Origin of the sequence: Nostoc sp. (genome assembly GCF_036919595.1) — a bacterium.
In the GTDB taxonomy this organism is placed as follows: Bacteria; Cyanobacteriota; Cyanobacteriia; order Cyanobacteriales; family Nostocaceae; genus Nostoc.
On sequence record NZ_JBALCO010000063.1, the window covers coordinates 1 to 105,091 of the forward strand.

Genomic DNA, 105,091 nt, shown 5'->3' on the forward strand with positions numbered 1-105,091 from the left:
CATTGGGAGACCTCAAGCTTTGGTTTCGTTACCTTTATCTTGTGGTTTCCCTTTCTTTTTTGCTACCCCTTCTCACTCACATAAGGCGTATGATTTGACATTAACTAACATTTTGACTTCCGATCCTACCGATTCCGATTATAGTGTGCAAACAGGAGAACAAAGAAGTCGGGGAGTAGAACTGAGTGTCACCGGAGAGATTCTTCCCGGTTGGAATGTGATTGGCTTCTACGGTTATACAGACGCACGCATTACCAAAGACAATGATATTCCAGTCGGGAATCGAGTAGAAGGAGTACCAGCTCATGTCGCTAGTTTATGGACAACTTACACCTTTGGTACTGGCTCTCTCAAAGGTTTTGGAGGTGGAATTGGCTTTAACTACGTTGGAGATAATAAGCCAGATAGTTTGAATACATATACGATCCCAAGCTACTTTCTCACCAATGCAGCTCTGTACTATCGGAATAACAACTTTAGCATTGGACTCAACTTGAATAACATATTTAATGTTCGATATTATGAAGCAAGCTTTGACTATCTCCAAAGAATTATTCCTGGTCGTCCGTATACAGCAGAGTTGTCAGTAAAGTGGGAATTTTAATGAGAACAACTCATTGGTTAGCCAAGTGTTTTGTCATATCCCTGCCCCTTTTAGGATTGCTTACTGTGGTAGTGTGGCTAAACGGTTGTTTCTTTTTTAATTACCCAAAAGTTAGCCATAACAAGAGTGTTTCTTCTTTAAGTCAGATTCGAGTCGTTCAGCACTTGATGGGTAAGACAATAGTTCCTGCTCATCCTCAACGAGTTGTTGTGCTTAGTGGTCGTTGTTTAGAAAATGCTTTGGCATTGGGGATCAAACCTATAGCTGCCTCAAAGTTATTTGTCTCACAATTGCAGCGATTAGTAGGCCCGCTATCAGGTATTGAAGATGTAGATTGGCTCTCTCCTAGTATCGAAAAAGTCTTGTTTCTCAAACCAGACCTAATTATTGGTATGCATTTTCATCAAGATATTTATCCACTGTTATCACACATTGCACCCACTGTTTTGGCTCCTCCTGGAGCCAGTGGAGCTTGGAAAGAATCTTTTGCTTTCACAGCGCATGTTCTGGGTAAAACTAAAACAGCCCAGCAGGTAATGGACAATTATTATGCACGTTTAAAACAGTTTAAAGCAAAAATGGGCGATCGCTTGAACACAACTTTAGTCTCGGTTGCCGAATTGCGTACTGATGCACTTTGGCTGTGGGCAAAGGCAAGTTTTCCAGGAGTTATTCTTAAAGATGCGGGTGTTACACGTCCTTACTCTCAAACTTTGGATAGTCAAGCAACCCTAAGTCTAGGGGGTGGCCCTGCTGCCTATGCTTTATCAGAGGAACTCCTGAGTGAGTTAGATGGGGATATTTTATTTCTAGTATCAGAAGACGCATTGGGCATTAAAGATTTACACCCAATACTTGAGCAACTTAAAGCAGAACCGTTGTGGTCAAAGTTGAAAGTTGTCCAACAGGAAAAAGTTCATGAGGTGGGGTTTTACTGGGTTCAGTTTGGCCCCCTTGCAGCCAATCGGATGATAGACGATTTGGAGCAATATTTAGTTAAACAGCAATAAACTATTTGAAAGTTTTTTAGAAGAGGGATTATGTTGAACTTGAGTGCAATTAGTAATGCAACTATGCAGTCAATTCCCTATAAATGGATTGTGTTTGAAAACTTGCTTGACACTTCAGTACAATCTGAACTAGCAAATAGTTTTGCTACTACAAACTATAAAGAATATCATGCTAGAGACTTTGAGCCAGATGGATACCCGGAATATACATATGATGACTACAGGTTTTTTGCACGCTGCATTCTGGATGAAAGTAAGTACAAAGGTCTACAAGATATCAAGGATCTGAGTCTTAGTTGGCAAAAATTGATTGAACAACTTCTCACTCCTGATTATCGAGAGGCAATGGAGCATCTTACTAATTTGGATTTGAAAAACCATTCACTAACAATTTATTTAACACGACATGATTTAGGGTTCTGGAACCGTCCTCATACAGATATCCCGCGTAAACATGTAACTCAACTTTTCTATTTCAATGAGGGATGGAACCCAGAGTGGGGAGGGTTTTTTCAAGTTCTTAAAGATAATCAGACTACTTCTGTAATTCAAGAAGTTCCACCATTGCCGCAATATTCAGTTGCTATTGTCCGTTGCGATCGCTCTTGGCACATGGTTTCCCCTATTTCCTTGAATGCAACTCAACACCGTTTGCATCTACAGACTTGCTTTTGGCTACCAGAGTCTTAGGTTTTTGTGTAGCAAAAGCAAACTCTGAGGGGAATTTTGCTAAAATTGAGAGCGTTCTAACTCAAAGCCACCTGCCCTATCATCCAAAAAGTTTTCCTCAATATCGTTTTTGTCCCAAATACGATAGTGCCAGAAAGCTCTAAGCTTGGAACATGAAACTTCAAGTTGGGAAAGTGAAACTTTCAGTAAACACTCACGACAGGCTGTATTCTATGCAATTGGAATCGGCAATAAACAAATTGCTTAACGTCTTCCAGCGCCACGATAAGGCACTTCAGTGTCTTCTAGCTTTCTTTTAGGTGCAAACACTTCTTGGTGTTGTTGTTCTTGATGTTGTTGCTGCTGAATTTTTTCCTGTGCAAACTTTACACGGGTGCGAACTCCGAGATCGGTATCTGTATCGAGCATTTGCTGGAGTTGATTTGTAATCCGCAATGCTTGATCAGGTGAAGTGACTGCCACTGCAACGGCTAGTGTTTCTAAACTCGTCACTGCCGCATAGCGCACTACCCACTCTGGATCTTGAGAAATTAGTAATAGCGCCTCTAACACCTGAGTCTGAACAGATTCCACTTTTTCAGGCGGTACTTGATGCCAGCGCAAAGTGCCTAATCCCCTGGCAGCTGCCCGCCGTACACTTAAGGAAAAATCGTTTTTTGCTGCCTCTAACAAAGTATCCAGCGCCCGGACATCACCAATTCCCGCTAAGGCACGAATTGCCCAGGCTCTAGCGCCGTAGTTGTAGTCATCAATTAGTTCCAATAGTGGCGGTACTGCAACTTCCCCGATCGCAATTAGTCCATCTACCGCCGCCACCGCCGCCCCTGGATTGTTGTAGCCCAAAGCTGCAATTAGTGTGGGAACAGCTTCCTCCATACCAGCTGCTGCTAACTCCTGAACTGCATCTAATAAGCGATCTGAGGAATCTGCTTCTTTCACAGCCCGGATCAATATTTCAGTAACATCATTATTATTCATAATAATTTTTCATGGGTAATTAGTCGTCAGCCAATTGTAGCTTAAGCTATCCGTAGTTGACATCATACATAAACCCCCTAGCCCTGATTTTGCAGTTGGGTTGGGGGTTTATCTGTGGTAAATATTTAGTTTAAACGCATTAATGACAACTGATTATCTAGAATTTATCACTACAACAGCGAATCCATCAAATTGATGACTTTAATCGCACCTTCTGAGAAAGTGCTTGGTGTTATGTGGTTAACTTGATGTTCTAGTAATCCTTTAAGAGAAATTAGCTTTAGGCTATTTTCAGCAAGAGTCCGGGCGATCGCATCTGCTGCGGGTAGATATCCAATCGCTCCCAAATCTGCTAACACTGCCCGACGCAATTGCAATTTCTCTCCCGCCAAAGCTTGTACCAACCGTTCTCCATAAACTGATTCTTGGGTTAATTGATACATGGCTCGTGCGGCAGCATATTGCACTAATTCGATTGGATGCTCTAAGAATGGTTTTACCAAAGGGATCAACTCAGTTGCTCTCAAAGTTCCCAAGACTTCTAAAATAGCGTCGTAGGGTTGAGATAAATCAGGCTGCTTTAATATGAGTTGCCCATCCTGCAAACCTACTTGTAATAGCTTGATTAGGGCGGGAATACAAACCGGATCACCCAGCATTTCTAGGGATTGTGCCGCCGCTTCCCGGACATAAAAATCTGAGCAGTCTAAACACTCAATTAAAGGTAATACTGCCTGGCGATCGCCTAGTTTTCCTAAGGCTCTAGCTGCGTTCCGTCGCAGAGGATATCCGCCTTCTGGTGTCCTGTCGGCTTCATCCTCTAAAGCTTTGATCAGTCCAGTAATCGCAGCTGCTTCACCTATCCGAAACCTACCCAACCACCAGGCAGCATAAAACCGCAAGCCTAAATCTGCACTTTCAAGATTAGCGATCGCTTGCTCTACTGTTAAAGATTCATCGTTGGCAAAGCCACCTGTCGGTGATAAATCTTCAAATTTATGCGGACTGGGATTCATTAGAAGAAGGAGGATTGCTCTGTCCGCTATCTGTTTTAGCTTCAGCGTTCAATGGCTGAATGCTGACTATTTTGCCACCCAAGCGAGTAATCCGCTGCATTTCTTGATTCATCCGATTCTCAGGCACTGTGAAAAACACACTGGCACTAGAACGAATCGGATAGTTTACTTTTTCGCTTTCTTCGCTTTGGCGCAGACCGACTACTTCATACCGAAAGTAGCGACTACTAGTTCTACTACTAATTTGTCCAAGCATAAAATTAATTCCAAATTTTAAATTGTCATTAGTCTTTTGTCTTTAATAATGACTAATGACTAATGACTATTGACACTAAAGGGGTTTCACACTCGCTATTTTACCACCTTGTTTTACCACTCTCTGGAAGTAACTTGATAGTTCTTCATATGGTATAACCACCGCTTGATTGACACGGCGTGTGCTCGGATACCCAGAACCAAAAACGCCTGCCACTTCAATGCGGTAAAGTCTGCCTTCTTTACCAAAAGTTCCCGCGCCACCGAAAGTACTGTTGGGGGTAACACCTTTTTCGGAAGCAACGTATGAAAAGCCTGAGGGACCACCGGAGGGAGGAACAACGACGGATGCACTATTGCGACCTAGTTCGCTGGCTAGGCGGGTGTCTTTGCCTTTGAGTTGGGAGGTATCGCTACTGGCATAGCCGCGATAAAGTTGGAATATCCGGGTAAATCCGACAGTTTTTTGTCCTGTTTGGGTTTCAAACCCGCGATAGTAAGGCGCAATATTTTCACCAAAGTTAGATTGATACTCTGGCGAATCAATGTAAGAATCAATGTCGGCTTCATATCCCTTGGTTTGATACAAGTCTAAGTGATAAACCACATCAGACTCATCATAGGGGGCACGACCCAACAAATGTTTATAGTTCAGTTCGATGACGCGAGTTTGGAAATTGTCGTAGAAAAACTTGGATTTGTACAGTTCTGATTTAGCTACTTGACGCACAAACTCTTGCACTGTACTTTTTCCATCACGCAGGATAGATTCAGCACTTGTGAGGCGGTCAGCTGCCAATATATAGTTGTTGCCCAACACCTGACGATAGACAGCAGCAATTACTCTCTCTATGTCTTCTTTGGTTGCATTTGGACGCAATTCTACAGGAGACTGATCAGTAAAAGGCTCTGTCCCCAGACGAGACGCTGCTGTTGTAATAGCCATTGGTAATTCTCCTTTTGTAATTAGTAATTGCTAAGGGGAGTAGTGAGTGGAGAATGGGGAGTAGTGATTCCTACTCCCTAATGCTACTTGCTCCACTTGGGTAAACTCCAAGACCGCAGTAGCTCCTCCCCACTCTCTACTCCCCTTCGATTCTCTATTTATACGGCAGTAATGCTAATCACTTTACTGCCCTTGCGATTCAACTGCTGCAATTTACTAGAAAGTTGCTCGTAGGGAACGATCAATTCCGCAGTCCCTCGCCGCACTACAGCTGAGTTCGGGGAAGCTGCTTGTAGCACTCTAATCCGGTATGTTTCGCCGCGACCACCTGTAGAGAGGCCTGTTAAGGCTCCGGCGGAGACTGGGTAAATCGGTGAAGCCAAATTCTTAGCTACTTCCCAGGTTAGCCGTCCTTGTTTTTGTCCTTGGGCGCGATCGCTATTGGCATAACCCCGATACAGTTGGAACAGTCGGCTATAGCCAACATTTTTCTGTCCTACTTGACTTTTAAAGCCTCGATAGTAGGGCACAATATTTTCGCCAAAATTCTCTTGATATTCTAATGAGTCAATGTAAGAGTTAATTTCAGCTTCGTAACCTTCTGAGTTGTAAAGCTCAACATGGAAAGAAATCTCTGACTCATCTTCCGGGGCACGCCCCAATAAATGCTTATAATTCAACTCGATAAACCGAGTTTGTGAGTTGGAGTGGAAAAACTTATCCCGATAGAGTTCTGATTGAGCAATGGCTAGCACAAATCCCCGCACGGAGATTGTACCTTGCTGCAACAGCGATTCTGCACTCTCTAGACGGTCTCCTTCGAGTATATATGCATTACCCAAAACCTGACGGTAAGCCGCCCGGATAACCACTGCCACATCCTCTTCTGTTCGATCAGGACGTAGTTCTACCAGGGGTGAGTTTTCAAATGCTCCAATTCCTAATCTTGCTGCTTGTCCCAAACCTGCCATCTTTAAAACCTCCTCAGTTTTAACTACAAAACTGAAAACTTTTTAGAAAATTTTTTTCTAGTCTTTTAACAGTCTTTTGAAAATAAAACTGCCCGGAGAGGTAAGCAACTCATAGAACTTCCTTGTCATAAGAGCTGATTTCCTCTCCGGGCTAAACAAATACTCTAGCTTAGAGTATTGATTACATAGTCGATGTAGGAATTGGCTTCAACACCTGGATCACCGCTTAGACCGTGGTTAGCTTTGATGTACTTGAGGGCTTCAATGTACCAGCTAGGAGATAGATCAAAAGTCCGGTTGATTTCAGCCAAGCCAGAAATCAAGAAATCATCCAAGGGACCTGTGCCACCAACAACTAAAGCGTATGTGATAATCCGCAAGTAGTAGCCGATATCACGTACACACTTGCCTTTGCCGCGTGCATCAGCTGCGAAGTTGGGGCCTTGTTGTTGAGTGGTGTAAGGGTACTTGTTATACACCGCTTGAGCAGCACCTTCGGTCAAGCGTTGAGCATTACCGCTCAATGCTTTTGCTGCTTGTAAGCTAGCTGGCGCTTGGCGGAAGCGACCAAAAGCAACTTGAATCTCGGTGCTGCTGAGATAGCGACCTTGAGAGTCAGCCGATGAAATTGCTTCAGTTAGAGGTGTTTTTGACATTTTGGTATTTCCCTTTCAAAACTTTATGGTTGAAATTTTGTTTTGTCCGATGGACAATTATTTAGTCAACATCAGCAATGCTTGGCTTAAGCCACAGCAGCAGCAGCACGATCAAAATAGCTAGCTATTTCAGATGACAGAGCACTGCAATCTCCTCTGGTGATGTTATTTGTATCGTTGACAATGGCCAGGGAAGCTTGTTTTAGCTTCTGAATACCAACAGCAACTGACGCTCCTGGAGTTCCCAATGCCAAGTAGGTTTCCCGCAATCCATTGAGGGCACGATCATCTAGTACGCTTGAATCGCCAGCAAAGATTGCATAGGTGATATAGCGAAGAATGATGTCCAAGTCTCTGATGCAAGCAGCTGCGCGACGGCTGGTGTAAGCATTACCACCGGGAGCGATCAATTGGGGTTGTTCTGCCCACAAATCACGAACTGCAGCAGCAACAAGAGCAGACGCATTGCTGGTGATCCGGTTAACGGCATCTGTACGCTTGTTACCATCTTTGACTAGTTCGCTCAATGCATCCAATTGTGCATCGGAGAGATATTCCCCACGTGTATCAGCTTGGGTAACTACTTTTGCAAATGCATCTAAAACCATTGCCTTAAATCTCCTAATTTGCTTCGTTAAGAATAGTTGGACTCAAAACTGAATGGTTCAGTTTTTTTTGGATGCCCGCACTGCCTGACGAGTTCCGAAAGGTTTAAAACAGACATCACCAGAAATAAGTTTACGATCTCCAGGCTTTCAGATTAAAACTTTTGTTAAAAAACTTAAAACTTCTATGAACGACTGGAAAACCTGATTAAGATGTTGTTTTTTACTCCCAAGTTCTCTTTATACAATGCAGCAGCCTCATTATTTATTACAAATTATTGTTATGTTTGTTAATTTTAGTTACATAACTTAACACTTTTTTCTCTACTCCAAAAGATGGGATAATTGCGTAGGCGTAGCCCGCCGCAGGCATCGCACACTTAATTAGTGTAGTATTGGCTACTTCGTAACTTTTGCCAAACACACACATCATATTTTGCGACTACATTGCATCTATTGCAGGGGTGAGTTTATAGCCGCTGTGAACCATGCAATCGGCAGACTTAGAATTATTACTAGCGCGGCCGAAGCTCTAGATTTGCAATCCAATATAAATAAAGCCTGCTTTGGCGGGTTACAAAGAATAGCTTTAGGGTAAACTACCCACCACATTTACAGGACTCAGGCCAGAAAGCTCATTTCATGAAGATCTCACTTTTTTGCGTTGTTCCCCTCTTCTCATAAGAGAAAGTTACGGGGAAAGGTTCTTCCAGGATTACTGAATTGGTGTTCTAGACAACACAACTACTACTAAGTAACTATCCAGTTACCGTAGTATATTTTATCCGACTGGAGGAATACAGAGCAATTAAGTTTTGAGTAATACAAATTTGAATTTTGGCCGAATCGGACTGAAATATGTAGTGCATCTGTGTTTATCTTGTCGCATAGACTCCAGCCCAGTATTTCTGTGAGCTTTCCTCGATTGGAATACAAAGCTGTCTCGCAAGCTCTCAACTGTTGAATTGCCGGATTCACAAACTAAAGAAAAAAGACTGTGGTGTATTCGGCAATCTCGCAGATGAATCTGAGCTCAATCGCTTGCTGGCAAACCTGAGTTTTCTGAGCAAACAAGGTGCTTTTGTGATTTGGACTCGTGGACACTCTAACGGTATTCCCCACTCTGAGACTGTCCGTAAATCTTTCCGTAAATATGGATTTGAAGAAGTAAACTTCAAACTCACTACAACAGGAGACATAGGAGTAGGTATTCATCGTTACTTGGGTAAAAGTTTGGCTGCACCCAAAGAGCAACAGTTGTTTAAGTTTACTGGTATTCCAAGTAAAGCCAGGTAAGTAGCTTCCCTAATCGAATTTATCTTGCAGAAACGCTATGATCTGCTTGAATGCTTGGGGGTCTTGGTAAAGGAAGCGATGACCACCCTTAAAAAACTCTAAATAAGCACCTGGTATCTGTTTGTGCATTGCCTCAAGATTGGCAGGAGGAGATATGCCATCGTAAAGACCGCCGCAGATATAAACAGGAATATCCAGTTGAGAAAGTCGATTATAGGTATCGTGAGCAGCACGAGCCTCAAGCTGCCGAAGACGCCCAACTTGACGACTTGGTTCGTCTGCACCCTCTTTAGAAACCGCTACTGTCAGCTTCACTAGTTCCTCAAATTGTGTAGTTCGGCTAAAGAGCCAAGCCTGGTCTTGCCAACGGGTATCAGCAACTGTTATCTGCCGACGAGCCAGTTCTTTACTAGGGAGGTTCACAAGTTCATGCAATGGATATGACAACCCACCAGCACCGCCACTGCTACTACACGCCAAAACAAGACGTTTAACGCAGTGCGGATAGCGCAGTGCCAACTCTTGGGCTACCATACCCCCAAAGGAAATCCCTATGACATGGCAGTTCTCCCACCTTACTGCATTCAGTAAAGAGTCAGCATCAGCGGCGTAATCTGCTACGGTGTAGGGAATATCGGGTTTCGAGGTTTGGCCAAGACCACGCTGATCGTAAGCTAGGATTTCAAAGTGTTGACCAAGCGGTGATTCAAAAATAGTGGGTAAGCGGCGCAAGTCACTTCCAGTACCACTAATACTGAGCAGGCGTTGACCCGTGCCACGAATCTCATAATACATTTGCAAATCGCGAACAGATACAAATGGCATGAGTATTTTTCCTGATGAATTTCGTAAAAGTTGGCTGAGGGAATTATCCCCATATTTCTGAACAAGCATCCTCTTTTTACTTTTAGCGGATGTTGTTAGGCACATTCCAGTGCAATCAGAATCTTTAAAGGGTGCGTAGGCGTAGCCCACCGCAGGCATCGCACCCTTTAATATGTAGTATTTACTACTTATTAATTCCTGCCAAACACACTACCAAGGGCACGTGCCATATTTTGCGGTTGCATTGCATCCATTGCAGCAGTGGGTTCGTAGCCGCAGTGAACCATACAATCAGCACACTTGGGATTACCACTCTTCTGGCCGTATTCACTCCAGTCAGTTTTTGCCAGTAATTCGTTGAAGGTAGAGTAATAACCTTCGTTCAGTAGATAGCAAGGTTTTTGCCAACCGAGAACGCTATAACTAGGGCTACCCCAAGGCGTACATTCGTAGTCCTTCTCACCAGTGAGAAAATCTAAGAACAGCGGATTGTGATTGAAGTTCCAGTTTTTTTCACCAGCTTTGTATGGAGCTAGAATTTCCCGGAAGAGGGCGCGGGTTTGTTCACGGTGGAGAAAATGATCTTGATCTGGTGCCCACTCGTAACTGTAGCCGGGAGAAATCATTATCCCGTCAGTATTTAGTGTTTTCAGAAAGTCGAAGAACTCTTGCATATCTTTAGGTTCAGTTCCCTCAAAGATAGTTGTGTTGGTAGTGACACGAAAGCCTTTAGCTTTAGCGGCACGAATAGCTTTGACAGCAATGTCAAAAACACCTTTGCGATCGACGCACTGATCGTGCAACTCCCGCATCCCATCTAAATGCACACTAAAAGTCAAGTAAGGAGAAGGTTGAAACTTATCCAGGCTCTTTTCTAACAACAAACCATTGGTACACAAGTAAATATATTTCTTGCGCTCAATTAATCCTTGGACAATCTGATCAATCTGGGGATGCAACAAAGGTTCTCCCCCAGGAATTGAGACAACCGGTGCGCCGCACTCTTCCACTGCGGTAAAGCACTGTTCTGGGGTGAGATTTTGCTTTAAAATTTCCTTTGGATGTTGGATTTTACCACAACCAGTACAGGCTAGATTACACCGAAAAAGAGGTTCCAACATCAATACTAAAGGGAAGCGTTTACGTCCTTTCAAACGTTGAGTAACCAGATACTTCCCAATATCCATAGCTTGTTGTAGATTAACTGCCATTGTTGCGATCGCTCCTCTTTTAGATATAAATACACCACTGGAAAACATAAAACCTTCGTAGGGGCGCAAGGCCTTGCGCCCCTACTGTCTATTGCATCTACACGTAAATCGCTATATTTTTCATTTGACATATCCCTGAGCAACAAACCAATCCACAGCATCCTTGAGGGCTGCATTCAGCGAAGATTGGGGTAGACCCAACTCTCGTACAGCCTTTGCGGCATCATAATACATAGGTTGTTTCGCCATCCGAACGCCATCCAATGGCACTGAAGGCAATTTCCCCAAAGGTGCGAGAATCTTTTCATCAACCCAGGCAACACTAAGGGGTAACCAAGCGGGTACTGTTCGTTGAGGTGCGCTTAAACCTGTGATATCGGCGAGTTGTTCTAGCAGTTGCTTTAAGCTGAGGTTTTGGTGACCTAAGATATAGCGATCGCCTGATTTACCCCGTTGCAAAGCCAGTAAATGCCCCCATGCCACATCCCGCACATCGATAAAATTCAAACCAGTATCCAAGTAAAAAGGCATTTGCCGTCGTAAAAACCGTAAAATTATATCACCCGTCGGGGTAGGTTTGATATCCAACGAGCCAATCGGGCTGCTGGGATTGACAATAACTACCTCCTGACCTATATCAACGGCTTGCATAGCTTCTTGTTCAGCCAAAAACTTAGACTTTTTGTAGTTACCCACCAACTTATCTAAGGGACTCTGATGTGTTTCATCGACAACTCGACTAGATGATCCTACCCCAATTGCCGCCACTGAACTCGTGTAAACCGTGCGCTCAATGTTAGCTTTGCGAGCTGCTACCAACACATTGCGTGTACCCAGGACATTGTGACGATGGAGTAACTCTCGGTCTGATTGCCATAGGGAATAATGGGCTGCCACATGAAATAGGTATTGACAACCTTCCATCTGTTGCCAAAGATTTGGGTCATTCAAATCGCCTTTGACAATTTCCACCTCCAAACCGCGGACATTCTCCAAATTGCTGCTTGAGCGGACCAGCGCTTTGACAGCATATCCTTGTTGCAACAACAACCGTACCAAGTGGGCACCAATAAAGCCTGTACCCCCAGTGACAAAAACCCTTTTGGATTTTGGATTTATCAACTTGGAATTCCCCTATTTTATAATTTTGGATACAGAAGTTTCGCAATAATTAGGTGGAACTTAGTAATGTAAATCTCTCAATCAGACCATTCATACCTGTTCTAAAATCTAAAATCTAAAATTTCTTGCGAGGAAACCAATCATCCAAAATAGTGTAGACTACTGGCACAACAATCAAACTGAGGATAGTTGAAGTTACGAGTCCACCAGCGATCGCTACAGCCATAGGCGATCGCAATTCGGAACCAGCACCAAAACCTAAGGCGATCGGTAGCATCCCTAAAATAGTGGAAGCAGTGGTCATCATAATTGGTCTGAGGCGCACTAGCCCCGTCTTGAGGATCGCCTCGGTGCGGTCTAAGCCAGCACTGCGTAACTGGTTGATGTAATCCACAAGCAAGATAGCATTTTTATTTGCCAGCCCCAGTAAAAAGACAAAACCGATTAGTGAGATCATCCCAAAGTCGCTCTTGGTGATCAGTAGTGCCAACATTGCCCCCACCAGTGCCAAGGGCAAAGAGACACCAATTACCAGAGGGTCTATCCAGCTTTTGAACAACAAAATTAGTACTACAACAATACACAGGGCAGATAAAGCTAAAGTACTGCCGAAACTGCTAAAAACCTCACCTTGACTAGCAGAATCTCCTCCTAAATTTAAGGAAACATTATAAGGTAACACCGCCTTAGCTTCAGCTACTACTTTGTCAGTAGCATCACCTAAGGATAGATTCTTGCCAAGATTAGCACTGACATAGGCCACCCGCTGATTATTCAGACGCTCGATTTGAGAAACTGTGCCCTGTGGATTCGTTTCACCTGTAACTGTGACATCGGCAAATCCCGGTATTCTCTGAATTCTCTCTTTAATTGCCTTGACTGCTTTGCTCAAAGCTTGGAGATTATCACCTCGTAATGCTATTTGTAGAGGTTTTTGACCGCCAGAATCAACAAATTGAATATCTTCCACACTGGCAGTTACCCCAGAAATGACAGGTAAGGAGGAGCGGAATTGGTCTTGTAGTTCAGCAGTTGTGATTGTGCGATCGCCCTTTAACTTTATATATAGTATGCCTTTATTCGGCTCACCCTCGCGAGAACCAACAGTAGTAAATACCGTTTCTACTGCCGGTGATTTTCTGACTACATCTTCTAGTTTTTTAGCAACCTCAAGAGAATCGTTTAAAGGGTTAGGAATTGGGAACTGCGGACTGGGTGTCCCCTGCTCCCCTGCCCCTCCGGGGATACTCGGCAAAGGAGCCGTATAAGCAATATTGAATTCGCCGCGATCGAGTTTAGGAATAAAGCCTTTGGGAATTAGTGGAATTAGTACTATACCTGCAATGAAGCTGAGGACAGCTAATCCGATAACTATCTTGCGGTGATTCAAAGACCAACTCAGCAAGTTTCTGTAAGATTGAGTAAACGCCACCCAGATTTTTGCTTCCTGACGTGGGGAAAGCGAGGATTTAGGTTTCAGCCAGTAGATAGCCAGAACTGGAGATAAAGTCCGAGCAACTAACATAGAAGCAAGCATCGCCGCTGATACAGTGATGCCAAAAGGTTTGAAGAATTGACCGATTACGCCACCCATCAAACCTATAGGTAAAAAAACTGCTACTGCTGTCAAGGTGGCGGCGGTGACTGTTAATCCAATCTCATTTGTAGCTAAAAGTGCTGCTTGGCGAGGAGTTTCCCCATCTTCAACGTGTCGCATGATGTTTTCCACATCCACGATCGCATCATCAACAATACTACCGATCACCAAAGCTAAAGCTAACAGCGTAATCGTTTCTAAGTTGAAACCAAAAATTGCCATGACAATAAACGTCGCCAAAATAGACGTAGGAATTGCCAAGGCAGAAATCAGCGTGGCTCGCCAATTCCACAAAAAAGGAAAAATTACCACGATGGACAACAAGACTGCTTCCAGCAAAGCATCGATTGTTGACTGGGTGGCTTGGCGGATATATTCTGCTTGAGTAGCAGCTAAAGTGAGTTTGACATCATTAAGGCTAGATCGCAGCCTTTGGACTTCTTTCTCAACCTGACTCACTACTTCCAAGGTGTTAGCATTGCCACGTTTGATCACCTGAAATGCCAGTGCATCTTGTCCGTTAAACCTGACTAATGTCGCCCCTGCTTGGGGGGGAGCCGCGGCACTTGCATTCGCTGGAGTTAGGGGAGTTGCAGTAGCAGCGCCCAGTAGTGAGACTTTCAGGACTCCTGGTAGTTTAGCGATCGCACTTACAATCTCGTCTTTCGCCAACTTTGTCAAATCTGTGAGATTCCTTGAGGGACTCTCAATGGCATAGCTAATGGCGGCTGACTCATTTAGATTCAAGGGAATAATTTTGGCAGTTGCTCCCTGAGGCAAAGTCAACTGTTTAAGGGCAGTTTCAACCTTTTTGGTCGATGTTTCTAAATTCGTACCGACGGCAAAAGAAAGGCTAACAGCAGTTTGACTAGGATAAGTGGATGAGCGGATATTCTCCAGTCCTTTTAGGGACAAGAGGCGTTCTTCCAAGGGTTTGGTGAGCTTCGCCTCTGTATCCACGGCAGTTGTCAGGGGAGCTGTAGCATTCACAACCACCACTGGAAAGGTAATATCTGGAAACAAAGCATACTTGAGAGAACTGAAAGCCAGAACACCAGCTACCGTTACGGCAATCCAAAAACTCACCGTCAGCCACGAAAATTGAATCGCTAATTTGGAAATATTGAAGAGTTCTCGTACGGATTTTGAGCGATCAAGCTTTACCATCTTGGAAAATTATCGTGTGGGTGACACAATTATTTAGTCATGCTACAGTAATCACCTTCGGTTTGCGAGTTTTGGTCTCCACGAGACGGCAATATTACTTATTGTCACTCAGATATGGCAAAATTTTTAATCCAGAATGGAACTTTAGAAATGAAACTTGGTTCTATTGAGCATAAGGAATTATTCTCAAAACTTACGCAAAAATTGCCAAAAAGCTTAATAATATCGAACCGCCAACTCTTGGAGAGGCAACTCTACCAGAGGCTCCGCCAACGCCAACGCGCAGCGTCTCCAAGAGTTGACGCCAAGAACGCCTTCAAGTTCCCCAAAATATTCAGCCAGTCTTTACGCGCTTTGGCATTAAAGAGTGTCTGGATACCTTCTTTGCCTATAGACTATTTGCGATCGCCCTGAAGCTGATGTTTTTCCATCAATCTTCACTATCTTTAAGCCGATGATATCCGAAGCCCCACACCCAATTTTTTTATTTGTCAACTACTTTATTGCCTAGATTTGCCAGTGTTGCTCTTTGCACCCTTGAGTTAATATCCAGACGCAAACTTCAAAATATTAAGAGGGCTAGTGCCTAATTTTTTGCCTATCGACACAATTTTGGTGGCTCAGGGAGCAGAATATAAAGCTGTGTGTCGCGGATTAAGCGGCATTACTGGCTCGATCCCAACTATCATAGCCATACCTATTGGGATGAAGCCTTTACTCAAATATCTGCAACAATCCCAAGGAAATAGACAATTTCTGGCTCCCAAATCCAGGGTGCTGATTATGGGTCTATGTGGCAGCTTGAGCGATCGCTATACAGTTGGTGATATTGTCCTCTATCAAGATTGTGTTTACTCTGGGAAGCGGCAAGAATGCGATCGCACTTTCACAGCACAATTGCATTCTTACTTATCAGAAAAAGTATCATTAGTCAAGTCACTGACAAGCGAGCATGTGATTTGGTCTGCTGCCGAAAAACGCCATTTGGGTGAGACTTTGGCGGCTGATGTTGTTGATATGGAAGGATTTACCGCCCTAGAGTTTTTCAATGCGGCTGGGGTGGACGTGGCAATGCTGCGAGTAGTCAGCGACGATTGTCAGCACAATATCCCCGATCTCACATCAGCAATTAACTCTGATGGTTCCCTAAACCCTTTTCCTTTAGCGATGGGAATGCTTCGACAACCCCTTACTGCTACTCGGCTGATTCGAGGTTCATTAAAATCATTAAAGGTGTTAGAGCAAGTTACAAATCGGCTCTTTTCTAGCTAGAGCCTGAAATAATCTAAAAATAATCTCCTGTATTTATACGCAAAATAGTTAAAATTTTAGCAGCGATCGCCTACAAATTGTAACTTCAAATGGCGATCGCTCCCTCTTCTTTCTTCCTTGGCGCTCTTGGCGTCCTTCGCGGTTCGATTCTCATGCTAATTGACAACGTGCAATTAACCCCTGATATCCAAAATACATTGAAAAATAGAGCGATCGCATAGCCATTTTGAGTACAAAACTCGAAATTTGAGGTTCAGAAGCTCAAGTGGCGATGTCTACGATGGGCTATGACGCTCGTTGCGCGTTAGCCTCTCCCCTTCTCTCAAAGGGAGAGGCTAACGCCAAAGGAGAAGACTCGAAGAGAGCAACTCTTGGAGACGCTCTTGCGAACGCTATCGGCGTCGCAGTATTTTTGTTCTCTGATATCATGAGTTTAATAGGCGGTTATAAACCGCATTTACACAGGTAAAACCCACGGAGGCAGATTTGAATACCTTAAATTTTTAGTTATTCCGCGCAGGCGGACGAGAGTTTGTGTAGCTGTGAATCCCATTATCCTGACGACTTCTTTTTTTCCCTTGTCGGGCTTACCATTAGAGACACTAAAGTTTTAACTAAACCTGTAATCACCACAATCACACAGACAATTCCCCCAATCAATAATGAAGTTAAAATTGCCGCTGCGAAGATGATTTCAGTAGAACTGTATACATCTTGCATTTAAGTAGATGGATTCTCTACCGATATTGGTGAAGTGGAGATTAATTGCGAAGTTTAGGTGGTTTGATTGGAGTTGACTGGAGTTGTTAAGGCAGTTTTCACGGCTGGAACCTCTTCAAAATTCTTTCTATGGAAATGGTATTTCAGCCAGAAGAGGAGATTCCCTCGAAATAAATAGAAATTAAGTAGAATCGAGAAGAAATCTCAGAAGCTGTCTATGCAATGGGTTGATTTTCTAGCCAATGAAGCTGCTACTCATAACTTATCCCTAGAGCAAACGGCAGCTTTTGTAGAGCGTTTGAAGAATGAAAACTTAAATAAGAGTCAAGTGAAACTAGCCACCGAATTAAATATCGGTGTTGGTGTTTTCAAAAAGCTGATGACTAAGGTGTATGACAAGTTTGCCCAGAGTTGTCCTGAGTTAGCGACTTCTAAAAGTCGAGGCAAACTAGAAAAGTTACGGGCTTGCTTGAGAGCAAAATATAATGGCGGGCAAGACTTCGGCGTGAGCGCTACAACTCTTGGAGAGGCTGCGCCAACGGTAACGGCTCCATCGAGCGTACCCCTACGGGGAAGCAAGCTACGCGTAGCGTCTCCAAGAGTTGTCGAGATGCTCAGTATAAGTCAGTCGAACGCTGCCCATACGCCAATTAAGGAAATTCATCAAAATATTCCCCCTGCTGTCCCATTTGAAAAATTTGTGGGACGTAAGGTGGAACTACAAAACTTGCACTCCTCATTACAAACATCTGGGCAAGTTGCCATTGTAGCTGGGATGAGTATGAGTGGTGTGGGGAAAACTGAACTGGCTACCCAATACGCCAAACAACATTTACAGAATTATCAAGGTGGGGTTTGCTGGTTATCAGCACAGGGAATTGATGTCGGAATTCAGATTCTCAGGTTTGCCCAATTAAAATTTAACCTCATTGCACCGGACGACTGGGAATTAGCAGATAAGCTTCGATACTGCTGGGAGAATTGGCAACAAGGTGAAGTGCTGCTGGTATTTGATGATGTCACCAACTACAAAAAACAAGTTCAGCGTTATCTACCCTTGGAATCACCTCGGTTTAAAGTATTGCTGACAATGCGCCTGGGGTTTGACAGAACTTTACTGCAATTACGTCTGGATGTTCTCAAACCATTGGCGGCGATGAAATTATTAAAGTCGTTAATTGGCAGAGAACGACTTAAAAGTGAGCCTTGGGTTGCAAGAAGAATTTGTAAATTCTTGGGATATTTGCCTTTGACGTTAGAGTTAGTGGGGCGATATCTCGATACAATGCCAGATTTGCCTCTGGAAACACTGCACAAGCGGCTAGAAAAAAACCGACTGGAACACGAAGCAGTAGCCAAGGCTAACCCATTGATGCGTTATGAATACGGCATAGCTGAAGCTTTTGCATTGAGTTGGAAACAATTGGATAAGAATGCACAAAGCTTAGGCTGTTGGCTGAGTTTGTATGCCTTGGCTGATATTCCCTTATCTGTTGAGACGATAGAAGATGACGAAGAACAAGAATTCTGGGAGAAAGCTATAGCCCAGTTGCGGAAACTGGATTTAATCCAATGCCAGGCTAAAGGAATTTATCGTCTACATTCACTGATTCGGCAATTTTTCCAAATGAAGTTGGATGAGTCAAGTGAAGCAGATGAGGTGAAAACTGCTTTTGTCGCGCTGATGGTAGAGGTAGCAAAGCAAATTCCTCAACAGCCTAACCGTGAAGAGATTCTCAACCTAACTTCTGCTATCCCCCACATTGCAGAAATTGCAACCCATCTATCCCAGTATCTCAGTGACGAGGATTTAATTGGGCCTTTCACAGGTTTAGGCTGGTTTTATCAAGGTCAAGGACTTTATCAGCAAGCAGAACTTTGGTACAAACTATGTATTGAGGTAGCTGAAAATCGTCTTGGTTTAGAACATCCTGATGTCGCCACTAGCCTGAACAATCTCGCAGAACTCTACGGTTTTACAGGATGGTATAGCGAAGCCGAACCTCTGTATCAGCAAGCTTTGTTACTGAGAAAACGCTTATTGGGAGACAACCATCCCGATGTTGCTACTAGCCTGAACAATCTCGCAGGACTCTACAAATTTACAAGACGCTACAGTGAAGCCAAACCTTTGTTTGAGGAAGCTTTGGCACTGAGCAAACGCTTACTGGGAGACAACCATCCCAATGTCGTTACTAGCCTGAACAATCTCGCAGCACTGTATCATTCCATAGGACGCTACAGCGAAGCCGAACCCCTGTATCAGCAAGCTTTGTCACTGAGAAGACGCTTACTGGGAGAAGCACATCCCGATGTTGCGGCTAGCCTGAACAGTCTCGCAGAACTCTACCGTTTTACAGAACGTTACAGCGAAGCCGAACCCTTATATCAGCAAGCTTTAGAATTGAGAAAACGCTTACTGGGAGAAGCACATCCCGATGTCGCCTCTAGCCTGAACAATCTTGCAGAACTCTACCGTTTTACAGAACGCTACAGCGAAGCCGAACCTCTGTATCAGCAAGCTTTAGAATTGAGAAAACGCTTACTGGGAGAAGCACATCCCGATGTCGCCACAAGCCTGAACAATCTCGCATTACTCTACGGTTCTACAGAACGTTACAGTGAAGCCGAACCCCTATATCAGCAAGCTTTAGAATTGAGAAAACGTTTACTGGGAAACAATCATCACCATGTCGCCAATAGCCTGAACAATCTCGCATTACTCTACAAATTTACAGGACGCTACAGAGAAGCTAAACCCTTGTTTGAGGAAGCTTTGACAATTTCTGAACATACTTTAGGTGTAGGTCATCCCAATACAATGACGATAAGAGGAAATTATGCAATCATTTTAAGAGAAACATCTCGCTAACAATTGCCTCCCTTCCCTACGCGATGTCTACGACGGGCTATTTCGCGTCGCACCTTTCTAGCCAAATTACATCATAACCCTTCACTTGTGGAAATCTTTGCCCAACTGCAAGCAATAATTGATGCGATACAACAGTTGTAGTTTAAATTTTAGCAGCGTAGAAGCGCAGTGGCTTGCCGTTAGGCATCATACTCTACATAGCCAATAGTAAAAGTCAATAATACTGCGTAAGCGTAGCCTGTCGTAGACATTGCCTAGCCATTTTGAGTACAAAACTCGAAATTTGAGGTTCAAAGGCTTAATCCTCAGCCTCAAAGGCTCAACTGGCGATGTCTATAGCGGTTCTTATTCAGATGCGGTACAAAATTATATCGCCAAGTGTAAGGGCACGGCAGTGCCGTACCCCTATAGGTATACCTCATGGAAACGAGAACCGCTATAACTGCAAGCCACTGCTTTTAAATGTTCCCATGCAAATCGGATTTTTACCCCAAAGAGAGGACATTTCCAAATGGAGACAAAGTAGAATCAAAAATATATTTAACAAACTATCTATGCAATGGGCTAATTTTCTAGCTAAAGAAGCTGCTATTAATGGTTTATCTCCAGAGCAAACGGCAGCTTTTGCAAAGGATTTTAAGATAGAAAACTTAGGTAAAAGTGAAGCTAAACTTGCCAGCGAATTAAACGTTGATGTTGCTGCTTTCAGAATGTGGATGGGTGAGGTATATGACAAGTTTGCCCAGAATTATCGTGAGTTAGCGACTTTCAACGGTCAGGATAAACTAGAGAAGTTACAAGCTTACCTGAGGGCAAGATATAATAGCGAATTGGATGTCCTTAAACCATTGGCGGCGATAAAATTATTAAAATCGCTAATTGGCAGGGAACGACTGCAACAAGAAGCTTGGATTGCGAGAAGAATTTGTAAATTTTTGAGATATTTGCCCTTAGCGTTAGAGTTAGTGGGGCGATATCTGAATAAAATGCTAGATTTGTCTCTGAAAACAGTGCTAAAGCGGTTAGAGAAGAAACGAGTGGAACATGAATCAGTGGTCAATGCTAACTCATTGATGCATTATGAATACGGTGTAGCTGAAGTTTTTGAATTGAGTTGGGAACAATTGGATGAGAATGCACAAAGCTTTGGCTGTTTGCTAAGTTTGTGTGCCTTAGCTGATATTCCCTTATCTGTTGAGACGATAGGAGATGACAAAAAACAACGACTCAATGAAAAAGCCATAGCCGATTTACTAGAATTGCATTTGTTACAACAGGAAAGTAAAGGAATTTATCGTCTAAATCCCCTGATTCGGCAACTTTTTCAAATGAAGTTGGATAAATCAGGTGAGGCGGATGAAGCAAAAACTAAATTTGCAGTGATGATGCTAGAGGTAGCAAAGCTAATTCCGCAACAGCCTAACCCTGAAGATATTCTCAACCTCACTCCACATATCCCGCACATTATAGAAGCTGCAATCCACCTATCACAGTATCTCAGTGATGAAAATTTAATCACTCTGTTTACCAAATTAGCCTGGTTTTATCAAGGTCAAGGACTTTATCAGCAAGCAGAACTTTGGTTGCAGCAGTGTGTAGAATTGACTAAAAATCGTCTTGGTTTAGAACATACCGATGTCGCCACTAACCTAAACAATCTCGCAGGACTCTACGAATCTACAGGACGTTACAAAGAAGCTGAACCGCTGTATAAACAAGCTTTAGAACTCCAGAAACGCCTGCTAGGAGACAACCATCTTGATGTCGCCACAACCCTGAATAATTTAGCACAACTTTACGATTCTACAGGACGTTACAGGGAAGCCGAACCGCTGTATAAACAAGCTTTAGAACTCCAGAAACGCCTGCTGGGAGAAGAACATCCTCATGTCGCCACTACCTTGAGCTATTTAGCATTACTTTACGAATCTACAGGACGCTATAGCGAAGCCGAACCTTTGTATCAGCAAGCTTTGAAACTGTGGAAATGCCTAGTTGGAGAAGAACATCCCCATGTCGCCACTACCCTGAACAATTTAGCAGCTTTGTACTGTTATACAGGACGCTACAGTAAAGCCGAACCCTTGCTCAAGAAAGCTTTAGAAATGAGAAAACGCCTGCTGGGAGACAACCATCTTGATGTCACCACTAGCCTGAATAATTTAGCGCAACTCTACGAATCTACAGAACGCTACAGCAAAGCCGAACCTTTGTATCAGCAAGCTTTAGAACTGAGTAAACGCCTGCTAGGAGATAACCATCCCGATGTTGCCATTAGCCTGAACAATCTAGCAGCACTCTACCGTCATACAAGACGCTACAAGAAAGCCCAACCCTTATTTGAGCAAGCTTTGAAAATTTGTGAACAAACTTTAGGTGTAAGTCATTCTACTACTATGACGATTCGGGCAAATTATGTAAGCTTTTTAAGAGAAGCATATCACTAGCGATCGCGTAGCAAAAGGAGGCGATCGGATAACCGTTTTGAATTTCAAACTTGAAACTTGAGGTTCAGAAGCTCAACGTCTACCTTCAAAAGCTAATACGCTTGGGTTAAGCCTTAACCCAAGCGTATTGAGATTAACCCATCCCGAAAGTCACTTGCTTGTCAAAAAATGTTTGGATAATGGAAAAATAGAATTATTCTCGCGTTTAAATTCGCAAGTCTCAAACATGCATTAAATAATGCAACGCAAGAATCTTCTCTACAAGAGGCTTTGCCAACAATTTCATTATCCAAAATTTAAACATCATAAATTCGGTGAAAGTTTACTTACATCCTAAAGACTTGCGAGTATCTACACCAGTTTTAGAATTAACACCACTTGCCTTAACACAAAGTTTTTTCACTTGCGTTCCATCTAAAATCGCATTCGTAAAATCAGCACCTGTGATATCCACGCTATCAAAAGTAGAACGCAGCATCATTGCATCGGTCAACACAGCATCACTTAAATCAGCGTCCTTAAACCTTGTTAGATAGGCTATGCCTTCACTAAAATCTGCGTGGTGCAGATTTACTCCTTCCAATAGGGTACCGTTAAACACGCCACCACGTAAGTCAGCATTGCTAAAATTAGCATTCTCTAATTTGAGATTGGTAAACTCAGTGCCAATTAAACTTTGACCAGAGTAATCCTTGCCTTTAACATCATTAGCCACAGAACGGGTAATACTGGAAGAACTTGCAGCTTGCGCCGATAGGGGAAACGAAAAAAGAACCATAGCTAAGACAAAGCTAGCTAACAGTTGCCAATATTTCATAATGTCTTCTTAACAAATCTCAACACTTTCACCATTAACTATTAAACCTCACACAAGGGGACAAGGGGGACAAGGAAAATAACCATGCCCAATGCTCCAGTTCAATACACAATACTGTAAAACCTAGAAAGCATCTCTTAGGATGATAGATGTTGAGGTGCGATCGCATAATAATTATCTGTGGCTAATCAAGAAGAAAACGCCCAATCTCTGGCGCGAACCCCTTTATATCAACTGGGTGTAGAACTCAAAGCACGTCTTACCAGCTTTGGTGGCTGGGAAATGCCTGTGCAATTTAGTGGCATTAGCCGCGAACACGATGCTGTAAGAAATACAGCCGGAATGTTCGATATTTCCCACATGGGCAAATTTACCCTCCAAGGTAAAAACCTGATTTCTCAACTCCAGCCTCTAGTGCCTTCAGACTTGAGTCGTTTACAAGCTGGTCAAGCTCAATACACTGTATTGTTAAATCTCCAAGCGGGAATTATTGACGATATCATTGTTTATTACCAAGGTGAAGACACCAGTGGTATACAGAAGGCATTGATCATCGTCAATGCGGCAACATCCAGTAAAGATAAAGCATGGCTATTGCAACACCTTGACTTGGATAAAGTACAATTCCAAGACCTTTCACCAGAAAAAGCCTTAATCGCTGTGCAAGGGCCAAAAGCGATTAAATATCTTCAATCCTTAGTGCAAGAAGACTTACAACCAATCAAAGCCTTCGGACATTTAGAAGCAACCCTACTAGGGAAACCTGCCTTCTTGGCCCGCACAGGTTACACCGGAGAAGATGGCTTTGAGGTGATGGTAGACCCAGATGTGGGGGTAGAATTGTGGCGAAATCTCCATAATGCTGGTGTTATCCCCTGTGGACTTGGTGCGAGAGACACTTTGCGGGTAGAAGCGGCGATGGCACTTTACGGACAAGATATTGATGAGACCACCACACCCTTAGAAGCAGGTTTGGGATGGCTAGTTCACTTAGATACCAAAGGCGAATTTATTGGTCGGAAAGTTTTGGAACAGCAAAAAGCTACTGGAGTGCATCGCCGATTGGTAGGTTTGCAAACCCAAGGACGCAACATTGCCCGTCACGGTTACCAAGTGTTATCCGCAGGTAAAGTTGTGGGAGAAGTTACCAGTGGCACTCTGTCACTTACACTTGGTTATCCCGTTGCATTAGCTTACGTTCCCACCCAGTTAGCAACTGTCAGTCAGCAGCTAGAAGTCGAAATTCGCGGCAAAGCTTATCCAGCAGTTGTAGTTAAACGTCCCTTTTATCGGTCAAAAAATCGTGTTACCAACTGATAAGTGCCAAGGTTTTTGAGGAATAATGTGTTGTGAGTTACTCAATTTACAGTCAGGTTCATTACCAGATATGGCTTGGATGATTGGGGCAATAATTTATTTGATAAGGGAGAGGAAGTGATATGTCTTTTGAATACCCTCAAGATTTCAGATACCTGGATTCTCATGAATACGTGCGACTAGATGGCGAAATTGCCACCGTTGGCATTACTGAGTTTGCCGTACATGAATTGGGTGATATCGTCTTTTTGGAACTGCCAGAAATTGGCGACGCTCTTACCAGAGGAGAAAACTTTGGCACAATTGAATCTGTGAAAGCCGTTGAAGAACTAAATTCACCCGTCACAGGCACAGTTATAGAACGCAATGAAGCCTTAATTAATTCTCCCGAAGAAGTGTCAGAAGACCCCTACGGGGAAGGGTGGTTTTTGAAAGTGCGTATCAATGACTCTGGTGATGTTGAGGATGCCTTGACAGCGGATGAGTATCGCGCTCTGGTGGAAGGAGAGTAGGAAAGAGGCAAAGGGGCAGAGGGGCAGAGGGAAAGACTTGCAGCAACTTACCCTCTGCTCCCCTACTCCTCTACTCAAGAGTCTCTTCTCACTCCACCGGAAGATAAGTCATGAAATTTAGATAAACTGAAAAGTTATACTTACTTCTAATGAGTATTTATTGCAAAATATTAAATAGTACTATCTGGAGAGTAATTTGTGGTATTAAACGCCCCTATTCTCAAGTCTAATCAGCAGCAAGTGCTGGACGAAAAAAGTCAAAAGTTAAGTAGTTTTGTGCCCAGACACATTGGCCCTAACTCAGATGACATCCAGCAAATGCTTAAGGTTTTGGGATTTTCCAGCCTGGATGCGCTAATCAACCAAACAGTTCCACAGGCAATCCGGCTGAAGCGATCGCTAAAGTTACCAGAACCAGAAAGTGAGTACGCAGCACTGGCATCGTTAAATAAAGTTGCTGCCAAAAATCAGGTTTTCCGCTCATACATCGGTATGGGATATTACGACAGTATTACCCCACCTGTGATTGGGCGCAATATCCTAGAAAATCCCGGTTGGTATACTGCCTACACTCCTTATCAGCCAGAAATTGCCCAAGGGCGACTCCAAGCGCTGCTAAATTTCCAAACGCTGATTATCGACCTCACAGGTTTGGAAATTGCTAATGCTTCGTTACTTGATGAAGCTACAGCAGCAGCTGAAGCGATGAACCTAAGCTATGGTGTCTCCAAAAATCAGGCAAATGCCTATTTTGTTTCTGGTGAGTGCCATCCCCAAACTATCGATGTGTTACAAACACGTGCTCAACCATTGGGGATCAAGATTATTGTCGGGGATCATCAAACCTTTGATTTTGATCAACCAATTTTTGGGGCTGTTTTGCAATATCCTGCAAGTGATGGCACTATTTACGACTACCGCGCTTTTATAGAAAAAGCCCATGCTAAGGGTGCATTGGTGACGGTAGCAGCAGATCCTTTAAGTCTAACTTTGCTCACCCCTCCAGGGGAATTTGGCGCTGATATTGCGGTCGGTAGTACCCAGCGCTTCGGTATTCCGTTGGGGTTTGGGGGACCTCATGCGGCATACTTTGCTACAAAGGAAGAGTATAAGCGGCTGGTTCCTGGGCGAATTGTGGGAGTATCAAAAGATGCCCAAGGGAAGCCTGCATTACGTCTGGCCTTGCAAACCCGCGAACAACATATCCGCCGCGAAAAAGCTACTAGTAATATCTGTACAGCACAGGTACTGCTGGCAGTAATGGCAAGTATGTACGCCGTCTATCATGGGCCTGCTGGACTGAAGCAAATTGCTGAAAATATCCACTCCTTGACGGTGTTACTGGCACAAGGACTGAAGCGTTTGGGTTACAACGTCGTTTCAGAATCTTTCTTTGATACGCTGCGAGTAGAACTGGGAACACACAATTTAGAAGATATTCTGGCAAATAGCGAACAACTTCAAATTAACCTGCGGATTTTTGATGCAACTGCTGTTGGGATCTCGCTGGATGAAACAACTACACCAGAAGACTTAATCGACCTCTGGCAGATTTTCGCTGGTAGAGATGATTTACCTTTTACCTTAGAAGAATTAACTTTTCCCTGTCTTCCCCATCTCTCTCTCTCCCGTACAAGTACATATCTCACCCACCCAGTTTTTAACCGCTATCACTCAGAAACTGAGTTGCTGCGCTATCTGCACAAGCTAGAAGCTAAGGACTTGTCGCTGACAACATCGATGATTCCCTTGGGTTCTTGCACAATGAAGTTGAATGCGACAGCTGAGATGATTCCGGTAAGTTGGGAAGAATTTGGCAAGATTCATCCATTTGCCCCGGCATCGCAAACTCAGGGTTATCAAATTTTATTTAAGCAACTTGAGGCATGGTTAGCTGAAATTACTGGTTTTGCGGGAATTTCTCTGCAACCAAATGCTGGTTCTCAGGGCGAATACGCCGGACTTTTAGTGATTCGCCAATATCACCAAAGCCGTGGAGAAGGACACCGCAACGTCTGTTTGATTCCGACTTCGGCACACGGGACAAATCCAGCGAGTGCGGTAATGTGCGGGATGAAAGTGGTGGCAGTTGCCTGTGACTTACAAGGTAATATTAACGTTGATGACCTGAAGGCTAAGGCAGAAAAATACAGCAATGAACTAGCCGCCTTAATGGTGACATATCCCTCAACTCACGGTGTTTTTGAGGAGCCAATTCAGGAAATCTGCGCTATTGTCCATACCCACGGTGGACAAGTTTACATGGATGGGGCAAATATGAACGCCCAAGTGGGAATTTGTCGTCCTGGAGATATTGGTGCGGATGTCTGCCATTTAAACTTGCACAAAACCTTCTGTATTCCTCATGGTGGCGGTGGGCCTGGTATGGGGCCCATTGGGGTAGCCTCTCATTTGGTGCCATTTTTGCCCGGACACGCTGTTGTGAGGAGTGAGGAAGAAATCTCTAATTCCCAACGTATTGGTGCTGTGGCAGCTGCGCCTTGGGGTAGTGCTAGTATTTTGGTGATTTCTTGGATGTACATCGCCATGATGGGTACAGCTGGTTTAACCCAAGCAACTAAAGTGGCGATTCTCAGCGCTAACTACATCGCCAAGAGACTGGAGTCGTACTATCCAGTTTTGTATCAGGGGAAAAATGATCTAGTTGCCCATGAATGTATTTTAGATTTGCGATCGCTTAAAAAATCAGCTGCGATCGAAATCGATGATGTTGCCAAGCGTCTGATGGATTATGGTTTCCATGCGCCGACTGTCTCCTGGCCTGTAGGGGGTACAATCATGGTGGAACCCACAGAAAGTGAATCTAAACAAGAGTTGGATCGTTTCTGTGATGCGTTGATTTCTATTCGCCAAGAAATCGCTGAGATTGAATTAGGTAGGGTGGATATCCAAGATAATGTTTTGAAGAATGCACCCCACACTGCCGAAAGCCTGATCACCGGAGAATGGCATCATTCCTATTCTCGTGAACAAGCTGCCTACCCTGCGCCTTGGACTCGTGAACATAAGTTTTGGCCGGCTGTCGGTCGCATTGATTCAGCCTTTGGCGATAGGAATTTTGTTTGTTCTTGTCTGCCAATGGATGCTTATTCCTCATAAAGCCATACAGTTTAGTTAAAACTTGCTCCCTCCAACTCTCGTTTTTAGAAAGTTGGGGGATTTTTTTATAGTTCCTTCCTTCTTATCTTTTCAGGCTTATTATTGACTACTGATTAACTCCTCCAATTCTTTTCGTAAAGATAAAGGCTGATACCCCAATCCAAAAGCTTTGGAACTATCCAAAGAAACATCTGCTGGTCTAGGTGCTGCCATTTTCACATCTTGTTGCCGGCAGGGTTTTAGTCCAGTGGTTGGAAGTTGAAATACTTCAACTAATAACCGCCCAAAATCATAGCGAGAAATTCGTTCTTTGCCGCCTAAGTGAATGATGCCGTTAACTTTTTTCAATGCTAATAAAAGTCCTTTAACGGCAGTTGTTCCACTTACTGGTGTGCGAAATTCATCAATAAATAAACTTAGTTCTTTTTCGGCTTGTAAAGTTTGAATAAATGACTGAATAAAGCTTTTAGCTGTGGGTGTTGCTGTGCCAAACATCAACGGCATTCGACACACTGCGGTCATGGGATATCGCTCTAGCATACTTACTTCAGCTATGGCTTTTTGCTCACCATAAAGATTGACAGGACACACGGGGTCTGTTTCTCGATAGGGGGCATTTAAGCCATCAAAAACTAAGTCACTTGAGGTAAAAGCACAAGGTATAGAATTATCCGCACAAAGTCCGGCAATATTACCAGATGCTATGACGTTAATTGCGTGCGATTCTTCGGGATGGTTTTGACAAAAATTTGGTTGCGAATGTGCAGCAGTATGAATAATTGCTGTTGGTTTAATATTACTAAATATGCGCTGCAATTCCTGAAAATCTGTTAAATTCACTTTAAACATTTTGATATCAGGAATATCTAGATAATGGGAAAAATAAGTACCATAAACTTCCCATTCTTGTTTTGCAAGCTGGCAAAGATGCCATCCCAAAAAGCCACTTGCTCCGGTGATTAGCAATTTTTTCATATTTTATTTTTTTAAAAATTAATTTGGTTCAAAAGACCGCTTTGATTGTGCTTTACAAAACAATTACAACAAACTATTGAAGTAATTTATGAAACTGCTTTTCACTACGCAGTTTTTTAAAGTCTGGGTCAGTTTTTGCTAACTTTTTATATTTATCAGGAACAAGCTCGATTGCTTTATCTAAATTCTCAATTGTCAATTCTAGATTACTTTCCAAAGCATAAGAGCAAGCTTTGTTGTAATATGCTTGGTGCAAATCTGGCTTGATAGCGATTGCTTTATCATAAGATGCAATAGCATCTTGGTAACGGTGCAACTTTGTCAGAGCAATGCCTCGGTTAATTAAGGCTTCATATTTGTCGGGTTTGATAGCGATCGCTTTGTCGTAAGATGCAAGAGCATCTTTGTAGCGTTGCAACGATGTTAAGGCTATGCCACGATTATACCAAGCTTCATATTTGTCGGGTTTGATGGCGATCGCTCTATCGTAAGATGCAAGAGCATCTTTGTAGCGTTCCAACGATGTTAAAGCTATGCCACGGTTAATCCAAGCTTCAGGACTGTCAACTTTGATGGCGATCGCTTCATCGTATGCTTTTATTGCATCTTCGTAACGTTGTCCATCTAATAAATGATTGCCTTGATGAAAGAAATCTTCTGCTTTTTGCGTAGCCTTCGCTTCTATCAAAAGTTGGGTTACATTAGTTTCTTGCACAACCTGTGTAGTATTTTCTGTTGATGAGTTTGTCCCACCACTACAGCCAAATGCAAAGAAAATTATTAAGCCAGATGCAACAAAGCAGCGTCGAAAAACCATGCTGTACCTACAAAACTGATAAAGATGATCTTCAAAGTTTTTTTGTGAGTATTATTAAAATACACTAGTTTTTACCCATTAATTTACTTACTTATATATATTTTGAGAAATAATTTTTTTATCAGTGTATAAAAGCTTATAAAAATAAACTGGATGTTAGATTATCATATTAAATACACATAAAGCAATTGCTTAGAGCTTATCTCACTCAAAAAATGATTATTTGTGTTGCAATAATATAGGTAGCGTAGGTGTAGCCCGCACTTCTCTACGAGACGCTCTTACTAGCAAGATCCCCGTAGGGGTACGAGATGGTTCGATTGCGGCTCCATCGAGCGTTCGCGTAGCGTCTCGTTGAGAAGCCGAGATGCTCACCAGCTGCTCAGTGACCATCGTAAACGTTGCACGCGTTTGGTAATTTCCTTTTCAATTAACGAGGGTGCGATCCCTAACTATCTGAAGCTTACACGCTCGTTGCAACCTCCAGTAAGAACTGCCTTCTTCACATTACTCTGCTATCAATGGGTAATGAAAAGTCGCGAGACCATTCATTCCAAGATCCAAAATAATTTCTAACGGAAATTCCTGCTACTTGCAGAGCAATCAGAGTATTTGCCGCCCTAGAACCTTTAAAACAGTAAACGTACACAATAGAATCTTCAGTAATACCTACAGATTGACAAATTTCTAAGATTTCCGTTTTTGAGCGGAACATGGAAATTTCCGATTCAGATGTCATCATCCGATGCCATTCTATCCATACAGCGTTAGGGATTCTACCTTTGCGAGGACAAAAATCAACAGTGTAGGGAGAAGAACTCAGCCCAAGCCATTCGTTGCGATCGCGCACATCTAATTTTATAATTGCTGAATTGTCAATTGCTTGCAACATCTCGGCGGTGGTCACCATCATATCAGCGTTGGGATGCAATCTAAATATGCTGCTTTCACGTTTAGGGACTTCATCGGTAGTAGGTAATCCCGCTGTCTGCCATGCTCTATATCCTCCATGTAAGATAGATACCTGAGCGCAACCCAAATACTTGAGTAAGAAAGCTGCTCGACATGATTGACCATAACCTTTATTTAAAGTATCTTCATAAACAATTAGCTGTTCTGCACCAGATATTCCTACCCTGCTCATAATTTCTGCAAAATACTCTTGTAATTTCTTTAATCCTGCTGGGTAGGAATTCTCTAAAAGATAGGTAAAAAAATCTCTTATATTTATGGATTGAGGAATATGAGAAATACTATAATCTTCTTGACTTCGCGTATCGATAATGACAGTCTGGTAAAAATTTTCTGCTAACAGAGACGTGAGTTCTTGAGGAGAAATGAGGAGTTTTGTATTCACGCTTTCATGCTTCTGTTATCGTACCATTAGACATTATCGCGCTTGGTAGATTTAGATTTTGGAATGCAAATTACAGAAGAATGAATGTTGAATGTTATGAGAGAGCTTTTGTAGCTGTATTATTTTATTAAAACTGACCGAATCAATTCAGTAAAATTAAAGGTTAAAGATTCCCTCACCCCCCAAAAACAGTAATGCTAGTTTCCCGCCTTAAAAAGGGGGTAAATAGAGGGATATTATTTAAAAAGTATTGAGCATTATACCCTAATACCATCCCCGTCTAATTATTTATCAAAAAAACTCACCGTGTCAGCTCTAATGATAAGTGTTAAACCGGAATTAATATAATACTTTCGTGTCTTTGTAATCACAAAATCATATTTTCAGCACAAAGACACAAAAGCATAAAACAGATAGTAGGCTTTAACTTTGCAATGCCTAACTAATCCCAAACACTGACTCAACAGTTGACTTTATCGAATCTCTTGCATCCTTCAAAGTTTGGCTAATAGGATGTTTTGCCTGTAAAAATGCGCGGGCACAATTGCGTCCTGGCATTCCCGAAATCGAACCGCCTGGATGAGTTCCTGCACCAGTCAAAAATAGATTATCAATTGGTGTTTTGTAGTTCGCTATTTCTGGCAAGGGACGGAAAAATATCATCTGATCTAAAGTCATGTCAACATGGTAATAATTCCCTTTGTACGCACCTAATCTTTCTCCTAGTTCGGCTGGACTTTCTACACGACGGGCGATAGTTGCATCCTTGACATTCGGTGCATAGTCTGCCAATTTATCAATCACCCTATCTGCAACTTTGTTTTTCAATTCATCTGTCCAACCAGTACCTTTCAAACCAGTGCCTTCAGCACCCGCAATTTGATAAGGGGCAAAAAACTCAATCCATGCGGTGTGCTTACCTGGTGGTGCTAATGTGGGGTCTAAATAGCTAGGCATCACCAAATACATTGATGGGTCAGCATCAGGAATCTCTCCCAAGGTACATTTGCTATGAGCCTGTTCTACATGAGCCACAGAATCTGCAATCAAGATGGAACCAACGAGATATTCGTCTTTGTGGGCGTGGTATGGAAAGCGCAGTGGTTCGTCTAAAGCCAAATCTATCTTGAGGATGGTTTCGTTATTGTTAACGATGCGGCGTTCCAATCTTTCCCATAAATCTGGATTGGCTCCATCAACTTCGCTTTTATCAGTCATTTGCAAAAATAACCGCTTGGCATCAATATTAGAAATAACCCCATGTTTAGCGCGATATTCTTTACCACCAGCAACCCGCACACCCACAGCTTTTCCATCATCAATTAAAACTTTTTCAACCTGCTGATCTGCGAGAATAACCCCACCTTTACTTGTGACTAAATTCACTAAAGCTTGCACAAGTGCGCCAGTTCCGCCGCGAGGTCTAGCCATTCCAGGATTGTGACGCATTGCCATCATAATTGCACCAATAGCAAGGGTTTTTTGCGATGGTGGCGCACCAAGTTCTGCTGCTAGTCTGGCTAGTGGCGCTTTCAGAAATTCCTCATCAAACCACTCGTTAAGTAAATCCTCAGCGCTGTTCAACATTGTGCGAATAAAGTCCAGCGTTTTGTTTGGGGAACCAATAACAGAAAATAAATCTTTCAGTTTGGTGATATCGTAGTTACCCAGGATTTCTATAACTGATTTCGGCGGTGCATTAAACATGGGAATCATTGCACCTAGCGATCGCTGCCAAAAGTCTACAAATTCGGCGTATTTTTTAGCATCACGTTCACTGTAACGAGCAATTTCTGCACAAGTTTTTTCTACTGACTTATGTGCTAAGAAATACTTGCCATCAGGATGAGGACAAAAAACAACCGGATCACAATCCAAATAATGCAAGCCGTATTTTTCTAGTTCTAATTCTTCAACAACTGGCCCCAAGTGAATAAATTCATGGTCAATAGCACACAAGTTAAATTTAAATCCAGGAGCTTCTTGGGGTAAACATTCTTCAGTTGTTGCTGCACCACCGATAACAGAACGCTTTTCTAGTAGCAGAACGCTATAGCCAGCTTTCAGCAAATAAGCTGCACAAACTAGCCCATTGTGCCCAGCACCGATCAGCACAACATCATACTCTTGCATAGTTATCACTTTTAAATTAAGTAGCTTTTAAAAGCTTACAAAACTTTTCAAAAATTTACATCATTCGCTAGTTACAAAAATTATTCTTAACTAGTGTCAATACTACTAAAGAGATAGTTCAGTTATTGATGAGGGTATTTGCTTCACTTGAGTTTCTACCAAAAGTGTCAAACTACCTTTTTCTACTTTTATATCTTTAATCTTGAACGCCATATCTTCCCATTTCAAAGATGGTAGATTCATCAGTTCTTTGACTTTCTGCATTAATGCTGTAACTAATTCTATTGAAACACCCTCTCCCTCAGTGCAGTTAAAACTTTCCAGCATCGCGGGTTGTGAATTAGTCCGTGGGCGAAGCACCGCAGTGTAGGCTAAAGGGCGAGTATTTCCCTTTTCCTTTAACAGCAATCTTCCTCTACATTCAATTTTGCCTTCACCAGGTAAAAATACTTGAATTTTTTGTGGTTCAAAACTCACAATCTCGCCATCTACATCAAAATCAAAGTTTTGCATCTGGCTGCTAACATAGTCTGATGCCAAAGTGCGGTTCATATCCGCTTCTGTGAGGACAATCCGAGCTATGGCATTTACAGCCTCATTGAATTCTATTTTACCAAAAAGAGCGCTGAAGGGATTGATGTCAATGCTATCTGTTTGCAGTTTTATTTCCTGTATGCGAATGTCTTCTTTAATCACTAATCCTTTACCAGCGAACGAAACTCCATCCGCTTGTCCCTGAACTATTTTGAATAAATCAGTTTCTACATTTATGTCTATTTTTTCTACTTCATCTAACGCTTGGGATACCATCATTTCAGCGCTCTGAGATAGAACTTTTTCTTCCAAGTTATGTTCGTCTTGCATGAGTTAGTATCTCCTAAATATCCTCTTACTACTCACTGTAAAGGCTAAATACTAAGGAGCGAATCTACATTGCGGTATATCTAAGTCAGAGGATTGAGTATCAAGTAAAAAGTCTTGTTTGTTTTTTAACTTTTGCCTTTTTGGTAACAACCATTTTTACACCGCCGCTAGGGACAATGGTAATGCCACGACGGACTGGATGCACTGGACGTTTATCAGTAAGGGTTAGTTGAAAATGCGATAAGATTATGGCTGTTACTAATTTTAATTCATACATAGAAAATGCGCCACCAATGCAACCGCGATAACCGCCACCGAAGGGTAAATATTCATAAGGGGAAAATTTTTGGTTGAGAAATCTTTCTGGGCGGAACTGTTCTGCTTCTGGATAAGTCTCGGTTCGGCGATGGGCTAAATAAATACAAGGAACTAAAACTGTTTCTGATGTAAAATTATGCCCCATAATTTCCACTCTATCTTGTACCATTCGCGGTGTGCAAATTAAAGCAATTGGATGAATTCGCAGTGTTTCTTGACAAACGGCGGTGAGATAAGGTAACTGTGTAATTGCTTCCGAATTTGTGAGATCATCCAAAGTGTTTAGTTCTTGCATTAACTGATGTTCAACCTTTGGGTGAGAGTGAATTAAATGAAATACCCAGGCTAATACGCCAGATGTAGTTTCGTAACCCAACAGCAATAATGAAACTAGTTGATCGCGTAATTCTTTATCTGTCATCTGTTCTCCATTTACGTCACGCGCTGACATCAGCAGGCTGAGAATATCTGTACGCGCTGCATTATTTTGCAAACGTCTTTCATAAATTTCTGCATAAATGAGTTTGTCAATTTCCTCTCGTCTTTTTAGGAAAATTCCCCAAGGACTCCACGCACCTAAATCTTGTTGCAGCAAAGGAAAGAAAAATAAGCTGGAATACCAAGGTTTAGTTACGTCTTCTAACAAAGAACTCAATTTTTCTTTTAATTGTTGGTAACGCGCACCATGACTAATACCAAATACCACCTGTAAGATAATTTCTAAAGTGATATTTGACATTAAGTTGTATATACAAATATCTGTACCTAATGTCCAATTTTGTGTAACTTCTTCAGTTATTTGACAAATGGCTTGCCCATAAGACTTTAAATTATCCCCATGAAAGGCTGGTAGTAATAACTGCCTCTGTTGTTGGTGCGATCGCCCTTCTTGAAATACCAGAGAATTCTCTCCAAACAAAGGTTTAAATACATGTGTTGCTTTCTTAAAATCTAACTTGTGTGCAGGTATAGCAAAACAATCACTAATTGCTTGGGGATGGCTAAAAAATACTATCGGTGGCGACTTTAAACCCATTACCCGCATTGTGAAAATATCACCATACTTGGTAGCATAATTTTCTAAACTTTTTATAGGTTGAGTAATTAATTGCAAAGTTTGTAGCAACGCTGGTGTGCGTATATTCTCAAGTACTTTCATTGTTTATTCGATCCTTTTAGGATTTAGTTAGCTGCAAATAATTCAATGGGCTTGGGTTAAGACTTCACCCTCTCTAACGCTCCTTAAAAAGCAGGGAATTATAGCAAGCCTTTTTAAGAGTTTGGGGGGATGTTCCACAGTCAACTACCACTAAGTAAACCCTATTGGCAAATCATTAACATTAATTTTTACAAGGCTAATAATAATATTTTTTCTGAATCTTTAGAAGCATTTATGGAAAAACTTACTAAAAATATTTTGGTTATATACCCACTTAAATTACGCTTTCTGGTGTAATATACCAGTTTGATAACTCATTTTTTCCAAATGTTGCAATATATTAAATTAAAATACCCCTATAGACCTTCTTAAAAAAAGACTATGGGGGATTATGTAGAAGTATTGAAAATCTATCTAAATATATAGATGGGAGTTTAAAATTTGCTGAATACAACCATCAACCGCCGGAGTATTAAACAGTGGTTGTCTGTAGGATGGGCGACTTCACCTGACGTTGACTCGTGACAACCATCTGGATAGGACGATCTGGTCCTGTCACCAAACCACGGCGTTTAGGTCGCACTTCACCATTGTCAACTAGTTCTAATTCAAGGCTAGAAAGGATTTTGGCAAGTGCTAACTTCATTTCCAACTGGGCAAATGCTAGACCAATACAACGTCTTGCACCACCGCCAAAGGGCAAATATTCATAGGCAGAAAATTGCCGTTCTAAAAAGCGTTCTGGCTTAAACTGCTTAGGTTCTGGGTAAATATCTTCCCTCTGGTGGGTCAGATAAATAGAACCAACTACGACTGTACCCGGTTCTAGTTCGTAACCACCCAACGATAGAGGTGTTCTTACTACTCTAGCAAAGGTAAGCATTGCTACTGGATAAATGCGTAATGTCTCGGAGCAAACAGCGTTGAGATAGGGTAACTTGAAAATGATACTGGGGTCTGGGTCATCGCCCAAGCTATCTAATTCTTGCAGTAGCTTTTGGCGCACTGATGGTAGTTTGTAAATCCAGTATAATGCCCATGCTAAGGCTGTAGCTGTGGTTTCGTGACCGGCAACTAACAGAGTTATCAATTCATCGCGCAACTCTTGATCAGTCATGGGTTGACCTGCTTCATCTCTAGCAGCCATGAGTAAACTAAGAATATCTGTGCGTGATGAATCTGGTTGTTCTCGACGTTCCCGAATTTCCTCGTAGATAAGTTCATCAGCTTCCTGCTGACGGCGCATCTGTTTTCCCCAGAAGTTGATTGGGCCAAAATCCCTTTGCAAAGCGGGGAAATAAAGCAAAGCCACATTTAATTGAGAACTGCCCTTTTCTAAAATATCACCCAAAAATTGCTGTAGTTTTTCGGCGCGAGTCCCTTCATGTAGCCCAAACACAGCTTGCATAATCACCCGCAGGGTAATGGCTTGAGTCGTAGACCGAATATTGAAGGGTTTGCCTATTTGGTATTGGCTGATAACTTTCTGGGTAACATCTGTAATCACCTGGCTATAGTTTCGCATTCTTTCGCCGTGAAAGGGAGGCATTAACAACTGGCGTTGGCGTTGGTGTTCTGCGCCGCTGAGAGTAATTACAGAATGCTTGCCCAGCAAAGATTCAAACAGATCATTCAGATCACCAGGCGCTTCTAGTTCCTTGGTATCATTTGTCAAAATTTGCTGTAACGCTAGGGGGTTGCTGACCATCACCAAAGGAGGAAAATTTTTCCTTAATCTGAGAGTAAAAATATCGCCATAACTTTTGGCACAAGTTTCCATAAATGACATCGGATTAGCAATCCAGCGCACCATCTGTGCAAGGGGTGGGATTTGCGGCCCATTTGGTAATTTCATAAATTTTTTTGCTACTTAATATTTCTCTGCTACTTAAACTAACTGAAATTTTGTTGCGTAACCATTTAAAGTACTTATTCTAACGTTGCAAAAAACCAATAAACTGTTACAACCTCAAAGATGTAAAATTTTTGTTAAATTCAACGAGCATCTACAGTTTCATTTCCTCGTCATAAGGTACTCAGCATGACCGCAATCACCCCAAAGGCATCTTCAGCGCTTCCCGATTTTTTTGAAGGGATTCAATATTTTGGTGAAGCGTTACCAGATTTTGAAACTCATGGTGCAACACCTGCTATAGAATCGGGCAAAGTAGCGATCGCAGATCCCACAGATAAAGCAGCTGTATATCAAACTTTACTAGCTGCCGATGCCCTCCGCTACCTGATTTTGCAAGTTACCGCTAGTAAAGCCTCTGGGCATCCCGGTGGATTCGCCAGCCAAGCAGAAGCTTACGCATCTCTTGTCATGCTGGGATACAAGAACATAATTACTGAAGTCGGACACCACGCCCCTGGATTTTATAGTGCCATGTTCTTGGATCGTTCGCTAGAGGACATGGGAATTTTTACAGTCCAACAATTGCGCGATCGCTTCCGAGAAAAGCACGGACTTTTAGGACACCTTTCTGGTTTCATTCCTGGTATTCTTGCACCTGCGGGGCCTTTGGGGCAAGGACAACACTTTGCAATGGCGGCTGCACTGCTGCACAAAGATAAGTTATTCCCCTTTACAGTTGGTGATGGTGGATTGGGTGAACCATATATTGTAAGTGCGATCGCCCATTTCCATACTGCTTATCCTGCTGTCACCAACTTCTTACCGGTGTTGGTGTGGAACGGTTACAGCCAAGAACATCACAGCATGGTTTCCCTCAAAACCAATGAACAGATGCAAGCATATTGGCAAGGTAACGGTTTTGATGAAGTTATATTAGTTAATGCCAAAGACTTCGACGATCAAAACCAACCGGGGGATTACGTTGATAGTACTGCTTTTTCCTTTGAAAAGCGCCTAGAATTCACTCAAGCAGTACTTTCGGGTGTAGATAAAGCAGTGCGATCGGCACTAGGCGGGAAACTTACCGTATTTATAATTAAACAACTTAAAGGTGCAGGAGTCCACGCGCGCGGGGCAAAATCTCACAACCTCTATCCCAAAGATACGCTAAATGCTCCCCATATTATCAGTGCATTGCAAAGCCGTGCTTTGTCTGCGGAAGCTTGGCAATTAGTACGCACAAATGCAGAACGCGCAGGCGGTGGCCCGGCGGCGAAAACTGTGGTGACAGAATTTGAATTTCCATTACCAGATTTAGGTGAATTACCTTTAGAAGAATATGCAGTCGGTGTTGAACCCAAAGTTTCCACAACAGCGATGGGACGATTGGTAGGAATAGTTGGAAATAAAGATCAGAATTTCCTCGTCACCAACGCCGACGGTAACGAAGCATCTGGAATTGCCAACATCAACCAAGCATTAAAAATAATCCACCCCACAACCGACGATTTATATTACCAAGCACCAAATGGACAAGTTTATGAACCATTGAGTGAAGATGCTTGTGCTGGTTTAGCTGCGGGTTTGGCGTTAATGGGTGCGAGAACTTTGTGGTGTTCTTACGAATCTTTTGCCATCAATGGAGTACCAATTTGGCAAACTGTAACCCAATCAATGGCAGAATTACGTCGTCAAACTCCCTCGACTATTACTTTATTCACAGCAGGCGCATTAGAGCAAGGGCGTAACGGTTGGACTCACCAACGTCCAGAAATTGAAGCTTACTTCGCTTCCTTGATGCGAAATGGCAATGTTTTCCCCTTATTTCCCCCCGATGCTAACAGTATTCAAGTTTGTTATGACTGGGCATTGAAAAGTAAAAATAAGGGAATTGTAATTACTGCAAGTAAGTCGCCATTGCAAATTCGTACCACTTTTGAACAAACTCGTCAAGGGTTGCGCGATGGTGCGGTGCTGTTACATGAAGTCGCTGGTGATAAGCAAGTTGTATTTGCTGTGATTGGCGATATGACATTAATGCCAGTATTTGAAGCTGCTGCTTTCTTGGAAACTGAAGGTATTGGTGCCAAGATAGTTTCTGTGATCAATCCTCGGCAATTGTACCGTAGCCATGATACCGCTTGGGATACATGTTCTGAACCTGAAGGCGGTTTCTTGGATGATGCCAAATTTGCCGAATTATTTGATGGTGATGCGCTAATTGCTGTCACTGGTGGCGCTGCGGCGATGCTAGAACCAATTTTGTTACGGAGTACAGTCAAGCGCGACACCTTTGCTTGGAAACGTGGGGAAACTACAGCCAGTGCTGGAGAGTTGATGGCGTTTAATGGATTGACTGCTGAAGCGTTAACAAAACGTGCGATCGCATTAGTGCATTAAAGCTGGAATTGTTTCTCCTCTTATCGCAAATATACGTATATAAACGCTGAAAGATTGCGTTGCAATGCGTATATTTGCGTTTTTTTATTTCAGATAACTTAGCAGACAGGAGAAGTAGAGATAAATTTACTGAAATTCTTTGAGAATAAAAGGTTTACGAGTCACAAAAGCTGGTTTACAAGTCGCAAAAGCTAGTTTACGAGTCAGAAACTTAGTTTACAAGTCGCAAAAGTTAGTTTACGAGTCACAAAAGCTAGTTTACGAGTCAGAAACTTAGTTTACGAGTCGCAAAAGCTAGTTTACGAGTCGCAAAAGTTAGTTTACGGGTTCAAAAGTTGATTTAGCCAGGACAAAGCGCGATACCTTTATGAAAAGGCGTTCAATGGATTGACTGTAAAGGCTTGACGAAAGTTGCGATCGGGTTAGTGCATTAAGCTGGGTTTTATAGGTAGAAAAGTCTGAATTGTTAACCGGATATGCACGCAGATAGACGCCGATAAATTAGTATTTTCAAGCGTATATTCACGGTTACTTTTATAATATTAATGTATTAATATATATATAAATTAATTAACAACACAAATTATTTCAGAAGCATTTACATCAAAAGTTTGGGAACATAGTGATATATTTTAAAATTTGAAATATTATTTGGTTGTATGCCATTATAAATTAGCTTATCAGCCGCGATCGCGCAATTTCTCTCCTACCGATTGGACGTACTTGTATGCTGTAGAGTGAAACAATTGCCACAGTTTCCCCATCTAATGTGACAAATTCAACCTCATATCCTTTGGCATTTTGATGTACTAAAACAACTGTACCTATATCACCCTCTTCTAAACTATATTCTGGGATATTACTAGTCAGAATAACCCTATCAAGTTCTTGAATCATTCTTCTCTCCGTTTGAGTGGGTATGAAGTAACAAACTTAGGAATAGTTTCCCCTGTTTCAATAAACCAAGCCGAACGAATCATGGGGTTTCTGCCATCTGGTGAAAGCAGTATACCTTCTACGGCATATCGAGTTCCAAATGGTGAATCTTCAATCTTTGTAACACAGTTATCAGCAACATGATTTAGTAATGCCTTAGCAAAAGTTTCCCAATCCTCTACTGAAAAACCAAATGCAGTGAAAAACTTTTGCTTGCTGCGTCCATCAGGGTGAGTTGGCGACAACAGATACTCAGTGATTTTTCGCTGTGGCACAACTGCCAATTCATAATTCGGCAGTTTCAATCCGCCTCTCCTAGATCCTTATCTTTAGTTTATCGCCAGTTGTCTCTTAATTTATCGCCTTTTTGAGCGTTATATTTCTTCTAGATGCTATATAAAAGATTGATTTATTATGAAAGCACCTTTAACTGTTCCTGCTCTCAAAAAGTATGGTGAATTAAAGGCAGAACTCCGTAGAATAGGACAAACAATTGCTGAATTTGATTTACTAATTGCTAGTGTTGCAGTTGGAAAAAATTAAGTTTTAGTAACAAACAATACTCGTCATGACAGCCGCATTTATAATTTACAGTTGGAAAACTGGATTTTACCTTAAAAATATTAAATAAAATAAAGATGACTGCACAAGGAAAAAATCAACGAATTAAAATAAATTTAGATTTATCGCTAGAAGTTTATGAGACACTAAACAATTTGGCACAACAGATTAATGGAGATAATGCTGAGGTGCTGCTAAAAGCGATCGCACTCTTAGAAGTAGCTATAGAAGCCAAGCAAAAAGGCAAGCATATTTGGATTGTAGATGATAACCAAAATATTGAAACTGAAATTATTGGTATCTAAATAACATGATAGATATAAGAGATTTATCAAAAATAATTGCCAGCAAAGGCGACAACCCACTAATTATCTCAACTGTAAACTTGCAGTCACAAGAAGACTCAGAACCGGAGCAAAAACTGCGAGAATTAAAATTTAAACAAGAATTAAGAAAAGATTGGATTTTATTTATTGTCAGGGATGTAGTAATTTTTCCTGCTGCCATCCTTTTCATTTTTGCTTTCAGCGGTTATTCCCTATTCACCCAGATTTATAGGTAACTTATCTAATAATATATAGCAATTTTATCTGAGCCGTGAAAATCGCAAGGTTTAAATCCCCAACTTCGTAAAAGTTGTCGGGTATCTCGTGCAGTATCAGTAAATTTGCGTAAATAATTTTACAGACGACGAAGGTAACTTGCTAAAAGTAGACTCATCTTTATATCCAGACAAATTTTGCTGGATATAAAGATTACCGTGATTGGTAAATATGCAAAAAAGTAAGTACCTGATGCGAATAATCTAAAAATATGGGGCTTTTGATATTTTCTGTTGTTTTAGTTACTATTGTTGCTGTAATTATCATTGATGGCTACAACGATTTAGTCAACTATCGCAACCGTTACAAAAATGCTTACTCTCAAATCGATGTTCAATTACAGCGCCGCTATGACTTAATTCCCAACTTAGTGGAAACTGCCAAAGAGTACATGAAACATGAGCGAGAAACCTTAGAAGCAGTTATTACTGTCCGAAATTCTGCAATTAATGCTAGCAGTCGTGCCGTGCAAAATCCTGGTGATCCCCATGCAATGCAGCAGTTGGGTAATGCTGAAGGGGCGCTGACGGGGGTCTTAAGTCGCTTAATGGTACTTTCGGAATCTTATCCAGAATTCAAAGCCGATCGCGCCATGAGCCAAGTAATGGAGGAATTATCTTCCATCGAAAACCAGATTGCTTTTGCACGTCAAGCTTTTAATGATGCGGTGATACTTTACAACACTAAGAGTAAATCTTTCCCTACCAATTTGGTAACCAATACTTTTAACTTTACTGCTGCCGAATTACTGCCAGAAGCTACTCCTGAAATGAAAACTGCTCCCCGCGTCTCTTTTTAGGTATCTATGAATTTCTTTGAACATCAGGATAAAGCATACCAAAATACGCAACAGTTAATCGGGTTATTTGCCCTGTTGATCGCAGTCATGATTATTGCGATTTATATTGCTACCTTGTTTCTGTTCCGTATGGCTCCTTATATTTGGTGCCATCCAGGATTATTTCTCTACGTGGCAGGAATTACAATAATTGCGTAGGCGTAGCCCGTCGTAGACATCGCTCTAGCAAGTATATATAAAATTTTTCGTCTCCGGGCGGGGGGAAAAGCAATTGCTCTTTTGTGTTGCAGTTAATACTGTGGCATCGTCTCCGACCTAGTAGAAATTTTCTGTCGGCTACAACGGTACAATTTACCTTTATAGAACAGATTTAGCCAGATAGTCTCTTAGTTATATCCGTAATTACACGTGTCAGACAGTCCCAACCCGATGCGTCCAGTGAAGACATAACCTATGTTTTTCGTTCTGGAGTTTTTCGACTTCCTAAAGCCGGAGAGCTAAAAAAACCAGACACGCCATTTATCTGTAATTTCACTGAACTCAAGAAGAGTATTGAGCGCCTCCGCCTTGCCAGTCCCAAACTCAAGCAAGCTGTTGTTGATGCCTGTGCCCACACAGTATTATTAGATAACAAAGTTATAGATTCAGAAGCAGATTTACTAAGAGCGATCGCCATGACGCTAGACTGTCACATCCTCCATTTTTAAACCCTCAGCGTAGTGTTTCAAAACAGAAACAATCTTCTCCAAAGCGAAGTTAATGTAACAAGTGAGACGCCATTATTTATAAATCAACAAAAAAGTCCGTTTTTGCAGACTTTTATATTATTATTTCTTATAGTTGCAAAGAACTGTTTACCACGACAATAACCTGTTGCATTTTCATCACATTTATAAGTAATTGATTTATTTTTGTTCTCCTTACTGTTATATAGCAGTCCTAAATGATTTATGAACTTTTCTGTTTCTCCTCTTGGCGCTCTTCTTTACGAGACGCTGCGCGTTGGCGTTGGCAAAGCCTCTCGTAGAGAAAGCGGCTTCTGTGCAAGACGCTGCACGTTGGCAAAGCCTCTCCAAGAGTTGGCGGTAGCCTACGGCAAGCCGCTGTGCGTCTACGATAGTTTTCACAACTCAAATAAGATTGCTATAGTACAAATAGTTCTCTTAGCAAAAGAGTATCATACTGCACAAAAAATTTTGATATTGCCTAGAAATATTAACTTGCTTAAAAAAGTTTAGACAAAATGCCAGCATTCAAGAAATTTGATTGCTATATTAGATTAAATAACTATTCTGGCAAGGATTAAAAAGCAGTGCGGGATGATTTACAGGGCTTGGAAATTAGTCAGGATGAACTGCAAAAGCTGACTAATTTACCTGTCAATGATCAACTTTTAATCATTACAAATCCTCTGCAAAAATTAGCAAGACTATACATCCAAAAAATTAAAAGTTCGGAAGGAGCAACTGTAATTTTTATTGGATTTGCTACATTTGTGTTTGGCTATCTTTTCTTTGATATAATTATAAAAGTATTTTTATCATGGATAACAATTCCATCCTGGATAGTATTAATTATCTTAGGTCTTTGGGTTGGCTGTCTTACGCAAACTATCTTATATTTAATCTGGAGAAGTAAAAGTAAAGTTGTCAAACTCAACATGACAAATTCTCTGCAAATCCTGTTAAATGATGTAGAAAGATATAATAGTGTTATTAGAGCAATAGATATCAATGACCAAATAGAAGAGGCTGGTAATCCAGAAGTACTTATAAAAGAAAGAGAGAATGTTCTGGCAGCGCTTCAGCTCACCAAAGCCGATTTAGTTCGCGCTTTGAAAACAGAAAGGATTTTGAGAGAAAATAAGAGCTTTATCCTTAGTAATACAGACCTATTCGTCAACAATTTAGCAACTTTAACAGCCATGCAAGTAAATGAACAGGCTACTGAGCATGGAAGGTTACTCAATGAAGCATTACAGATTGCATTAGATGTGCAACACGAAATGAAAAGATTACAGACTCAGCCTTAAAACCAATACTCAGGGCGGCTGTGCGTAACAGAAGTGAGTTGGAGAATGCGTAGATGCTGCTGGGTGGGTTGGTTTCCAATCTCTTTGCCAGATATCCTCAATGGCTTTTTAGATAATCCTTCCCACGGTTGCGATCCCCGGTTTAACATAAAGAATATTCCTAAAGCGATCGCTCATTGGCATGGACTGGAAAGAAGTCAGAGGTAACTGGGTAATCATTCCCCGAAATCCCATAGGGATCATCCATTTTTTAGGAGGTGCATTTGTCGCCACTGCACCGCACATTACTTATCGCTGGTTACTCGAACAACTTGCAAGTAAAGGTTATGTTGTAATTGCTACGCCTTTCGTCAATACATTGGATCATACTGCGATCGCAAAATCCGTGCTGTTAAACTTTGACCGTACCCTCGAACGCTTGCATGATTCTGGGGCATTACGCAAGCTTTACTTCCCCATCTACGGCGTTGGACACAGTATGGGCTGCAAACTTCACTTACTAATTGGTAGCCTCTTTCAAGTAGAACGTGCAGGCAATATTTTAATATCCTTCAACAACTACGCTGCTAAAGAAGCTATTCCCTTAGTAGAACAATTCAATTCTACTTTTGCGATCGAGTTTACCCCCTCACCGTTGGAAACCAATAAGCTTGTCCAAGAGCGTTACAATATCCGGCGCAATTTATTAATAAAATTTAGCAATGATACCATTGATCAATCAGCAGCGTTAACCAAAATATTACAAGAACGTTTTGATGAGATGGTGACAGCACAGACCTTACCAGGAAATCACACAACACCTTTAGGTCAAGACATTAAATGGCAAACTGGAACATCTTTCACTCCCTTTGATGCCTTAGGGCAATGGTTCAAGCAAGAAGCATACCGCGATTTGAACCAGCTAAAAAGTTCCATCCTCTTGTGGGTGAATCCTCTTGCCCCCCCATAATGTTTTATGACGTTAAAAAGTCATGAATTTGACGGAAAAATATAAATAAGCTAGTAGTATCTCTATATAGATACTACTAGCTTATTAGCCGATACCATATTTTTATTTTCTATTTGAACAGCAAGTTTTAATGAGTGTTTCCTACAACTTTCTATGTTTCAAATACTAATAATTGATGACGACTATTCAATAAAAATACTCCTGAAAAGGATGTTGGAAAAACAGGGTTATGAGGTAGTTACTGCCAGTAGCGGCGAGGAAGGAATAGAAAAGGCACTAGTTTACCGTCCAGCACTAATTATTTGTGATTGGATCATGCCAGGGTTGACTGGATTGGAAGTTTGCCACCGCATTAAGGCAGACCCAAAATTTTATACTACATTCTTTATTTTATTAACATCCTTAGATTCCGTTGCCGATTGCGTCAAAGGTCTAGATGCTGGTGCTGATGATTTTATCTCCAAACCTATTGAGCACAATGAATTACAAGCACGGGTAAGAGCGGGATTACGCCTGCATCAGTTGAGTAGAGATTTGCAGGCTCAAAAGTTGCTTTTAGAATCAGAAATGTCAGAAGCCGCAGAATATGTGCGATCGCTACTGCCTCTTTCCATGACGGAACCCTTTAATATAAATTTCCGATTCATTCCCTCGCGGCAACTCGGCGGTGACTGCTTCGATTACTATTGGCTCGATGCTGATTATTTGGCAATTTACTTACTCGATACTGCCGGACATGGACTCAAAGCTACTCTTCCCTCTGTTTCAGTCCTAAATCTACTGCGTTCCCGTGCGCTCAAAAGTCTGAATTACCATCAACCTAGTGATGTATTAAAGGCTTTGAATGATACCTTTCAAATGAATTATCAAAATGACAAATATTTTACGATTTGGTATGGAGTTTACAACCGAATCAACCGCCAGTTAATTTATGCTAGTGCAGGTCATCCACCAGCAGTTTTAGTAACCGGCACATCTCCCAGAAAGTCTGAAGTTAAACTTTTGAAAACCCCTGGTATGCCAGTTGGCATGTTTCCAGAGGCAAAATATGTTGATGCGTTTTGCAATATTGAAAAATTCAGTACCCTTTATATTTTTAGTGATGGTGCTTATGAAATAAATAAATCAGATGGCATACTTTGGAGTTTGGATGCTTTTATTCAGCTACTGGTTAGTCTGCAAGATCCTGTTGACTGCCAACTTGAGCGCATACTGAGTTATTTAATCGCTCTGAACTCCAAAGATGCTTTTGATGATGATTTATCTATTTTGCAAATGAAGTTTGATTAATTACGTTTTGGAAACTAAAACCTGATTAAATGCGTCTTGACTGGGGAATATTTCAAATACTTTATCCATATTAGTCAGTTCAAATAATATCCTGACTTGCTCACTAATTGAGCAAAGAACAAGCTTACTATCTGCTGCTCGCAGGGTTTTGAAAGCTAAGACTAAAGCTCCCAAACCTGAACTATCCATAAATGTTACATCTTTAAAATCAACTAACACAATTTTCGCACCAGTTTCTAGAATATTATTAATATTTTGTCGAAAATCTTGTGAAGTTGTGGCGTTTAAATTACCATTGAGCTTAATAACTTTTACTTCTTCTCTCATAATTATGTCACGCTGATTTGTGTAAATGATGCTCTTATTTTGCCATTATATAACATTTAAAAATGCTTGTGAAATAAAAGCTAAGATTACATCTTGAGTAATCATTAATAATTAATCATTATAGATAAAGATTAATTATAAATATTTTAATCTGGCTTTTTTGTAATTATAAAAAACATATTATTAAATAAGTATAGCTTTCCTACTAGTAACAGACCAATTAAAAATAAATCAGGTAAGTGAGTCGGTACGATAAAAATTATATATGTTTAGTTTTGTAAAAATATTGGAATGACCGATTTATAAGCTGTTTGCTGCTTTGATGTTTTGTTACATATGTTGATTTTTAACGCCAACTTTTGCATCTGATTAATGTAGGTATGTACTGATCTACAACCTGAAGTTACTGCTTTTCAGATTATTTACAAAATATTTTTGCAAAACTGAGATTCTCGAATAAACCTCATGATGATAGCCGTAATTAAACAATTCAAAATTCAAGGGGTTGCAGCGATAGTGCAGCTAAACCGAGTCTAGCAGCGGCGTTCCTCTGCCTGGATACTGGGTGGTAGGTATAGATTATTCTCCAATTTGGCGGCGGATCTGCATCACCCACCAAATTTTTCCAGTCTCTAGCCCCTAATTTAGCACTATAAGCAAAAATACTATGAAAATTACTCAACTATCAGGATTTCACATCAGAATCATTAGTACATATAACCATTTTTTGACTACTGAGTATTTATGATAGTAACTAGGATATACATTTATTTATGTCCAATTACTTACATAATTGAAATAATTTACCCCTGGACTACCGCTCTAGAGCCAAAAATTTCGCTTTCAACAGCGCCAAGCAAGCTCAAACGCACACCAACGCTCTAACAGAAGTTCTCAGAGGTCATCGCCTCGGCTATTTTAGTATTCCCAATATCTCTCATTTATCAACAGATAACACAAAAAGTAAAGAGTTATGAATTTCTAACCCCTTACTAACTAATTCCTAACCCCCTCAAACAGCACTGACTTTGGCTCTGTAAAGCAGCTTTTCACCTTGAAGGTAGCCAGTGTAGCGCACCTTGACTTTTTCACCTGGTTGTGCTGTACCCTGCATCAATTGGTGCAGTTGGGGGTCATAAGGTAATTCTGCTCCCACACGTGCGATCGCTTCCACTCCCCACGCCTGTAAAAGCTTTTCCAGGGGTTTCTGCACCAACGGTACTATTTTGACTGCTGCCAGCTGGGGATTTTCTTGCGCTTTCTGTACTGCCGTTGGCCATTGCAATAATAAAGACTCCAGCAGTTGCAAACTCGACTGCTGGAGTTCTTGTAGTAATATCTCTTGCTGTTGTTCTATTTGTTGCTGCGAGCGATCATACTCTGTTCTTAAATCTGCAATCTGTTGTAACAATTCCTGAGTGGGCGCTGTTTTCTCTTGTAATAACTCTACGGTTGAAAAAGTTGTGACTAATTCACTCAATGGCATCTGTAGCACTGGCGACAGCTTGAGCAGCACTTCTACCCGCATCTGCTCTAGCTTTCCTTGGCGTAAGCGCAAAAGTTGACGCTCTGAGACACCAGCAGCCCGACTCAGTGCTTTAAAACTAGAAATACCCACTTGTTGCATTAAATCTTGCAACTTTTGGGTATTGGGTATTAGGTATTGGGTATTAGGCATTGGGTATTGGGTATTGGGCATTGGGGAGCCAGTGCGTTGCGGTGAATCCAGCGCTGTAGGCGACTGGTGAACCCGAAGGGAGGTTCCCTCCGTTGTTCGCGCAGCGTCTCCGACAGGAGAAGCAACTGGCGTCATTGGACATTGGCGATTAAGTTTTTTCTCTATTCCCTATTCTCTATGCCCTATGCCCCATTCCTATTCTTCCAGTAAACTTCTCAACATCCAAGCTGTCTTTTCATGTACTTGCATCCGCTGAGTCAATAAATCAGCGGTAGGTTCGTCGTTAACTTCCTCTACCACAGGGAAAATAGACCGTGCAGTTCTGACTACGGCTTCTTGTCCTTCCACTAGTAAACCGATCATCTCCACAGCTTTAGGAACTCCGGGAGTTTCTGGAATTGAACTCAGTTTGGCATATTCGCTGTAGGTTCCTGGTGCAGGATACCCAAGCGCTCTAATTCTCTCCGCAATTAAATCAACTGCTAAGGCTAATTCTGTATACTGGGTTTCAAACATCAAATGCAATGTTTGGAACATCGGCCCAGTTACATTCCAATGGAAGTTATGAGTTTTCAGATACAGTGTATAAGTGTCAGCCAACAGGCGAGATAAACCCTCGGCAATTTTAGCCCTACTTGTCTCGTCAATGCCGATATTTACATTTTTGACTGTTACTTTCGATGACATAATTTTTTCCTAATTAGGTTATATGTAATTGGGGATTGGGCATTGGGCATTGGTAAGAAAATTAAGTCTCCATGCCCCATGCCCCCTGCCCCCTGCCCCAAACTCAAGTCTCTATGCCAAGTGCATCTTCAAAACGCTGCGGGGTGCTTTACGGACTCTGGCTAAAACGGTTTCTTTGCCTAAACGCTGGCAAGCTTCATACCGATGGCAACCAGAGAAGCCATAATATTGTCCATCTACTTCTAGGACATCAATAGCTTCTTGCTGCCCAATCTCCGCAATCGATTCCATTAAGGCTTGCACTTTATTTGGATCGTTTGCACGGGGCAACGGCCGTTTTATCTGATTCAATGGAATTTCTTGGACTTTAACCATAAAAAGTTTATCCAACTAGTTCTGTTTTGTGTCTCTTAATAAATCATAGTCATTATGACTTCATTTTGCCACTAGTATTTGGGGCAAAACTGGTAATGGTATCATTGGAGCACTCATGCGACAAAAAAACCGCACTACAAAGCAATTGGAAAATCAGCTCCAACACCGCATTAAGGGGCAGAAGACGCTCGATTACTCGCTATCGCTTCGCCATCAGGTAGCCATGAAATTTTCGCTTTGGCGTTTTTCCCACACTGTACTGGCCACATTTTGTCTATTGGGACTAACTGCTGCATCAGGGCCTGAGAGTAACATCCAGGGTATGGAACTGAAAATTGGGATTGTACAGCGATTTGGCTCACAACCCACAGCCAAGCTGCAACTGGAACCCACAAAAGGCGATCGCTTAAAGCTAAAATTTTTTGCGGACAACAAGCAGCAAATACTGGTTACTAAGAACCCTGTAAAGCTAGAAACAGTCATCCAAGCTTTACCCCAGTCAGCAGTTGAAGAAGTGGTAGTTTTAGGCACATATCGTACCTTTGAAACTGCGGAAGACAGTGCTAATAAATGGCGTTCTCAGGGAATGGAAGTGGAAATAGCCCAGCCAGAACGCTGGCAGGTTTGGGCAAAACGAGATGTTTATAGCACTCCTTTACTGCGACGCTTGTTATTGCAGAACATCCAAGCTTCTACCAAACAAAAAGTATATCTTGATACTAAGATTGTTAAACAAGTGCCGCGAGTTAGTTGGGTGGTGGATGGTAAACGCTATAGCCCAAATGATTTGGAAATCAGCACTGATAAAAACTTGATTTGGGTGAATAAAAGCGAAAAACAAGAGTTTGCTCGTCTTTATGCTGGACGACTGAATTTGCAGCCAAATGCATACGGCACATACACTCTAGTTAACCAAGTACCCTTAGAAACTTATTTGCGTGGGGTTCTGCCTTACGAAATAGGTACAGATGCACCAACAGCGGCGCTGGAAGCCCAAGCAATTATCGCCCGGACTTATGCCTTGAGAAATTTACGCAGGTTTGTTGCAGATAACTATCAGTTGTGTGCTGATACTCATTGCCAAGTTTATTATGGGCTGAATGGAGCTGCTGCCAAAACAGACCGAGCGATCGCCTCTACCAGAGGTAAGGTAGTAACTTATAAAAACGAACTAGTAGATGCCCTGTATTCTTCCACTACTGGTGGTGTTACCGCCTCCTTCAGCGATATCTGGAATGGCGATGATCGTCCCTATCTGCGTCCTGTACTAGATGCTGCGACTAATTTTTGGAACTTGTCTAAGCAGAGTTTGGCAGATGAAAATAACTTCCAGAAATTTATTAATATCCAACAAGGATTTAATGAAAGCAAGTGGGATATGTTTCGTTGGCACAAGGAAACCCCTTTAGAGGATATTATCAAGGACTTGCAGAAATTTTTGCAGGTGAAAAACAATCCCTATGCCAAATTTAAGACAATTCAGGCTATGGCAGTAGTGAAGCGAAGCCAGAGTGGACGCATCCTTGAACTCGCAGTTAAAACCGATAACAGCACCTTTATTCTCCACAAAGACGAAGTTCGCAGTGCCTTTGCTGCTCCTGTGAGTACGCTATTTTATATAGAACCTCTGAATAAAGGCAAACCAGAACTGTGGGGATACGCTTTTATTGGTGGTGGATTAGGACATGGAGTCGGCTTGAGTCAAACTGGCGCTCAAAATTTAGCAAAACTAGGTTGGTCGAGTCCAAAAATTCTCCAATTCTATTATCCTGGTACTCAGATTAAAATTCTTAGTAAAGAAATTAAGCTTTAACAAAAGAGGCCAGAGGCAGTCGTAGAAGGGAAACTCCATACTGAAAAATTAAGCAAGAACACAATAAATTTTGTGTTCCTGCTCAACACTAAATTACGCTTTTTGTCAAAGTCGCTTTCAGAGGTACACACGGTACTTCGAGGGTGTTAATCCTAAATGCCCGGCTTCTATTTTTTTATCATCAGTAACTCTCGCAAGAGATTTATTGTTGAGGTTCCTAACTCTTAATAGAGTTCTTCTTCTTTGTGAGTTTCGATTGTCACATTCGAGGTTGGGTAAGCAACACAGGTTAGTACATATCCAGCTTCTATCTGATCGTCATCTAAGAATGACTGGTCACCCTGATCAACAGTACCCGATACCAGTTTACCTGCACAGGTGGAGCAAGCACCAGCACGGCAAGAGTAGGGCAGGTCAAGACCAGCTTCTTCAGCAGCGTCTAGAATATAGGTGTCGTCCTCAACGTCAAGTGTTTTGTTCAGCCCTTCGGACTCATTGATTAGTGTGACTTTAAAAGTAGCCATTGAATAATCCTCTCTTTTGAAAACGGCAGTATAAGTTATTTTAAGGCAAAGGTCACGGCTGTTCCGTGGGATTAGCCGCTAGTTTAAATTTGCTTCAATTCTGATACTACGAGAAAAATTAAACGATGTAACTGGAAATTGAGCCCGATTAGTAATGAAATTTAGTTGGTTAATCTAGATAAGTTTTATTTATATATTTACTGCCATAGTCAGGCAATGATAATAAAAAATTATATTTTAGTAAATAAAATATTATTATAAATTTTGAAAATGGTTTTTGCCCATATAATACAATTTTTGTCAAGATAATGTTCAATAAATTTGGGTAAGTTGGTAATCAAAAAATTCCTGCAACAACTCCGAAAACTTAAGTAGGTTCTGTGCCAGTCGCTGTTCGCGTTCGCCATTGCCCTGATAATTTATCCAATCAGATTTTTTAATCACCTGATTTTTTACCTTAGGCGCTTGGAAACAGTGCCTTTGTTTTAGGGAATGAAAAAAGAATCCCACCACTAGAAGTGTGGGAGGATCGAAAATAGAACTAGGAGGATCATGTATAATTCAGAAGCAGCTTTGGAAAAAGCAAGAGTGCGTGTAGGTTTGGTAGGTACTGGGTATGCGGCAAAGTTTCGCGCTGAGGCATTGCTCCATGATGAGCGATCGCAGTTAATAGCAGTTGTTGGTCATACCGCAGAAAAAACAGAAGCTTTTGCCAGAGAGTACCAGATTGAAGCGTTGAGTTGTTGGCAAGAGCTAGTAGAGCGGGAAGATATAGATTTAGTAATAATTTCCACTATTAATCGAGATCATGGGGCGATCGCTCATGCAGCCCTTACCAACGGCAAACATCTGATTGTAGAGTATCCCCTTTCGTTGGATGTAGTAGAAGCTGAGGAACTGATTACCTTAGCCAAGGTACAACAAAAACTTCTGCACGTTGAACACCTAGAACTTTTGGGTGGTTTGCATCAAGCCTTGAAGCAAAACTTAGCCAAAATTGGTGAGGTGTTTTATGTTCGCTACAGCACCATCAACCCCCAGAATCCTGCACCCCGCAAATGGACTTATAACCACGAGCTTTTCGGCTTTCCCTTAATTGGTGCCCTGTCTCGCCTACATCGTCTCACCGATTTATTTGGTAAAGTATTTACTATTAACTGTCACCAGCGATATTGGGAAATAGAACCGCAATACTACCAAACTTGTTTCTGCACTAGTCAACTCTACTTTACCAGTGGACTTTTAGCCCAAATAGTATATGGCAAAGGTGAAACTATTTGGCAATCAGAACGTAAGTTTGAAGTTCACGGGGAAAAGGGCGGTTTAATTTTTGATGGTGACACAGGATTGTTTATCCAGCCAGAGGAAACAACAACTATAGAGGTTGGCCCTCGCCGGGGTTTGTTTGCCAAAGACATGAGTATGGTGTTAGACCATCTTTTTGATGGCACTCCTTTGTACGTTACCCCAGAGGAGAGCTTATATACCTTAAAGGTTGCTGACGCGGCCCAAAGAGCTGCACAGACAGGGTTAACTATGTTTATGAAAGATACTTTAGATAAAAGTTAATGAAAACCGAACTAATTGTTATTTTATCCCAACGAGAATTAGAGAAAATGCGTCAAGCTGGGCGTTTAGCAGCTAAACTTCTCCAGCATTTGGAACAGTTTGTGAAGCCAGGGGTTAGCACTCTTGAACTAAATGATGAAGCCGAACGTTGGACGCAAGCGCATGGAGCAAAAAGCGCACCTCTTGGTTATAAGGGCTATCCTAAATCGATTTGCACCAGTGTAAATGAGGTAATCTGTCACGGCATTCCCAACGCCAAGCAAATTCTCAAGGAAGGTGACATCATTAATATTGATGTGACGCCGATTGTTGAAGGTTATCACGGCGATACATCCAAGACATTCTTTGTCGGTAGCCCTTCCCCAAAAACGAGAAAGCTGGTAGAGGTGACAGAGGAGTGTTTGCGCCTGGGTATTGCTGAAGTTAAACCTGGGGGACGCATTGGCGACATTGGTGCAGCCATTCAAGAGTATGCTGAAGCACAAGGCTTTTCTGTAGTGCGAGATTTCGTTGGACACGGCATCAGTAACATTTTTCATACTGCGCCGGATATTCCCCACTATGGCACACGTGGTAAAGGCAAGCGCCTCAGACCAGGGATGGTTTTTACCATTGAGCCAATGATTAACGAAGGCACTTACGAAGTCGAGGTTCTGGGCGATAAATGGACTGCGGTAACGCGCGATCGCAAACTTTCTGCTCAATGTGAGCATACGTTAGCTGTAACTGAAGATGGTGTTGAAATCCTCACCTTACCTGAAAGCGAGAATTACTGGACTATATGACAACATTTATGATGAAAAATTCCTTTCATTTGGAAGGAACCAAAGTCACTAGTTCCAATTCATGAAAGACTTATATTTTTTTCGCTCAAGGATGTCGTCAAATCTCTTATTTTTTTCTCAGCGCTCTCTGTTATGGAGGTAGGATTATGACCCAAGCATTGCCTAAATTACTCACCTTCAATGAATTTATCGAATGGGATCCCAACGATGGGAAACGCTATGAATTGCACAAAGGAGTAATTATTGAAATGCCGCCTCCAACCGGAGAACATGAGAAAGTTATTGCGTTTTTGTCGCGGAAATTAACTGTGGAGTTTGATCGTCTTAATTTACCCTACGGAATTCCCAAAACTGCATTAGTCAAAACTCCTTCTGCCGAATCCGCTTATTCGCCTGATGTGTTGCTGCTAAATCTTAATAATCTCGACAATGAACCGCTTTTTAAAAAACAGTCAACAGTGAGCCAAGCAGCATCGGTTCCAATAGTTATTGAAGTTGTTTCAAGCAACTGGCGAGATGATTACTACAATAAATTTAGAGATTATGAAGAAATGGAAATTCCCGAATATTGGATTGCTGATTATGCTGCATTGGGTGCAAGAAAGTTTATTGGCAATCCCAAACAACCCACTATTTTTGTATGCGAATTAGTTGATGGTGAATATCAAATGACAGCGTTTCAAGGTAACACCGCGATTTCATCACCTACCTTTCCCCAATTAAGTTTAACTGCACAGCAGATTTTTAATGCAGCTAACTAATTTTTTATCTAGTCTTATAATTATCTTCCCAACTTATTAGGGATACCTTCACAACCGCCGGGAATAGTAGCTCTGGTTTTTTCGCCACCCCAAGTGCAACAGTAGTTACGTGCAGACTCAGACATCCGTTGCACATTGCTGAAATCAGCATTTTCCACCACAGCGCCAGTTTGTTCGCCGGTTTCATAATCTGGTGGTTCAGTGCGACTGCGGGGTGATGCTTTATCTACTACACCGTAGAATAGGCGAATCCCATTGATGTCAGCACCACTGAGATTAGCATTATATAAAATTGTGCGGGAAAGATTGGCTTTTACTAAGTCACAACCGACCAAATTAGCGCGGACAAGATTAGCTTCGCTCAGATCAGTCCAACGTAAATCAGTACCAGAAAGGTCTGCTCCTGCTAGGGTTACGCCTAAATCGATGACACGCACACCTTCTAGGCGGTCTTCTGCATAACCGCCACTCCCGTCGAGAATGGCTCGACCTAATAGCCGATCGCGTTGTAAGGGTGAGAGCAATTTGGAACGTGAGAGAAAGCGGAGAATTTTTGCTTTACCACTGCCATCTACACTACTTAAAATTGCCGCAGTGCGTCCTTCGGCGATCGCTCTTTCTTGGGGCCAATCTTCTAATAATCCTTCTTGATCTAATACTAAGTCTGAAACGCCTTGGAAATAGGAATCAATTGTCTGTTGCTGAGTAATAATATTTTGCTGAACTGTGAGCAGGTTTTGCTGAATTGTCAAGTCTTTGGAAATGACATATTGTCGCCATGCCACGTAAACGGCGATGACGGCGATGAGAATTTGCCCCAAAGCGCCAAACCAGTCTGCTAGGGTTCCAGCAATGTCCCAGTCAATCTGGTGTCCCCAAAGCAGTAAGCGATCGCCTACACCTGTAAACCGAATCAAGCCGACAATAGCTACTAGTAATCCCAAAAATGCTACAAACAGGGTGCGTTCTTGGGGTGAAAACCAGTCGTTTAAAACTTCTCGGAACCAAGGCAATAATATCGCTAGGGATAAGAGCAAAGTTATTAGCGTTCCGATAATGCCGATAATCCAGTTATTGAGGATAATTCCAACGAAGGTGATGGCGATCGCGATTAAAGTAATTAACAATGCCCTCGGCTTAACTAGAAATTGCTTGGTAGTAGGTTGATTGAGATCAGAACGTGTTAGTTGAAGAGCAGTTGTATATTGCGGAGATTTCAAAGATGCGATCGCCGCTAGGGCTTGTTGTGTCGCTAGTGGTTCTGAGGTTAGGTTCTTCTCAGTTGCACCACCCTCAAAGTCATCTGGTTGTAAGTCGTTTTCCGGGACTGGTTCTGGGGTTGGTAGATTAGAGGAATCGGATTCAATCGTCATGTTTTCTATTTTGCCCCAGCACATTTAGTTCAACATCTGTTTTATCAGAAATTGCACTAAACCCAAAATGAAAAGCCTGTATTCTATGCAGATGAGAAATGCTAAATTTAAAAGTTTTCAATTGTGTGTACTTCACGCAATTTGTAGGGGAACCACAGCAGTTCATCTGTATTAACTTAACGGAGAAACTCGCGCTGGTAAACGTTTTAAGGGTAAACTTTTTTGTTCCCGTCTGCCCTCTGCCTGATGTTTAGCCTACAGTTTGAATTGTCAGCATTTGAGGGGGGGCAGCATCAGGTGGGTAGAGAAAATCCACTTCTACCATTCGCCGCTGGCCAGGAGATATTTTTAATTGAGCAAGCGGTTCTCCCATCTGTCCCTCTTGTTGAACTAAATGCCAGTATTGGGTTCTGGGTAAGCCATTATCGTCATTGTAGCGAATACGAACTGTGCCTCGGAATAAGACGGATGATTGGGGTGGTGAAGAAAAGCGAAGCCCAGGTTTACTTAACTCATCTTCTTTGATAGGTGTTTGGAAAAGCACATTTATAGTTTGCGGCTTATCCGTATTGTTGATTAATGGTAGAGAGATGTTGTATTCAATGCCATAGTTGCCGTGAGCTTCGTAAGCAGTACCAGAATAACGCGCTACTAGTTTAGCAGTTTGGTTTTGTCCAGTACCCATTTTGCCTGCTAAAAGGGTACTTAAACCATAGGAAAAAGCTTGTCCTGATTCAGGAATTGTCAGGTATGAACTATTAGAGTCGGTAACTAGTGCTTGCCAACGAGAGCCAACAGCTACCCCCGCTACCCGTCCGTAAATTTCTGTTGCCCCTGCAAGGTGATTTGGAGGACTGGGGGCAGGTTCACGGGGTCCTGCAAAATCACCATTTTCTAACAAGTTCTCCCATTCTTCTAAAGTGGGTGCTCGTTCACTACCATCGGGATTGGGTTTAGCAAACATGGCCAGGTTCGCCAGATAAACTGGACTATCACTATACAAATGCAACAAAGTAGAACGTCCATTCAATGGCGGTGTTAAAGTCCGCACTGGAATGGGAAGATTCATTAACATCCGACTTTGTTTTGCTGGAATTACCAACTGGGCTGGCCATCCTGACTGCCGTCTGACTCGCAGTAGATCATTCATGACGCGATCGCCAGGCCCAGCATAAATATTTCCCGAATTATTTGATTGCATGGCGGGAAGTTTGATAAAAGGTGCATCAGGTTGACTAACATAACTAGCTGCTTGCAAGATGTTGACAGTTGTAGGGCGATCACTGGGATTGTAAACAATCACCCCCAAATAAAGAGTTCGCAAATCATTTGGAGTTTCAATTGCTCTAGCAATATGGTGAGAAAATAAATCAAACCGTCCCTGAAATGGAAAGTTCAGATGTGCGCTAGGCACTCTTTTGCCTTGAGGAGGAAATGTAGACAGCAGAATTCCTTCACTCTGAACTACTTCTGGGTTATTACTGTTAAATACCGGTACTGCATCAAGATGTCCTGTTAAAGGTCTTGTTTGTTGGGGAACGAAGATTTCCTGCGGTGCAGGAGAAGGCGATGCTTGAGCCAAAAACAAATAGGAAATAAAATTAAGCATTTATTCAAAAAGCAATTTATCACTGAAGTTAAGAATACAGCATACCTAAATCTATGCCTCTCCGGAAGCGTGACAAGTTAGAGGAGGCTGTTTGTAAAATAAAGTTGCAAGTAACACCCACCAAAGTGACCAACAGATGTAAGATTAGCGTCTGTGCTAATTTTTACAAGAAAAATGAAAAGGTTTAGGCAACTGGTATTCGCTTGTGGTGCGATCGCTGCTTTGATCAGTACGAGTCTCAAGGTTCAAGCAACGTCCAAGCGGCTGATTACCCTAGACGATATGTCTGCTCTCCACCAAGTCAGCGAACCGCAAATTTCTAGCGATGGAGCTTGGATAGCCTATACGGTCAAGAGTACCGATATCAATAATGATTCTGTCAACAACCATATTTATATGACTTCGTGGGATGGCTCCCACACCCTAAAATTAACTAACAGTAAAGATAGCGAAAGTTCTCCTCGTTTCAGTCCTGATGGAAAGTATCTGACCTTTCTCTCCAGTCGTCAGTCCGACAGTGAAGGCAATCAAATTTGGCTGCTGAATCTTGCCGGTGGAGAAGCAGAAAAGATTTCAGATTTTCCAGGAGGCGTTTCTGATTTCGTTTGGTCGCCCGATGGCAAACAACTGGCTGTAATCGCCGACGATCCACCCCAAAAAACTTACAACGAACAAAAGACGGCACAGCCAATTGTCATTGATCGGTTTCAATTTCAGGAAGACGGCGTTAGATATCTCGGAAAAAGTCGTGAACACCTTTACGTGTTTGACTTAGCAACACACAAAGCAGATATTCTAACGCCAGGTGAGTTTAATGAGTATTTGCCCAGCTGGTCTCCAGATGGAAAGGAGATTGCTTTTGTCAGCAAGCGCGGTGCTGATTTTGATCGGCATAACAATTGGGATGTTTACACAATCAACGCCCAACCAGGAGCAAAAGTACATCAAATAACTACCAATGAAGTCCCCGATTGCGATCCATCCTGGGGTAGCCGACCTGTTTGGAGTCCAGATGGGAAGTTAATAGCCTATCTGCAAGGAGGCCCTCAAAAGCTAATTGAGTACGCTGTTTACCATCTTGCCGTTATTCCATCGGAAGGAGGTACTCCACGCCTGTTAACAGCAAAACTTGATCGCAATGTTGTTAAGCCACGCTTTACATCTGATGGCAAATCAATTCTGTTTTTGCTGGAAGACGATGGCAATGTTCACCTAGCAAAAGTACCAGTAACAGGCGGTAAAATAGAGCGATTGCTAGCTGGACGCAGAAATATCAGCGCTTTTGACTTAGGGGGTGACGACAAGATTGCCTTGTTATCCTCAATGCCGCAGCAGCCAAGTGAAGTTTTTGCCCTCAAAGGCACTGAACTGCGTTCAATATCGCACCAAAACCAGGAATTGCTTGTCCAACTTCTATTAGGGACGACGGAAGAAATTAGTTTCAAGAGTAAAGATGGCACCCAAATCCACGGTTTCTCAGTCAAACCACCGAATTTTCAACCAGGAAAGAAATACCCAACACTCCTTCAGCTTCATGGTGGCCCAGTCGGGCAGTACACAAACCAGTTTATGTTTGACTGGCAACTGTTTGCTGCAAAAGGTTATGTTATCGTTGCAGTTAATCCACGGGGTAGTTCGGGACGGGGTGAAGCCTTCTCGAAGGCTATTTACGCTGACTGGGGAAATAAAGATGTTCAAGATGTCCTTGCTGCTGTTGACTACGTTGAAGCACAAGGGATAGCCGATCCATCTCGGTTGGGAATAGGTGGATGGAGCTACGGTGGTATATTAACAAACTATACTATCGCCCAAGATACCCGTTTCAAAGCTGCGGTAAGTGGAGCTAGCATTTCCAATATTTTGGCAGGATACGGTACTGACGAGTATGTTTATGACTACGAACAGGAACTGGGCGTGCCGTGGAAAAACCTTAAGACTTGGCTACGAGTTTCTTTTCCATTCCTGCACGCCGACCGAATTGTAACACCAACACTATTTCTGGGTGGCGATCGCGATGCTGAGGTTCCGTTGCACAACTCTGAGCAGATGTATGAAGCACTCAAAAGTTTAGGGGTTGATACTCAATTGATTATTTATCCTGAGCAATCCCACGATATTAGCAAGCCAACTTACCAGCGCGATCGCCTACAACGCTATCTTAATTGGTATAGCAAGCATGGATTGTGAGTAGAAATAAATACTTTTGACGAACTTCACAAATTACCAAGTGGTATGTCTCATTAAATATGATGAGTTTGTAGTAAGCACTTCAGTGCTTAAAAATCTGGGACTAAAGTCCTTACTACGAACTTGTTTACCCATCAATTTCAACTTGACATTCTTTCCACCCCGCAAAATTGGGTAATTTATTTGTTAGAAGTCCCAATATCCCCCACTCAGTTAAGGTGCAAGGGCATTACCCCGAATTAAGCTAGCAATGGTTTTGGCAGTAATTTTCAGTTGGGTGATGGGATTAGCTGGGACAACTGTCTTATACAGATAGCTATCAAATGTTAGCCGCTGAACATCGAGGTCATCGCACATTTCCACAAACGCCTCGCGGGTGGCGTTGGAACGATAGAACACACTTTGCAGAATGTCCAGCACCTTGTAAGTGAGTCCATATTTTTTATCCCAACGCTTCAGATAAACCTTGAGGTCATCTTCTGTAGGAATACGGCTACCACTGTTAGATGCTTCGACAATAGTTTCGGCACACATCCGCCCAGATTTAGCAGCAAAATAAATACCTTCACCAGAGGACTTGGTAACGTAACCAGCAGCATCTCCCACCAAAGCGATGCGACCAACAACACGACGGGGACGGGGATGTTCAGGAATGGGGTGCGCTTCTACTTTGATGATTTTACCGCCTGCGAGTTTCTCGGAAGCACGGGCGCGGATACCAGCTTGTAACTGTTTGATGCTGGCTTTATTAACCTGCATTGTGCCAGTACCGACAGCTACGTGGTCATATTTGGGGAAAACCCAAGCGTAGAAGTCAGTAGAAACGTCATCGCCGACATACATTTCGGCGAGGTCGTTATAGTAGGCCATTTTGTCTTCGGGTAAGCGAATTCGCTCTTGGAAAGCGATCGCATAATTGTAATCCCCAGCGTCCATTTCTTTAGCAACGCGAGAATTAGCCCCATCCGCCCCAATGATTAGATCCACCTTCAGGGTTTTGGCAATACCCTGTGATATACCTTCTGTATGGTCAACGTAATGAATGGTATAGGGGTCAGTATTGTTTCCTGGTATATCGAGTTTATGAACAGTAGCATTAATTAAATTTGCGCCTACTTTTGCCGCGCGATCGCGCAAAAAGCCATCCAGCACTTCCCGGCGGCACATTCCTATATATTCATCTTCATTTACCAAATTGATATCAACCTCCCGATTAGAAGGCGAAATCATTTTCATCTTCCTGACACGGCGATCGATAATCTCTGGTGGTAAGTCAAATTCACTCACCATACATAGAGGAATTGCACCCCCGCAAGGCTTCGCATTGTCTAGCTTCCGCTCAAACAAGTAGGTTTCAATCCCAGAGGCTGCCAGTGTTTCTGCAGCAGATGAACCAGCAGGGCCTGACCCAATAACAGCAACCCGTAGTGTCAAAGGTCTTTCTCCCAATCTTCACATTTACCGAGAGCATACTACCACGGTCTTTCTAGTGATTTGGCGCTTTACCTTCAGGTTTCTGCACAAATGCAATATTCCTTAATGTTTCGATACGAAAAGCGAGATGGGGGATGGATTGCATTTATCACTGGGAATCATAACAACTCATTTAGCTTGAAGCGTAAGTTTTACCCCACCCTAACCCTCCCCTTATAAAGGGGAGGGAACTAGTACCGCAAGGCGGAATTCAAAATTCAAAATGACGCTCGCGGACTCGCTAACGCTGCGCTAACAAAATTAAAAATGAATACAGCGTAAGCGTTTCGTTGATTTGGAATGGGTGGTTTATTTCCGCCGTGTTGTACTAGATTTCTTTTTTCCCCCCTTTCTAAGGGGGGATTAAGGGGGGTAATTCGACTTGTGTATACAACCAGAGAGGTTAATTTCCTTACTCGCCATGCCCAAATTTGTGCGATCGCATTTACCAGTGGGAATCATAACAAACAGATTCACCACAGTAAATACCCAATGGCTTACCAAAACATTACAGGCTCCCTTTCCCCAGCAGATATCCAAGAAATTAAAGCAGCCTTTGCGACTATCGAAGCAAAGATGCCTTTTCTCGTGACTCTGAGTGTGGAAGAACGACGCAAGTTATTTAAGATGGGCGATAAAAGCCTAGCCTTTGTCAACACTAGCCTGACTTCTGCCTAGTCTAACCGAGACATTTTACCAGCCAGTTTTGATGTAGAGGAATTTGTGCGGGATTATCAATTAGCCGCAACCCTCACCGAACTGTTGATTAAACTGCAACAACTGACAGAACAAGTAGATGATACCCTAATGGCAGTTGGCAGCGAAGCAATGGGTAGCAGCTTAACAGTTTACGACTACGTGAAGACTGCTGCTAAGAAAACTCCGGGATTAAAAACGATTGCTGAACAATTAGGGGAAAGGTTTAAAGCTATTAAAAGTAAACCTGCTAAAACTAACTCTGATTCATAGGCAAATATTGCCATTCGGTTCATAGCCTTTCTCGCTTGCGTCAAATACAACCATTCGTAGGGGCACAGCATTGCTGTGCCCCTACCGCGTATCTGGTGTACTGCATTCTAACAATAAGTGCTGTAGTCTTTGAACTTCGTGAATGAGTAGTTAAACCTCATTAATGAGTCTTTAATACTCGTGGACGAGTCTTTAATACTCGTCCACGAGTATTAAAGACTCGCGGACGAGTCTTTGATACTCGCGGACGAGTCTTTGATACTCGTGGATGAGTCTTTGATACTCGTAGACGAGTCTTTGATACTCGTGGACGAGTCTTTGATACTTGTGAATGCAGATCGCCTACCACTTGTTGAAACCAAGTTGCATTCTCAATCAGGAATTACGGATTGCAAGGTTGTTATTAGATTCGTAACAGCTTGTAATCTGCCACCTTGCTCCAAACATGGTCACAACTCCCCACCACCGCAGCAAGCCTTCTGGCTTTCTCCTTTATGCTTTAGCTTTTATCCTTTCTTTCCTCCTTTGTCTACCTTGGGTTAGCGCCAAAGAAACCCCCAAACCTAAACCCCAAGATTGGCAAATTAACGGTATAGTAGCAGCCCTTGATGATAGAGACGACAAAGTTAAGGTATATGCTCTGAACAAATTAGTTAAATACGATCTCAAAGATTTTAAATTTGTGGGCAAGAAACTGGAGGATGTTGCTCAAAAAGCTGCCAAAATCCTCAAGGATAAATCCGTTGATAAAGATGTTCGTTTCGGTGCAGCATGGGCATTGGCAAATCTGGGGGAGGCTGCCAAACCCTACGTCAAAGACATCGCTGACATTTTCAAGGATAAATCCGTTAACCCCAATCTTCGTAGAGATGCAGCAATAGCATTGGGAAATCTGGGGGAGGCTACCAAACCCTACGTCAAAGACATCGCTGACATCCTCAAGGATAAATCCGTTGATAAAGATGTTCGTTTCGGTGCTATAAATGCAGCAGTGACATTGGGGAAAATAGAACAACTCAACTTAAATAATATTGTGGTAATTCTGGATAGCGTCTATTACCCAGATCAATTAGAAGTACAGTGGCGATTTTTAACCTATTTCCTTGCTGGTGGTACTGACGATGTGAAAACGCTGCTTACATGGCTTGGTAAGCCTAAAGCAATTCCTCGTGAAATAAAATACGAAGACGGGAAGAAAACACTGGAGGTTTTTCGCAAAGCTTGGGAACCCAGTCAAAAACTGCCATAATTACGAAAAGACTTAGCAAGGCAAATCGCCGAGGTTGCAAGAAAAGTTAAATGGCAACCACAAGATATTTTTATCCTAGAAACTCACCGCAACAATCTCCAAGAAATTGCATACAACGAAGCTGATTCACTGCAATCAGTCATAGTTAACCTCAAGGGTTGGCAGTGGTTTTTCAAAGCCATAAACATCATCATCGCTCACATTGCCTTTTGGCTTGTCCTGATTTTTGCCTACCCCAAATTTCCCCAAGTCCAAGCCATCTTCTTCTGGAACCCTTGTGTACGCCGGATTCTCGGTGTCGGCTATGTCGGCTTTCTCCTCACCTGGGTTCCTTTCTTCCGGCGCAAACTGTTTGAGCCGTTCAAACCTTCCCTATTAGCCGATGCTGACTTAGATAATTTTAATGACCAATCATACTTCCTAAAATCTAAAGTCAAAGTTACCGTCTCAGGAGACACCCAGCTAATTACCAAAGCCTTACCCAGTATTCAAGGACAAATTATCTTAGAAAGTGAGTCTGGCTTAGGCAAATCGATGTTTCTCCGTCATCTGTTGCAAAACTCCCAGCGCATAGTCGTTTATCTCCCCGCCCAGAAATGTCATAAAGGCGTAATTGAAGCCATCCAAGACAAGCTACACGGCCAAGCCTAAGATGCCGGCTTCCTGAAAAACCTGATTTACAGTGGTGCGATAGATATCTGTATCGACGGACTCAACGAAGTCACCGCCGACACACGCGCCAAAATCGTCAACTTTGTCGAAAGCTATTTCCGGGGCGACATTATTATGACTACCCAGCCTTTAGAGTGGACACCACCCTCAACAGCAAAAACATACTACTTGCAACCCCTTGAGTCACCACAAATTAAAGAATTTTTGATTGGCCGCCAGCCGCGACTGCCCAAAGATGCCCAAGTTCAAGGTGCTAATTACAAAAAAGCTTACACTAACTACCTCGAAGAAGCCCTGAATAACCAGCAGCCTAAACAAGAGTTAGATGCAGCCCGCCGAATTCTTTCTAACCCAATGGATTTAACTGTGGTAGCGCTGATGTTATCACAAGGCGAATCTCCTAACTTATTTAGCCTGCAAGAACAGCAATACAATTTGATAGCAGCAGAATACCAGCGAAAATGGAATCAAGAATTTCCATTAACGAGATTTTCAACCGCCGTCTATCAAATACGACTCGACGACAAACAAGCCTTACCCGCCGATGAATTTTATCAAGTGTTGCAATCTTTGGAAGATGAAAAATATAAAATGGTAGTCAGCCGTAAGTGGAAAGATCAAAAAGGTGAAGATAAGACAGAATGGTGCTTCCGCCACGATAAAATTATGGACTTCTTCTTAGTGCAGAACTTTTTGGGCGAAAGTGATGCCGCCAAAGGACTATTAGTTGATAGAATGGGCGATCCGCGTTTTTATGGCGTTTATTTGTTGCTAACAACCTTACTTAAGATAGATGCAGCCGAAGAACTGCAGAAAAAATTGATTCAATACGCCGCCGATACTAGAGACAATACGGTGAGTAATACTTTTGTGCAGTTATTGCGAACTAGGATAAGTTTGCATGGAGTATAGAGCATTTAGTGCGTGCTGAAAAGTAGAGCCTAAATCTTGTTCATCTATAAATAACTATGTATGGTATATGTAAGACACAGTAATCCTACCAAGGATCTGTAGATTTAGTTGCAGAGGTACAGCAGCAGTGGGCATAGTAGTTGAGAACGTCTCCAAACAATTCGGGAGTTTCAAAGCAGTTGATCAGGTTAGCCTGGAAATTAAGAGTGGTTCGCTAGTTGCGTTGCTTGGGCCATCAGGATCGGGTAAATCTACACTATTACGGTTAATTTCAGGTTTAGAAATGCCAGATAGCGGCAAAATCCTGCTTACTGGTAAGGACGCTACATATCAAAGCGTGCAACAACGCAATATTGGCTTTGTATTTCAGCACTATGCTCTATTTAAGCATTTGACCGTCAGGCAGAATATTGCTTTTGGCTTAGAAATTCGTAAGGCACAGCCAAAGAAAATTAAGGGGCGGGTAGAACAATTACTGGAATTGGTGCAATTGAGTGGACTAGGCGATCGCTATCCATCACAGCTTTCTGGTGGTCAAAGACAACGGGTAGCATTAGCAAGGGCATTGGCAGTGGAACCAGAAGTATTATTGCTAGATGAACCCTTTGGCGCACTTGATGCTAAAGTTCGCAAAGACCTACGGGCATGGTTACGCCACCTCCATGATGAAGTTCATGTTACCACGGTTTTTGTCACCCACGACCAAGAGGAAGCAATGGAAGTCTCCGATGAAGTTGTGGTCATGAATAAAGGGCGTGTGGAACAGGTGGGGACACCAGCAGAAATTTACGATAATCCTGCCACCGCATTTGTAATGAGCTTCATTGGCCCAGTGAACGTATTACCTAGCACCTCGAAGATTTTTCAAAGTAGTGGGTTTGATACGCCACACCCACAAGTATTTTTGCGCCCGCAAGATGTGATTTTGGAAAAAGTTGCCAACGGTACCACTACACCTGCAACAGTGAGTCGGTTGGTACATTTGGGTTGGGAAATTCAGGTGGAATTAACTTTCGATGATGGACAAGTAGTGACGGCGCATTTAACACGCGATCGCTTTAATGACTTAAAGTTAGAAGCGAAACAGCGAGTATATGTGAAGCCAAAGGACGCGAAGTCCTTCCCACTGTCTTATTTAGTTTAATTTACAGTGTGTAAGTATTTATACTTGCTAGTTGATATCGCAGCAAAAAAGTGTTGCCATCATCTTTGGCTAATCCACCAGTAGGCTGTGTAATTGTAGATGCTGATGAGATAGTTTCACAAGCATATACGCGCGCACCAGGACAGTATCATGCTGAGGCTGGTGTGCTGGCTTTTCACTCATTTCTTGTGAGGAATTTATTTAATCCTCTAACATTTGACTTTCTACTATATCACAGGCTTATATTTGCCCCTACTAACAACGAGTAAAAGCAAACTTAATTTGATAGCCCTTATCGATTCTAACTTTGGTTTGCCGTCCTACAGCTACATTTCTGGCACGCGCTATCAAAGTTGTGTTGATGCCGAAAACCGAATTCACTGGTTTTGTACACGCATCTATTGTATCTGGAGTTATATCTACATTTTTTACCCATCCATTTGAAAAGCCGGCAGCAAACGTTGCGTTTGGATCATTACTAGAATTTGGAACATCTTTGCCTTGAAACACTAATCTAACTCTTAGGTCAGCACTGCCTCCCTGAGGCACATTTGCAAAGCCAACATACCTGATATTAATTGGCTTAACTTTGTACCCAATAGGCACATTAAGACCGATCCTCAGATTGCAAGATTTTGATACAACCTTAGGAGGTAAAGCTGTAGCCTCAAATGAAGGTAAAGTTACAGATAGAGTATCTCCATTCAAAGTTGCTTGGGGATTTACCGACGGGCAGCCATTTCCGAAAAGAGTTATTGGAACTGCTTGAAACTGAAATCCTTGTGGTTGAGCCTGTACCTGAGATAAACCTACAAGATTTAAACTCAGTAACGTCAAACTGGAAATAAGAGTGCTTAGGACTTTCATGTTAACGACTCCGCGAAAATGTGTAATTTTTTGTGCATATTAGCTGCAACTTAAAATTACGTAGTATTAGTCTATGAAAATAAATCTTACCCAGCAGCATTTTTTGGGTTTGGGGATTTATAGCAATTCTTAAATGTGTGCAATCCGCTCCGGTTAAGGGAGACATAAATAGAAAAAGACAATAAATTTATGACTCTTAAATTAGTTATCAGCGCATTTCACTTATTTGAAAATTGCTATTACAATGAGTCTCTAATCAATAATAAATCACATGATAACTACATTCTATCTATCAAAAGATATATGTTTTCTAATTATGATTTCGTTCAATTTTTAGTTTATATCAAACAGCAAAGATAAGAAATATAATTCTATGATAGCTTATCAGCTTTTTTGTCAATACTGTTTCTGAACAAAGACAATCAAAGATTTCTTCAAATTGCTCTAAAGAAATCTTTCGATAACTTTGTAAAGCAGCTTTAGAGGATGTTTTAAAAGTCTCAGAAGGTATAACTTTCTGGTTCTGACTTGGATCAATTACAACGAAAAAACAAGGTTTCACTCATCTAGTGAGATGCTTTGCTGTGCTCACTATGAGAGTAAAAGACCCTTTTAAAACATCCTTTTAGAGGGATCAACTTTTCAGAAAAATTCAATGCAAAACTTACTATACATTTAAAAAAGCTAACAAGGATTAAAATCAAACTTGATTTGGAACAATACAGGGCCGATTGTTGTATCTATTGTATCAATTCGGATTTGGGTTTCTTGACCTACAGGTATACCTTTAGCTCTTGCCGTCAGAATTGAATTGATACCAAAAATCGAACTCACTGGGTTCTTACATGCATTTATTGTACCTAATGTAATACCGACATCTTTACTCCAAACATCTGAGAATGCAGGCTTAAATGTTGCGTTTGGATTATTGCTAGTTGGAACTTCTTGACCTTGAAAGAGTATTTTAACGTTCAGGTCAGCACTGCCTGCTTGAGGCACATCTGCAAAGCCCATATACTTGACGTTAATCGGCTGAACGTTAAATCCAGAAGGTACATTAAGACCGATCCGCAGATTGCAGGATTTAGATACAACCTTAGGAGGTGAAGCTAAAGCTTCAAACTCAGAAAATGTTATTGAAAGAGTATCTCCATTCAAAATTCCTTCTGCTGTTCCCCGTGGGCAACCATTTCCGAGAAGAGTTACTGGAACTTTTTGAAACGTAAATCCTTCTTGTTCTTGAGCCTGTACCTGAGATAAACCTACAACATTTAAACTCAGTAGCGTCAAACTAGAAATCAGACCACTCAAAACTTTCATATTTAAGGACTCTGTTAAAACGTGTAATCTCCTGTGCATATTAGCTGCAACTGAAAACTTCATAAGATACTTCTACAGAAAAAACTTTACCTAGCAGCCTCTTTAGGTTTTGGGGATTTATAGCAGTTCTTAATTGTGTGCAATACGCTCTAGTTAAAGGAGACAGAAATAAAAAAACAATGAATTTCTGTCTCTTAAATTATTTATCAGCGTATTTCAATGATTTGATAATTACTATTTTGTTGTCAATATTATTTCTCAAGACAAAGAGTCAAAGATTTATTCAAAGCGATTGGAAGAAATCTTTCGAGAAGTTGGAAAAGCAGCTTTTGTGACAAATTAAATGCAAAACTTAACTTTGCATTTAAAAAACCTAACAAGGAGTAAAAGCAAACTTGATTTGAAACAATACAGGACCGATTGTTGTGTCGATTGTATCAATTCGGATTTGGGTTTCTTGACCTACAGGTATACCTCTAGCTCTTGCCGTCAGATTTGTATTGATACCAAAAATCGAACTCACTGGATTCTTACATGCATTTATTGTGCCTAATATAATACCGACATCTTTGCTCCAAACATCTGAGAAGCCAGTCTTAAACGTTGCGTTTGGATTATTGTTAGTTGGAATTTGTTCACCTTGAAAGAGTATTTTAACGTTTAGGTCAGCACTGCCTGCTTGAGGCACATCTGCAAAGCCAATATACTTGACGTTAATCGGCTGAACGTTCACTCCAGAAGGTACATTAAGACCGATCCGCAGATTGCAGGATTTAGATACAACCTTAGGAGGTGAAGCTAAAGCTTCAAACTCAGAAAATGTTATTGAAAGAGTATCTCCATTCAAAATTCCCTCTGCTGTTCCCGCTGGGCAACCATTTCCTAAAAGAGTTACTGGAACTTTTTGAAATTCAAATCCTTTTGATTGAGCCTGTACCTGAGATAAACCCACAACATTCAAACTCAGTAGCGTCAAACTAGAAATCAGACCCGTTAAAATTTTCATATTTAAGGACTCCGCAAAAACGTGTAGTTTCCTGTGCACATTAGCTGCCATTTCAAATTCCTAAAATACTTTTACACAAAGAAATTTTACCCAGCAGCCTCTTTGGGGTTTGGGTATTTATAGCAATTCTTAGATGTGTGCAATACGCTAAAGAAGACAGAACTAGAAAAAATTAATTTCTGGCTCTGAAATTATTTATCAGCGTATTTCACTTATCAGAAAAGAATTTAGGAGTCAGGAGTCAGAATTGTCTAATTGAATTGTTTACGACTGGCGGATAGCGTAGCGTTAGCGAATCCACGAGCGTCTGAGTAAATGGGTTTAAGACCCCCACTAAATCTTTTGGTACATCCGCTACGCAAACGATTTAGTGGTCAACAAGAAAGTGGTGGGTCTGAATCCCACACTAATGAATTCTCACTCCTAAATTCTGACTTCTGTATATTTCTTCAATTGAGAACTGTTATCACCATAATGTGTCAATTATTACAATAAGTTACATGAGAAGTATATTCTATCTATCTAAAGACATATTTTTTGCAAATTTTGACAACTTCTTGTGAGAAAGTACGTAGACGCACAGCGGTGAGACAGCGCTTTTGGTAGGGTTCCCCCCGTTGTAGCAACTATCATCAAGGGCAGGTGACAGCAAACCTGATAGCCAGTCTACACGCTACTCAGAGTTGCTAACGCTTCTCTACCAGACGCCTAAGGGACGCTATCGAACTCAGGGCTTGTCGTCAGACATTGCTCTTACCTAAGATCCTCTCAACGGTGGTAACATTTCCAAAACTGCAATACTCAAATCAGCAAACTGTAAAGGTGAAATAGTCGCATCTTCTAATTCTCTAAAATCTGGATTTCATCAAGTTGATTAATCACCACATCCGCACCTCGGACGTTATCCGACTTACCCACCCAAGTGATACCAATACAACCTGCGGCTTTAGCATTACGCGCCATTTGCATATCACCAACTGAATCACCCACCATCAATGTAGCGCCTGGTTCCACTTCCAAGGCTTCACAAGCTTGCAAAAATAGCACTGGATCTGGTTTACTGGGCCCCTCATCTACTCCCATTTCCAACTGGATATAATCACTTAATTGGTGATTCGCTACAAAGTTATGTACTTCTTTAGTTGTTGCAGCTGAGAGGATGCCAAGTTTCAAACCCCCTTCCCGTAGGTATTTCAATAAGTCTAAGCTACCCACAAACAGCGGTGAAGGAGTTTGTTCAATGTATTTCTCCGCTTCATCCAAAGCTTGACGGGCTATTTTTAAGGACTCAAACCATTCTCTTCCAGTTTCGGCAATATATGCCGCAGATGCAACTTCTGTTTCGCGGCGACTCGCCACCGCTATCAAACCTGCTGGATTTAGGCTACTACCATTGACGCCAAATGCCATTAATAGCGGTTCCCCAATACCAGGAATTTGAGCATCTATCAACCTCGCTGCCCTTTGTGCGAGCGATCGCAAATATGTTTCTGAATCTTCCAGAGTACCATTTTTGTCAAATAAAATTGCCTGGATATTATCAAAAGTAATGTTTCCACATTTAATAGTTGCCACAATATTTTACCCCACTTATTTAGTTATCTGTAATCAGTTATCAGTTATGAGTTTTTATTGCTAACTTTGGCCAATTCTCCACATAAAAAAAGAGGGGAAAACCCTCTTTATATAATGATTTAATACTCTTACTTAAAGACAAGTAAAACTATAAATGTATTATTGTTCAATCGCTGCTGGAATTTCCTCTTCAGTTTCCGTCGCTGATGGAATCTCTTCTTCAAGTTCTGCAGCTGCTGGAATTTCCTCTTCAGTTTCCGTCGCTGGTGGAATCTCTTCTTCAAGTTCTGCGGCTGGTGGAATCTCTTCTTCAAGTTCTGCGGCTGGTGGAATCTCTTCTTCTGCAACAGCTTCCCCAGTTGCAGCAGGCGTAGCAGTAGCACTTTGTTGCTTGGCTAAGAGTTGTTCACGATACTTAGCAGCCATTTCTTCTGCCTTATCGTAGACCAAATCCCGATTCTTAATCATGTCTCCGGGTTCGGGTTCTAGCTGCTTGGTAGATAGGGAAATCCGACCCCTTTCTGCATCCAAGTCAATGATCATAACTTTCACTTCATCATTGACATTGAATACGCTATGAGGTGTATCAATATGTTCGTGGGAAATCTCAGAAATGTGTAGTAGTCCACTGACGCCGCCAATGTCGATGAAAGCACCGTAGGGCTTGATGCCACGAACTGTACCAATTACTACTTCACCAACTTCTAGGCGGTTCATCTTCCGCTCAACCAGCGCCCGACGGTGAGATAGAACTAGGCGGTTACGTTCTTCGTCCACCTCTAAGAATTTCAATGGCAGATCTTCGCCTACCAATTCTTCTTTAGGTTTGCGGGTACTGATGTGGGAACCAGGGATAAAGCCACGTAATCCCTCAATCCGTACTAATGCTCCGCCGCGATTGGTTGCAAACACACCAGAACGCACAGTAGCATCTTCTGCTTGCAACTGTCGCACGCGCTCCCAAGCCCGCATATATTCAATCCGGCGAATGGAAAGAGTTAATTGACCATCTTCGTTTTCATCGGTAAGAATGAAAAATTCCCGCGTTTCGTTTGACTGTAAGACTTCTTCCGGGCTATCTACCCGGTTAATAGACATTTCTTGTATAGGTATATATGCTGCGGTTTTAGCACCAATGTCAATCAGAGCGCCGCGCGGCTCTATACTGAAAACTGTTCCTGGGACAACATCACCAGGGCTAAAATGATAGTCGTATTTGTCAAGTAGAGCAGCGAAATCTTCGTGAGTAAATCCAATTTCTGTAGCGGTTAAATTCTGATTGACCATGCTTATTTGTTCCCGGTTCTAGTCTCCGTAAAGGTTGTGCCACAAGTGCGATGTATGTTATACAAGCAGTTTCATGGCAGCTTACATAACACATCCTTTTTCATCCTAGCGCAGAAAAGCTAGTATTAACACATATCTACTCCCAAGATTGGGAATTATATCACAATATTAAAATGGTTGGTCATTTACTTGGTAGTTAAAACCAACAAAGGACAAAAACAATAATATCCGTTGCTACCACAATTAGTAACAACGGATACTAAAATTAAATCCGCTTCCAGGTCTGGTAATAGGCTCTACTTATCTTTTGGTTTTTCAAAGCGAGGTGGTTCGCGAAATGCGATCGCAAAGAAGAGAGTACCTATACACAGAGTAAAAATCAAGATGTACGCAACGCTTTCCATATTTATAAGTTCCTGCCTATCGAGCCAGTAATTAAAGTTTTTAGTGCTGAGTCAGAGCCTTAACTCTCAACTGTGGACTCATGACTCAGCATTGAAATTAAAGGGCTTCCTTGCGGCGGGTTGATTTGTCACCCACTTTCTGGAACAGACCCCACTCAACTTGCTCTTCTAGATCCGCATCAACACCAGCAAACACGTCTCGGTAGATTGTCCGAGCGCCATGCCAGAGATGACCAAAGAAGAACAACAGAGCAAATACGGCGTGTCCAAAGGTAAACCAACCTCTAGGGCTGGTGCGGAATACACCATCAGAGTTCAAGGTTTCCCGGTCAAATTCAAAGATTTCACCGCCTTGAGCCTTACGGGCATACTTCTTCACATCAGCTGGTTCTGTAAAGGTCTTACCGTTTAGATCACCACCGTAGAAACTGACAGTGACACCAGATTGCTCAAAGCTGTACTTAGATTCTGCTCGACGGAAGGGAATGTCAGCGCGGACAATTCCATCTGCATCGGTCAAAATCACTGGGAAGGTTTCAAAGAAGTTGGGGAGACGACGCACGGTCAATTCCCGTCCTTCAGAATCTTTGAATACGCCGTGACCTTGCCAAGATTGGGCAATCCCATCACCCTTGACCATAGGCCCTGTACGGAATAGACCGCCTTTAGCGGGGCTATTACCGACATAATCATAGAAAGCCAGCTTTTCGGGAATCCCCGACCAAGCTTGGTCAAGGGTTGCACCTTGGGCAACGTTTGTTTGGACGCGACGCTGAATTTCTTGACGGAAGTAACTCTGATCCCATTGGTAGCGGGTAGGGCCAAACAATTCGATTGGAGTGGCGGCGTTACCGTACCACATAGTACCAGCAACAACGAAAGCAGCAAAGAAGACTGCTGCAATACTGCTAGAAAGTACTGTTTCAATGTTCCCCATCCGTAGGGCTTTGTAGAGCCGTTCGGGGGGTCTGACTGTGAGGTGGAATAAGCCTGCAATAATACCAACAACACCAGCAGCAATGTGGTGAGCCGCAATACCACCAGGGTTATATGGGTTAAAACCATCTGGCCCCCATTCCGGTGCTACCCCCTGGGCAGCCCCAGTAATTCCATAAGCGTCAGAAACCCAAATCCCTGGGCCAAATAGTCCGGTAACGTGAAAAGCACCAAAGCCAAAACAAAGTAGACCAGATAAGAACAGGTGAATGCCAAACATTTTTGGCAAGTCTAGGGCGGGTTCACCAGTGCGGGGATCTCTAAAGAGTTCCAAATCCCAGTAAACCCAGTGCCATACGGCGGCTAGGAACAAAAGACCTGAAAGAACAATGTGAGCCGCAGCAACGCCTTCAAATGACCAGAAGCCAGGATCAGTTGCTGGACCACCAGTAACGTTCCAGCCACCCCAAGATTGGGTGACGCCCAAACGTGACATGAAGGGCAGGACGAACATCCCTTGACGCCACATCGGGTTGAGAATCGGATCGCTAGGGTCAAAAACAGCTAGTTCGTAGAGTGCCATCGAACCAGCCCAGCCTGCTACTAAGGCTGTGTGCATCAGGTGTACAGAAATCAGTCGCCCTGGATCATTCAGAACGACTGTATGTACTCGGTACCAGGGTAGTCCCATTGACTACGCTCCTCCTCGATGAGTTAGTTTACAAAGCAATTTTCTTACTGAGATTCTGATAAACGAAAGTCGCCACTCAGAAAACTCTCTCTTGTTTTTTGTTATTGCCAGAGCCAGAGTTTCACCACAGCTTAGTCTTATAAGTCAGACAGCGTGGGAGATGAGGCAATGCTTACTCGCTTCGGGAGGTTTACCTTGTAGGGTAGCCACCGCCAAGCAAAAATGAGAATGTTTTAAAAAGTGTAACTATTGATGGAATTGTTTGCAAGCGTGTAAATTGATGCGATCGCGTAGCATCTCCAAGTTTTTTCGCTACCAATACCCATCATAGATTAAATTTGCTTATTTTTTCTTTACGAAGAGGCGAAGAGGAAGAGAGGTGGAGGGAATAGGGAAGACCCTGAGAAAGTTCCCCTCTGCCCCCCTGCTCTCCTACTGAACCACCAATTGGATGTTTTGCAGTTGACATTTCGTCTCAGCCGTACCCAGGCGTTCAATCACCTGTTCAGCGCTCATCAAACGCTTGAGTACTACTTGACCTATAGTCTTACTGGCGATCGCTGGTGTTGTTGGTTTAACTTCCACGGTTAAAACGGCTTCTTCAACTCGATAAAGCCATAGCAATTCGTTTTGTTCTACTAAGCAAATATTCATTCGCTGAATATCTGGTTGGCGTCGCCATGCAGCGATTTGCCAGAGTCCATCAGATGCCCAGACTCTAGCAACTGCCCATCCCTCAGATAGAAAGAAATACTTCACGGTTTTAGTCTCACTATTAGACTTTCAATCTGCTGTTCACGATGTCGCGATCGCTTGATTTCGCTGATGTATAAACACTAGATTTGTTAAGTAAAACCATGCACCCGATCTCTACGAAAAATCGCTCAACAGGTAGTTATGTCCAAGCGGTAACATGCTCCCGTTTTATTATGTACATTACTTGGACTAAGGTCAAAGCTTAACAAAGCTATTCACTAGTAACTATGAATTTACGACAAATTCAGCCAATGTTTAAAATCTTAATTAAATAAAAATTTTTCAGTACTTAACAAATGTAAGTTTCTGTATTTTTGTCAATGATTTTTTGTAACAAATAGTGCGATCGCACAGTAGCAATAAACTTAACCATGAAGTTGAGCATCCGCCACAAATTTTTGATTTAGAAGGTTACGGAGTCATAATGTAGAACAAGTTTTCTCTCACTTGGCTGTGCAAATTCTGTTTTTTACACGTATATACTAAGCCATAGGCATTGGCAACCAAAGCAGGTGTTCCATCCATAGACACGTGACAGCTTAAGGCAGGGTACGAGAACCGAGAACCACTATATTTCATGAATATTTAGCACAAGAGTCACAAATGTAGTAAAATTGCTGACCGCTGATATCAAAAATATTATTGCCATGACCTGGTTTTCCTTGTCCGTGAAACGGTGGGGTCGGATTACACAATTCCTATCTTTGTTCTGTCTATGTTTATTTTTAGTTGTTAGTTGCGCTCCTCGTCCTAAGCTTTCTACGCCGCCATCCGGTTCTGTAAATAGCCCTACAGGTGATGGTCGTATTACTATAGGTACAACAGCAAAGCCGAGAACCCTTGATCCGGCTGATGCTTATGAGTTAGCATCCTTAGGTTTGGTGTTTAATATGAGCGATCGCCTTTACACCTACGAACCAGGAAGTATAGAAATTAAGCCCCAGCTAGCTACAGCATTACCCAAAGTTAGTCAAGATGGCTTAACTTATACCATTCCCTTACGTCAGGGAGTGGTTTTTCACGATGGGACTCCCTTCAACGCCCAAGCGATGGCGTTTACTATCAATCGCTTTATTCAAAATAAAGGAAAACCCTCATTTTTATTAGCTGATATAGTAGATTCGGTAAAAACTACAAGCGAGTATGAGTTAACAATTAAGCTGAAAAAGCCCTTTGCAGCGTTTCCCTCACTCCTGGCGTTTCCTGGGGTGTGTGCAGTTTCACCAAAAGCTTACGAACTCGGTGCTGGTAAATTTAAGCCAAATATTTTTGTGGGAACTGGCCCTTACAAATTAGGACAGTATGGTACTGATTCAATCCGATTTGATCCGTTTGATAAGTATTGGGGAGAAAAACCAGCTAACAAGGGTGTTAACCTCCAAATTCAAACTAGTCCGGTTAATTTGTTTAATGCTTTCCGTACAGGTGCAGTCGATGTAGCTTATCTGTCGCTACAGCCAGATCAAAATCGCAGCTTGGAAGAAGGTGGTAAAAAAGGGGATTGGCAAGCGATCGCAGCTGAAGGTAGTGTAGTAAGTTATCTGGTATTAAATCGAAATCAAAAGCCTTTAGATAAATTAGAGGTAAGACAAGCGATCGCATCAATAATTGACCGTCCACTTTTAAATGAGCGGGCGTTGCTTGGTCAAGCAGATCCGCTTTATAGTATGATTCCCACGACGTTCAATATTTCCCAGCCATTATTTAAAGATAAATATGGTGATGCTAACTTTGATCAAGCTAAAAAATTGTTAACTACTGCTGGTTTCTCCAAAGAAAATCCCGCTAAAGTACAAATTTGGTATCCTTCTAGTTCACCTACTCGTACTTTGGCAGCACAGACACTCAAATCCCTTGTCGATGTCAAAATGGATGGAATTCTGCAATTTGAAGTTACCCCCGCCGAAGGGCCAGCCTTCTTTAAAGACATTACTAAGGGATTATATCCAGCAGCTTTACTTGATTGGTATCCAGACTTTTTAGACCCAGATAATTACGTGCAGCCGTTTTTGTCTTGTGATAAAGGTTCAGTTGCTAAGGGATGTGAAGATGGAGGCAGTCAAAGTCAGGGTTCGTTTTACTATAGCGAAGCCATGAATAAATTGATTGATCAGCAACGCAAAGAACAAAACCCCGAAGCGCGTCAGAAAATTTTTACAGAAATTCAAACGCAAGTAACTAGTGATGTACCTTACGTTCCCTTATGGCAAAGCAAAGACTATGTATTTGCCCAAAAAGGTGTGAACAGCGTACAACTTAACCCCACCCAAATTTTGATTTACCAGACAATTAAAAAGTAAGTTGAGTTAGGAGTTAGAAGTTAAAAATTATACTTCCTGTAAAAGTCCCAAAATCAGGAATGTGATTCTGGTTTAAACAGAGATATTCCACTTCACTCAATGCAGCAATTAAATAATTTTTACAGGCTTGCTGTCTTTCTTAATTTCTAACTCCAAATTATCAACTCCTAACTCCTAACTTCTAACTAAATATAAATATGTCTCGCTCTAAAGCTTTACAATATTACATTGTTTCTCGGTTGCTTCTCGCACCACTTCAGCTATTAACGATTATCACCATTGTATTTCTCTTACTAAGAGCAACACCAGGAGATCCAGCAGATGCAATTCTCGGTGGACGTGCGCCAGAAGCAGCTAAAGAAGAATTACGAAAACAACTTGGTTTAAACCTTCCCCTGTGGCTACAGTACCTCAATTATTTGGGAAGCATCCTGCGTTTTGACTTGGGAAGTTCTTTGTTGAGTCGGGGAGAGAATGTCTGGGACATAATTGGACAATATTTTCCGGCGACGGTGGAGTTAGCAGTATGTAGCATGGCGGTTGCACTCTTCATCGGAATTGCGGTTGGGACTCTTTCGGCTTCTCGTCCTGGAACATATTTCGATGTCGGTGGGCGCTTATTTGGGATCATCACCTATGCACTCCCCATGTTTTGGGCGGGAATGCTTTTGCAGTTGATTTTCTCAGTCCAACTGGGTTGGTTTCCCAATTCCAACCGCTTTCCGCCCAATCTTCCGGCTCCCACTCCTGTGACTGGATTGTATACAATTGATAGCTTGCTCGGTGGAAATTTCACCCAGTTTTTCACATCTTTGCACCATCTTGCTCTACCAAGTCTCACACTAGGAATTTTGCTCAGTGGGATTTTTGAGCGAATTGTGCGGGTGAATTTAAAGCAAACCTTGCAAGCAGATTATGTAGAAGCGGCTAGAGCCAGAGGTATTGGTGAAAATAAGATTTTAGCCTCCCATGCCTTAAAAAATGCCTTAATTCCAGTAATTACAGTCTTGGGATTAACTTTTGCGTCTCTATTGGGTGGGGCCATTTTGACAGAGGTAACATTTTCTTGGCCTGGGTTAGCGAATAGATTGTATCAAGCGATCGCTGATCGCGATTATCCCACAGTCCAGGGAGTGCTAGTATTTTTTGGTGCGATCGTTGTGAGTGCCAGCATTTTGATTGATATTTTAAATGCTTATGTAGATCCGCGAATTCGATATTAAGCTGTTTCATATTTTGTTAATTTTCTTGAGAAATACCACTGGCTAAAATACCAAGAATTTTATTTACATTTTTGAGATAATATTCGCTTAAATCAATGCTCAATATATAGTTCCAGACGGTCACCACCTTTTGTGCTTTCAGTACCCAAAGATTTTGGCTCACCTACTGGTTTAGAGAGCGTAACCAATTAGGCATTGAGCCGAGATACGCATACCGTTGGCGAATTCCCCAAACAGCTAAACCGAACCGATTAGTTGAGTAATGAAACGGTTGACAACCGAATGGCACTAAAAAAAGCTCTAAGCTATGAAGTGCTGAATACTCTGAAGCGTCATGATGTCGTTGAGGAAACTCAGGGAAGCAGGCGGATTATGGTAGAACTGTTTCGCCGTTGGGTTTTGCAGCAGCAGAATAGAGCGTACGCATTTGCTATATCGGCGACAGCATTTGCTATTTTGAGAGCTTATCTTCTCAAACTCCGGGGGTCAAGGGCATCTCTGAGTCCATCACCGAGTAAATTGAATGCTAGCACTGTGAAGATAATCAGCACAGCCGGCGGCCAGATTAACCAAGGTTGCAGTACCAAAATTGAAGCATTGCTAGCCAGAGAAAGCATATTGCCCCAAGAGGGGTCTGGTTGTTGAATTCCCAAGCCGATGAGACTCAGTATCGCTTCTGATTCAATAAAGCTAGGAATTGCAAGAGTAGCAGAGATAACTATATAACTAGCCGTTTGCGGCAAAACGTGGCGGAGGATGATATAGAGTGGGTTCCCGCCCATTGCGCGTACCGCTTGCACAAATTCTCGCTCTTTAATTGATAGTACCTGTCCGCGAATGACCCGTGCTAAACCAGCCCAGCGAATAACCGAAGTAATCACCACAATCAGCAAAAAGCGCTGGGTACTGCTTAAACCAGCTGGTAAGACTGCTCCCAAAGTCACCAAAAGATAAATACTAGGGAAAGTCATTACTACTTCTGCCAAGCGCATAATAATGCTATCAGTCACACCGCCGAAATAGCCAGAAATTCCCCCGATGAGCAAACCGAGGGGATAGGCAATGATAATACCAAAAATCCCAATAAACATACTGATGCGACCGCCATGCAGCAGGCGACTAAATTCGTCGCGGCCTTGGTCATCAGTGCCCAAGATGTTGAATTTTGCCCCACTTGTTGTGCCAAACAAATGCCAATTTAAGGGGATACCAGGAAAGATTGTGACTTCATCCCACTTCGGAGGTAATGGCAAACTCATCTGCAACAATCGGTATTCTGGCCCGGAGACAAATAGACGCAGAGGTGAGGGTTTTTTGAAGTCTACAACGAGTTGGCGATCGCCTGTTTCTAAATTAGTATCTCCTTGAGTCGTCGGATAAACATGGGGCCCAATAAACTGTCCTGACTGAGAAACCCAGTGTATCTTAGTTGGTGGCAGCAGTGAACCATTGGCCTGTGAAGCATAGGGATCATAAGGAGCCACGAAATCGGCTGCAATTACTGCTATGTAGAAAACTAACAGCAAAATTGCCCCAAATCGTGCCAAAGGATTTTTCTTTAGTCGTCGCCACCAATCCATAGTAGTTAGGAGTTATAAGTTATGAGTTATGAGTTATTAAACTTTTATCTTAATTCATAACTCATGATTAATAATTCTCAACTCCAAACTCCAAACTCTTGTACAGACGCGATTAATCGCGTCTCTTCTAACTTTCAACTCCCCACTCCTAACTTATTTAAATATCGCTGCTGTTCTTCCTGTTGTTTTTCATGTTCTACAACAAACACATTTGAGTAAAGATTAGCGAGAATTTGTTTTCCCTGTTGTGTCAATGATAAATAATGCAGTCCCTCTTGGATATAGGGATAGACGCCATTCCAGTAAAATTTAGCGTAGTTATTCCGTAAATCGGCAGGGGTTTTATAGCCCAAAACTTTATTTACACCAGTTTCTTCAAACTCGTAAAATAAAGAAGTAATTTTCTTCAAGTAACGTGGGTCGCTTAGTTGACCAATTAAATCAGCAGCCCGGACTAACCCTGCAAAGCACTTTGTATCTTGATGATCTTCTGCCGCAGGCACAGGAAATCGAGTCAATTCAATATTGCTCTTAATTGCCTGAGCATCTATTAACTTGTGACCTCCAAAACGCTCATCAATAAAAAGCTTCGCTCTATCAACATGATACGGCGTCAGACTAGCATCAGAAGCGCCAGGAGCTACAGAAATCATTTTGCCATTTTTACCCGTGGCATATAAGCCTGCTGTTTCTCGGTCTTGTCGGCAAACTCCCTTAACGTAGCCAATATCATGACTCAGTAAGGAAATGATACAATGCAACCAGTCTTCACTGGAAACACCGCCTTCCCTAATGTGTTTGCCACGTAAGATTTCTTGCCCTACCAGGGTGACAAGGACAGTGTGTTCAACATTGTGGTAAAGGGCGTCGCTATTGGCAATGTTTTCCAAAGCCATGTTACCAGCCCAGGCGATAATGTCCTGATAATCATTTTTGAAGCAGCCATAGGTGCGACGGTAGCCTTCTCGAATTTCATTTACAAAAGCATCAATTAAAATTTCAGTGGCATTAAACATATCTGGTTACTTTGGTAAATACCAATGGTGTGTGACCTATAGTAGCTAAATGAGATTAGACAATTTTATGTATCATAATCTACATAAACTTTTTTAGCATCTTTCTAAGTAATTACTCTTGTTAAAAATGTTGTAATGTGCATAGTGCCCAGCCTAATATTCGCAGTGCCCAGGCGAATATTGGTAACGCCCAAGCTATTATCAACAAAGCCAAAGCTGATGTCCGCAGCAGTGCTGCTAAGGTGCAACAACTACAAACTCAGTTGGGACAAACTGTGGTGCGTACGCCGATTGCTGGAGCGATCGCCGAGAAACTAGCTAGAGTAGGTGATGTTACTGCTGTGCCGCCGCAAACCCAGGTGGGAACTGCCAATGGCGACAAAGTGGAAATCAAGAGTGGGTTGCAATTAGGCGATCACTCAGACTGCTTCCCTTGCTACCATCGGCGACAATGATGCCAACTTGGCGAAATTTAATTTAAGCGATCGCCAAATCCCCATTCCTTAAGATTGTGCGATCGCTTTCATCCCTATGATCGTTGAGTAAGTTCAAGATTTAGAGTTTAGCTGGAATGTTAAACAACTGGGAGTTGATCTAAGGAATGCCTAACACCCTATACGATCAGGATTTGCAATTATGGATTGAGCAAACCATCTCTAAAAAGTTTTCTGTTAGAGGCAGTGGAAGAAGCCTACCCAGATGCTCACAAGCTAGCGATTAAGGAAGGTAAGCTGGCTAAATTTGGGGTTCGGATACCCCAGGAAAGTGAGTATCCCACGGTTTGTCCTTTTTCCATTGACCAGATTCTAGATGAGGATTTTTACGGGCTGTAGAGGATTGCTCCTGTTGTCATACTGCTTCACATCTAGATGGATAGACAGGTGAACCGAAAAGTTCTACAATCTGACTGATTGCGGTAAATTTACCTATTGCCCAATCCACATAAGCATAGTGAAGATTTTCTAGTGATTGCATTTGATTGCAGAAGCACTAAATTAATATAGGAAAGTCTTTAAGTAAGGGGCAGCAAACAAATGGATGTAAAGCTGATTCTAGCTGGATTAACAGTTATATTTACGCTTTCGTGCTTATTTTTTGGCACGAAAAATGGATTCTATGATTCAGATAACTATCACGGCAATGGCTCTGCACACTGAGATAAATCTGTACGACGTTTGGGCGACTTTTCATAGGATGAGTTGGCTAAGAGCGCTCAGAATTTGCAAAGGTAAAATAAACAAGAGGCATTCTTTAGCTTTTAGTTTGTTTGCTTTTCGTTAATCCACCTTTCCGAACCAGTGCGGGTTCGGTGGAGGCGTCCTCCCCAATCAAAAATCTGTATTCTCCGGGTGTAGGGGCGCACAATAAAACTTACCCCTAAGTCACAAAACCAAAATTTGTGTAATTTTTGGATTTTGGGATATGTCTATGATGATGAGGTTTGAGGGGAGGAGAGCATGAGGGATAATCTGTCGGCATCCTCTCGCGTAGATGCTGGGGAAGCGGGTAGTGAATTAGAATGTTTGTCCTATAGTGTCCAGCATTACGATGAGGGCGTGTGTCTATTGGTGAAGATGGGGCCACACCGCATCCTGTTAGACTGTGGTTTGGAGGATATTTCATCGTTAGCTAAGGGGCTTACTAAGTCGGGACGGGGAGCTAGTTCGCCCCTACCAGCAGATTTAGTTTTGATTAGTCACGCCCACCCAGATCACGCCAGAGGCCTACTGGCACTGCATAAAGCTTTTCCAAAGTTACCGATTTATGGTAGCGAAGTAACCAGCAAGTTACTGCCGCTGAATTGGCTAGACCAAGATCCTCAGGAGATTTCCCAATTTTGTCATGCCTTGCCATTGCGATCGCCTGTGGAATTCCAAGATGGTCTGGTAGCAGAATTATTTCCCGCAGGGCATCTACCAGGGGCAGTGGCAATTCTGCTCACCTACACCACCCAGCAGCGTACTTACAAGCTACTATATACAGGGGACTTTTTCTTATCAAACTCCCGCCTGGTAGAAGGTTTACGCTTGGAGGAACTGCGGGGCTTAGATTTGGATGTGCTAATCATCGAAGGCAGTTACGGTACATCCCGCCATCCTCACCGCCGCAACCAAGAAAATCAACTAGCAGAGCGAATTAATCGGGCGATCGCTGACCATTGTTCTGTAATCCTTCCCACCCCGGCTTTAGGATTGGGTCAAGAATTATTAATGCTCCTACGGTCTCATCACCACTTCACCGGACGAGATTTAGATATCTGGGTAGATGGTGCTGTGGCCACTGGGTGTGATGCCTACCTAGAACTGCTAGCCCACCTTCCCCCATCCGTACAAAACTTCGCCCGTCATCAACCCTTATTTTGGGATGAACGGGTGCGTCCCCGCGTGCGTCGTTTGCAGCCAGAACATCGTGCTATTGTCGGCAAATCACCTTGTATTGTCCTCACTGACTCTACAACTGATTTGGGTAAGCACTGCCAATTAGACACTGGCCCTTGGCTGATCCTGCTACCAGAAAAAATTGATATAAAAGTTAACAAAGAATATTTAGCACCCACCACTGTCGAAAGCTATCTCCTGGCTCAACATAGTGATGGCCCTGGTACTACGCAGCTAATTCATAATTTGCGACCCCAGCACGTCATTTTTGTCCACGGTTCTCCTGCCTACTTGGCAGACCTGACTAGCTTAGAGGAGTTGCAAAACCGCTACCATATACATTCTCCGGCTGCGGAGACTTTAGTAGAACTGCCTATCGGTGATACATTTTTACAACCGGCAGCACCAGAAACTAACTACGAAGGCGAACTGACAGAGTTGGGAACAATAATCACAATCACCCTACCTAATGTGATTACTACCGATCCTCGTTGGCGGCAATTTGCCGATACTGGCTTAATCGAAGCTCGTTGGCAAGGGGAAGAACTAGTCTTAAGGGGATTGTCTCAACGAGAACTGCTCAACCAAAATAGCGATCACTATACATGGACAGATGTAGACTGTTGCGGTACTTGCCGACATCAAAGGGGGCAGCGGTGTTGGAACCCAGCTTCCCCGTTATATAACTTTAAGGTAACTCTAGAAGGTTACTGTCCTGCTTTTGAAGGTTTATCTAATCCTGAGTCTTGAGGACTGAGTTAGGATTTATTAACTCAGCCCTCAGCACTCAGCACTGATTATTCTGGATTCGAGTCAGTGTAACGATTGTGGATGCGCTCTGCTTCGGGACAGTCTTCAGTCATCAGAGGTTCCACATTCCCGCGTGGCACTGAAGCTAATTTTTGCGTTACAGCACCAATGCTCTCAAGGCGAACCATTTCTTCCCAAGAACAAACTTCGTCCTCTTCTTCTGTTTCATAGCGTAGGGTCACTAAATCTCCCTCTATGTCTATGATGCGGGCGCGTTCAATCCAGCGTTGCTGGTCCCGCAAGAAAACACATACCTCGCGCCCATCGCAACACAGTTGATAAATCTTGCGGTGTAGCATGTATTGTTTCTGCCTTTTTAAACAACGTAGTTAAACCTTTCAAAATCTGGGTTCTACCCCATTACATTACACCTTTAAGAGGTTAATTTCACCGTTCAGAACAAGTACGCTTCATAAACCAATCCCAATACTTGCTTATAGTTGTCAAAATATTGGGAAATTTTGGGTCATAAATCAGTGTTTGATCTAGCAATGAACTTAATCTCCTCCGGCTCATTCTAAGAAATGTCTGCTTCATAGAAGTCAAACAATTCGGGATCAGTCCTAACCAGATTCATATATGCTGGTGAGTCATTATTACCATTATGTAATAAAGAATACTCAAAAATAATCGTTGATTGCGGTTGTTTAATTTGCCTACTTTTAGTCATTGGCATTACTGGGAAGTCCGAGGACTTGGCTTTACTTTTACCCATGTGTATCTGATCTTAACTCATTCTCTTGCTGACCTTGATGATTTTCAACAACAACACCCAAAGAGTTTTAAGTTTTTAAGGTTTTTGCCTGATCATGGCTAAAGAAAAGCCAAGAGAGTGAGGAGTGCATCAGGTAGCTTCCCTCTGTTCCTCTGCTTTTTTTGGAGGAGCAGGGAGATTTATATGGTAGGGCATAATTCCATAAGCTTGTTCGACGAAGACGCTTCTCGTTTAATTTTACCTGCGCGAACTGCATTGTATAGGGCTGCAAGGGCTGGTAAATCTTCTGACTGATAGCATTTAGTAGCTACCACTTGATGGAGTAAACCCTCAGATTCAACACTAAGATATCCAGTTTGGAAAGCAGATTCAACGATTGTGCGAATCATCTTGGTTAGGGCAAAGTAAACAATTTGTTACCTCAAGTGTGGAACATTTCCCGCTGCTACTAATTGATATGGAACATGAAAATCATGTGATTATAATTACACGTAATTAGTGATCTGCATCACTATAATAGGTTATGATAAGAGTTTTCGATGGGAGTGCTAGTTATATACGCAAAGCATTTAACACAAATTATTCAGTATTAATGTTGATCAGCCGGATGGTTTGACAATATTAAAATATAAAAAAACTTTTAGGCAAGTATCCAAAAAATATAGTGAAACATAAGCAATCAAGCAAAAAACTGGCGGAAATCCTCATCCTTTTGACTCAATTTCACCCAGTCTAGATTTAAGGACTGGAATTTTTGTACCAAGCGCTCGCAAGCAGGACGTTCAGTAGCATAATGTCCAGCATCGATTAAAATTAGATTGCGTAGGCCCAGCCCGCCGTAGGCATCGCGGCTTTCTTGAAACTGATGAAACTTACAGTCAGAAGTCAGATAAGCTTGAGCGCCAGTTTTAACGACAGCTGAAATGTAACTAGCCCCCGAACCACCCAAAACGGCAACTCGTGAAATTGTTTGCTGTAAATCAGCAGTTGGGGAAAAAATCAAATGAGGGGGAGCAAGTCGGGTTTTAATTGCTGCCAGTAATTCCTGTAATGTCAGAAATGGTTCTAGCCAACCAACACGACCATATCCTAAACCTGCTTGTGTAGGTACTATGGGAGTAACTTCCTTTAGTTCTAAAATCTGAGCTAAAACGTCAGCAGTACCATCCTGTACTTGGTCAAAATTCGTGTGAGCAGTGTAAATACCAATATTGTGGGTAAAAGCTAACCGGATCATTTCTGCGATCGCTTCACCACTGCGTAATGACTTAGGAGGAGTAAAAATCAAGGGGTGATGGGCAAATATCAGATTAGCATTAAGAGCGATCGCTTCCTGCATTACTGCCAAAGTCGGTGTCAAACACACCAAAACCCGTGTTTTTTCGTGCAAAACTCCTGGTTCAATCTGCCAGCCACAATTATCCCAGCTTTCACACCAAGCAGGATTTGCCCATGCTTCAAACCAAGTAATTAAATCACCAATTTTCATCCGATTTTTCCAGGCAATTATTTTGTATGCAGCAAGTAGCTAAATACTTGCCTTGTAAAGGGTTCAATTTTTGAATTTCGAATTTTGAATTTTTTATCAGTGTCTCTGTGGTTGAATATTTAATTTTAATGCTAATTGCTGGCGCATTTCTTGAAAAGGTTTGTTCCATACTGGGCTAGCATTCCAGTTCCACATTGCTACTGGGATAAGTTGTTCTTCAGCAAGATAAGTTAGCAGACGGTATTCATCTTCTGGTTCACGAGAAAATGTGAAGGGATTGCGATAACCTGTTTCACATAGTTTATAAGATGTGATCTGACCGTGACTAATACGTTGTAAAAGTTCCTTGCCTTTTACGAGCAAATAATCCAAAAAAACCAGACTAAAAGGCTCTATATGTGCCCGATTTTGTGGTTCTTTTTGTACCCATCTTGCCCACTCAAATCCATACATAAAATCGTGAACGTAACGGAAGCGCATTTGCGTTTTATTTCCGAACATCTCTGTCAGTAAAACCATTTTTTTGCCAAAAACTTTTAAAAAAGCAACAGCACCCTCATCTGCGACTATAGCCTGCCTGAGCATACTACTTACCAGAAAACCATAATCCCAGAAGATGTTTTCTGGAAAATTTTGCAACTGAGTATACACTATAGATTCGAGAGTTTCCTGAAGGGTTGTAATAAATTCAATATCGGTGTTTTGTTCAGTAATAAAATTCCCCAATTCTGCAAAACTGGTAATTAATCTTTTTTGGGGATTAAGTGATAACATATTAACAGACTGCTGGGCGAAGATTTTATCAATAAATTGGAAAGTATGAGTTGGTGTCAGTTCTTGCTTCATAATAATTGAAATAGCCCAGACAGCTTCCACTAAAATTTTAGTTTATAGCTCGAAAAATAGATTATTCAAGAATCACAAATAAACTTAACTTTTTAATTTACAAATTTTCATAAATTATTCATTGTCTATCTGGTAAATTTCACATCAATAATTTTTGTAAAAAAGCGATGTCTACGACGGGCTACGCCTACGCAGCGAAATTTATTTAATGCATATGACTGCGAAGTTCACGATATTTTACCCAAAAGTTACACAGTGTAAATAGGGCGTTTCAACTCTACAAAGTCACACCTTAAATGAATTAAATTTGAGAACTCACTATCCAGAAATGTGGATAACTAATTCCCTCGAATGACTGCGCTGGCGATGTTCCCAAATATAAATTCCCTGCCAAGTTCCTAGCACCAAATGACCGCGATTAATAGGGATATGTTCAGAAGTATGAGTGAGTGCGGTACGAATATGTGCCGGCATATCATCAGGGCCTTCTGCATCGTGGATGTATTTGCCTGATTCTGGCGCGAGTTTTGCCATAAAATTAGCCAGATCCATAAGGACATCGGGATCAGCATTTTCTTGGATCACTAAACTGGCTGAAGTGTGGCGCAAAAATAGAGTACAAAGACCAGTTTCCACTCCCGACTCTGCAACTATAGCTTCAATTTTCGCGGTGATGTTAGAAAAAGATTTGCCCGTGGTGGAAATTTTCAGTAACTTTTGGTAGTGAGTCATCTGTAATTTGATTGATTATTGACTAATAACCGTTGATTTTTTAGTTTGGATGATTTGCCTCACCATATAAATAAAGTTTATAGCGGTTCTGGTTTGGATGCAATACGCGCTTCGGGCGCACATCTGCGCCTCCCTACTGTATTTTACATAATTGAAAACAGTTATAACCTTCTCAGCAAATAGCTAGTAGGCGATGAAAGGCTATAAGTTAAGTCAAGCTTAATTACTGCGAAAATAGTTGACAATAGCATGAGCGATCGCTTCATTACCATCCTTGGCAATTAGTTGAGATTGCTTTGGTGGTTGAGGTAACTCACGCAAAAAATCCCAAGTCCCTTGAAAAAACTCAGAAGGGGTGATGATTTGGTGCTGGTTATAATTAATTATGCCTTCTAGGATAAAATTCGCTTCAGCAAAATCTTCACGTGGTATAGTAATAATAGGCACTTGTAGTATTGTTGCTTCGGAAAAAGTACTGTAACCAGGTTTAGAAACGACTCGTCCACAAATAGGCATAAAATCTACAGGGCGGTATTTGCGGTCATCAATTTTCACTAAATTAGGTAAATCAGGGGCAGATTGATCAAATACGATGAATTGCCAATCTGAAAATCGCCGCAGGTTATCATAGGGGATTTGCTGTAAACCCAAGCCGCCAAAGGTCAACAAAATAGTTTTTTCAACTGCTGTAGTTATTCCCCAAAGAGAACGTAAATCATCAGCAGAGTAACGGGGGGAACCGCCTGTTAAGCCGATATCTGTGATATTGTTAAAAGCTTGCATCGGTTCATGGAAGGGTAGACGAAACAGGCGATCGCACTTTGAGTACCAATCACTAATCCAATCTGCAACTGCGGTAAATTCGCCTCCCCAATCTCGGTAGATAAAGTCCCAGCCAAAGTTACTCATCATCCAGCAGGGAATATTTGCACCTTTGGCAAACCCAGGAGCAAGGAAGGGAATATCTGCCAAAATGAGATTAACGCGATTTTGGCGGATAAAATTCACTTCTGAGGCAATGAGCGAATTTTGATGCTTCTTAATATCCAACAACTTTTCTAAAGTCGCTACTTTATCCATTGTCAAACTATCGGTTTGCACCACACCCAAATCAAATGCACGGGGACGATAGATAAAATCGCCTTCTATGTAACACTCTAGCAACCAGCGTGGGGCAGTACTCACCAGAATTAGCAGAACTTCTGGATATAATTTTTGAATTGTTGCAGCTACAGAAGCCGTGCGGGTAGCATGACCAAAGCCGTGGTTAGTTATGGCTATGTATAAGATTGGGCGTTTCATTTTAATGTTAAAAATTAGAAATTATTGGAGAATACAATTCAGTTCTAGCCAATCTTTGATAGTGCATTCATTCTGGAATAGCAAAATATTTTCGTCTATTTCAGGAGGCTGAAAATTTTGCATTAGTTCGGTGAAAATTTACTTTTTAATTCCTTGACGTTTTTTAGTCTGTTCATTCATTTGCATTCTTATGTAAATTTCCTCTAGCTGAATATCAAGGTAAATTACTTTGGTTTCATAATTATGTCGTTTGGCGACCTCTCTAAATCTGTCACGCAACCAACGAAAACAGTTTGTATCATCAAGAACGATGTCTTCTTCTAGCTGCATTAAATTATCCAAAATACCAATTGCGATCTGGTGAGTATTTTCCCACTCTTCAACGGAAATACCATCTCCACCAAAACCAAGTCCTCGCTCTTTATTGATATCATCCAGACTTACAAATGCACAGTTTAGGTAATTGACTATTGCTTTAGCCAAGGTACTTTTACCAGAAAACGCCAAGCCACAAAGTAAATAAAGGGTTTTCATTTAGTTCAGCAGAGTTAAGTACAGCCTTTTAGCTTGAGATAGCATAACGCACTAGTAAAAGTGCGTTACAACACAGCCTACTTAGTACAGCATTTCATTAATTCGTAACGAATTAAATTTGGCAATGCCAATGCATCGGCTGACAATGCCAATGCATCGACTGACAATGCCAATGCATCGACTGACAATGCCAATGCGTCCCCTTGCATTAAAAACGCTACGATTTCACGCAAAGCTGGACTTAGCCTACATTTTGCTAAAACTCTGAATCGCCTCAAGCAATTGGTCGATTTCCGATTCTAAAGTAAAGTAATGGATGGTGGCGCGTATACAACTAGGATCGGCAATTGTCCGAGTTAATATTCTTTGTGAATCTAAAAATTGCACCAACTTGAGATGAGCTTGGGGCTGATTATTTAGGAGTTGGAACGAGACAATACCGCTTTCGGGTGGGGAAGTTCGTAGACATTTGACATCGGGTAACGCTACTAACCGCTGCCAGAAGTACTCACTGTTATGGCAAATTTGCTCGTAACGTTCCTGTGAGGTTCCCCATTGCTGATGGATTGCGATCGCCTCCCGTAACCCAACATACAACGGATAAGCTAATGTAGACACTTCGTATCGTCGCCCATCTGGAAGCCAATCCACAGGCTGAGATTGACTATCCACAACAATGCCATTCAAGCCAATAAATGTAGGTTTCAGGCTTTCTCGGGCTTCTGGTCGGACATACAAACCACCGGCACCCGCAGGGCCACATAACCATTTATGACCAGTGAAAGCATAAAAATCTACTCCCAATTCAGTCAAATTTAAAGGCAACAAACCAGCAGATTGGGCAGCATCTATCAGTAGTAAAGAATGATTATTTCTGCATACTTCGGCAATTTTATCAAGAGGTAAAACTTGACCAGTATTCCAGAAAACATGACTCAATATCACAAGACGAGTATTAGGGCGTAAGTGCTGGATAATAACTTTTACGGGGTCACCCTCATTTAAAGTCGCTTTTAGAGGACAGGTAGTAACTTCCACAGCGAATCTCCGCGCGATTTCTTGTGCTGTGGCAATCACACCTGGATGTTCGCAGTCTGAGAGCAGCATATGGTCGCCAGCCCGCCACTCAATGCCCCACATGGCGATATTACAGCCAACAGTGACATTCTGTGTGAGGGTAATTGTTTGACTTGGTGCATGTAACTCCGAAGCGATCGCTTCTCTTGCGGCTTGGGTCTGGGGCGCTATCCAGCGATATGCCTCATTGCCAAAGGGGCCTATGTGCTGAACATGAGCTTGAGTTTGGGTCATAGCATCCATTGCCCTTTGGGGCATCGGCCCTTGTCCCCCATAATTGAAATAAGCCTTATTCGCTAAAGCGGGAAATTGCTCTCGATGGCTATCCAACCTGGTTTGTGCGACAGAAGTACTGGTCATACCAATTTTAGATTTTAGATTTTAGATTTTGGATTTTGGATTAGTCAAAAGCCATTAGTCATTGGTCATTAGTTTTTCATCTCCCTGATCTCTCTCGTCTCGCCCACTCCATTATTAATTGTCTGAGTTCCTCCCAGAGTGTGCTAATTCTTGTTAACTTAAAAGGATGCTAATTAATGCTGAACTCCTACTGCAATACCAACGCTGTAAACGCCGGCCTTTTCTAGATATCCACGGTGACAAAAGTCAACGCGATGATGCCAATGAGTTGCTGCGAAAACTACAACAGGATAAAAGCACACATCAGCTGAGTTTTCTAGCACATCTGACCTATCACCAACCAGATTATCCATACGGAAACTGGGAAAAGGGAGAGGCGGCAACTTTAGAATTGATGCAGCGTGGGGTGGACTATATTTATAAAGGAGTACTATTAGCAACTTATTCTGAAGGATACACTTTACTGAGTCGTCCAAATTTACTCGTCAAACAGCCAGGACAGTCCCGTTTTGGAGACTGGATGTACGTCCCGGCTGGTATTGAACTGGGTAAGCGCCCTAAGCAAGAATATCAAGTTGTCGCCGCATTTCATGCCCAAGTTTTGGCGACAGTGCAGGGAGTTGTACCAGAAATAGCTTGGCTTTTATTGCGGCGAACCAATGACAGAAGTTATGCGGTGGATCTTTTCAAATGGATACCACGGATGCAGCAGATTCTGGAGGAGTTTATTCAAGTTTTAGAGTTACCGAATCCGCCAGAGGTGTTTATTTCTCGGCAAAAGTGCAATCTTTGCCATTGGTATAGTCAATGTTATGCCGTTGCTCAATCTGAAAAACATCTCTCACTGTTACCAGGTGTAACACCCATTCGCTACACTCAACTGCAAGCCCTAGCCATCACTACACTGGAATCTCTCGCCAACACCAGTCCCAGCACCTTAGAAAACCTACTTGGTTTCGACAGGGAAGTAGCGCCCAAGCTAGTAGTGCAAGCTCAATCTGCACTCGAAAGACGACCCATAATATTGCCCTACCCGCTACCAATTAAAGATATTACATTCACAGCACCCATAGAGCTTTACTTTGATATTGAGGCACAACCAGACTTGGATTTAGATTATCTTTTGGGGGTTTTGGTCGTTGATAGACTTGCCAATACAGAACAGTTTTATTCGTTTTTAGCAGATAAACCAGAAGATGAAGAATTAGTTTGGCAGCAATTTTTGGATTTAGTTTGGCAATATCCCGAAGCGCCAATTTATCATTTTTGTGTCTACGAGTTTGATACAGTCAAACGGTTGGCAAAGCTTTACAACACTCCATACGCTTCAGTGCGTCCTGTATTGAATCGATTTGTGGATGTGTATGAACAATTAACCCAAAGTGTAACATTGCCTGTAGAAAGCTATGCCCTGAAAGCGATCGCTCGTTGGTTAGGATTTGAGTGGCGGGAAAAAGAAGCTAGTGGCGCTAAATGTATTTACTGGTATGATCAGTGGCTAGAAACAGGCGATCGCACCTTATTAGAAATTATCCAAAGTTACAACGAAGATGATTGCCGCGCTACTCACAGAGTGAAAGATTGGCTTGTCAACTTTTTTCAAGATGAATATGGTTTGCGACTTGCTTAAGTAATTTCGTATTTTTTAAAGGTTTTCAATTGCTTGGAATACATGTTATTTGTAGTGGCGCACAGATATGCAGCACTAACACATGTTGCATCCTTTAGCATAATATCTTATTCATAATTTTTAGATTAAAAAAAAATTCTATGCAGCTAATTAAAAAAATCTTCGTAATCCCACGAGTTATTTATTTCTTGTTCGCAATTATAATTATCATTTTTTTATTCATAAATTTATATACAAATGCCGTTGAAGTCAGTAGCATAGAGTTTATCGGGGAAGCCACTTTACCAAAAGGTTTAATCTTTAAAAAAACTGAAGTTGGAGGTTTATCTGGAATTACATATGATGCAAAAAACAACCTTTATTATGCTATTTCTGATGACCGAGGAAAAAAAGCTGCCGCCCGTTTCTACACTCTGAAAATTGACTTAAGCAAGGGTGAGCTACAAAAAGGTAAAGTTCTTCCTGTCAGTGTTACCACATTATTAAATGAAAATGGTCAAACATTTCGCCCTGGTGAAAGTGATACAGAAGGTATTGCCTTAACTAATAAAGCAACTGTGTTTATTTCTTCTGAAGGCGATACTGGAAAATTAATTAATCCTTTTATCAAAGAGTTTTTGCTCTTTTCTGGTAGAGAAATTAAAACACTTTCTATACCAAGCAAATTTTTGCCAGATAAAAGTAGTCAGAAAGGTATCCGTAACAATTTGGCTTTTGAAAGCCTCACTATCACACCTGATAAAAAGCATCTATTCACAGCTACCGAAAATGCTCTAATTCAAGATGGTGTCGCAGCTAAACCTAACATCGGTAGTCCTTGCCGCATTTTGCAATACAACTTGCTCAACAACCAGTCAGAAAAGGAATTTCTTTACCAAACTGAACCAGTTTCACCCTATTTGAATTTAACTGGCAAATTCGTTAGTGGATTACCTGATTTACTTGCTCTCGATAATCAAGGACACTTCCTAAGTTTAGAACGGTCTTTTACTGGTTTAGGATTTGCTATTTTCCTGTTTCAGGTTTCTTTAGAAGGAGCCGATGATATTCATAAGATTGATAGCCTTTTAGCAATTAATTCCAAGAGTATTAAACCAGTGCCGAAAAAACTGCTGTTAGATTTAAGAACCTTAGATGTACTCCTAGATAACATCGAAGGCTTAACTCTTGGGCCTAAACTACCCGATGGACAGCAATCATTAATTCTCATCAGTGATAACAATTTTAACTCCCTGCAACGCACCCAGATATTAGCCTTTAAAATTAAAATTGAAACACCATTAATTAGATTATTACGCCGTTTACTCCCGAATCTCAACCGTTAGCTGTACAGAGGCATCGCACCTTTACTGCTATTCACTTGTTTGAAGCTTATTCCTGTGTATTCACTGAATTTACTAGGCAACTTTATCTTGCCTATTTTTAGTTTACGTGTAATTTCTCAACCGTATTCATTAATAAATATGTTATACAATGATTAGGGAATTTTGTATAGAGGTTAACCATGATTACAGCAGAGGATTAATATTATAAAAAGTAAGATTTTTTTTGAGATTTAAATTTAAAAATTAGCTAGACTTCTTAAAGTATTTTACAAACAATGTTTTTCATAATTAATTCTTATGTCGCAAAATCAAATTGAGAGTATGGTAGGGCAAAAAGTAGAATTAGATGATTACATTGGAAAATTTTTAAATAATCGCTATTTAATCATAGATTTAATTGGTAAAGGGGGGATGGGTAAAGTTTATTTAGCAGAAGATACTGCTAAAGGTGGTATGGCGGTCGCAGTCAAAATTTTATCACTCAGTTTGGTGAACCAGCAAATGTCCCAACGCTTTGCCAGAGAGATTTTTATTGGCGCTCAATTGGGTCGCAAAAGTAAACATATTGTTCGTATTTTAACTTATGGCGTTACTGAGGATAAGACTCCCTTTTATGTAATGGAATACCTGCAAGGAAAAAATCTCAAACAAATTCTCAAAATTCAGCCCTTAACAATATCAAAGTTTTTAGAGATTTGTAATCAAATTTGTTTAGGTTTACAATGTGCCCATGAAGGTATCAGCCTCAAAGGAGAAATTTATCCCATTGTTCACAGGGATATTAAACCAGAAAATATATTCATCAGTGAAGATAGTAAGCAAGGAGAAATTGTTAAAATACTAGATTTTGGTATTGCCAAATTTTTAACAGAACGAAGTGGGATGACCCTGACAGATTCTTTTATTGGCAGTTTGCCTTACTGTTCTCCAGAACATATGGAAGGACGCAAATTGCTAGATGTCCGCTCTGATATTTACAGTTTGGGAGTACTAATGTTTGAGATGCTGACAGGAAAACATCCATTTCAGACAAAAAGTAACTCCTTTGGTACTTGGTATCAAGCGCATCGCTTTCAAATGCCACCTACAGTTGAAGAAGTGAATCCACAAGTAAAAATACCGCAGGTATTAGAAAAATTACTGATGAGTTGTTTAGCGAAAGAAATAAGCGATCGCCCTCAAAATATTAACCAAATATTAGAAGATTTAGGAAAGGTTAACATTCAACTTAATGATGTTATTCCTAACAAAAGTACTGAGATTATTAACCTTTCGTCTCCAGTTCAATTAGTACCTGCAACTTTATTATCAGAAAAAGATTGTTTGCAGAAAAGTTGGCCTAAAAATAAACCAATTGCATCAATTGGTTTTCCCCATTTACTACATACTCATCAAAGACTTATACCAACTTTTTGGTCAATGTTGCCCAAACAAGAGATTACAAAATACTTGGATAAAATACATGGTACTGAATTTATTAGTAAAAGGAATGTATACCCGATGCTATTATGGGTAACAGTACTATACAATGCCCAACCTTCAATGACTAAGTGGCTACCTTATTTTCTGGATTTGAAAGATAATAAAGGGGAGAATATAGCACGTAGTTTAGCAGAAGTAGGCTACTATCACTTACTATTTTTTGCCTTAGAAGATCCAAATCGGTGCTCTCATGTAACGACTTTAAAGCTTACGGCTAATCAGCGCCAGCAACTTGTAGATTGCTTAGATATGAGTCAACAATCAAATGAATTAATTTTGCCTAATGAAGCTAAAAATCTATTAAAAATAGATTATGAAAAGCTAAAATTAGATATTTTACAAAAGTTAACTTTACATCAAAAAACTGAGAAAGAAAGTTTAAAAAATTGGATGACTAAATTTTTGGAGACTTTTTTTAAACTTTTATCACGTCCTTGAAAGTCTGCTATCAAAATCAAAATGCTTACCACCATTACCCAATGAGATTCTTATGTGTGTACTGCTAACTTTAAATCGACTCAGCAGCAGAGGTGAACAAAGTGAATCAAAGCCGATTTACATCTCCAAGTAGTACGGGCTTGCTTGCCAATCGTTATCAACTTAAGCAATTAATTGGTAGCGGTGGCATGGGCGAAGTTTTTTTAGCAAATGATATTTTGTTAGGAGGTATACCAGTTGCTGTCAAGTTTTTGAATAAAACTGTTGTCGATACCAAGATGCAACAAGACTTTGTTCGTGAAGCTTTAATGAGTGCAGCTTTGAGTCAAAAGAGCTTACATATAGTGCGGGCGTATGATTATGGCGTGAATGAGCAAGGAAAACCATACTACGTCATGGAATATCTATGTGGAAAGAGTTTAAAGGATTTAATTCCGCTGTCTTTGTCCATGTTTTTGACTCTCTCCCGCCAAATTTGTTTGGGCTTACAGTGCGCCCATCAAGGCATTAACATTGACGGCAAAATTTGTCCATTAGTTCATAGAGATATCAAGCCTGCCAATATATTAGTTATTCCTGATCCGATATTGGGTCAGTTAGTTAAAATTCTCGATTTCGGGATTGCTAGATTTTTAAATTATGCATCAACAGCTAGTACAAGCAGTGGATTTAATGGCACTTTACCCTACTGTTCTCCAGAACAGTTAGATGGGGAAAAATTAGATAGTCGCTCTGATATTTATAGCCTAGGTGTGATGATGTTTGAAATGCTCACAGGCAAAAAACCCTGGCAACCAGAAACTGATTACTTTGGTGCTTGGTATAAAGCACATCAGTTTGAAGAACCAAAAGCGATCACAGATGTTAAACCCACTCTTAAATTACCTCAGAAATTAAATTATTTAATCATGGCTTGTCTTGCTAAAAAAGCAAGCGATCGCCCACAAAATATCGCTCAAATTCTGCAAGTATTAAACAGTTTAGAACAGCCCGATAGTCCCAGTTTCCCAACAACATTAGCCTCTAGTTCCATTCTTAACTGTCCTTTAGATTCGGGATTACCAATCACAGTAAAACAAAGCTGTCAGCAACTTTTCTGGCCTGAAAATAAACCAATTCAAGAAATTGTTTTTTCCCAGCTTCTAGACACTGCACAAGGATCTATGACAGCGTTATGGCTGATGTTGCCTAAACAAGAAATCAAAAACTATGCGGTTTCTACCCGTTATAATCAATTTATCTTCATAACATCCCCTCACCCAATGCTGTTGTGGGTGAGTATACTCTACAATCGGCAATTAGCTCCTAAGTGGCTACCCTGCTACCTAGATATGCAAAATCCTCAAAATCTTAAGGTGGTAAGTTTCCTGGCTGAAAATGAACACTATCCTTTGATTTTCTTTACTGTAGAAGCACCACATTCCTGCACCAACGTTCTCAGCAGTCGCATCGAGCCAACTCAGCGGCAAATGTTGAAAACCTGGGTGCAACAAAGTCATAGTCTACCACCCGCTTCTCAACCCCAGTTGAGCAAACAGCTATTAAAGCAGCAGTATAAACAAATGCAATCCCGGATATTACAACATCTGGAATCAGAGCCACAGGTTGTATTATCAGGTTCTATTTAAGGAAAAAGTTCTCCCAAGCAGTGAGCGCCCGCAAGGTAGACGGGGCAAAAATAATTCCTAACTCCAAAACACTTGACAAGTAGAAAATAAATAGCGATAATAGCAAAGTTGCCAAACAAGGGACTGTAGTTCAATTGGTTAGAGCACCGCCCTGTCACGGCGGAAGTTGCGGGTTCGAGCCCCGTCAGTCCCGTTATAAAGTTATCAGTAGTGAATCTTGAGTAATATTAGGAATTGGGCATTTGTTATTCACTAGTTCCTAAGCTAGCATTTCCTAAACTACAAATTTTAGATTTTAGATTTTAGATTTTTTGGTTCATGCCCCCATCCCCCGCTCCTCGTGGGCGGAACAAATCCAAAATTCTCAATTTAAAAGTCGGCTTGCCCCATACCCTTGTGGTCGGGGTCAATCCAAAAGACGCTCGATGACTCGCTAACGCTACGCTATCGTCAATCCAAAATCAAAAATTGATTGACTCAGGATTCAGGGTTTAAATATAAGGTACATTCATCAAGCTTTGCGAAAGAGAGAATTAACTGTGACTGTCAGAGTCCGAATTGCGCCGAGTCCAACTGGAAATTTACATATTGGTACAGCTAGAACGGCTGTATTTAACTGGCTATTTGCCCGCCACCACGGTGGGAAATTTATACTGCGAATAGAAGACACAGACCTAGAGCGATCGCGTCCCGAATACACTGACAATGTTCTTGAAGGACTGCGCTGGCTAGGACTTAACTGGGATGAAGGACCATTTTTTCAATCCCAACGCCTGGATCTCTACAAAGAAGCAGTACAAAAACTGCTAGATCAAGGATTAGCCTACCGCTGCTACACCACTTCCGAAGAATTAGAGGCTTTAAGAGAAGCCCAAAAAGCTAGAGGCGAAGCTCCTCGCTATGACAACCGTCACCGCAACCTCACGCCAGAACAACGCGCCGCATTTGAAGCAGAAGGTCGCTCCTCTGTGATTCGGTTCAAAATAGAAGATGGGCAAGAAATTGTCTGGAATGACCTAGTAAGGGGAAATATGTCTTGGCGAGGTAGCGATTTAGGTGGTGATATGGTCATCGCCCGCGCCTCAGAAGAAGGTAGTGGTCAACCTTTATACAACTTTGCAGTTGTAGTAGATGACATCGACATGCAAATCACCTATGTCATTCGGGGAGAAGACCACATCGCCAACACCGCCAAGCAAATTTTACTGTATGAAGCAATGGGTGCAAAAATCCCAGAGTTTGCCCACACGCCACTGATTTTAAATTTGGAAGGGCGCAAGCTTTCTAAGCGAGATGGTGTTACTTCCATTTCTGACTTTCAGCAAATGGGCTTTACTGCTGAAGGCTTGGTGAATTACATGACATTGCTGGGTTGGTCGCCACCAGACTCGACGCAAGAAATATTTACCTTAGAAGCAGCAGCCAAGGAGTTTGGCTTTGAGCGTGTAAATAAAGCAGGTGCAAAGTTTGACTGGGCAAAACTCGATTGGTTGAACAGTCAGTATATCCACCATATGCCAGTAGATAAACTCACAGATTTACTCATACCCTATTGGCAAGCGGCTGGGTATAAATTTGATGGTGGAAGACAACGCCCCTGGTTAGAACAGCTAGTAACTTTAATTAGCCAAAGCTTGACTCGTTTAGTAGATGCAGTAGCTCAAAGCCAACTGTTTTTTAGCGACACAGTTGAATTTAGTGACGAAGCCAGTACACAACTCAAGCAAGAAGGTTCTACTGCTGTGCTTGAGGGGATTGTCACAGCTTTAGAAAATCAGCCGCAACTATCGGAAGCCGTCGCCCAGGACATCATTAAACAAGTGGTGAAAGAGCAAAAAGTCAAAAAAGGCTTGGTAATGCGATCGCTCAGAGCAGCCTTAACTGGAGATGTTCATGGCCCCGATTTGATCCAATCTTGGTTACTACTAAGTCAGATTGGTTTAGATAAGTCGCGCTTGAGTAGGGCAATAACAGAAGCTAATTAGCGATTATTTCCAGATTTTATATTTAGATTTTAGGGGCGCACAAACGTGCGCCCCTATCCATAAGGTAGAGCAACTATCCAAACAAGAAATTATTGACTAATTACTAATGAATTATCCCCAATTTTAAATCTAAAATAGGTAGTCAATTCTCCTCAGGTTGGGAACTTGGTGTGTAAAATTAATGTCCTTAAAAACACTTAGAAGCGAACGTAATTACAATGCTGACAAAAGTGCTTAACAGAGGGATGAGATTATCGTTGATGATAGTTACGCTCTTGATTACATTGACAGCTAATACTGTGACTGATGCTCAGGAAGCGCCAACGATATTTGAAGATGTCACCATTAGCCCCCAGTTTTCGCCAGACCCCCTGACAGTTCGCGGAATGAGTGGTGGTTCAATATCTGGGAGTCAAGTAGCCGCCAGAAGCGAAACAGCGACTGGCCCTTGTACTGGATTTGTTGATGAAACACCAGACCACACATTAGTGCTAACAAGTAAATTTGACTACCTAAAGCTGCAAGTGCAAAGTCCTGAGGACACCACCTTGATTATCAAGGGACCCGGTGGTACTTGGTGTAATGATGATGTTGACGGTAAAAATGCTGGCATTGTTGGTGAATGGTTGGCTGGAAATTACCAAATTTGGGTTGGTTCCTACGAAAAAGGTAAGTATCTTCCTTACACTCTACAAATTACAGAAGTTAAGTAGGTAAAGTCCTTGATTGAAGAGACATACCAGAGACGAGAAAATTTATTGGCGTCTCTCCCTTGTTGGCGCTTCCTTTTCTCGTGCGATATTGTATTAAAATTAAGTTAACTTTGATTAAGATTCTTGTTGGCATCGCCATAATGCCCTGATTGCTTTATGGGAGTGCATATAAGAGATCAAATTAAACAAAATGGATTTATAGACATCCGTTTAACAGCTTAAAGTGACAAAGTGATCAACATTCGGTTGCTAAGGCTGATGACTTGTATAGGTATCTAGAGGCAAATTAACATGAAATTCTCTTGGAAAGTCCTAGTACTCTGGACATTGCCGGCTTTGGTAATTGGCTTTTTCTTCTGGCAAGGGGCCTTTGCAGGCGCTCCTGCTGACATGAGTAAGAATGCAGCCAATACTCGCATGACCTATGGTCGCTTTCTAGAATACTTGGACGGCGATCGCGTCAGCAGTGTGGATCTGTACGAAGGCGGTAGGACAGCAATTATAGAAGCCCGCGATCCAGACATCGAAAATCGTGTCCAAAGGTGGCGGGTGGATTTGCCTGTTAACGCTCCTGAGTTAATTAGCAAGCTCAAAGAAAAAGCGATTAGTTTTGATGCCCACCCCATGCGGAATGATGGCGCAATTTGGGGATTGTTAGGCAATCTCGTGTTTCCAGTTTTATTGATTACCGGGCTGTTCTTTTTGTTCCGGCGTTCTAGCAACCTCCCCGGCGGGCCAGGTCAAGCGATGAACTTCGGCAAATCCAAAGCGCGTTTCCAAATGGAGGCGAAAACCGGGGTTAAATTTGACGACGTAGCCGGGATCGAAGAAGCTAAAGAAGAACTGCAAGAAGTTGTTACCTTCCTCAAGCAGCCAGAAAGATTTACCGCTGTAGGCGCACGGATTCCCAAGGGAGTCCTGTTAGTTGGGCCTCCTGGAACTGGTAAAACTTTACTAGCAAAAGCGATCGCTGGTGAAGCAGGCGTACCATTCTTCAGTATTTCTGGTTCGGAATTCGTGGAAATGTTCGTCGGTGTCGGTGCATCCCGTGTCCGCGATTTGTTCAAGAAAGCTAAAGACAACGCCCCCTGTATCATCTTCATCGATGAAATCGACGCCGTTGGACGCCAACGGGGTGCTGGTATCGGTGGCGGTAACGACGAGAGAGAGCAAACTCTCAACCAATTGCTCACCGAAATGGACGGGTTTGAAGGTAATACAGGCATCATTATTATTGCTGCCACCAACCGTCCCGACGTACTAGACTCAGCCTTGTTGCGTCCCGGTCGCTTTGACCGACAAGTAACAGTCGATGCACCTGATATCAAAGGGCGTTTGGAAATCTTGCAAGTCCATGCGCGAAACAAGAAACTAGACACTACCGTATCTTTGGATGCGATCGCTCGCCGCACTCCTGGATTCACTGGTGCTGACTTAGCCAACTTACTCAACGAAGCGGCAATTCTCACTGCTAGAAGACGTAAAGAAGCTATCACCCTCCGCGAAATTGATGATGCGGTAGATCGGGTAGTCGCTGGGATGGAAGGCACTCCTTTGGTAGACAGCAAGAGCAAGCGCTTGATTGCATACCACGAAATTGGACACGCCTTAGTTGGGACTTTGTTAAAAGACCATGACCCAGTGCAGAAAGTTACCTTGATTCCAAGAGGACAAGCGCAAGGTTTGACTTGGTTTACTCCCAACGAAGAACAGGGATTAATTTCTCGTTCTCAATTGAGAGCAAGGATTACTGGCGCTTTGGGCGGTCGCGCTGCTGAAGAGGTGATTTTTGGCGCTGCTGAAGTCACAACTGGCGCTGGTGGAGACTTGCAGCAGTTATCGGGAATGGCGCGGCAGATGGTGACTCGTTTCGGGATGTCCGACTTAGGACCATTGTCGTTAGAAAGCCAGCAGGGTGAAGTGTTCTTGGGTCGTGACTGGACAACCCGATCTGAATATTCCGAATCCATCGCCTCTCGCATTGATGGACAAGTGCGAGCGATCGTGGAAGAATGTTACGAAAACTCGAAGAAGATTATACGAGACCATCGCACTGTCACCGATCGCTTAGTCGATTTGCTCATCGAAAAAGAAACCATTGACGGCGAAGAATTCCGCCAGATTGTCGCTGAGTACGCTGAAGTACCTGAGAAGCAGCAGTACGTACCACAACTGTAGTAGATGAATCTTTTCTAGGCTAATGTCTGGGAATGGCAAATAGAAATCAAATGAGGATGGTATGTGCCATCCTCATTTTTTTAGCTCTACCGTAAATTTTATGCAAAAAATCAATGAACAGTTATACAAGTATGATCCTATAAATACTGGCTCCTAGCTGGGATTTAGCGCCCAAGCGTAACTACAAACATCGCATCAATTATGTAAATAAACTCTATTCTTCTTAAAAGGAATCATCATCCTCTAATTGATCATAATATTCTATATAAATATTTACCCCTTCTTATTTGCAGAAAATGAATAGCAAAGCTAAATTGTTGACTTTTGGGATGGTAATACTTGCTCTTTCTTCTCTAACTGTCGGCACAGTTGTAGCACAAGCAAAACTGACAAATCAATCGAAATTGTTTATCAATGGTATCGGACAAGTACGAGTTGGGATGACTGTTTCCCAAGCGGCAAAGGCTGCTGCTACTAAGCTAATGGGTGATCCACCGAATAACAGTTGCTACTACGTTAAGCCACAAAACGAACCCAAAAATCTTTTTTTTATGGTTACAAAAGGTCGTATTTCTAGAGTAGATGTGCGGCAGAATACCCAGATTACTACCCTCAAAGGTGCAAAAATTGGCGACACCGAAGCGCAAATCAAGTCTCTCTACCCAGGACAAATTAAAGTCACACCTCATAAATACGTCCAAGGCGGACACTACTTAACATTTATCCCGAAAGACCGTGCTAATCAGAACTATCGTGTGGTATTCGAGACTGACGGGAAGCGTGTCACTCAGTTTTGGTCAGGTAAACTGCCAGAAGTTGAATTTGTTGAAGGCTGTTCTTGATCTGAGATATCATCAAACTTACTTCCTTAACTTCCGCAGCTTGCGTTGGCTATGCCCGCCGTACCCCTACTGGAATCTTGCTACGCAAAACGTCTGGTAGAGTTGGCATTGCTGCACTTTACTCCCAAGATGCTCCAATGCCGTACAGCACCTTTAATCTTAGCAAAGTAAAAACCGACTTTAAATTAATCTTTGTTGAAAATCAAGATTTATTTGGGGATGTACAGACCGTTTCTCCTAGTGAATATTTAAATTTGATTTTCTCTGAGCATCTACCATTAGTAACAGCAATAAATACAGAAAAAGCTCGTTATGAACTAATTATTATGCCTGTTTTAATTGAAGTTAAACGCTTTTTTCAATACCAAATTAGCATATTTTCTGGTTCAGAGTTTAATAGACCTCTTGCAAAATAAGTTTTATGTTATGGTGGGGGTTTGGAATTTTGAGACAGCTAAACTTAACTCGTAGTTGTAAATTGCTGCG

General features: G+C 41.9%; 98 protein-coding genes, 1 tRNA gene and 2 pseudogenes. 47 read left to right on the plus strand and 54 right to left on the minus strand.

The genetic code is table 11. The features are described 5' to 3' along the window. From V7K21_RS07755 to V7K21_RS07765, 3 genes are all read left to right on the plus strand, one after another. Positions 1–604: TonB-dependent siderophore receptor (locus V7K21_RS07755; protein ID WP_335173035.1), on the plus strand; the 604-nt coding region annotated here is incomplete at its 5' end. Then, positions 604–1,614 carry an iron-siderophore ABC transporter substrate-binding protein gene (locus tag V7K21_RS07760; protein WP_335173037.1) on the plus strand — a complete coding sequence of 337 codons (1,011 nt, stop codon included), beginning with the start codon at positions 604–606 and terminating at the stop codon, positions 1,612–1,614. The genes V7K21_RS07755 and V7K21_RS07760, both read left to right, overlap by 1 nt. Before the next feature lie 30 nt (positions 1,615–1,644). After that, positions 1,645–2,304, plus strand: coding sequence for a hypothetical protein (locus V7K21_RS07765; RefSeq protein WP_335173039.1), 660 nt, complete (start codon positions 1,645–1,647; stop codon positions 2,302–2,304). A gap of 243 nt (positions 2,305–2,547) precedes the next feature. Here the strand turns inward: V7K21_RS07765 and V7K21_RS07770 are convergent, their stop codons facing one another. The 7 genes from V7K21_RS07770 to V7K21_RS07800 form a co-directional block, all read right to left on the minus strand. After that, on the minus strand, positions 2,548–3,282 hold the full coding sequence (locus V7K21_RS07770; RefSeq protein WP_335173041.1) for a HEAT repeat domain-containing protein: 735 nt from the start codon (positions 3,280–3,282) through the stop codon (positions 2,548–2,550). Between the two features lie 170 nt (positions 3,283–3,452). Further along, the gene (locus V7K21_RS07775; protein WP_335173043.1) at positions 3,453–4,298 is read right to left on the minus strand and encodes a HEAT repeat domain-containing protein; all 846 of its coding nucleotides are present in this window, start codon (positions 4,296–4,298) and stop codon (positions 3,453–3,455) included. Next, the gene (locus V7K21_RS07780) at positions 4,279–4,554 is read right to left on the minus strand and encodes a phycobilisome linker polypeptide (protein WP_335114418.1); all 276 of its coding nucleotides are present in this window, start codon (positions 4,552–4,554) and stop codon (positions 4,279–4,281) included. Before V7K21_RS07780 ends, V7K21_RS07775 begins: the two co-directional genes overlap by 20 nt. Positions 4,555–4,629: 75 nt before the next feature. Next, complete coding sequence (locus V7K21_RS07785; protein WP_335114420.1) at positions 4,630–5,499, minus strand: phycobilisome linker polypeptide; 870 nt, start codon at positions 5,497–5,499, stop codon at positions 4,630–4,632. Between the two features lie 158 nt (positions 5,500–5,657). Then, entirely contained in the window at positions 5,658–6,470 is an 813-nt protein-coding gene (locus V7K21_RS07790) for a phycobilisome linker polypeptide (RefSeq protein WP_335173045.1), read from the minus strand. A gap of 164 nt (positions 6,471–6,634) precedes the next feature. Further along, the gene (cpcA, locus tag V7K21_RS07795) at positions 6,635–7,126 is read right to left on the minus strand and encodes a phycocyanin subunit alpha (protein ID WP_335114424.1); all 492 of its coding nucleotides are present in this window, start codon (positions 7,124–7,126) and stop codon (positions 6,635–6,637) included. An 86-nt stretch (positions 7,127–7,212) separates the two neighbouring features. Then, positions 7,213–7,734, minus strand: a complete 522-nt coding sequence (locus V7K21_RS07800) for a phycocyanin subunit beta (protein ID WP_273763451.1) — start codon at positions 7,732–7,734, stop codon at positions 7,213–7,215. Positions 7,735–8,691: 957 nt separating this feature from the next. Between V7K21_RS07800 and V7K21_RS07805 the strand changes: the two genes are divergently transcribed. Then, positions 8,692–9,027, plus strand: coding sequence for a hypothetical protein (locus V7K21_RS07805; protein ID WP_335173047.1), 336 nt, complete (start codon positions 8,692–8,694; stop codon positions 9,025–9,027). A 9-nt stretch (positions 9,028–9,036) separates the two neighbouring features. Here V7K21_RS07805 and V7K21_RS07810 read toward each other — a convergent pair whose 3' ends face one another. The 4 genes from V7K21_RS07810 to V7K21_RS07825 form a co-directional block, all read right to left on the minus strand. Then, the gene (locus V7K21_RS07810) at positions 9,037–9,852 is read right to left on the minus strand and encodes an alpha/beta fold hydrolase (RefSeq protein WP_335173049.1); all 816 of its coding nucleotides are present in this window, start codon (positions 9,850–9,852) and stop codon (positions 9,037–9,039) included. Positions 9,853–10,043: 191 nt separating this feature from the next. Then, on the minus strand, positions 10,044–11,063 hold the full coding sequence (gene hpnH, locus V7K21_RS07815) for an adenosyl-hopene transferase HpnH (protein WP_335173200.1): 1,020 nt from the start codon (positions 11,061–11,063) through the stop codon (positions 10,044–10,046). A 120-nt stretch (positions 11,064–11,183) separates the two neighbouring features. Then, positions 11,184–12,185, minus strand: a complete 1,002-nt coding sequence (hpnA, locus tag V7K21_RS07820) for a hopanoid-associated sugar epimerase (RefSeq protein WP_335173051.1) — start codon at positions 12,183–12,185, stop codon at positions 11,184–11,186. 115 nt (positions 12,186–12,300) lie between these two features. Next, positions 12,301–14,949, minus strand: coding sequence for an efflux RND transporter permease subunit (locus V7K21_RS07825; protein ID WP_335173053.1), 2,649 nt, complete (start codon positions 14,947–14,949; stop codon positions 12,301–12,303). 114 nt (positions 14,950–15,063) lie between these two features. On the opposite strand from V7K21_RS07825, the gene V7K21_RS07830 reads away from it, so the two are divergent. From V7K21_RS07830 to V7K21_RS07840, 3 genes are all read left to right on the plus strand, one after another. Next, positions 15,064–15,363, plus strand: coding sequence for a hypothetical protein (locus tag V7K21_RS07830; RefSeq protein WP_335173055.1), 300 nt, complete (start codon positions 15,064–15,066; stop codon positions 15,361–15,363). Between the two features lie 180 nt (positions 15,364–15,543). After that, positions 15,544–16,221, plus strand: a complete 678-nt coding sequence (locus tag V7K21_RS07835) for a 5'-methylthioadenosine/S-adenosylhomocysteine nucleosidase family protein (protein ID WP_335173057.1) — start codon at positions 15,544–15,546, stop codon at positions 16,219–16,221. An 89-nt stretch (positions 16,222–16,310) separates the two neighbouring features. Beyond that, the gene (locus V7K21_RS07840; RefSeq protein WP_335173059.1) at positions 16,311–16,442 is read left to right on the plus strand and encodes a hypothetical protein; all 132 of its coding nucleotides are present in this window, start codon (positions 16,311–16,313) and stop codon (positions 16,440–16,442) included. Between the two features lie 331 nt (positions 16,443–16,773). On the opposite strand, the gene V7K21_RS07845 is transcribed toward V7K21_RS07840, so the two are convergent. Beyond that, positions 16,774–16,941 (minus strand): hypothetical protein, encoded by a 168-nt coding sequence (locus tag V7K21_RS07845; protein ID WP_335173061.1) that lies wholly within the window; start codon positions 16,939–16,941, stop codon positions 16,774–16,776. A 217-nt stretch (positions 16,942–17,158) separates the two neighbouring features. Between V7K21_RS07845 and V7K21_RS07850 the strand changes: the two genes are divergently transcribed. After that, entirely contained in the window at positions 17,159–19,813 is a 2,655-nt protein-coding gene (locus tag V7K21_RS07850; RefSeq protein ID WP_335173063.1) for a tetratricopeptide repeat protein, read from the plus strand. A gap of 554 nt (positions 19,814–20,367) precedes the next feature. Further along, the gene (locus V7K21_RS07855) at positions 20,368–22,260 is read left to right on the plus strand and encodes a tetratricopeptide repeat protein (RefSeq protein ID WP_335173065.1); all 1,893 of its coding nucleotides are present in this window, start codon (positions 20,368–20,370) and stop codon (positions 22,258–22,260) included. Positions 22,261–22,582: 322 nt separating this feature from the next. On the opposite strand, the gene V7K21_RS07860 is transcribed toward V7K21_RS07855, so the two are convergent. Then, positions 22,583–23,077 carry a pentapeptide repeat-containing protein gene (locus tag V7K21_RS07860; protein WP_335173067.1) on the minus strand — a complete coding sequence of 165 codons (495 nt, stop codon included), beginning with the start codon at positions 23,075–23,077 and terminating at the stop codon, positions 22,583–22,585. 180 nt (positions 23,078–23,257) lie between these two features. Here V7K21_RS07860 and gcvT point away from each other — a divergent pair, with 180 nt between their 5' ends. The 3 genes from gcvT (at position 23,258) to gcvP (ending at position 28,026) form a co-directional block, all read left to right on the plus strand. Then, positions 23,258–24,394 (plus strand): glycine cleavage system aminomethyltransferase GcvT, encoded by a 1,137-nt coding sequence (gcvT, locus tag V7K21_RS07865; RefSeq protein WP_335173070.1) that lies wholly within the window; start codon positions 23,258–23,260, stop codon positions 24,392–24,394. Between the two features lie 122 nt (positions 24,395–24,516). After that, positions 24,517–24,906 (plus strand): glycine cleavage system protein GcvH, encoded by a 390-nt coding sequence (gene gcvH / locus V7K21_RS07870; protein ID WP_334795179.1) that lies wholly within the window; start codon positions 24,517–24,519, stop codon positions 24,904–24,906. A 198-nt stretch (positions 24,907–25,104) separates the two neighbouring features. After that, positions 25,105–28,026, plus strand: coding sequence for an aminomethyl-transferring glycine dehydrogenase (gene gcvP, locus V7K21_RS07875; RefSeq protein WP_335173072.1), 2,922 nt, complete (start codon positions 25,105–25,107; stop codon positions 28,024–28,026). 99 nt (positions 28,027–28,125) lie between these two features. On the opposite strand, the gene V7K21_RS07880 is transcribed toward gcvP, so the two are convergent. The 8 genes from V7K21_RS07880 to V7K21_RS07915 all read right to left on the minus strand — a co-directional run bounded on the left by V7K21_RS07880 (position 28,126) and on the right by V7K21_RS07915 (position 37,504). Next, a complete protein-coding gene (locus V7K21_RS07880; protein ID WP_335173074.1) occupies positions 28,126–29,001 on the minus strand; it encodes an SDR family oxidoreductase in 876 nt (291 codons plus the stop codon). Between the two features lie 73 nt (positions 29,002–29,074). Next, a complete protein-coding gene (locus tag V7K21_RS07885; protein ID WP_335173076.1) occupies positions 29,075–29,818 on the minus strand; it encodes a tetratricopeptide repeat protein in 744 nt (247 codons plus the stop codon). A 219-nt stretch (positions 29,819–30,037) separates the two neighbouring features. After that, positions 30,038–30,211 (minus strand): hypothetical protein, encoded by a 174-nt coding sequence (locus V7K21_RS07890; protein ID WP_335173078.1) that lies wholly within the window; start codon positions 30,209–30,211, stop codon positions 30,038–30,040. 109 nt (positions 30,212–30,320) lie between these two features. Continuing rightward, positions 30,321–31,175: a sulfurtransferase gene (locus V7K21_RS07895; protein ID WP_335173080.1), complete on the minus strand. Its 855-nt coding sequence runs from the start codon at positions 31,173–31,175 to the stop codon at positions 30,321–30,323. A gap of 438 nt (positions 31,176–31,613) precedes the next feature. Next, the gene (crtO, locus tag V7K21_RS07900) at positions 31,614–33,308 is read right to left on the minus strand and encodes a beta-carotene ketolase CrtO (protein ID WP_335173082.1); all 1,695 of its coding nucleotides are present in this window, start codon (positions 33,306–33,308) and stop codon (positions 31,614–31,616) included. Positions 33,309–33,413: 105 nt separating this feature from the next. After that, on the minus strand, positions 33,414–34,172 hold the full coding sequence (locus tag V7K21_RS07905) for an LmeA family phospholipid-binding protein (RefSeq protein WP_335173084.1): 759 nt from the start codon (positions 34,170–34,172) through the stop codon (positions 33,414–33,416). Between the two features lie 100 nt (positions 34,173–34,272). Next, entirely contained in the window at positions 34,273–35,649 is a 1,377-nt protein-coding gene (locus V7K21_RS07910) for a cytochrome P450 (RefSeq protein WP_335173086.1), read from the minus strand. A gap of 472 nt (positions 35,650–36,121) precedes the next feature. Then, positions 36,122–37,504 carry a cytochrome P450 gene (locus V7K21_RS07915; protein ID WP_335173088.1) on the minus strand — a complete coding sequence of 461 codons (1,383 nt, stop codon included), beginning with the start codon at positions 37,502–37,504 and terminating at the stop codon, positions 36,122–36,124. A gap of 186 nt (positions 37,505–37,690) precedes the next feature. Here V7K21_RS07915 and V7K21_RS07920 point away from each other — a divergent pair, with 186 nt between their 5' ends. Continuing rightward, complete coding sequence (locus tag V7K21_RS07920) at positions 37,691–39,904, plus strand: phosphoketolase (RefSeq protein WP_335173090.1); 2,214 nt, start codon at positions 37,691–37,693, stop codon at positions 39,902–39,904. Positions 39,905–40,576: 672 nt separating this feature from the next. Here the strand turns inward: V7K21_RS07920 and V7K21_RS07925 are convergent. Both V7K21_RS07925 and V7K21_RS07930 read right to left on the minus strand, forming a co-directional pair. After that, positions 40,577–40,801 carry a DUF4926 domain-containing protein gene (locus V7K21_RS07925; protein WP_335173092.1) on the minus strand — a complete coding sequence of 75 codons (225 nt, stop codon included), beginning with the start codon at positions 40,799–40,801 and terminating at the stop codon, positions 40,577–40,579. Then, a complete protein-coding gene (locus tag V7K21_RS07930; RefSeq protein ID WP_335173094.1) occupies positions 40,798–41,145 on the minus strand; it encodes a DUF6883 domain-containing protein in 348 nt (115 codons plus the stop codon). Before V7K21_RS07930 ends, V7K21_RS07925 begins: the two co-directional genes overlap by 4 nt. A 109-nt stretch (positions 41,146–41,254) precedes the next feature. On the opposite strand from V7K21_RS07930, the gene V7K21_RS07935 reads away from it, so the two are divergent. The 5 genes from V7K21_RS07935 to V7K21_RS07955 all read left to right on the plus strand — a co-directional run bounded on the left by V7K21_RS07935 (position 41,255) and on the right by V7K21_RS07955 (position 43,000). After that, entirely contained in the window at positions 41,255–41,383 is a 129-nt protein-coding gene (locus tag V7K21_RS07935; RefSeq protein WP_335173096.1) for a hypothetical protein, read from the plus strand. 95 nt (positions 41,384–41,478) lie between these two features. Next, positions 41,479–41,706, plus strand: coding sequence for a DNA-binding protein (locus V7K21_RS07940; protein ID WP_335173098.1), 228 nt, complete (start codon positions 41,479–41,481; stop codon positions 41,704–41,706). A gap of 5 nt (positions 41,707–41,711) precedes the next feature. After that, positions 41,712–41,963 carry a hypothetical protein gene (locus V7K21_RS07945; protein ID WP_335173100.1) on the plus strand — a complete coding sequence of 84 codons (252 nt, stop codon included), beginning with the start codon at positions 41,712–41,714 and terminating at the stop codon, positions 41,961–41,963. 251 nt (positions 41,964–42,214) lie between these two features. Then, positions 42,215–42,802, plus strand: a complete 588-nt coding sequence (locus tag V7K21_RS07950; RefSeq protein WP_335173102.1) for a LemA family protein — start codon at positions 42,215–42,217, stop codon at positions 42,800–42,802. Positions 42,803–42,808: 6 nt separating this feature from the next. Further along, complete coding sequence (locus tag V7K21_RS07955; RefSeq protein WP_335173104.1) at positions 42,809–43,000, plus strand: hypothetical protein; 192 nt, start codon at positions 42,809–42,811, stop codon at positions 42,998–43,000. Between the two features lie 253 nt (positions 43,001–43,253). On the opposite strand, the gene V7K21_RS07960 is transcribed toward V7K21_RS07955, so the two are convergent. Continuing rightward, a complete protein-coding gene (locus V7K21_RS07960) occupies positions 43,254–43,478 on the minus strand; it encodes a hypothetical protein (RefSeq protein WP_335173106.1) in 225 nt (74 codons plus the stop codon). 274 nt (positions 43,479–43,752) lie between these two features. On the opposite strand from V7K21_RS07960, the gene V7K21_RS07965 reads away from it, so the two are divergent. The 5 genes from V7K21_RS07965 (at position 43,753) to V7K21_RS07985 (ending at position 47,073) form a co-directional block, all read left to right on the plus strand. Further along, on the plus strand, positions 43,753–44,040 hold the full coding sequence (locus tag V7K21_RS07965; protein ID WP_335173108.1) for a hypothetical protein: 288 nt from the start codon (positions 43,753–43,755) through the stop codon (positions 44,038–44,040). A 74-nt stretch (positions 44,041–44,114) separates the two neighbouring features. Then, entirely contained in the window at positions 44,115–44,834 is a 720-nt protein-coding gene (locus V7K21_RS07970; RefSeq protein WP_335173110.1) for a hypothetical protein, read from the plus strand. Positions 44,835–44,897: 63 nt separating this feature from the next. Beyond that, the gene (locus tag V7K21_RS07975; RefSeq protein ID WP_335173112.1) at positions 44,898–45,041 is read left to right on the plus strand and encodes a hypothetical protein; all 144 of its coding nucleotides are present in this window, start codon (positions 44,898–44,900) and stop codon (positions 45,039–45,041) included. Continuing rightward, positions 45,016–45,783, plus strand: coding sequence for a DUF1350 family protein (locus V7K21_RS07980; protein WP_335173113.1), 768 nt, complete (start codon positions 45,016–45,018; stop codon positions 45,781–45,783). The genes V7K21_RS07975 and V7K21_RS07980 overlap by 26 nt, the downstream gene beginning before the upstream one ends. A 153-nt stretch (positions 45,784–45,936) precedes the next feature. Further along, positions 45,937–47,073, plus strand: coding sequence for a PP2C family protein-serine/threonine phosphatase (locus V7K21_RS07985; RefSeq protein WP_335173115.1), 1,137 nt, complete (start codon positions 45,937–45,939; stop codon positions 47,071–47,073). On the opposite strand, the gene V7K21_RS07990 is transcribed toward V7K21_RS07985, so the two are convergent. The 4 genes from V7K21_RS07990 to V7K21_RS08005 form a co-directional block, all read right to left on the minus strand. Beyond that, a complete protein-coding gene (locus V7K21_RS07990; protein ID WP_335173117.1) occupies positions 47,074–47,400 on the minus strand; it encodes an STAS domain-containing protein in 327 nt (108 codons plus the stop codon). A 1,012-nt stretch (positions 47,401–48,412) separates the two neighbouring features. After that, positions 48,413–49,078, minus strand: a complete 666-nt coding sequence (grpE, locus tag V7K21_RS07995) for a nucleotide exchange factor GrpE (protein ID WP_335173202.1) — start codon at positions 49,076–49,078, stop codon at positions 48,413–48,415. 195 nt (positions 49,079–49,273) lie between these two features. Further along, positions 49,274–49,765 carry a Dps family protein gene (locus V7K21_RS08000; protein WP_335173119.1) on the minus strand — a complete coding sequence of 164 codons (492 nt, stop codon included), beginning with the start codon at positions 49,763–49,765 and terminating at the stop codon, positions 49,274–49,276. Positions 49,766–49,876: 111 nt separating this feature from the next. Then, a complete protein-coding gene (locus V7K21_RS08005; protein WP_335173121.1) occupies positions 49,877–50,140 on the minus strand; it encodes a sulfiredoxin in 264 nt (87 codons plus the stop codon). Positions 50,141–50,255: 115 nt separating this feature from the next. Between V7K21_RS08005 and V7K21_RS08010 the strand changes: the two genes are divergently transcribed. Next, positions 50,256–51,953: a SpoIID/LytB domain-containing protein gene (locus V7K21_RS08010; protein ID WP_335173123.1), complete on the plus strand. Its 1,698-nt coding sequence runs from the start codon at positions 50,256–50,258 to the stop codon at positions 51,951–51,953. 224 nt (positions 51,954–52,177) lie between these two features. Here the strand turns inward: V7K21_RS08010 and V7K21_RS08015 are convergent, their stop codons facing one another. After that, positions 52,178–52,477, minus strand: a complete 300-nt coding sequence (locus V7K21_RS08015; RefSeq protein ID WP_335027305.1) for a ferredoxin — start codon at positions 52,475–52,477, stop codon at positions 52,178–52,180. Between the two features lie 312 nt (positions 52,478–52,789). After that, on the minus strand, positions 52,790–52,921 hold the full coding sequence (locus V7K21_RS08020) for a hypothetical protein (RefSeq protein WP_335173125.1): 132 nt from the start codon (positions 52,919–52,921) through the stop codon (positions 52,790–52,792). Between the two features lie 108 nt (positions 52,922–53,029). Here V7K21_RS08020 and V7K21_RS08025 point away from each other — a divergent pair, with 108 nt between their 5' ends. From V7K21_RS08025 to V7K21_RS08035, 3 genes are all read left to right on the plus strand, one after another. Further along, positions 53,030–54,046 carry a Gfo/Idh/MocA family protein gene (locus tag V7K21_RS08025; RefSeq protein WP_335173126.1) on the plus strand — a complete coding sequence of 339 codons (1,017 nt, stop codon included), beginning with the start codon at positions 53,030–53,032 and terminating at the stop codon, positions 54,044–54,046. Next, the gene (gene map / locus V7K21_RS08030; protein WP_335173128.1) at positions 54,046–54,831 is read left to right on the plus strand and encodes a type I methionyl aminopeptidase; all 786 of its coding nucleotides are present in this window, start codon (positions 54,046–54,048) and stop codon (positions 54,829–54,831) included. The genes V7K21_RS08025 and map overlap by 1 nt, the downstream gene beginning before the upstream one ends. A 146-nt stretch (positions 54,832–54,977) precedes the next feature. Continuing rightward, a complete protein-coding gene (locus V7K21_RS08035) occupies positions 54,978–55,592 on the plus strand; it encodes a Uma2 family endonuclease (RefSeq protein ID WP_335173130.1) in 615 nt (204 codons plus the stop codon). 20 nt (positions 55,593–55,612) lie between these two features. On the opposite strand, the gene V7K21_RS08040 is transcribed toward V7K21_RS08035, so the two are convergent. Beyond that, positions 55,613–56,965, minus strand: a complete 1,353-nt coding sequence (locus V7K21_RS08040; protein ID WP_335173132.1) for a pentapeptide repeat-containing protein — start codon at positions 56,963–56,965, stop codon at positions 55,613–55,615. A 250-nt stretch (positions 56,966–57,215) separates the two neighbouring features. Beyond that, complete coding sequence (locus V7K21_RS08045) at positions 57,216–58,574, minus strand: DUF3370 domain-containing protein (protein ID WP_335173134.1); 1,359 nt, start codon at positions 58,572–58,574, stop codon at positions 57,216–57,218. A gap of 174 nt (positions 58,575–58,748) precedes the next feature. Here V7K21_RS08045 and V7K21_RS08050 point away from each other — a divergent pair, with 174 nt between their 5' ends. After that, a complete protein-coding gene (locus V7K21_RS08050) occupies positions 58,749–60,761 on the plus strand; it encodes a S9 family peptidase (protein WP_335173136.1) in 2,013 nt (670 codons plus the stop codon). 213 nt (positions 60,762–60,974) lie between these two features. Here the strand turns inward: V7K21_RS08050 and chlP are convergent, their stop codons facing one another. Then, complete coding sequence (gene chlP, locus V7K21_RS08055; RefSeq protein ID WP_335173138.1) at positions 60,975–62,195, minus strand: geranylgeranyl reductase; 1,221 nt, start codon at positions 62,193–62,195, stop codon at positions 60,975–60,977. A 531-nt stretch (positions 62,196–62,726) separates the two neighbouring features. On the opposite strand from chlP, the pseudogene V7K21_RS08060 reads away from it, so the two are divergent. The 4 genes and pseudogenes from V7K21_RS08060 to V7K21_RS08075 all read left to right on the plus strand — a co-directional run bounded on the left by V7K21_RS08060 (position 62,727) and on the right by V7K21_RS08075 (position 67,180). Next, positions 62,727–63,203, plus strand: a pseudogene (locus V7K21_RS08060) (hypothetical protein). A 234-nt stretch (positions 63,204–63,437) separates the two neighbouring features. Next, entirely contained in the window at positions 63,438–63,746 is a 309-nt protein-coding gene (locus V7K21_RS08065; RefSeq protein ID WP_335173140.1) for a hypothetical protein, read from the plus strand. Between the two features lie 175 nt (positions 63,747–63,921). After that, positions 63,922–66,036: pseudogene (locus V7K21_RS08070) on the plus strand (HEAT repeat domain-containing protein); the annotation flags it as partial. Positions 66,037–66,163: 127 nt separating this feature from the next. Continuing rightward, complete coding sequence (locus V7K21_RS08075) at positions 66,164–67,180, plus strand: sulfate/molybdate ABC transporter ATP-binding protein (RefSeq protein WP_335173142.1); 1,017 nt, start codon at positions 66,164–66,166, stop codon at positions 67,178–67,180. A gap of 255 nt (positions 67,181–67,435) precedes the next feature. Here the strand turns inward: V7K21_RS08075 and V7K21_RS08080 are convergent, their stop codons facing one another. The 8 genes from V7K21_RS08080 to V7K21_RS08115 all read right to left on the minus strand — a co-directional run bounded on the left by V7K21_RS08080 (position 67,436) and on the right by V7K21_RS08115 (position 76,025). Further along, on the minus strand, positions 67,436–68,047 hold the full coding sequence (locus V7K21_RS08080; protein ID WP_335173144.1) for a DUF4360 domain-containing protein: 612 nt from the start codon (positions 68,045–68,047) through the stop codon (positions 67,436–67,438). A 684-nt stretch (positions 68,048–68,731) separates the two neighbouring features. Beyond that, positions 68,732–69,430, minus strand: coding sequence for a DUF4360 domain-containing protein (locus V7K21_RS08085; RefSeq protein ID WP_335173146.1), 699 nt, complete (start codon positions 69,428–69,430; stop codon positions 68,732–68,734). 310 nt (positions 69,431–69,740) lie between these two features. Further along, on the minus strand, positions 69,741–70,373 hold the full coding sequence (locus V7K21_RS08090) for a DUF4360 domain-containing protein (RefSeq protein WP_335173148.1): 633 nt from the start codon (positions 70,371–70,373) through the stop codon (positions 69,741–69,743). A gap of 840 nt (positions 70,374–71,213) precedes the next feature. Continuing rightward, positions 71,214–71,948 (minus strand): HAD family hydrolase, encoded by a 735-nt coding sequence (locus V7K21_RS08095; protein ID WP_335173150.1) that lies wholly within the window; start codon positions 71,946–71,948, stop codon positions 71,214–71,216. A gap of 159 nt (positions 71,949–72,107) precedes the next feature. Further along, complete coding sequence (locus tag V7K21_RS08100; protein ID WP_335173152.1) at positions 72,108–73,235, minus strand: 30S ribosomal protein S1; 1,128 nt, start codon at positions 73,233–73,235, stop codon at positions 72,108–72,110. A 296-nt stretch (positions 73,236–73,531) separates the two neighbouring features. Beyond that, a complete protein-coding gene (locus V7K21_RS08105) occupies positions 73,532–73,639 on the minus strand; it encodes a photosystem II reaction center protein T (RefSeq protein ID WP_084227385.1) in 108 nt (35 codons plus the stop codon). Positions 73,640–73,736: 97 nt separating this feature from the next. Then, positions 73,737–75,266 carry a photosystem II chlorophyll-binding protein CP47 gene (gene psbB, locus V7K21_RS08110; RefSeq protein WP_273763383.1) on the minus strand — a complete coding sequence of 510 codons (1,530 nt, stop codon included), beginning with the start codon at positions 75,264–75,266 and terminating at the stop codon, positions 73,737–73,739. A gap of 432 nt (positions 75,267–75,698) precedes the next feature. After that, a complete protein-coding gene (locus tag V7K21_RS08115; RefSeq protein ID WP_335173154.1) occupies positions 75,699–76,025 on the minus strand; it encodes a hypothetical protein in 327 nt (108 codons plus the stop codon). 644 nt (positions 76,026–76,669) lie between these two features. Here V7K21_RS08115 and V7K21_RS08120 point away from each other — a divergent pair. Both V7K21_RS08120 and V7K21_RS08125 read left to right on the plus strand, forming a co-directional pair. Continuing rightward, positions 76,670–78,322 carry an ABC transporter substrate-binding protein gene (locus tag V7K21_RS08120; protein WP_335173156.1) on the plus strand — a complete coding sequence of 551 codons (1,653 nt, stop codon included), beginning with the start codon at positions 76,670–76,672 and terminating at the stop codon, positions 78,320–78,322. A 197-nt stretch (positions 78,323–78,519) separates the two neighbouring features. Then, a complete protein-coding gene (locus tag V7K21_RS08125) occupies positions 78,520–79,545 on the plus strand; it encodes an ABC transporter permease (protein ID WP_335173158.1) in 1,026 nt (341 codons plus the stop codon). Between the two features lie 16 nt (positions 79,546–79,561). On the opposite strand, the gene V7K21_RS08130 is transcribed toward V7K21_RS08125, so the two are convergent. The 3 genes from V7K21_RS08130 to V7K21_RS08140 form a co-directional block, all read right to left on the minus strand. Then, a complete protein-coding gene (locus tag V7K21_RS08130; RefSeq protein WP_335173160.1) occupies positions 79,562–79,708 on the minus strand; it encodes a hypothetical protein in 147 nt (48 codons plus the stop codon). Between the two features lie 301 nt (positions 79,709–80,009). Next, positions 80,010–81,125 (minus strand): ABC transporter permease, encoded by a 1,116-nt coding sequence (locus V7K21_RS08135; RefSeq protein ID WP_335173162.1) that lies wholly within the window; start codon positions 81,123–81,125, stop codon positions 80,010–80,012. Positions 81,126–81,259: 134 nt separating this feature from the next. Then, a complete protein-coding gene (locus tag V7K21_RS08140) occupies positions 81,260–82,141 on the minus strand; it encodes an Npun_R2479 family HD domain-containing metalloprotein (RefSeq protein ID WP_335173164.1) in 882 nt (293 codons plus the stop codon). A 137-nt stretch (positions 82,142–82,278) separates the two neighbouring features. On the opposite strand from V7K21_RS08140, the gene V7K21_RS08145 reads away from it, so the two are divergent. Further along, a complete protein-coding gene (locus V7K21_RS08145; RefSeq protein WP_335173166.1) occupies positions 82,279–82,596 on the plus strand; it encodes a hypothetical protein in 318 nt (105 codons plus the stop codon). 186 nt (positions 82,597–82,782) lie between these two features. Next, the gene (locus V7K21_RS08150) at positions 82,783–82,974 is read left to right on the plus strand and encodes a DUF29 family protein (RefSeq protein ID WP_442948857.1); all 192 of its coding nucleotides are present in this window, start codon (positions 82,783–82,785) and stop codon (positions 82,972–82,974) included. Between the two features lie 16 nt (positions 82,975–82,990). On the opposite strand, the gene V7K21_RS08155 is transcribed toward V7K21_RS08150, so the two are convergent. Beyond that, positions 82,991–83,116 carry a hypothetical protein gene (locus V7K21_RS08155; protein ID WP_335173168.1) on the minus strand — a complete coding sequence of 42 codons (126 nt, stop codon included), beginning with the start codon at positions 83,114–83,116 and terminating at the stop codon, positions 82,991–82,993. 482 nt (positions 83,117–83,598) lie between these two features. Here V7K21_RS08155 and V7K21_RS08160 point away from each other — a divergent pair, with 482 nt between their 5' ends. Further along, entirely contained in the window at positions 83,599–85,269 is a 1,671-nt protein-coding gene (locus tag V7K21_RS08160; protein ID WP_335173170.1) for an MBL fold metallo-hydrolase, read from the plus strand. Positions 85,270–85,316: 47 nt separating this feature from the next. On the opposite strand, the gene V7K21_RS08165 is transcribed toward V7K21_RS08160, so the two are convergent. The 9 genes from V7K21_RS08165 to V7K21_RS08205 all read right to left on the minus strand — a co-directional run bounded on the left by V7K21_RS08165 (position 85,317) and on the right by V7K21_RS08205 (position 92,384). After that, positions 85,317–85,628 carry a DUF6679 family protein gene (locus V7K21_RS08165; protein ID WP_012408115.1) on the minus strand — a complete coding sequence of 104 codons (312 nt, stop codon included), beginning with the start codon at positions 85,626–85,628 and terminating at the stop codon, positions 85,317–85,319. A 595-nt stretch (positions 85,629–86,223) separates the two neighbouring features. Then, positions 86,224–86,433, minus strand: coding sequence for a hypothetical protein (locus V7K21_RS08170; protein ID WP_273763352.1), 210 nt, complete (start codon positions 86,431–86,433; stop codon positions 86,224–86,226). A gap of 290 nt (positions 86,434–86,723) precedes the next feature. Beyond that, positions 86,724–87,533: a Nif3-like dinuclear metal center hexameric protein gene (locus tag V7K21_RS08175; RefSeq protein ID WP_335173172.1), complete on the minus strand. Its 810-nt coding sequence runs from the start codon at positions 87,531–87,533 to the stop codon at positions 86,724–86,726. Between the two features lie 96 nt (positions 87,534–87,629). Continuing rightward, positions 87,630–88,379 carry a hypothetical protein gene (locus V7K21_RS08180; protein WP_335173204.1) on the minus strand — a complete coding sequence of 250 codons (750 nt, stop codon included), beginning with the start codon at positions 88,377–88,379 and terminating at the stop codon, positions 87,630–87,632. Positions 88,380–88,697: 318 nt separating this feature from the next. Further along, on the minus strand, positions 88,698–89,111 hold the full coding sequence (locus tag V7K21_RS08185; RefSeq protein ID WP_334794959.1) for a secondary thiamine-phosphate synthase enzyme YjbQ: 414 nt from the start codon (positions 89,109–89,111) through the stop codon (positions 88,698–88,700). 219 nt (positions 89,112–89,330) lie between these two features. Further along, positions 89,331–90,413, minus strand: coding sequence for a glycosyl transferase (locus V7K21_RS08190; protein WP_335173174.1), 1,083 nt, complete (start codon positions 90,411–90,413; stop codon positions 89,331–89,333). A 138-nt stretch (positions 90,414–90,551) separates the two neighbouring features. Further along, positions 90,552–90,947, minus strand: coding sequence for an ATP-binding protein (locus tag V7K21_RS08195; RefSeq protein WP_335173176.1), 396 nt, complete (start codon positions 90,945–90,947; stop codon positions 90,552–90,554). A gap of 77 nt (positions 90,948–91,024) precedes the next feature. Beyond that, the gene (locus V7K21_RS08200) at positions 91,025–91,180 is read right to left on the minus strand and encodes a hypothetical protein (RefSeq protein WP_335173179.1); all 156 of its coding nucleotides are present in this window, start codon (positions 91,178–91,180) and stop codon (positions 91,025–91,027) included. Between the two features lie 13 nt (positions 91,181–91,193). Continuing rightward, positions 91,194–92,384: an aminotransferase class V-fold PLP-dependent enzyme gene (locus tag V7K21_RS08205; RefSeq protein WP_335173181.1), complete on the minus strand. Its 1,191-nt coding sequence runs from the start codon at positions 92,382–92,384 to the stop codon at positions 91,194–91,196. Between the two features lie 166 nt (positions 92,385–92,550). On the opposite strand from V7K21_RS08205, the gene V7K21_RS08210 reads away from it, so the two are divergent. From V7K21_RS08210 to V7K21_RS08255, 10 genes are all read left to right on the plus strand, one after another. Next, entirely contained in the window at positions 92,551–94,014 is a 1,464-nt protein-coding gene (locus V7K21_RS08210; protein ID WP_335173183.1) for a TM0106 family RecB-like putative nuclease, read from the plus strand. A 140-nt stretch (positions 94,015–94,154) separates the two neighbouring features. Continuing rightward, positions 94,155–95,339: an esterase-like activity of phytase family protein gene (locus V7K21_RS08215; protein ID WP_335173185.1), complete on the plus strand. Its 1,185-nt coding sequence runs from the start codon at positions 94,155–94,157 to the stop codon at positions 95,337–95,339. A 297-nt stretch (positions 95,340–95,636) separates the two neighbouring features. Continuing rightward, positions 95,637–97,259 (plus strand): serine/threonine protein kinase, encoded by a 1,623-nt coding sequence (locus V7K21_RS08220; protein WP_335173187.1) that lies wholly within the window; start codon positions 95,637–95,639, stop codon positions 97,257–97,259. A 101-nt stretch (positions 97,260–97,360) separates the two neighbouring features. Next, positions 97,361–98,887 carry a serine/threonine protein kinase gene (locus tag V7K21_RS08225; protein ID WP_335173189.1) on the plus strand — a complete coding sequence of 509 codons (1,527 nt, stop codon included), beginning with the start codon at positions 97,361–97,363 and terminating at the stop codon, positions 98,885–98,887. A gap of 119 nt (positions 98,888–99,006) precedes the next feature. Next, positions 99,007–99,080 (plus strand) — tRNA-Asp (locus V7K21_RS08230). A 346-nt stretch (positions 99,081–99,426) separates the two neighbouring features. Beyond that, positions 99,427–100,872, plus strand: coding sequence for a glutamate--tRNA ligase (gltX, locus tag V7K21_RS08235; RefSeq protein WP_335173191.1), 1,446 nt, complete (start codon positions 99,427–99,429; stop codon positions 100,870–100,872). 218 nt (positions 100,873–101,090) lie between these two features. After that, entirely contained in the window at positions 101,091–101,585 is a 495-nt protein-coding gene (locus V7K21_RS08240; protein ID WP_335173193.1) for a hypothetical protein, read from the plus strand. 291 nt (positions 101,586–101,876) lie between these two features. Continuing rightward, positions 101,877–103,763, plus strand: a complete 1,887-nt coding sequence (gene ftsH2, locus V7K21_RS08245) for an ATP-dependent zinc metalloprotease FtsH2 (RefSeq protein WP_335173195.1) — start codon at positions 101,877–101,879, stop codon at positions 103,761–103,763. Positions 103,764–104,059: 296 nt separating this feature from the next. Further along, on the plus strand, positions 104,060–104,605 hold the full coding sequence (locus tag V7K21_RS08250; RefSeq protein WP_335173197.1) for a hypothetical protein: 546 nt from the start codon (positions 104,060–104,062) through the stop codon (positions 104,603–104,605). Positions 104,606–104,682: 77 nt separating this feature from the next. Then, the gene (locus V7K21_RS08255; RefSeq protein ID WP_335173199.1) at positions 104,683–105,021 is read left to right on the plus strand and encodes a hypothetical protein; all 339 of its coding nucleotides are present in this window, start codon (positions 104,683–104,685) and stop codon (positions 105,019–105,021) included. Positions 105,022–105,091 lie beyond the last annotated feature (70 nt).

What these genes read in the sequence shown, in the direction of transcription:
- V7K21_RS07760 (WP_335173037.1), top strand. Translation starts at nt 604, where the DNA reads ATGAGAACAACTCATTGGTTAGCCAAGTGTTTTGTCATATCCCTGCCC.
- V7K21_RS07765 (WP_335173039.1), top strand. Translation starts at nt 1,645, where the DNA reads ATGTTGAACTTGAGTGCAATTAGTAATGCAACTATGCAGTCAATTCCC.
- V7K21_RS07770 (WP_335173041.1), bottom strand. Translation starts at nt 3,282, where the DNA reads ATGAATAATAATGATGTTACTGAAATATTGATCCGGGCTGTGAAAGAA.
- V7K21_RS07775 (WP_335173043.1), bottom strand. Translation starts at nt 4,298, where the DNA reads ATGAATCCCAGTCCGCATAAATTTGAAGATTTATCACCGACAGGTGGC.
- V7K21_RS07780 (WP_335114418.1), bottom strand. Translation starts at nt 4,554, where the DNA reads ATGCTTGGACAAATTAGTAGTAGAACTAGTAGTCGCTACTTTCGGTAT.
- V7K21_RS07785 (WP_335114420.1), bottom strand. Translation starts at nt 5,499, where the DNA reads ATGGCTATTACAACAGCAGCGTCTCGTCTGGGGACAGAGCCTTTTACT.
- V7K21_RS07790 (WP_335173045.1), bottom strand. Translation starts at nt 6,470, where the DNA reads ATGGCAGGTTTGGGACAAGCAGCAAGATTAGGAATTGGAGCATTTGAA.
- cpcA (WP_335114424.1), bottom strand. Translation starts at nt 7,126, where the DNA reads ATGTCAAAAACACCTCTAACTGAAGCAATTTCATCGGCTGACTCTCAA.
- V7K21_RS07800 (WP_273763451.1), bottom strand. Translation starts at nt 7,734, where the DNA reads ATGGTTTTAGATGCATTTGCAAAAGTAGTTACCCAAGCTGATACACGT.
- V7K21_RS07810 (WP_335173049.1), bottom strand. Translation starts at nt 9,852, where the DNA reads ATGCCATTTGTATCTGTTCGCGATTTGCAAATGTATTATGAGATTCGT.
- hpnH (WP_335173200.1), bottom strand. Translation starts at nt 11,063, where the DNA reads ATGGCAGTTAATCTACAACAAGCTATGGATATTGGGAAGTATCTGGTT.
- V7K21_RS07825 (WP_335173053.1), bottom strand. Translation starts at nt 14,949, where the DNA reads ATGGTAAAGCTTGATCGCTCAAAATCCGTACGAGAACTCTTCAATATT.
- V7K21_RS07830 (WP_335173055.1), top strand. Translation starts at nt 15,064, where the DNA reads ATGGCAAAATTTTTAATCCAGAATGGAACTTTAGAAATGAAACTTGGT.
- V7K21_RS07840 (WP_335173059.1), top strand. Translation starts at nt 16,311, where the DNA reads ATGGCGATCGCTCCCTCTTCTTTCTTCCTTGGCGCTCTTGGCGTCCTT.
- V7K21_RS07845 (WP_335173061.1), bottom strand. Translation starts at nt 16,941, where the DNA reads ATGCAAGATGTATACAGTTCTACTGAAATCATCTTCGCAGCGGCAATT.
- V7K21_RS07850 (WP_335173063.1), top strand. Translation starts at nt 17,159, where the DNA reads ATGCAATGGGTTGATTTTCTAGCCAATGAAGCTGCTACTCATAACTTA.
- V7K21_RS07855 (WP_335173065.1), top strand. Translation starts at nt 20,368, where the DNA reads ATGCAATGGGCTAATTTTCTAGCTAAAGAAGCTGCTATTAATGGTTTA.
- V7K21_RS07860 (WP_335173067.1), bottom strand. Translation starts at nt 23,077, where the DNA reads ATGAAATATTGGCAACTGTTAGCTAGCTTTGTCTTAGCTATGGTTCTT.
- gcvH (WP_334795179.1), top strand. Translation starts at nt 24,517, where the DNA reads ATGTCTTTTGAATACCCTCAAGATTTCAGATACCTGGATTCTCATGAA.
- V7K21_RS07880 (WP_335173074.1), bottom strand. Translation starts at nt 29,001, where the DNA reads ATGAAAAAATTGCTAATCACCGGAGCAAGTGGCTTTTTGGGATGGCAT.
- V7K21_RS07885 (WP_335173076.1), bottom strand. Translation starts at nt 29,818, where the DNA reads ATGGTTTTTCGACGCTGCTTTGTTGCATCTGGCTTAATAATTTTCTTT.
- V7K21_RS07890 (WP_335173078.1), bottom strand. Translation starts at nt 30,211, where the DNA reads ATGGTCACTGAGCAGCTGGTGAGCATCTCGGCTTCTCAACGAGACGCT.
- crtO (WP_335173082.1), bottom strand. Translation starts at nt 33,308, where the DNA reads ATGCAAGAGTATGATGTTGTGCTGATCGGTGCTGGGCACAATGGGCTA.
- V7K21_RS07905 (WP_335173084.1), bottom strand. Translation starts at nt 34,172, where the DNA reads ATGCAAGACGAACATAACTTGGAAGAAAAAGTTCTATCTCAGAGCGCT.
- V7K21_RS07910 (WP_335173086.1), bottom strand. Translation starts at nt 35,649, where the DNA reads ATGAAAGTACTTGAGAATATACGCACACCAGCGTTGCTACAAACTTTG.
- V7K21_RS07915 (WP_335173088.1), bottom strand. Translation starts at nt 37,504, where the DNA reads ATGAAATTACCAAATGGGCCGCAAATCCCACCCCTTGCACAGATGGTG.
- V7K21_RS07920 (WP_335173090.1), top strand. Translation starts at nt 37,691, where the DNA reads ATGACCGCAATCACCCCAAAGGCATCTTCAGCGCTTCCCGATTTTTTT.
- V7K21_RS07925 (WP_335173092.1), bottom strand. Translation starts at nt 40,801, where the DNA reads ATGATTCAAGAACTTGATAGGGTTATTCTGACTAGTAATATCCCAGAA.
- V7K21_RS07935 (WP_335173096.1), top strand. Translation starts at nt 41,255, where the DNA reads ATGAAAGCACCTTTAACTGTTCCTGCTCTCAAAAAGTATGGTGAATTA.
- V7K21_RS07940 (WP_335173098.1), top strand. Translation starts at nt 41,479, where the DNA reads ATGACTGCACAAGGAAAAAATCAACGAATTAAAATAAATTTAGATTTA.
- V7K21_RS07945 (WP_335173100.1), top strand. Translation starts at nt 41,712, where the DNA reads ATGATAGATATAAGAGATTTATCAAAAATAATTGCCAGCAAAGGCGAC.
- V7K21_RS07950 (WP_335173102.1), top strand. Translation starts at nt 42,215, where the DNA reads ATGGGGCTTTTGATATTTTCTGTTGTTTTAGTTACTATTGTTGCTGTA.
- V7K21_RS07955 (WP_335173104.1), top strand. Translation starts at nt 42,809, where the DNA reads ATGAATTTCTTTGAACATCAGGATAAAGCATACCAAAATACGCAACAG.
- V7K21_RS07960 (WP_335173106.1), bottom strand. Translation starts at nt 43,478, where the DNA reads ATGGCGATCGCTCTTAGTAAATCTGCTTCTGAATCTATAACTTTGTTA.
- V7K21_RS07965 (WP_335173108.1), top strand. Translation starts at nt 43,753, where the DNA reads ATGAACTTTTCTGTTTCTCCTCTTGGCGCTCTTCTTTACGAGACGCTG.
- V7K21_RS07980 (WP_335173113.1), top strand. Translation starts at nt 45,016, where the DNA reads ATGGACTGGAAAGAAGTCAGAGGTAACTGGGTAATCATTCCCCGAAAT.
- V7K21_RS07985 (WP_335173115.1), top strand. Translation starts at nt 45,937, where the DNA reads ATGTTTCAAATACTAATAATTGATGACGACTATTCAATAAAAATACTC.
- V7K21_RS07990 (WP_335173117.1), bottom strand. Translation starts at nt 47,400, where the DNA reads ATGAGAGAAGAAGTAAAAGTTATTAAGCTCAATGGTAATTTAAACGCC.
- grpE (WP_335173202.1), bottom strand. Translation starts at nt 49,078, where the DNA reads ATGCCTAATACCCAATACCTAATACCCAATACCCAAAAGTTGCAAGAT.
- V7K21_RS08000 (WP_335173119.1), bottom strand. Translation starts at nt 49,765, where the DNA reads ATGTCATCGAAAGTAACAGTCAAAAATGTAAATATCGGCATTGACGAG.
- V7K21_RS08005 (WP_335173121.1), bottom strand. Translation starts at nt 50,140, where the DNA reads ATGGTTAAAGTCCAAGAAATTCCATTGAATCAGATAAAACGGCCGTTG.
- V7K21_RS08010 (WP_335173123.1), top strand. Translation starts at nt 50,256, where the DNA reads ATGCGACAAAAAAACCGCACTACAAAGCAATTGGAAAATCAGCTCCAA.
- V7K21_RS08015 (WP_335027305.1), bottom strand. Translation starts at nt 52,477, where the DNA reads ATGGCTACTTTTAAAGTCACACTAATCAATGAGTCCGAAGGGCTGAAC.
- V7K21_RS08025 (WP_335173126.1), top strand. Translation starts at nt 53,030, where the DNA reads ATGTATAATTCAGAAGCAGCTTTGGAAAAAGCAAGAGTGCGTGTAGGT.
- map (WP_335173128.1), top strand. Translation starts at nt 54,046, where the DNA reads ATGAAAACCGAACTAATTGTTATTTTATCCCAACGAGAATTAGAGAAA.
- V7K21_RS08035 (WP_335173130.1), top strand. Translation starts at nt 54,978, where the DNA reads ATGACCCAAGCATTGCCTAAATTACTCACCTTCAATGAATTTATCGAA.
- V7K21_RS08040 (WP_335173132.1), bottom strand. Translation starts at nt 56,965, where the DNA reads ATGACGATTGAATCCGATTCCTCTAATCTACCAACCCCAGAACCAGTC.
- V7K21_RS08045 (WP_335173134.1), bottom strand. Translation starts at nt 58,574, where the DNA reads ATGCTTAATTTTATTTCCTATTTGTTTTTGGCTCAAGCATCGCCTTCT.
- V7K21_RS08050 (WP_335173136.1), top strand. Translation starts at nt 58,749, where the DNA reads ATGAAAAGGTTTAGGCAACTGGTATTCGCTTGTGGTGCGATCGCTGCT.
- V7K21_RS08080 (WP_335173144.1), bottom strand. Translation starts at nt 68,047, where the DNA reads ATGAAAGTCCTAAGCACTCTTATTTCCAGTTTGACGTTACTGAGTTTA.
- V7K21_RS08085 (WP_335173146.1), bottom strand. Translation starts at nt 69,430, where the DNA reads ATGAAGTTTTCAGTTGCAGCTAATATGCACAGGAGATTACACGTTTTA.
- V7K21_RS08090 (WP_335173148.1), bottom strand. Translation starts at nt 70,373, where the DNA reads ATGAAAATTTTAACGGGTCTGATTTCTAGTTTGACGCTACTGAGTTTG.
- V7K21_RS08100 (WP_335173152.1), bottom strand. Translation starts at nt 73,235, where the DNA reads ATGGTCAATCAGAATTTAACCGCTACAGAAATTGGATTTACTCACGAA.
- V7K21_RS08105 (WP_084227385.1), bottom strand. Translation starts at nt 73,639, where the DNA reads ATGGAAAGCGTTGCGTACATCTTGATTTTTACTCTGTGTATAGGTACT.
- psbB (WP_273763383.1), bottom strand. Translation starts at nt 75,266, where the DNA reads ATGGGACTACCCTGGTACCGAGTACATACAGTCGTTCTGAATGATCCA.
- V7K21_RS08120 (WP_335173156.1), top strand. Translation starts at nt 76,670, where the DNA reads ATGACCTGGTTTTCCTTGTCCGTGAAACGGTGGGGTCGGATTACACAA.
- V7K21_RS08125 (WP_335173158.1), top strand. Translation starts at nt 78,520, where the DNA reads ATGTCTCGCTCTAAAGCTTTACAATATTACATTGTTTCTCGGTTGCTT.
- V7K21_RS08135 (WP_335173162.1), bottom strand. Translation starts at nt 81,125, where the DNA reads ATGGATTGGTGGCGACGACTAAAGAAAAATCCTTTGGCACGATTTGGG.
- V7K21_RS08140 (WP_335173164.1), bottom strand. Translation starts at nt 82,141, where the DNA reads ATGTTTAATGCCACTGAAATTTTAATTGATGCTTTTGTAAATGAAATT.
- V7K21_RS08155 (WP_335173168.1), bottom strand. Translation starts at nt 83,116, where the DNA reads ATGCAATCACTAGAAAATCTTCACTATGCTTATGTGGATTGGGCAATA.
- V7K21_RS08160 (WP_335173170.1), top strand. Translation starts at nt 83,599, where the DNA reads ATGAGGGATAATCTGTCGGCATCCTCTCGCGTAGATGCTGGGGAAGCG.
- V7K21_RS08165 (WP_012408115.1), bottom strand. Translation starts at nt 85,628, where the DNA reads ATGCTACACCGCAAGATTTATCAACTGTGTTGCGATGGGCGCGAGGTA.
- V7K21_RS08170 (WP_273763352.1), bottom strand. Translation starts at nt 86,433, where the DNA reads ATGATTCGCACAATCGTTGAATCTGCTTTCCAAACTGGATATCTTAGT.
- V7K21_RS08175 (WP_335173172.1), bottom strand. Translation starts at nt 87,533, where the DNA reads ATGAAAATTGGTGATTTAATTACTTGGTTTGAAGCATGGGCAAATCCT.
- V7K21_RS08180 (WP_335173204.1), bottom strand. Translation starts at nt 88,379, where the DNA reads ATGAAGCAAGAACTGACACCAACTCATACTTTCCAATTTATTGATAAA.
- V7K21_RS08185 (WP_334794959.1), bottom strand. Translation starts at nt 89,111, where the DNA reads ATGACTCACTACCAAAAGTTACTGAAAATTTCCACCACGGGCAAATCT.
- V7K21_RS08190 (WP_335173174.1), bottom strand. Translation starts at nt 90,413, where the DNA reads ATGAAACGCCCAATCTTATACATAGCCATAACTAACCACGGCTTTGGT.
- V7K21_RS08195 (WP_335173176.1), bottom strand. Translation starts at nt 90,947, where the DNA reads ATGAAAACCCTTTATTTACTTTGTGGCTTGGCGTTTTCTGGTAAAAGT.
- V7K21_RS08205 (WP_335173181.1), bottom strand. Translation starts at nt 92,384, where the DNA reads ATGACCAGTACTTCTGTCGCACAAACCAGGTTGGATAGCCATCGAGAG.
- V7K21_RS08210 (WP_335173183.1), top strand. Translation starts at nt 92,551, where the DNA reads ATGCTAATTAATGCTGAACTCCTACTGCAATACCAACGCTGTAAACGC.
- V7K21_RS08215 (WP_335173185.1), top strand. Translation starts at nt 94,155, where the DNA reads ATGCAGCTAATTAAAAAAATCTTCGTAATCCCACGAGTTATTTATTTC.
- V7K21_RS08220 (WP_335173187.1), top strand. Translation starts at nt 95,637, where the DNA reads ATGTCGCAAAATCAAATTGAGAGTATGGTAGGGCAAAAAGTAGAATTA.
- V7K21_RS08240 (WP_335173193.1), top strand. Translation starts at nt 101,091, where the DNA reads ATGCTGACAAAAGTGCTTAACAGAGGGATGAGATTATCGTTGATGATA.
- ftsH2 (WP_335173195.1), top strand. Translation starts at nt 101,877, where the DNA reads ATGAAATTCTCTTGGAAAGTCCTAGTACTCTGGACATTGCCGGCTTTG.
- V7K21_RS08250 (WP_335173197.1), top strand. Translation starts at nt 104,060, where the DNA reads ATGAATAGCAAAGCTAAATTGTTGACTTTTGGGATGGTAATACTTGCT.